General features: G+C 57.0%; 100 protein-coding genes and 1 pseudogene (1 of these 101 running past the window's edge). 38 read left to right on the top strand and 63 right to left on the bottom strand.

Annotation, left to right across the window (positions count from 1 at the left end):
• From IM271_RS00505 to IM271_RS00480, 6 genes and pseudogenes are all read right to left on the bottom strand, one after another.
• Positions 1-19, bottom strand: partial view of an NAD(P)H-dependent oxidoreductase gene (locus IM271_RS00505; RefSeq protein ID WP_182033858.1) — the beginning only. The gene continues 554 nt to the left of window position 1, outside the view; only the first 19 of its 573 coding nucleotides appear in the window; its start codon is at positions 17-19; its stop codon lies off the left edge, out of view.
• Between the two features lie 150 nt (positions 20-169).
• Positions 170-1,204 (bottom strand): amidohydrolase family protein, encoded by a 1,035-nt coding sequence (locus IM271_RS00500; protein WP_193051963.1) that lies wholly within the window; start codon positions 1,202-1,204, stop codon positions 170-172.
• 102 nt (positions 1,205-1,306) lie between these two features.
• Positions 1,307-1,664 (bottom strand): annotated as a pseudogene (locus IM271_RS00495) (aldo/keto reductase); the annotation flags it as partial.
• Between the two features lie 113 nt (positions 1,665-1,777).
• Positions 1,778-2,467 carry a type 1 glutamine amidotransferase domain-containing protein gene (locus tag IM271_RS00490; RefSeq protein WP_193030647.1) on the bottom strand — a complete coding sequence of 230 codons (690 nt, stop codon included), beginning with the start codon at positions 2,465-2,467 and terminating at the stop codon, positions 1,778-1,780.
• An 8-nt stretch (positions 2,468-2,475) separates the two neighbouring features.
• Positions 2,476-2,784, bottom strand: a complete 309-nt coding sequence (locus IM271_RS00485) for a superoxide dismutase (RefSeq protein ID WP_193051962.1) — start codon at positions 2,782-2,784, stop codon at positions 2,476-2,478.
• 184 nt (positions 2,785-2,968) lie between these two features.
• Positions 2,969-3,352, bottom strand: a complete 384-nt coding sequence (locus IM271_RS00480; protein ID WP_150143800.1) for a helix-turn-helix domain-containing protein — start codon at positions 3,350-3,352, stop codon at positions 2,969-2,971.
• 97 nt (positions 3,353-3,449) lie between these two features.
• On the opposite strand from IM271_RS00480, the gene IM271_RS00475 reads away from it, so the two are divergent.
• Together IM271_RS00475 and IM271_RS00470 are read left to right on the top strand one after the other, a co-directional pair.
• Positions 3,450-4,562, top strand: coding sequence for an alkene reductase (locus IM271_RS00475; RefSeq protein WP_193051961.1), 1,113 nt, complete (start codon positions 3,450-3,452; stop codon positions 4,560-4,562).
• A 176-nt stretch (positions 4,563-4,738) separates the two neighbouring features.
• Entirely contained in the window at positions 4,739-5,638 is a 900-nt protein-coding gene (locus IM271_RS00470; RefSeq protein WP_028013169.1) for a LysR substrate-binding domain-containing protein, read from the top strand.
• A gap of 36 nt (positions 5,639-5,674) precedes the next feature.
• Here IM271_RS00470 and IM271_RS00465 read toward each other — a convergent pair whose 3' ends face one another.
• A complete protein-coding gene (locus tag IM271_RS00465; protein WP_193051960.1) occupies positions 5,675-6,583 on the bottom strand; it encodes a LysR family transcriptional regulator in 909 nt (302 codons plus the stop codon).
• Positions 6,584-6,795: 212 nt separating this feature from the next.
• Between IM271_RS00465 and IM271_RS00460 the strand changes: the two genes are divergently transcribed.
• Positions 6,796-7,782, top strand: coding sequence for an aldo/keto reductase (locus IM271_RS00460; protein WP_047368559.1), 987 nt, complete (start codon positions 6,796-6,798; stop codon positions 7,780-7,782).
• A 46-nt stretch (positions 7,783-7,828) separates the two neighbouring features.
• A complete protein-coding gene (locus tag IM271_RS00455; protein ID WP_193051959.1) occupies positions 7,829-9,022 on the top strand; it encodes an aldo/keto reductase in 1,194 nt (397 codons plus the stop codon).
• A gap of 141 nt (positions 9,023-9,163) precedes the next feature.
• On the opposite strand, the gene IM271_RS00450 is transcribed toward IM271_RS00455, so the two are convergent.
• Positions 9,164-10,201 (bottom strand): aldo/keto reductase, encoded by a 1,038-nt coding sequence (locus tag IM271_RS00450; RefSeq protein WP_193051958.1) that lies wholly within the window; start codon positions 10,199-10,201, stop codon positions 9,164-9,166.
• 382 nt (positions 10,202-10,583) lie between these two features.
• Between IM271_RS00450 and IM271_RS00445 the strand changes: the two genes are divergently transcribed.
• Both IM271_RS00445 and IM271_RS00440 read left to right on the top strand, forming a co-directional pair.
• Positions 10,584-11,027 carry a PACE efflux transporter gene (locus tag IM271_RS00445; protein ID WP_063438008.1) on the top strand — a complete coding sequence of 148 codons (444 nt, stop codon included), beginning with the start codon at positions 10,584-10,586 and terminating at the stop codon, positions 11,025-11,027.
• 99 nt (positions 11,028-11,126) lie between these two features.
• On the top strand, positions 11,127-11,498 hold the full coding sequence (locus IM271_RS00440) for a VOC family protein (protein WP_193051957.1): 372 nt from the start codon (positions 11,127-11,129) through the stop codon (positions 11,496-11,498).
• A 57-nt stretch (positions 11,499-11,555) separates the two neighbouring features.
• On the opposite strand, the gene IM271_RS00435 is transcribed toward IM271_RS00440, so the two are convergent.
• Entirely contained in the window at positions 11,556-12,311 is a 756-nt protein-coding gene (locus IM271_RS00435) for a DeoR/GlpR family DNA-binding transcription regulator (protein ID WP_193051956.1), read from the bottom strand.
• 86 nt (positions 12,312-12,397) lie between these two features.
• On the opposite strand from IM271_RS00435, the gene IM271_RS00430 reads away from it, so the two are divergent.
• Positions 12,398-12,982 (top strand): NUDIX domain-containing protein, encoded by a 585-nt coding sequence (locus IM271_RS00430; RefSeq protein WP_059357551.1) that lies wholly within the window; start codon positions 12,398-12,400, stop codon positions 12,980-12,982.
• Positions 12,983-13,065: 83 nt separating this feature from the next.
• Positions 13,066-13,824: a trans-aconitate 2-methyltransferase gene (gene tam / locus IM271_RS00425; RefSeq protein ID WP_041909967.1), complete on the top strand. Its 759-nt coding sequence runs from the start codon at positions 13,066-13,068 to the stop codon at positions 13,822-13,824.
• A 6-nt stretch (positions 13,825-13,830) separates the two neighbouring features.
• Here the strand turns inward: tam and IM271_RS00420 are convergent, their stop codons facing one another.
• The 6 genes from IM271_RS00420 to IM271_RS00395 all read right to left on the bottom strand — a co-directional run bounded on the left by IM271_RS00420 (position 13,831) and on the right by IM271_RS00395 (position 19,302).
• On the bottom strand, positions 13,831-15,021 hold the full coding sequence (locus IM271_RS00420; RefSeq protein WP_193051955.1) for a cytochrome c biogenesis protein/redoxin: 1,191 nt from the start codon (positions 15,019-15,021) through the stop codon (positions 13,831-13,833).
• A gap of 136 nt (positions 15,022-15,157) precedes the next feature.
• Positions 15,158-16,456, bottom strand: coding sequence for an ATP-binding protein (locus tag IM271_RS00415; RefSeq protein ID WP_193051954.1), 1,299 nt, complete (start codon positions 16,454-16,456; stop codon positions 15,158-15,160).
• A complete protein-coding gene (locus IM271_RS00410) occupies positions 16,453-17,193 on the bottom strand; it encodes a response regulator (protein WP_028013158.1) in 741 nt (246 codons plus the stop codon). The genes IM271_RS00415 and IM271_RS00410 overlap by 4 nt, the downstream gene beginning before the upstream one ends.
• Positions 17,194-17,237: 44 nt before the next feature.
• Positions 17,238-18,233 (bottom strand): alpha/beta fold hydrolase, encoded by a 996-nt coding sequence (locus IM271_RS00405; RefSeq protein ID WP_193051953.1) that lies wholly within the window; start codon positions 18,231-18,233, stop codon positions 17,238-17,240.
• Positions 18,234-18,378: 145 nt separating this feature from the next.
• A complete protein-coding gene (locus tag IM271_RS00400; protein ID WP_193051952.1) occupies positions 18,379-18,819 on the bottom strand; it encodes a GNAT family N-acetyltransferase in 441 nt (146 codons plus the stop codon).
• Positions 18,820-18,831: 12 nt separating this feature from the next.
• Positions 18,832-19,302, bottom strand: coding sequence for a GNAT family N-acetyltransferase (locus IM271_RS00395; RefSeq protein ID WP_136343270.1), 471 nt, complete (start codon positions 19,300-19,302; stop codon positions 18,832-18,834).
• A gap of 144 nt (positions 19,303-19,446) precedes the next feature.
• Here IM271_RS00395 and IM271_RS00390 point away from each other — a divergent pair, with 144 nt between their 5' ends.
• Positions 19,447-19,995, top strand: coding sequence for a GNAT family N-acetyltransferase (locus IM271_RS00390; protein ID WP_028013154.1), 549 nt, complete (start codon positions 19,447-19,449; stop codon positions 19,993-19,995).
• Here IM271_RS00390 and IM271_RS00385 read toward each other — a convergent pair.
• The 8 genes from IM271_RS00385 to sad form a co-directional block, all read right to left on the bottom strand.
• Positions 19,983-20,897: a bestrophin family protein gene (locus tag IM271_RS00385; RefSeq protein WP_028013153.1), complete on the bottom strand. Its 915-nt coding sequence runs from the start codon at positions 20,895-20,897 to the stop codon at positions 19,983-19,985. The genes IM271_RS00390 and IM271_RS00385 overlap by 13 nt on opposite strands.
• 200 nt (positions 20,898-21,097) lie before the next feature.
• Positions 21,098-22,549: a tagaturonate reductase gene (locus IM271_RS00380; RefSeq protein ID WP_193051951.1), complete on the bottom strand. Its 1,452-nt coding sequence runs from the start codon at positions 22,547-22,549 to the stop codon at positions 21,098-21,100.
• Positions 22,550-22,665: 116 nt separating this feature from the next.
• Positions 22,666-23,193, bottom strand: a complete 528-nt coding sequence (locus tag IM271_RS00375; protein WP_028013151.1) for a GNAT family N-acetyltransferase — start codon at positions 23,191-23,193, stop codon at positions 22,666-22,668.
• Between the two features lie 83 nt (positions 23,194-23,276).
• Positions 23,277-24,242 (bottom strand): sensor domain-containing diguanylate cyclase, encoded by a 966-nt coding sequence (locus tag IM271_RS00370; protein ID WP_028013150.1) that lies wholly within the window; start codon positions 24,240-24,242, stop codon positions 23,277-23,279.
• Positions 24,243-24,412: 170 nt separating this feature from the next.
• Positions 24,413-24,775, bottom strand: coding sequence for a DUF4186 domain-containing protein (locus IM271_RS00365; RefSeq protein WP_045260515.1), 363 nt, complete (start codon positions 24,773-24,775; stop codon positions 24,413-24,415).
• A complete protein-coding gene (gene glsB / locus IM271_RS00360; protein WP_028013148.1) occupies positions 24,775-25,701 on the bottom strand; it encodes a glutaminase B in 927 nt (308 codons plus the stop codon). Before glsB ends, IM271_RS00365 begins: the two co-directional genes overlap by 1 nt.
• A gap of 62 nt (positions 25,702-25,763) precedes the next feature.
• Positions 25,764-27,353 carry a methyl-accepting chemotaxis protein gene (locus tag IM271_RS00355; protein ID WP_193051950.1) on the bottom strand — a complete coding sequence of 530 codons (1,590 nt, stop codon included), beginning with the start codon at positions 27,351-27,353 and terminating at the stop codon, positions 25,764-25,766.
• 107 nt (positions 27,354-27,460) lie between these two features.
• On the bottom strand, positions 27,461-28,849 hold the full coding sequence (gene sad, locus IM271_RS00350) for a succinate-semialdehyde dehydrogenase (protein ID WP_193051949.1): 1,389 nt from the start codon (positions 28,847-28,849) through the stop codon (positions 27,461-27,463).
• 98 nt (positions 28,850-28,947) lie between these two features.
• Here sad and IM271_RS00345 point away from each other — a divergent pair, with 98 nt between their 5' ends.
• Complete coding sequence (locus IM271_RS00345; RefSeq protein WP_163332330.1) at positions 28,948-29,826, top strand: LysR family transcriptional regulator; 879 nt, start codon at positions 28,948-28,950, stop codon at positions 29,824-29,826.
• Here IM271_RS00345 and IM271_RS00340 read toward each other — a convergent pair.
• From IM271_RS00340 to IM271_RS00330, 3 genes are all read right to left on the bottom strand, one after another.
• Positions 29,780-30,262: a GNAT family N-acetyltransferase gene (locus tag IM271_RS00340; RefSeq protein WP_047368544.1), complete on the bottom strand. Its 483-nt coding sequence runs from the start codon at positions 30,260-30,262 to the stop codon at positions 29,780-29,782. The genes IM271_RS00345 and IM271_RS00340 overlap by 47 nt on opposite strands.
• 90 nt (positions 30,263-30,352) lie before the next feature.
• Entirely contained in the window at positions 30,353-31,147 is a 795-nt protein-coding gene (locus IM271_RS00335; RefSeq protein WP_045260511.1) for a PhzF family phenazine biosynthesis protein, read from the bottom strand.
• 26 nt (positions 31,148-31,173) lie between these two features.
• Complete coding sequence (locus IM271_RS00330) at positions 31,174-31,962, bottom strand: PhzF family phenazine biosynthesis protein (RefSeq protein ID WP_049137834.1); 789 nt, start codon at positions 31,960-31,962, stop codon at positions 31,174-31,176.
• A gap of 177 nt (positions 31,963-32,139) precedes the next feature.
• Between IM271_RS00330 and IM271_RS00325 the strand changes: the two genes are divergently transcribed.
• On the top strand, positions 32,140-33,336 hold the full coding sequence (locus IM271_RS00325) for a sugar transporter (protein WP_193051948.1): 1,197 nt from the start codon (positions 32,140-32,142) through the stop codon (positions 33,334-33,336).
• 46 nt (positions 33,337-33,382) lie between these two features.
• On the opposite strand, the gene IM271_RS00320 is transcribed toward IM271_RS00325, so the two are convergent.
• Positions 33,383-34,048, bottom strand: a complete 666-nt coding sequence (locus IM271_RS00320; protein ID WP_041909999.1) for a MarC family NAAT transporter — start codon at positions 34,046-34,048, stop codon at positions 33,383-33,385.
• 256 nt (positions 34,049-34,304) lie between these two features.
• Between IM271_RS00320 and marR the strand changes: the two genes are divergently transcribed.
• From marR to marB, 3 genes are read left to right on the top strand one after another with little or no spacing between them, the layout of a single operon-like run.
• The gene (gene marR / locus IM271_RS00315) at positions 34,305-34,739 is read left to right on the top strand and encodes a multiple antibiotic resistance transcriptional regulator MarR (RefSeq protein WP_028013139.1); all 435 of its coding nucleotides are present in this window, start codon (positions 34,305-34,307) and stop codon (positions 34,737-34,739) included.
• Between the two features lie 20 nt (positions 34,740-34,759).
• Positions 34,760-35,140 carry an MDR efflux pump AcrAB transcriptional activator MarA gene (gene marA, locus IM271_RS00310; protein ID WP_008502237.1) on the top strand — a complete coding sequence of 127 codons (381 nt, stop codon included), beginning with the start codon at positions 34,760-34,762 and terminating at the stop codon, positions 35,138-35,140.
• 33 nt (positions 35,141-35,173) lie between these two features.
• Complete coding sequence (gene marB, locus IM271_RS00305) at positions 35,174-35,392, top strand: multiple antibiotic resistance protein MarB (RefSeq protein ID WP_028013138.1); 219 nt, start codon at positions 35,174-35,176, stop codon at positions 35,390-35,392.
• Positions 35,393-35,430: 38 nt separating this feature from the next.
• On the opposite strand, the gene eamA is transcribed toward marB, so the two are convergent.
• Complete coding sequence (eamA, locus tag IM271_RS00300; RefSeq protein WP_028013137.1) at positions 35,431-36,330, bottom strand: O-acetylserine/cysteine exporter; 900 nt, start codon at positions 36,328-36,330, stop codon at positions 35,431-35,433.
• Positions 36,331-36,524: 194 nt separating this feature from the next.
• Between eamA and ydeE the strand changes: the two genes are divergently transcribed.
• Entirely contained in the window at positions 36,525-37,718 is a 1,194-nt protein-coding gene (gene ydeE / locus IM271_RS00295; RefSeq protein ID WP_028013136.1) for an efflux MFS transporter YdeE, read from the top strand.
• Positions 37,719-37,764: 46 nt separating this feature from the next.
• Here ydeE and zinT read toward each other — a convergent pair whose 3' ends face one another.
• The 8 genes from zinT to IM271_RS00255 form a co-directional block, all read right to left on the bottom strand.
• Positions 37,765-38,406 carry a metal-binding protein ZinT gene (gene zinT, locus IM271_RS00290; protein WP_041910003.1) on the bottom strand — a complete coding sequence of 214 codons (642 nt, stop codon included), beginning with the start codon at positions 38,404-38,406 and terminating at the stop codon, positions 37,765-37,767.
• Positions 38,407-38,458: 52 nt separating this feature from the next.
• Entirely contained in the window at positions 38,459-39,157 is a 699-nt protein-coding gene (gene urtE, locus IM271_RS00285) for an urea ABC transporter ATP-binding subunit UrtE (protein ID WP_048958836.1), read from the bottom strand.
• Positions 39,158-39,166: 9 nt separating this feature from the next.
• Entirely contained in the window at positions 39,167-39,964 is a 798-nt protein-coding gene (gene urtD / locus IM271_RS00280) for an urea ABC transporter ATP-binding protein UrtD (protein WP_041910005.1), read from the bottom strand.
• Entirely contained in the window at positions 39,964-41,037 is a 1,074-nt protein-coding gene (gene urtC, locus IM271_RS00275) for an urea ABC transporter permease subunit UrtC (RefSeq protein WP_193051947.1), read from the bottom strand. Before urtC ends, urtD begins: the two co-directional genes overlap by 1 nt.
• Positions 41,037-42,611, bottom strand: coding sequence for an urea ABC transporter permease subunit UrtB (urtB, locus tag IM271_RS00270; protein WP_193051946.1), 1,575 nt, complete (start codon positions 42,609-42,611; stop codon positions 41,037-41,039). The genes urtC and urtB overlap by 1 nt, the downstream gene beginning before the upstream one ends.
• Before the next feature lie 24 nt (positions 42,612-42,635).
• Positions 42,636-43,907, bottom strand: coding sequence for an urea ABC transporter substrate-binding protein (gene urtA, locus IM271_RS00265; protein WP_028013130.1), 1,272 nt, complete (start codon positions 43,905-43,907; stop codon positions 42,636-42,638).
• A gap of 202 nt (positions 43,908-44,109) precedes the next feature.
• A complete protein-coding gene (locus tag IM271_RS00260) occupies positions 44,110-45,213 on the bottom strand; it encodes a cobalamin-independent methionine synthase II family protein (RefSeq protein WP_193051945.1) in 1,104 nt (367 codons plus the stop codon).
• 156 nt (positions 45,214-45,369) lie between these two features.
• Positions 45,370-45,783, bottom strand: a complete 414-nt coding sequence (locus tag IM271_RS00255; RefSeq protein WP_193051944.1) for a rhodanese-like domain-containing protein — start codon at positions 45,781-45,783, stop codon at positions 45,370-45,372.
• Between the two features lie 73 nt (positions 45,784-45,856).
• Here IM271_RS00255 and ftrA point away from each other — a divergent pair, with 73 nt between their 5' ends.
• Positions 45,857-46,864: a transcriptional regulator FtrA gene (gene ftrA, locus IM271_RS00250; RefSeq protein ID WP_088205425.1), complete on the top strand. Its 1,008-nt coding sequence runs from the start codon at positions 45,857-45,859 to the stop codon at positions 46,862-46,864.
• A gap of 156 nt (positions 46,865-47,020) precedes the next feature.
• Here ftrA and IM271_RS00245 read toward each other — a convergent pair whose 3' ends face one another.
• On the bottom strand, positions 47,021-47,383 hold the full coding sequence (locus IM271_RS00245; RefSeq protein ID WP_045260501.1) for a hypothetical protein: 363 nt from the start codon (positions 47,381-47,383) through the stop codon (positions 47,021-47,023).
• Positions 47,384-47,629: 246 nt separating this feature from the next.
• On the opposite strand from IM271_RS00245, the gene IM271_RS00240 reads away from it, so the two are divergent.
• Entirely contained in the window at positions 47,630-47,860 is a 231-nt protein-coding gene (locus tag IM271_RS00240) for a DUF2554 family protein (RefSeq protein ID WP_047368536.1), read from the top strand.
• Here IM271_RS00240 and IM271_RS00235 read toward each other — a convergent pair whose 3' ends face one another.
• On the bottom strand, positions 47,861-49,825 hold the full coding sequence (locus tag IM271_RS00235) for a U32 family peptidase (protein WP_063942481.1): 1,965 nt from the start codon (positions 49,823-49,825) through the stop codon (positions 47,861-47,863).
• A gap of 80 nt (positions 49,826-49,905) precedes the next feature.
• A complete protein-coding gene (locus tag IM271_RS00230; protein ID WP_045260498.1) occupies positions 49,906-50,433 on the bottom strand; it encodes a helix-turn-helix domain-containing protein in 528 nt (175 codons plus the stop codon).
• A gap of 92 nt (positions 50,434-50,525) precedes the next feature.
• On the opposite strand from IM271_RS00230, the gene IM271_RS00225 reads away from it, so the two are divergent.
• Complete coding sequence (locus tag IM271_RS00225; RefSeq protein ID WP_028013122.1) at positions 50,526-51,698, top strand: benzoate/H(+) symporter BenE family transporter; 1,173 nt, start codon at positions 50,526-50,528, stop codon at positions 51,696-51,698.
• On the opposite strand, the gene IM271_RS00220 is transcribed toward IM271_RS00225, so the two are convergent.
• The gene (locus tag IM271_RS00220) at positions 51,672-52,544 is read right to left on the bottom strand and encodes a helix-turn-helix transcriptional regulator (RefSeq protein WP_193051943.1); all 873 of its coding nucleotides are present in this window, start codon (positions 52,542-52,544) and stop codon (positions 51,672-51,674) included. The genes IM271_RS00225 and IM271_RS00220 overlap by 27 nt on opposite strands.
• A gap of 172 nt (positions 52,545-52,716) precedes the next feature.
• Here IM271_RS00220 and IM271_RS00215 point away from each other — a divergent pair, with 172 nt between their 5' ends.
• Positions 52,717-53,613, top strand: coding sequence for a DMT family transporter (locus tag IM271_RS00215; RefSeq protein ID WP_047365193.1), 897 nt, complete (start codon positions 52,717-52,719; stop codon positions 53,611-53,613).
• Positions 53,614-53,647: 34 nt separating this feature from the next.
• Here IM271_RS00215 and IM271_RS00210 read toward each other — a convergent pair whose 3' ends face one another.
• Positions 53,648-54,322: a DUF3313 domain-containing protein gene (locus tag IM271_RS00210; protein ID WP_041910029.1), complete on the bottom strand. Its 675-nt coding sequence runs from the start codon at positions 54,320-54,322 to the stop codon at positions 53,648-53,650.
• 134 nt (positions 54,323-54,456) lie between these two features.
• Positions 54,457-56,052, bottom strand: a complete 1,596-nt coding sequence (locus IM271_RS00205) for an ABC transporter substrate-binding protein (RefSeq protein ID WP_193052036.1) — start codon at positions 56,050-56,052, stop codon at positions 54,457-54,459.
• 111 nt (positions 56,053-56,163) lie between these two features.
• Here IM271_RS00205 and pepT point away from each other — a divergent pair, with 111 nt between their 5' ends.
• Entirely contained in the window at positions 56,164-57,393 is a 1,230-nt protein-coding gene (gene pepT, locus IM271_RS00200) for a peptidase T (protein WP_193051942.1), read from the top strand.
• Here the strand turns inward: pepT and tehB are convergent.
• Together tehB and tehA are read right to left on the bottom strand one after the other, a co-directional pair.
• On the bottom strand, positions 57,390-57,983 hold the full coding sequence (gene tehB, locus IM271_RS00195; RefSeq protein WP_028013116.1) for a tellurite resistance methyltransferase TehB: 594 nt from the start codon (positions 57,981-57,983) through the stop codon (positions 57,390-57,392). The two genes, pepT and tehB, sit on opposite strands and share 4 nt — an antisense overlap.
• Complete coding sequence (gene tehA / locus IM271_RS00190; protein ID WP_193051941.1) at positions 57,983-58,984, bottom strand: dicarboxylate transporter/tellurite-resistance protein TehA; 1,002 nt, start codon at positions 58,982-58,984, stop codon at positions 57,983-57,985. Before tehA ends, tehB begins: the two co-directional genes overlap by 1 nt.
• 122 nt (positions 58,985-59,106) lie before the next feature.
• On the opposite strand from tehA, the gene ydcK reads away from it, so the two are divergent.
• Positions 59,107-60,087, top strand: coding sequence for a YdcK family protein (gene ydcK / locus IM271_RS00185; RefSeq protein ID WP_193051940.1), 981 nt, complete (start codon positions 59,107-59,109; stop codon positions 60,085-60,087).
• Here ydcK and rimL read toward each other — a convergent pair.
• The 4 genes from rimL to IM271_RS00165 form a co-directional block, all read right to left on the bottom strand.
• Entirely contained in the window at positions 60,082-60,630 is a 549-nt protein-coding gene (gene rimL / locus IM271_RS00180; protein ID WP_193051939.1) for a 50S ribosomal protein L7/L12-serine acetyltransferase, read from the bottom strand. The genes ydcK and rimL overlap by 6 nt on opposite strands.
• A gap of 44 nt (positions 60,631-60,674) precedes the next feature.
• Entirely contained in the window at positions 60,675-62,330 is a 1,656-nt protein-coding gene (locus tag IM271_RS00175; RefSeq protein WP_045260490.1) for a glucan biosynthesis protein D, read from the bottom strand.
• A gap of 242 nt (positions 62,331-62,572) precedes the next feature.
• The gene (locus IM271_RS00170) at positions 62,573-63,346 is read right to left on the bottom strand and encodes a transporter substrate-binding domain-containing protein (RefSeq protein WP_025756391.1); all 774 of its coding nucleotides are present in this window, start codon (positions 63,344-63,346) and stop codon (positions 62,573-62,575) included.
• A gap of 22 nt (positions 63,347-63,368) precedes the next feature.
• Positions 63,369-64,538: a pyridoxal phosphate-dependent aminotransferase gene (locus tag IM271_RS00165; protein ID WP_063438032.1), complete on the bottom strand. Its 1,170-nt coding sequence runs from the start codon at positions 64,536-64,538 to the stop codon at positions 63,369-63,371.
• A 114-nt stretch (positions 64,539-64,652) separates the two neighbouring features.
• Here IM271_RS00165 and IM271_RS00160 point away from each other — a divergent pair, with 114 nt between their 5' ends.
• Entirely contained in the window at positions 64,653-65,495 is an 843-nt protein-coding gene (locus IM271_RS00160) for a LysR family transcriptional regulator (RefSeq protein ID WP_193051938.1), read from the top strand.
• Here IM271_RS00160 and IM271_RS00155 read toward each other — a convergent pair.
• A complete protein-coding gene (locus IM271_RS00155) occupies positions 65,482-66,987 on the bottom strand; it encodes a carboxylesterase/lipase family protein (protein ID WP_193051937.1) in 1,506 nt (501 codons plus the stop codon). The two genes, IM271_RS00160 and IM271_RS00155, sit on opposite strands and share 14 nt — an antisense overlap.
• A 43-nt stretch (positions 66,988-67,030) precedes the next feature.
• On the bottom strand, positions 67,031-68,374 hold the full coding sequence (locus IM271_RS00150; protein WP_193051936.1) for a VOC family protein: 1,344 nt from the start codon (positions 68,372-68,374) through the stop codon (positions 67,031-67,033).
• A gap of 506 nt (positions 68,375-68,880) precedes the next feature.
• On the opposite strand from IM271_RS00150, the gene IM271_RS00145 reads away from it, so the two are divergent.
• From IM271_RS00145 to IM271_RS00110, 8 genes are all read left to right on the top strand, one after another.
• Positions 68,881-69,066 carry a general stress protein gene (locus tag IM271_RS00145; RefSeq protein ID WP_004150795.1) on the top strand — a complete coding sequence of 62 codons (186 nt, stop codon included), beginning with the start codon at positions 68,881-68,883 and terminating at the stop codon, positions 69,064-69,066.
• Between the two features lie 94 nt (positions 69,067-69,160).
• Positions 69,161-69,655, top strand: a complete 495-nt coding sequence (locus IM271_RS00140) for a ferritin-like domain-containing protein (protein ID WP_023337266.1) — start codon at positions 69,161-69,163, stop codon at positions 69,653-69,655.
• A 23-nt stretch (positions 69,656-69,678) separates the two neighbouring features.
• Positions 69,679-69,882 carry a hypothetical protein gene (locus IM271_RS00135; RefSeq protein ID WP_008502273.1) on the top strand — a complete coding sequence of 68 codons (204 nt, stop codon included), beginning with the start codon at positions 69,679-69,681 and terminating at the stop codon, positions 69,880-69,882.
• A gap of 25 nt (positions 69,883-69,907) precedes the next feature.
• Complete coding sequence (locus tag IM271_RS00130; RefSeq protein WP_028013107.1) at positions 69,908-70,414, top strand: ferritin-like domain-containing protein; 507 nt, start codon at positions 69,908-69,910, stop codon at positions 70,412-70,414.
• Positions 70,415-70,431: 17 nt separating this feature from the next.
• Positions 70,432-71,304 (top strand): manganese catalase family protein, encoded by an 873-nt coding sequence (locus IM271_RS00125; protein WP_028013106.1) that lies wholly within the window; start codon positions 70,432-70,434, stop codon positions 71,302-71,304.
• Between the two features lie 67 nt (positions 71,305-71,371).
• Positions 71,372-72,775, top strand: a complete 1,404-nt coding sequence (locus IM271_RS00120) for a cytochrome ubiquinol oxidase subunit I (protein WP_193051935.1) — start codon at positions 71,372-71,374, stop codon at positions 72,773-72,775.
• The gene (gene cydB, locus IM271_RS00115) at positions 72,775-73,785 is read left to right on the top strand and encodes a cytochrome d ubiquinol oxidase subunit II (protein ID WP_028013104.1); all 1,011 of its coding nucleotides are present in this window, start codon (positions 72,775-72,777) and stop codon (positions 73,783-73,785) included. The genes IM271_RS00120 and cydB overlap by 1 nt, the downstream gene beginning before the upstream one ends.
• Positions 73,786-73,793: 8 nt before the next feature.
• A complete protein-coding gene (locus IM271_RS00110; protein ID WP_193051934.1) occupies positions 73,794-75,419 on the top strand; it encodes an alpha-amylase family protein in 1,626 nt (541 codons plus the stop codon).
• On the opposite strand, the gene IM271_RS00105 is transcribed toward IM271_RS00110, so the two are convergent.
• From IM271_RS00105 to IM271_RS00090, 4 genes are read right to left on the bottom strand one after another with little or no spacing between them, the layout of a single operon-like run.
• Positions 75,420-76,406, bottom strand: coding sequence for an SDR family oxidoreductase (locus tag IM271_RS00105; RefSeq protein ID WP_193051933.1), 987 nt, complete (start codon positions 76,404-76,406; stop codon positions 75,420-75,422).
• 17 nt (positions 76,407-76,423) lie between these two features.
• A complete protein-coding gene (locus tag IM271_RS00100) occupies positions 76,424-76,942 on the bottom strand; it encodes a 2-oxo-tetronate isomerase (RefSeq protein WP_192971050.1) in 519 nt (172 codons plus the stop codon).
• 11 nt (positions 76,943-76,953) lie between these two features.
• Positions 76,954-77,400 carry a DUF421 domain-containing protein gene (locus tag IM271_RS00095; protein ID WP_028013100.1) on the bottom strand — a complete coding sequence of 149 codons (447 nt, stop codon included), beginning with the start codon at positions 77,398-77,400 and terminating at the stop codon, positions 76,954-76,956.
• A 9-nt stretch (positions 77,401-77,409) separates the two neighbouring features.
• Positions 77,410-77,913, bottom strand: coding sequence for a hypothetical protein (locus IM271_RS00090; protein WP_048959564.1), 504 nt, complete (start codon positions 77,911-77,913; stop codon positions 77,410-77,412).
• Positions 77,914-78,052: 139 nt separating this feature from the next.
• On the opposite strand from IM271_RS00090, the gene IM271_RS00085 reads away from it, so the two are divergent.
• From IM271_RS00085 to IM271_RS00070, 4 genes are all read left to right on the top strand, one after another.
• The gene (locus IM271_RS00085) at positions 78,053-78,442 is read left to right on the top strand and encodes a YdeI family stress tolerance OB fold protein (RefSeq protein ID WP_045630393.1); all 390 of its coding nucleotides are present in this window, start codon (positions 78,053-78,055) and stop codon (positions 78,440-78,442) included.
• A gap of 64 nt (positions 78,443-78,506) precedes the next feature.
• Positions 78,507-79,391: an SDR family oxidoreductase gene (locus IM271_RS00080; protein ID WP_028013098.1), complete on the top strand. Its 885-nt coding sequence runs from the start codon at positions 78,507-78,509 to the stop codon at positions 79,389-79,391.
• 182 nt (positions 79,392-79,573) lie between these two features.
• Entirely contained in the window at positions 79,574-80,497 is a 924-nt protein-coding gene (locus IM271_RS00075; RefSeq protein WP_192971049.1) for a LysR substrate-binding domain-containing protein, read from the top strand.
• Between the two features lie 255 nt (positions 80,498-80,752).
• Positions 80,753-83,134, top strand: coding sequence for a glucose/quinate/shikimate family membrane-bound PQQ-dependent dehydrogenase (locus tag IM271_RS00070; protein ID WP_192971048.1), 2,382 nt, complete (start codon positions 80,753-80,755; stop codon positions 83,132-83,134).
• Between the two features lie 76 nt (positions 83,135-83,210).
• Here the strand turns inward: IM271_RS00070 and IM271_RS00065 are convergent, their stop codons facing one another.
• The 4 genes from IM271_RS00065 to IM271_RS00050 form a co-directional block, all read right to left on the bottom strand.
• On the bottom strand, positions 83,211-84,905 hold the full coding sequence (locus IM271_RS00065) for a methyl-accepting chemotaxis protein (protein ID WP_192971047.1): 1,695 nt from the start codon (positions 84,903-84,905) through the stop codon (positions 83,211-83,213).
• Positions 84,906-85,065: 160 nt separating this feature from the next.
• Complete coding sequence (locus IM271_RS00060) at positions 85,066-86,184, bottom strand: S-(hydroxymethyl)glutathione dehydrogenase/class III alcohol dehydrogenase (RefSeq protein ID WP_041910069.1); 1,119 nt, start codon at positions 86,182-86,184, stop codon at positions 85,066-85,068.
• Positions 86,185-86,215: 31 nt separating this feature from the next.
• Complete coding sequence (locus tag IM271_RS00055; RefSeq protein ID WP_028013093.1) at positions 86,216-86,491, bottom strand: metal/formaldehyde-sensitive transcriptional repressor; 276 nt, start codon at positions 86,489-86,491, stop codon at positions 86,216-86,218.
• Positions 86,492-86,582: 91 nt separating this feature from the next.
• Positions 86,583-87,521 (bottom strand): LysR family transcriptional regulator, encoded by a 939-nt coding sequence (locus IM271_RS00050; RefSeq protein ID WP_192971046.1) that lies wholly within the window; start codon positions 87,519-87,521, stop codon positions 86,583-86,585.
• A gap of 89 nt (positions 87,522-87,610) precedes the next feature.
• On the opposite strand from IM271_RS00050, the gene IM271_RS00045 reads away from it, so the two are divergent.
• From IM271_RS00045 to IM271_RS00035, 3 genes are all read left to right on the top strand, one after another.
• Positions 87,611-88,087 (top strand): GNAT family N-acetyltransferase, encoded by a 477-nt coding sequence (locus tag IM271_RS00045; RefSeq protein ID WP_045260478.1) that lies wholly within the window; start codon positions 87,611-87,613, stop codon positions 88,085-88,087.
• Between the two features lie 121 nt (positions 88,088-88,208).
• Positions 88,209-88,877: an epoxyqueuosine reductase QueH gene (locus IM271_RS00040; RefSeq protein ID WP_059357517.1), complete on the top strand. Its 669-nt coding sequence runs from the start codon at positions 88,209-88,211 to the stop codon at positions 88,875-88,877.
• Positions 88,878-88,996: 119 nt separating this feature from the next.
• Positions 88,997-89,269: a YqjD family protein gene (locus tag IM271_RS00035; protein ID WP_028013089.1), complete on the top strand. Its 273-nt coding sequence runs from the start codon at positions 88,997-88,999 to the stop codon at positions 89,267-89,269.
• A 25-nt stretch (positions 89,270-89,294) separates the two neighbouring features.
• On the opposite strand, the gene IM271_RS00030 is transcribed toward IM271_RS00035, so the two are convergent.
• Positions 89,295-90,758: an EAL domain-containing protein gene (locus IM271_RS00030; RefSeq protein WP_193051932.1), complete on the bottom strand. Its 1,464-nt coding sequence runs from the start codon at positions 90,756-90,758 to the stop codon at positions 89,295-89,297.
• Positions 90,759-91,038: 280 nt separating this feature from the next.
• On the opposite strand from IM271_RS00030, the gene IM271_RS00025 reads away from it, so the two are divergent.
• Positions 91,039-91,923 (top strand): hypothetical protein, encoded by an 885-nt coding sequence (locus tag IM271_RS00025; RefSeq protein ID WP_028013087.1) that lies wholly within the window; start codon positions 91,039-91,041, stop codon positions 91,921-91,923.
• Between the two features lie 34 nt (positions 91,924-91,957).
• Here IM271_RS00025 and IM271_RS00020 read toward each other — a convergent pair whose 3' ends face one another.
• From IM271_RS00020 to IM271_RS00005, 4 genes are all read right to left on the bottom strand, one after another.
• Positions 91,958-93,133, bottom strand: a complete 1,176-nt coding sequence (locus IM271_RS00020) for an HlyD family type I secretion periplasmic adaptor subunit (protein WP_028013086.1) — start codon at positions 93,131-93,133, stop codon at positions 91,958-91,960.
• Entirely contained in the window at positions 93,130-95,307 is a 2,178-nt protein-coding gene (locus IM271_RS00015) for a type I secretion system permease/ATPase (protein ID WP_193051931.1), read from the bottom strand. The genes IM271_RS00020 and IM271_RS00015 overlap by 4 nt, the downstream gene beginning before the upstream one ends.
• 72 nt (positions 95,308-95,379) lie before the next feature.
• On the bottom strand, positions 95,380-113,385 hold the full coding sequence (locus IM271_RS00010) for an Ig-like domain-containing protein (RefSeq protein ID WP_193051930.1): 18,006 nt from the start codon (positions 113,383-113,385) through the stop codon (positions 95,380-95,382).
• Positions 113,386-113,506: 121 nt separating this feature from the next.
• Positions 113,507-114,844, bottom strand: coding sequence for a TolC family outer membrane protein (locus IM271_RS00005; protein ID WP_048999260.1), 1,338 nt, complete (start codon positions 114,842-114,844; stop codon positions 113,507-113,509).
• Between the last annotated feature and the right edge of the window lie 499 nt (positions 114,845-115,343).

Genomic DNA, 115,343 nt, shown 5'->3' with positions numbered 1-115,343 from the left:
TAACAAGGATATTTTTCATTTCAATACGTTAAAGAGGCTGGTGAATTTTTAACCCAGTATAGAGTGACACCATTATTTTTTTTAGAGCAGTAAAGGCTCATTCACTTTTAGACAAAAACTAATAATGGTCGACTGTTCTCATTGTGCCCGGTCATCATGAACCCGTGAACTACGCCATGATGCCCAGTAAACGTTCTGCATTGCGAAACGCGATGGCCTCTTTTTCAGCCTTGTTGACGGGCAGACTGTCGATAAATGTTTTTACACCGTCCAGGGTCTGATAGGGGTAATCAACGGAGAACAGGATCCTGTCTGCCCCCATTAACGCGTAGATAAACTGGAAGTGCGGCAGTGTCAGCATACCTGACGGGGTAACGTAAACGTGTTCCTGGAAGGTTCTCGTTAGCGTGCGTGACAGACCCGTTGCAGCCAGCGGAAGGCTGTCATCAAGACGCTGCAGCCAGAAGGGTAGCATCTCCCCCCAGTGGCCACTGATTACCTGCAGGTGGGGATATTTATCAAATGCGCCCGATAACATCAGCCGTAACAAATGGATCCCGGCTTCGTGATGCCAGCCCCAGCCAAACATAGAGAGCCGGGCGTTGACCTCTGCGCTGAAGCCCGTGAAGTAGGCCTGTTGCACGCTTTTAACCGGTAATCCGGGATGAAGATAGAGTGGCACATTCAGTTTATTAAAGCGGGAAAGCAGGGAATCATAGTCAGGATGATCGAGAAAGCATGAAGAGGGTCGGCCATTCAGAAGTGCCCCCTTAAACCCCAGTTTTTCAACTGCGCGGACAAGCTCTTTTTCAGCCTCTTCTGGCTGTGCCCAGGGATGTGTGGCAAATGCCGCGAAGCGATCCGGGTGATTTCTTACCGCCCCGGCAAGGCGGTCGTTTGCCGCCGTATTTAATGTTACCGCTTCATCCCCGGGTGCCAGCTGGGGAAATCCGCCCACAGAGAGGATCTGCAGGGTAATTCCAGCTTCATCCATATCCCTGAGGCGGCGGCTTCCCAAATGAGCGCCTTTCGCGTTTATCAGCGCATTCTTTTCTATCTGCGGCCGGCTTCGGTCAGGATTATGACCATCAGCGACGGTTTTCCCCCAGTCGCCAAGGAAAGGTGCCTGCTCAAGCGCAACAGGCATACACGCTCGCCCTAACTCGCTGTCGAGATAATGTTCTTCGAGGCAAATGATTTTCATATTCTCACCCTTCATACAAAGCAGTAAAAGTGATGCAGATTAGGATCGCCCGGAACTGTCCATACGTGAATGTCATTCGTGACAGTCTGTCCCGGATGGGGTTTACACCATCGGTTTTTCCCAGGCGCCTCGTGTATCCACTCTGGTCTCTGTGGCGAGTTGTTCCAGCAGGATGATTTCCTCATCGCGTAACTGGATGTCTGAAGCGCAGGCGGCGTCCAGAACGTGATGGACTTTAGTCGCACCAACGAGGGGAAGGGTACCTATTTGCAATAGCCCATGCGATGGCTATCTGTGCAACGCTGGCATTCCTTTCGGTTCCCATTTTTTTCATGGCGGCGGTTAATCTTTCTATCTGCGGCAGTACTGCGTTATAACTTTCGGCCCGGCCACTCCCGGCAGGCATGGGATGATTTGAATCATAACGACCACTGAGTGCGCCTTGCTCCAGGACCATGTGCCGAGCGCGACTGGAGGAAGAGTTTTCATATTCAGCTCCTGAAAAAAGGCCGGAACGTTGCTGACGTAAACCGGCCAAAGAGGGTGAGTAACGATGAAAGACAGATGAATGAATTAAGTTGGCTGGCGGAGGGCATTTAACAGCGCCACACCGACACCGTGCGCTGAAGCGGGATTCTGCCCCGTGATAAGGCGACCGTCAGTAACCACATTTTCAGACCAGTTCGGGGCTTCATGATGAAGCGCGCCATGCTCGCGGAGTGCAGTCTCAAGCAGGTAGGGAACCACATCTGTGGTGTGAACTTCTTCCTCTTCCTTGTTGGTAAAGGCCGCCACGTTTTTGCCTTTCACCAGGTATTCGCCGCTGCTGAGCTTTGCGTCAACCAGTGCCGCAGGCCCGTGGCAGACGGCTGAGACAATCCCATCACTTTCATACACTTCGCGGATAATACGCTGGGCATCCTGGCTGTCGCGGAAATCCCACATGGTTCCATGCCCGCCCGCAAAGAAAACGGCGCTGTAATCGGAACCGTTCAGCTCGGATAACGCAGGCGTTGTTGCCAGGCGCTGCTGAAAATCGGTTTCGTTCCAGAACCAGGCGTTGACAGAGTCACTGAGGTCAAATCCATCCACCGGCGGCTGTCCCCCGCGAATGCTGGCTATCGTCGTTTTTAGTCCGGCATCTTCCAGTACTTTCAGCGGATGCGTCAGCTCAGCCAGGAAAAAACCGGTTGGTACACCGGATGCGCCTTTAATCGGATGGCTGGAAACGACACACAGCACGGGTTTATCTGCAGGTTTCATATCGGGCCTCACTCTTTATTTTTAAATTCAGCGGCAAAGAGATTTTCCCATTTAATAAAGGAGCCAAGCGGAATGCACTCAAAGCTTAATAAGCCTGCTTTTGCCAGCGGGAATTCGGCCATTACGTTCATCGCTTCATCGACAGAGTCACATTCAAGAAAAATAGCGACGCCAGGTCTGTCCTGACGGAAGTAGATGTCGCGGATGAAGCCGGATTTATACAATCCCCAGGCGTGCAGTGCTTCAGCGTTAAGGTGTGGAGCATACTTTTCCAGCGATGCTCCAGGTGCGGGGATATCCAGACATAAAATTCGCATAAGTGTCTCTTGTTCTCAGGTTTAAAGGGAAAGAGAGAAGAGTATATGAGCGCCATTTTGAGAAGATTAGATGGCTATTGGCTTAAGCATATTTAGTCTGTACTTAATAATCAGGTGAGGAGTGCGACAGGGTAAATCTATGCCAGACATGTCTGTTCCTGCATCTGTATATGAATAGTCTGGCTTAATCAGTCGAAAACTCGGGCTGGCTTTCATATTCATAACGTGCCTTTTCAACCTCGCCCTGATGAATCAAGGACCAGTCTATAAGTGTCATAACTGGCCCCATTAATGTCCGTCCAAGTGGAGTTAGCTCATATTCAACACGTGGCGGGATCGAAGGGAATACCGTCCGCGATACTAACCCGTCTCGTTCAAGACTTCTCAGTGTTAACGTCAGCATTCTCTGAGAGACCTGACCGATGGTACGTCTGAGTATATTAAACCGCAAAGGTCCCTCGGCAAGATGAGCAATGATTAAGATACTCCACTTATCACCAATCCGACTGAGCAATTCGCGGGTGAAAATATTGCAGGTGGGTGCTGTCCGTTTATCTGACGGTATCATGAATGTGCCTTCTTGCGGGTAAAATAACGGTATGTAATATAGCCCTGGTTACAAAACAAAACGACTCGTTTCTTACTGAGAATAAAGGTACTGCTCCTTGAAAAATGCACCCCTTACGCTTTTATCCCCATATAACATCGGGGAATTGACACTAAAAAATAGAATGGTAATGGCCCCAATGACCCGCAGTCGGGCCGTTACCGGTAATGTACCTAACCCTCTGGCTCCTGTTTACTATGCGCAGCGGGCGCAGGCAGGGTTGATAATATCTGAAGCTACGCAGGTTAGCCGTCAAGGTACCGGATATATAAGAACACCGGGAATATATTCCCTCGCTCAGGTTGAGGCATGGCGTCGCGTAACAGATGCAGTTCATGAAGCCGGGGGAATTATTTTTGCGCAACTGTGGCATGTCGGACGCGTTTCGCATCCTGAGTTCCATGATGGTGTCCTTCCGGTTGCCCCATCTGCAATTAATGCAGAGGCAGACGTTTTTACGTCTACTGGAATAGCACAAACTCCTGTCCCTCGCGCGCTTTTAACAAGTGAAATCGCCGATGTCGTCTCACAGTTTCGTCAGGGTGCTGAAAAAGCTTCTGAAGCCGGTTTCGATGGAGTAGAAATACATGGTAGTTCAGGATATCTCCTTGACCAGTTCCTTCGTGACGGTTCTAACAAACGAGAAGATCATTATGGTGGGACTATTATAAACCGTGCACGTTTTCCTCTGGAGGTCGTCAGTGCAGTGAGCGAAGTGCTCGGCGCCGATCGCGTTGGTTTCAGGGTTGGTCCAAACATGTCGCTACATGGTATGTCTGATTCTTCGCCGGTTGAAACATTCAGTTATTTAGCGACTCAACTCGACGCTATTGGCATCGCCTACCTTCACGTTACCGAAGGTATTGCCGGGCCCGATGCTCCGGTCGCAGGTTCACAGCGGATTGCACCTTATCTTCGTCAGTGTTTCTCGCGAACTTTTATTCTGAATGGTGGATATGATGCTCAGACCGGTGAGGATGCAATTAACAAGGGTGAGGCCGATCTCATCGCCTATGGTGTTCCATTTATTGCCAATCCCGATTTACCCGCAAGATTTGCGTGCGGCAGCGATCTCAACGTTCCGGACCCTGCAACCTTCTATGCGCCGGGACAGAACGATGCGGTGGGCTACACTGACTATCCCGCACTAAACAAAAGTAAAAAAACATAAATACCTTAATCCATTCTGTGCCGTGAATGTCATCTGAATGAGTACAGGTGTATTTCAAAATACGTGGTTAACAGTGGATCGCAGCATCAGTAAAAACGAACTAAAGGGATATTATTGACTTAAGCATCTTTAGGCTGTAGTTAATAATTAAGCAGTAATTGCTTAAGGAACACATTATGAATAACGCCCTGTATAACCAGATACGGATCTTTCAGAGCATTGCACGTGAGGGCAATATTTCGGCAGCCGCAAGAAAACTGGAAATTACGCCTCCCTCCGTCAGCAATGCGCTTAAGCTGCTGGAAGATCATATTGGCCATCCGCTTTTTGTGCGTACGACCCGCCGTATTGAACTGACGGAAACCGGGCAACTGTTGCTGGAACAGACCGCTGCGGCGGTGGAGTCGCTGGAAAATTCGCTTGAAAGCATTCGCGACCAGAATCAGGAGCCCTCTGGTATCGTGCGAATCACGCTCTCGCGTTTTGCCTATCTGTTAATTCTCAAACCTGCAATGGCGGAATTCTGTCAGCAATACCCGGGTATACAGCTGGAAATTTCGGTTTACGACGGTACCGTGAATATCATCGAAGAACGTTTTGATCTTGGGATCCGTTTTGGCGATATCCTCGAGGGTGGGGTGGTAGCGCGGCCGTTAATGAAACCCTTTCGTGAAGGGTTATATGCATCCTCAGCCTATCTCAGCGAGCATGGAACGCCTGAGGTGCCGTCAGATCTCAGTCAACACAAGCTGATTGGCTACCGTTTTATTACTAACAACCGCATCCTTCCGTTGATTCTGAACGATCGCGGAGAGCAGTTGACGGTTGAGATGCCCGGACAGTTAATCAGCAACGATATTGACGTTATGGCAGACGGGATACGTAACGGCCTGGGAATTGGACGTTTGTTTGAACCCATCTGGCAGTTACAGCCGGACAGGGAGCGCTTTATACCCGTGATGGAGAGCTACTGGAAAACCTACCCGCCAGTGTATCTCTATTACCCCAAAAACGCGGGCAAAACGAAAAGAGTGAAGGCCCTGATTGATTTTCTGATATCCGCTACGGGGCGATAAAGACGATAACGCATCGTCCCGTATGGAAGCGCTATTTCACAACCCCAGCGGCCTGGCCTCCTGTATGAACTCAATCAGAAGGCGAAGCCCGGTCGGCAGTTGCCGGCGGCTCGAATAATAGATATAAAAACCTTCCTCCAGCGGGGACCATTCCGTAAGCACCAGGCGGAGCCGTCCATCCTTCACATAGGGTGCAACAAGAGGCTCCGGAAAATACATCAGGCCGGCCCCGCCTAATACGGCCACAAGACCCGTTTCAGCCTGGTTGACCGTCACTGAGCCAGGCACAGTGATTTGGTACGTTTCGCCATCTCGCTCAAGTTCCCAGCGATAGATCCGATCGTCGCCGAGACGATTGCTTATACAGCGATGGTGTAACAAATCATCCGGATGTTCAGGCGTTCCGTAACGTTCAAGGTAGTCGGGGGATGCGGCGATAACCCAGCGAATATCGGCAGATAAACGCCGGGCAACCATGTCTTCCGGGACGGTGCCACCATAGCGGATACCGGCATCGAAGCCCGCATCAGTGACGTCAACCATACGGTTGCTGGCCACAATATCGATTTCAATATCGGGATAGCGATCCATAAACGCGGGCATAACCGGTGCAAGCAAAAGATTGGCCGCTTCAACGGCTGCATTGATGCGGATACGCCCGGTAGGCGTATTACGATACCGGTTAAGCGATTCAAGCGCGCCTTCTATCTTGTCGAAAGGCTGAAGGACAGACTGAACCAGTTCTTCACCTGCAGCCGTAGGGGTAACGCTCTTGGTCGTGCGATTAAGCAGGCGAACCCCGAGCCGGGTTTCCAGTCCCTTCAGGGCATGACTAAGCGCTGATGCACTGACACCTAATTCAATCGCCGCACGGCTGAAACTGCGATGACGTGCAATAGCCAAGAAATAAATGAGATCGGCGACATCAGCTCTGTTTATTTGCATACAGAATCGTTTTCCTTGTGCGTTAAGGACTGAATGCGTTGATACGGAAATGATATACACCATAGACCGACCAGGGCTAATCCGTTGCTGAATTTTTTTCACAAGTCCATCCACTCATCGCCTCTCACTGAACACATTGTGCTTCGTTATTCTTGAAAATTATGCGCTCTGGCCGTCAGTCAGGGCGGAACATTCACCTAACGGAGCCGTGTATGAACTATACGCATCTTGGCCGCACCGGCCTGAAAGTCAGCCGCCTTTGTCTCGGAACCATGAATTTTGGTGATGTCACCGACGAGAAAACCAGCGCCCGCATTCTGGATGAAGCGCTTGAGGCGGGTATCAATTTCATTGATACAGCAGACGTGTATGGCACCGAGCAATCACCCGATATCCAGCAAGGTTCGGGGCTGTCTGAAGAGATTATTGGTCGCTGGCTCCAGCAGGGTGGCCGCCGTGACCGTATCGTTCTGGCGACGAAAGCCTATCAGCCTATGGGACCGGGTCCGAACGATCGCCGTCTTTCTGCTTACCATATTCGCAAGGCCTGCGAGGACAGTTTGCGACGGCTTAAGACCGACCATATTGACGTCTATCAGATGCATCACATCGATCGTTATACACCATGGGAAGAGGTCTGGCAGGCCATGGAACTCCTTGTTCAGCAGGGAAAAGTGCTTTATATCGGTAGCAGCAATTTCGCAGGCTGGGACATTGCGACTGCGCAGTCAGTTGCCACGGCCCGTCATTCCCTGGGCCTGGTTGCTGAGCAAAGTCTCTACAATTTGACTGCCCGAACCGTTGAGCTGGAGGTCATTCCCGCATGCCGTCATTTTGGCCTGGGACTGATTCCCTGGAGTCCACTTGCCGGAGGGTTGCTTGGCGGCGTACTGAAAAAGATGGCAAGCGGGCGCCGTGCAAGGCCCGCGTTTTCCCGTCTAATCGAACAGTATCGTCCGCAGCTGGAAGCCTACGAAGGATTATGTGAGGATCTCGGCGAAACCCCTTCCGATGTGGCGCTTGCCTGGCTCCTGCAGAATCCTGTTGTTACTGCTCCACTTATCGGGCCTCGTACGGTCGAACAACTCCAGCAGGCGCTTCACGCAACGACAATCACGCTATCAGACGACACCATGAGCTGTCTCGACGAAATCTGGCCCGGCCCCGGGGGAGAAGCGCCCCAGGCTTATGCCTGGTAATGACCAAATTAATGAATCCTTTCTTCGCTATAGGGAGTTCCAGTTTATGAGCAAGATGATGCATGACCAGCATTCTGCTTCCGTACCCGCTTCCCGGGATCGTCGCAATTTTCTGATCGCCGGCGCCGGTCTGGCGTTGGCCGCTACCACCCTTGGCAGGAGCGGTGCAGTGATGGCGAACCCGGCTGGTCAGGACTCGTCGAACGCCCCTTCGGATGCTGTTCCCGTCCAGAAGGAGACCTTAACCACGCGTAAACTCGGCTCGCTGGAGGTTTCCAGCATGGGACTGGGCTGTCTGCCTATGGTGGGGTATTACGGCGGTGGTCCGCGCGATCGCAAAGCCATGGTGTCGCTCATCCGGGCCGCCTTCGAACAAGGCATTACGTTCTTTGATACTGCCGAGGTGTATGGTCCCCATCTCAGTGAAGAATTTGTCGGGGAAGCACTGGCCCCCGTTCGCGATCGTGTGGTGATTGCCACTAAGTTCGGTTTCGGCGTGGAGGAGGGGAAGCCAACCTCCCTTAACAGCCATCCTGACCATATTCGCCGTGCCGTAGAGGGCTCGCTAAAGCGTCTTAAAACGGACCATATCGATCTGCTTTATCAGCATCGCCCCGATCCGAATGTGCCGATTGAGGATGTGGCGGAAACCGTGAAAGCGTTGATCCAGGAGGGTAAAGTGAAACACTGGGGGTTGTCGGAAGCGAGTGCCAGGACAATCCGCCGCGCACATGCGGTACTCCCTGTGACTGCAGTACAGAGTGAGTACGCCATGTGGTGGCGTGAACCGGAGACGCGGATATTTCCAACGCTCGAAGAGCTGGGTATCGGCTTTGTACCTTACTGCCCGACCGCCCGGAGTTTCCTTGCCGGGGCAGTCAATCCAGATCAGCGGTTCGACAGCACAGATCGGCGGCATAACCTGCCACGTTTCCATCCCGATGCCCTGGCCAAAAACATGGTACTGCTTGAATTTGCGCAATCATTTGCGCAATCGTGGGCCCGCCGCAAAAACACCACTCCGGTTCAGTTCGCGCTGGCCTGGGTGATGGCACAACGGCCATGGATTGTCCCCATCCCGGGTACGACGCAATATCCGCACCTGATAGAAAATAGCGGTGCACCGCAAGTCCGGTTGACGGACAGCGAGTTACGCGAAATCGATGCAGCGCTTGCCAGGATCCCATTGCAGGGCGGTCGCGCAGATCCGTTTACCGAAAGTCAGTTTGATAAAAGTTAAACGGTGATGGCCACCTTTATACTTACTGTCACAGGGAGACTGTAGGTAAAGTCTCCCGGTTTGGCGATCCGACCCTGACATCACGAGTTGTTCATTGTCACCAACAGCGGGCCCGAACCAACGCCGGGCCAGGGTAGGGCATTAACAGTCCTGTATTGCTGAAGGCGGCGTGAGTGAAGGTGGCGTATCCGGAAGCGGGGGAATGATCCCGTCGACGGGGTGCGGCAGATAGCGAGCCTCGAGTTCCATGATTTCGGCATCGCTAAGTGAAAAGTCCAGCGCGCTGATAGCCGTGGAAAGATGTTCTGGTTTCGTCGCGCCGATGATCGGTGCTGTGATGACCGTTTTTGATAGCAACCAGGCAATTGCAACATGGGCTCTTGGCACATGGTGCTTTTCAGCAATGCTGGCAACAACATCAATAACGGGCTTATCCAGAAGGGCTGCGTTCTCATACATTTTTAACGCAAAGGCATCGTTTTGCGTTCGTCGGGACGTGACACTCCAGTCGCGCGTGAGCCTGCCGCGTGCCATCGGACTCCAGGGGATCACACCAACGCCCTGGTCTTCACACAGGGGCAGCATTTCGCGCTCTTCTTCCCGGTAAAGCAGGTTGTATTGCGGTTGCATCGAAATAAATCGGGTCCAGCCGTTACGCTCTGCCGTATGCTGCATTTTTGCAAAGCGCCAGGCTTCCATAGATGATGCGCCGATGTAACGTACTTTTCCTGATTTAACGAGGTCATTCAGAGCCTCCATGGTCTCTTCAACAGGCGTGGAGTGGTCAAAGCGGTGAATCTGAAAGAGATCCACGTAATCCATGCCTAAGCGCATCAGGCTATCGTCAATAGACTGAAAAATGGCCTTGCGGGAAAGAAACCCGGTATTGGGTGAGTTGCGCCACGGAAAGAAGGTCTTTGTCGCCACAACGATCTCATCGCGTCTGGCCATTTCTCTCAGCGCTTTTCCAGTGATCTCTTCAGAACTTCCGCCCGAGTAGATATTCGCGGTATCAAAAAAATTAATGCCCGCTTCAAGCGCCTGACGAATGAGCGGACGTGACGCCTTTTCATCCAGGGACCAGGGTTGAGGCAAGCGTTCAGGTTCACCATAGCTCATACAACCGAGACAAAGACGGGAGACTTTCAAACCGCTACGACCCAGATTCACATACTCCATTCTGTGTTCCTTCTTTTATTGCCAGCAATTCTGTATGTGACAGGGTATTGCACTGACATGAAGGGAACCAGCATGCGCCATCGAATGGTGTTGTGAGTTTTTTTCACAGATAGGCGTAATCGTCAGTGGGTTTTACATACAAACTGCGTGGCCAACGGTGAATCCTCAAGACTGAGGAGGGATACCTCCCGAGGCACAGCAACATTCTTATTTAACATAATATACATTATGCGCACCAACGTAATGCCAGTCAAAATCTGCCTTTCTACGGTCGTGATTGCCCCTGGTCATTGATAGCTTGTGAAATCCCAACTTCTACGTTTATCCAATGTTAAAAGACGTTTGATATACTCCTGGCTTTGACCACCGCTGCTGTAGACTTATGGAAATCGAACTCAATAAAAGCTTCAAAGAAAGGATTTTCCACGCTGTCATTTTTGAAGTGACGGCCAACGTTATCATCGCTCTGTCTCTTGCGTGGCTGATGAACGTTTCGGTACTCCAGTCGGGTTCGTTGTCGGTGATATCTGCACTTACCGCAACGGTCTGGAATTTTGTCTTCAATAAGTTCTTTGACTCCCTTCAGAAAAAACATCAGTTTCAACGAACGTTTCTCGTTCGCGCCATCCATGCAGTTGGGTTTGAAACGGGCCTTATCATCTCCTTAATCCCTGTGGCCATGTTCATGCTGAATTTGACGATCGCGGAGGCATTTTTTGTTGAGATTGGCCTTGTACTGTTTTTCCTGCCATACACGATGCTTTTTAACTGGCTCTATGATTATCTGCGTTGGACATTCGTAGGAAGTAAACGGTCTGCTGTGTAGCGAGTATTGATATCGGTCACATTCGCAAGCCCTTGATCGTGTTGGACTCCACTCTCTTTCTATACTTCTCATTTCACCATCACTTTTGAGGAGTCCATAATGTTTGATCATGTAAAATTCGGCGTCAGCGATTATGAGAGAAGTAAAACCTTCTTCCTCATGTCGCTTCAACCGCTCGGTGTCGAACTCGTCGATGAAGGCTCTCCTGACTATGGCGTCGAAATGAGTTCCGGCGATGTTTCTCTTTGCCTTTTTCAGTCGAATGATAAACCCGCTCCGCTTCATCTGGCCTTTGTGGCCACGACACGCCAGCAGGTTGATGATTTTTACCATGCCGCGCTGCGCGCAGGCGGACGCGACAATGGCGCACCGGGATTACGCTCCTACGGTAAAAATTACTATGCCGCATTTGTCATTGCGCCTGATGGTCATAATATCGAAGCGGTATGCCATGCCCCCGAAGAAAGATAACTTAATTTCACTCGCTTGCGAGTACCCGCGCCAGCCAGTTTTCTGGCTGGCTCGCGCTCAAGCCAATACGACCGATACCCCTTTTTCCGATACCGCATTGACCCAGCCGCGGTCGGTATCGCCTTCGACGACAATCGTATTCGCCAGCGCCACATCGCCAATAACAAATGATGACGCCGTATTTATTTTTTCCGGCGACACCAGGACAACCGTCTCGGCGGCTCTGCCGGAAAATGCACGTTTGATGCACGCCTCTTCGAAATCTCCTGTCGTCAGCCCTGCTTCCGGATGGATACCGGTCACGCCCATAAAGAACAGATCCGCATGAATGTTTTCGATTCCTTCGATGGCCGCCGCGCCGACGGCGACAATCGAGTGTTTATACAAACGGCCGCCGATCAGAATCACCTCAATAAAAGGATGATTAATAAGCCCCAGGGCAATGCTCGGACTGTGCGTCACCACGGTAATACGCAGGTCATGCGGTAAAAAGGCGATCAGTTCTGAGGTGGTCGTTCCGCCGTCAACGATCACCACCTGGCCCGAAGAAATCAGCTGCGCCCCCTTCTGCGCCACTTTTCTCTTGGCATCCATTTTAACGGACTGTCGTTCCGCGAAAGGCACAGTAGCGGAAGACGACGGCAGCGCGCCGCCGTGAACCCGCTGTAAACGCCCTTCTGCCGCCAGCTCGCGCAAATCGCGTCGGATGGTATCTTCAGAGACGTCGAAGAGAACGCTAAGCGCTTTTGACTGGACTTGACCTTCGGCACCGAGCTTTTCAAGGATCAACTGTTTTCGCTGACTGGTGAGCATGATGTATTCCTGATGTTGCATGTTTAATCTTGAAAATGCACGATAGTGCTGGTATTGATAGTTACTCTACGTAAGGAGGACGAAACGTGCAATCAAAACGTGCAGATGTGCGCATCATTGACAGTGAAACCCTGTCCGATAACTGGTACTTACTTAAAAAATATACCTTTGACCTGCAAAGACGCGATGGCGAATGGCAGCGGCAAACGCGTGAAGTTTATGACCGGGGGAACGGCGCCACGATCCTGCTCTACAACCGTGACCAAAAAACGGTGATTCTGACCCGCCAGTTCCGCTTCCCGGTCTTTATTAATGGCCATGAGGACAATCTGATTGAGGCAGCGGCCGGCCTGCTTGATAACATGGATCCGGAAAGCCGCATTAAAGCAGAGGCGGAAGAAGAGACCGGGTTTAACGTGTCGAGCGTGCAGAAAATCTTTGAAGCCTACATGAGCCCAGGCTCCGTCACGGAGAAACTCTATTTCTATATTGCCGAGTATCAGCCGAAGGACAAAACCAGCGCAGGCGGCGGTATCAAAGCGGAGGGCGAAGATATCGACGTGCTGGAAATGCCCTTTGAAGAGGCCTTGCGGGGAATTGATACGGGCAAAATCGTCGACGGAAAAACCATCATGCTGCTCTACCATATTGCACTGAAAGGCATTCTGTAACCTGCCGCTCGCCCGACGCCTGTCCCGGTGCAGGTGTCGGCCTGTGCTATCCTTGCTGAAACACGCAAAACGGAGATCTGAAGATGGCCGACTGGAACCCTTCGCTTTATCTGCAATACGGCGCTGAACGAACGCGCCCTGCCGCCGAGCTGCTTGCCAGAATTCCCCTGAGTGACGTTGCCACCATTGCCGATTTGGGCTGCGGGCCGGGAAACAGCACCGCGCTGTTGCAGCATCGCTGGCCAAAAGCGCAGATTGTCGGCGTCGATAACTCACCGGCTATGCTGGAAGAGGCGCGCAGCGCACTGCCCGACTGTCAGTTCGTTGAGGCCGATATCCGCCAGTTCAGGCCAGGCCAGCCGTTGAACCTCATCTATGCGAACGCATCCCTACAGTGGATACCTGACCATTACGATCTCCTGCCGCATCTGGCGTCACTGCTCACGCTCAATGGCGTGCTGGCGATCCAGATGCCGGACAACTGGCTTGAGCCCACGCATGTGGCGATGCGTGAAGTGGCGCTGGAGCAAGGCTACCCGGACCGTGGCCGCGAGCCGCTGCCTGGCGTGCATGCCTATTACGATATCCTGTCGGAGGCCGGCTGCGATGTGGATATCTGGCGGACAACCTATTTCCATAAAATGAGTTCGCACCAGGCCATTATTGACTGGGTCAGCGCGACCGGTTTGCGCCCGTGGCTCCAGGAACTGAACGAGAGCGAGCAGCAACGTTTCCTGAAACGCTACCATGAACTGCTGGAAGAGCAGTATCCGCTCCAGGAAAACGGGCAGATACTGCTGGCTTTTCCTCGACTGTTTATGGTTGCCCAGCGTCAGCCCTGAATGGCGCTATGAACGGGCCTCTTTGAGCAGCTGCTGGATAACCTTTTCCTGCTGCTCATAATTCCCTTCGCCAAACGAGGTATAGCGTAGCTGACCTTTAGCATCGAAATAGTAGTGCGCGGGCCAGTACTGGTTGCCGAAAGCGTTCCAGATCTGATAGTTGTTGTCCGTCACAACCCGGTACGGCAGCTGCCATTTATTTACCGCGTTTTTCACCGAGGCGATCGGTTTCTCCCAGGGGTATTCAGGCGTGTGTACCCCTATGACGACCAGGCCCTGAGACTGGTATTTTGTTGCCCAGTCGCGCACGTGCGGAAGCGTATGCTGGCAGTTAATGCAGTCCCAGGTCCAGAAATCGATCAGTACCACCTTCCCGCGCAGTGATTCAGACGTGACAGGGTCACCATTTACCCACCCTGTTCCACCGCTTAACGAAGGCAGCTGGCTGCTGGGCTCGGTCATGACGACCGGTTGAAGCTTCGCCGGTTGCGCGGCGGGCTTTGCCAGATTCAGCAGCGCGGTTTCAAGACGATCCGCGACGCCGTTTGCGCCTTGCAGAACAGACGTCATCCCCGTTGCGTTAAAGACAACGGCCGCTAACATCACCACGCCTGCTCCCTGACGTAACTTTTCCATCAGCGCCGATCTTGCTCTCAGCGGCGCCATCAGCGTGCGGCCTCCGAAAACGAGCAGGCCCAGCATCAGCGCGCAGCCGCTACCATAGGCGGCCAGCAAGGCTCCTGTGGCAATGGCCGAGTGTCCGGCAATATTGATGCTGAAAATGGCGCCCAGAATCGGTCCCGCGCAGGGAGACCAGAGCAGCCCGACGGCAAGCCCGGCCAGAAAAGCCGATGCCATACCACGCGTTTGCCCGCTTCGGGTGTTGAGGACATTTCCCGCGCAGACTGCCGGCCCGGCGATACGCTGGGCAAAGACCGGAAAAATTAAGGCCAGCGCGGCCGTGGCCAGGACGATAAGCGCGATCCAGCGCCCGACGATAGTTGCCTCTGCTATCCACTCGCTGGCGACGGTGACGACCATCGCCACCAGGGTGAACATGACGATCATCCCCGCGAGCAGCGCCAGAATATGTCGCCGCTGCCCCTGAAAACCGGCGAACAGGAGAGGAATTACCGGGAGCGTACATGGACTGAGCAGGCTTATCATCCCGCCCAGGAAAGCAATTATCAGAAACATAGACACCTCACAATACAAGTCCTGCGACGCTGCAGTGAGGCTATTTCATCGTGCGGATGTGTTCAGGATATGTGTAAAAGCGTGGGTTTTTGTCTGGCTCTGTATCGGCCTCGCGGGGAGATACAGAACCGTACAATTAAAGGCGCGGGAGAGTAATCGAAACGTCCAGCCCGCCCTCTGCGCGGTTCTCCAGCTTTAGCTTTCCGTCCAGCTGAGCGGTGAGCTGCGCTGCGATCGCCAGGCCGAGTCCTGTCCCGCCGGTGTCGCGGTTGCGTGATGTTTCTACCCGATAAAACGGCTGTAATACCGCCTCCAGCTCGGCATCCGGTATCCCAGGCCCGCCGTCCATGATGTGAATCACCACCTCTCCGGCAGCCGAGTCATCAATGCTAATGGTGGCGTAGTCGCCAAATTTCAGGGCGTTATCCAGCAGGTTGGTCATCACCCGGCGCAGCGCCTGTGGACGCGTGACGATGGGCAAACGGTTTTCGCCTGCCTGAAACTGCACGTTTTTACCGATGTCCTGATAATCGCAGGCGATGCTGTTTATCCAGGCGTTCAGCTCCAGCTTCAGCGAGGTCTCTTCCAGTGATTCTGATGACCGGGCATACGCAATACCCTCCCGCACCAGACGCGACATGTTATCAAGGTCGTTTAAGAGCTTGTCGCGCAGGTCAGGCTGATCCGCCATTTCAACACGAAGCTTCATGCGGGTAATGGGCGTCTGGAGATCGTGCGATATGGATGCCAGGATCTGCGCCCGCTCCCTGAGATAGGACTGAATGCGCGCCTGCATCGCGTTGAAGGCATGTGCTGCCCGCTGCACCTCGATCGGCCCCTTTTCCGTCATTGGCGTGTTGGCGGCCGGGTCCAGGGAGTCTACCGCGCGGGTAAACTGTGAAAAAGGCCGTATCACCTGGCGTACGGCGATCCAGGAGCAGGCAGCCAGCACGAGCAACTGCAGAATAAGAACAACGGGCAGCCAGCTGGCGACCGGCGGCATCCGAGGGATCAGGTCAATGGTCAGCGGTGCGCCATCATGTAGCGTGAGATGCGCCTGGATATGTGAAATGGCGCCGGGAACGGCGGTGAAGCTGAGCGGGTACTGTGCCGCAAGCGTCGCTTTTAAGGTTCGGATGGCGTCCCGGGAACGCTTGTCCGTCGGCGCGTTGCCAGGATCTCCCGGCCCCAGAATATAGCGATAGTTACCCCGTTCAAGGCGCGGCAGCCAGGCTGCGCGCTCGCTGGCGGGTAAGCGGTCTAAAATAGCCACGCTGGTCGCGACATCGTATTCCAGATTACCGAGCATCACCGTTCGGGCGCTGTGCATTCGCTCTATCATGACCAGCGTCAGGCTCAGGGCATTGGCGAGCAACAGGCCGGGCAGCACGACGATCAGCAAGCGGGCCAGCAGCGAGCGAGGCCAGAGCGTCATTCGTTAGCCTCTTTGATGGTGACCGGCATGGTAAACACATAGCCCTCGCTGCGCACGGTTTTGATATACGCGGGCGTGCGGGCATCTTCATTCAGACGCTGGCGAACCCGGCTAACCAGCAGGTCGATTGAGCGTTCAAACAGCTCGGCATCACGCCCCTGCGTCAGGTTGAGCAGCTGATCGCGGGTCAGCACCCGCTGCGGGTGGTCAAGGAAAACGCGTAGCAGGCGATACTCCGCCCCGCTGAGCGCCACAATCACCCCTTCCGGGTCGATCAGGTGGCGGGCAACGGTATCGAGCTGCCATTCGCCGAACGTCACCAGCCGCCCTGCTTCCGTCACCTGTAAATTGGGCGGCATCGTGCGAAAACGGCGTAAAATCGCTTTGATACGCGCCAGCAATTCTCGCGCGACGAAAGGCTTTACGACGTAATCGTCGGCTCCCATTTCCAGACCCAGGATCCTGTCCGTCTCCTCGTTGCGCGCCGTCAGCATCAGGATGGGCAGATCTTTATATTTCCCGACGCGTAATTGCCGACACAGCGTAAGCCCGTCGTCGCCGGGCATCATAACGTCCAGCACCACCAGGTCGATATGCTGCTTGTCCAGCACGACGCGCATCTCTTTGCCGTTTGCCGCGCCGGAGGCGCGATAACCGGACTTAACGAGATAGTCGATAATCAGTTCACGAATATCCCTGTCGTCATCGACGACAAGGATATGATCAATATGCTCCACCGAAATCTCCAGACCGAAGGGTAACGTACTGAAAATAGCACATTTCAGAGTTTGTCAGCGTCAACAACTGCCTTGACGAAATCCTGCGGATCTTCCTGAGGCGGATTGTGCCCCACGGTTGCGCCGAAGGTACGGTGTTCATACTTACCGGTGAATTTACCCGCGTAGGCCTGCGGTGCCGGATGCGGCGCCCCGTTGTTTCCGCCTTCGATGGTGATCGTCGGAACGGTGATATTCGGCAGCGTGGCCAGTTTTTGCTCGTAGGCGTCGTATTTGCGCTCGCCTTTTTCCAGCCCTAAGCGCCAGCGATAGTTGCTGAGCGTTACCGCAACGTGATCCGGGTTATCAAGGGATTTGGCGCTGGCGTTAAAGACAGCGTCGCTAAATTTCCAGTCAGGTGAGGCCTGAGACCAGATCAAACGAGCGAAGTCATGCGTGTTTTTGGCATAGCCTTCAGCGCCGCGCTCGGTGGCGAAATAGAACTGATACCACCACTGCTGCTCTGCTTTTGGCGGCAACGGCTGTTTGCCAATCTGCTGGCTGCTGATGAGATAACCACTTACCGAAACGAGCGACTTAACGCGCTCTGGCCACAGCGCCGCAACGATATCGGCCGTACGGGCACCCCAGTCATAGCCTGCAAACACCGCCTGCTTGATATTCAGGGCGTCCATCAGGTTCACGATATCTTTCGCCATCGCGGAAGGCTGGCCGTTGCGCGGCGTTTTTGCCGACAGGAAGCGCGTAGTACCGTAGCCGCGCAGAGAAGGCACAATCACGCGATAGCCTTTTGCCGCCAGCGCTGGCGCGACTTCAGCGTAGCTGTGAATATCGTAGGGCCAGCCGTGTAACAGAATGACCGGTTGGCCGTCTTGAGGACCAATGTCGACATACCCGACGTTAAGATCGCCGGCGTTAATTTGCTGTGGACGATCGAAAGCCGCCGCTAAGTTAGTGCCGGTGACTTCGGCCTGACATGACATGACGGTGCCAAGGGAAACGGTGAGAGCAAGCGTTGAATAAGCGAGTTTGCTGAACATGTTGGTATCTCCGGTTGAGTACAATTCACGGGGATATAACAACAGTTCAATGTATAGCGGATATGTGCGGAAACGCGTTTATTGCAAGCCTGTGTATGTATCTGGAACACGGATACAGTGTGATACAAACACAGGCGTTTTTGCCTTAAAGGGAGAGACGATAGCGGACGTAATCGTCAGCGTCACCGTATCGATCGTAGAGTTTACGTGCCGGATTGTTCTCCCGGGTAACCCAGTAGAGCTTTGACCACCCTTCGCGCTTGCCTTCCGCTATCAAGGCATCAATCAGCGCCTTACCCGCTCCCGCGCCGCGCTCGGCTACATCAACAAACAGATCTTCCAGGTAGCAGATGGGCGCGGTTGACCAGGTTCCTTCGTGCAGAACACACATTGCGAAACCGATGACCTTTGCGTCTTTCTCTACCACGCGGCAGAACATCGGTGAATGCGCTGAGAGCGCCCTTTCCCATGTCGATGCGGTAACGGACTCCTCTAGGTAGCAATCATAAAAATGGGTATAGCCATCCCACAGCGGTCGCCACTGGGGATAGTCGTCTTCGCGTAGAGGTCTTACCGTGACAGCCATGCGTTCCTCACATTACAAGTCGATTGCCATTTCAAAACAGCGTAAATCAGCCCCCGCCATACGCGAGTGATGATAGTTTTCGCGCAGCGTCACAAACCCCAGCTTCTGATAGAAGGAGTGGGCGTTAGGCGTTGCATCCAGCCTCAGGCGGGTTATCCCCCGGCTGCGCGCCTCGTGTGTAAGCGCCTCGATAATTCTGGTCGCCATGCCTTTTCCGGTGGCTGAAGGCAAGGTGAATATGGCCTCCAGACAATGGGTATCAAGATCCAGATAGCCGGTAGCCGCAATGACGCCCTTCTCGTCTTCCACCACGTAAAAAGGGTATTCAATGACCATTTGACGGTAATGCTCGGGCATAAGATCCGGCGTCCAGCGTGCAATCACGTCAGCGTCGTAGCTGGTTTTGCAGCCGTGACGAATCGCCTGATTGCGTATATTCCAGAGTATTTCGGCTTCCTGTGGATGAGCAGTTCGTAACGTCATATCACCTCTTCGATATTTCGTCATGAAAGAGACTTTGCCCAGTTTTGGTAGTGAATAACCACAGCACGCCTCACCAGAATGTGATAGAGATGAAAATACCAGAACGCAAACAAAAACATAACGCTTAAATAAGGAGATCCGCAGATGACAATACCGACCCTCACGACAGAACGTCTCCTGCTGAAACCGCTGGTCGCCGAAGATGCGGTTCAGATTCAAAAGCTGTATCCGCGCTGGGAGATCGTTCGCTATTTGGTCTCTTCCGTGCCCTGGCCCTACCCGGATAATGGCGCGGAAAACTATGTGAATAACGTCGCGCTGCCGGATATGGCAAAAGGGATAGCCTGGATCTGGAGCATCCGCCGTCGTGAGGTGCCGGATGCGTTGATGGGGATTATCTGTCTGTACGATGTTGACGATAATAACCGCGGATTCTGGCTGGCGCCGGAGTTTCAGGGACAGGGATATATGCGTGAGGCCAGCATTGCCGCGACGGATTACTGGTTTAATACGCTCAACAAACCCGTTTTGCGGGCGCCGAAGGCCGCCGCGAACAGCCGCTCCCGTCGTATTTCAGACAGCAGCGGCATGCGGCTCATCAGAACAGAAAAGAAAGCCTACGTCAGCGGGATATTGGACTCCGAACTGTGGGAGATCACCCGCGACGAGTGGAACGCCCATCAGGTCAGCTGATAGTGCTTATCCGGCATCAGCCTCTCCGGAATGTTCTCTTCATCGTTCATCTGCAGCAGATCGCGTTCCATCATGTTGCAGATGGCGTCCAGCGGAAGGTCGTTATCTTCTGTGCCAAACGGGTCTTCCAGCTCTTCCGCCAGGGTGTCCAGCGAGATAAAGGTGTATGAGATCAGCGCCGAGACAAACGGCGTCATGTAGTGCAGATCCACAACCAGCGCGAACGGCAGCATGATGCAAAACAGATACACCGTGCGGTGCAAAATCAGCGTATAGGCAAACGGCACTGGCGTTGTCGCAATCCGTTCACAGCCGGAAAGGACGATGGACATATCGTTCAGGCGGTTGTTAAGGCTGTGGAACAGGATGTCCGAAAGCTGCCCGTTACGCCGCCGCACGGCCAGCCACTCCCCCATGACCAGCAAAATACGGTTCGCCGGCGAGTTGGCGCCCATTACCTGAGCTAAAACGTCCGGGGCAAGATAGCGAGAGAGCTGATCAGCGTTCATTTCCCGGCGCAGGGTCATGCGCAGGCAGTTGGCAAAGGCGATCTGCAGGCGGACAAATTCCCCCAGGTGCTTATCGTCCGGCAAGGTGTTTTTTACCTCGCGAAACAGCGAGCGTGCCGCTATCATCAGTTGCCCCCACAGCTGGCGAGCCTCAACGTAGCGTGAATAGCAGGCGTTGTTTCTGAAACCAAGAAAGATTGCGATCGCCACGCCGAGAATGCTAAATGGCGCCACGGTAAATTTGATGCCCAGCGAGGTATACCACGGCAGCATCAGGATAACGGCGATAGAAAGCAGGAAGTTGAGCAGCAGTCGGGTATAGATTTTGGGAAGTACCGAACCGTGCCAGACAAAAATCAGTTGTAGCCAGTGCTGTTTAGGACGAACAATCATAGTGAGTTTCAGGCAAGAAAAGAGCGTGGCTATTAAACGTGATCCCCATCACGGTTGCAAGCATGTTAACGGAACATTGCATTCTCTCACCTGAAGAATGAAAACCGCACGGTGCTGCATTTGATTTTAAAAACAGGGTAAATAGTATGTTGTAACTAAAATAATGCCTTTTTAAACCCGGCCGAAGCCGGGTCACGTAATTAGCAAAGCGGCTTCACCGCTGCGCGCATGCCCTTCAGCAGAATGGCATCAAGATCCCGCGTCACCTGATCAACCAGACCGTCCACCTTCGTCAGGTCCTGCTCCCAGTGCGCTTCTACGCTCAGCACGGCGTGCACCAGTTCGCGGGTAGCGAGCTGATTATCGCGATGCTGCGCCCATAGCTGTTGATAACGTTCCAGCCAGAACGCATCATCCTGCACCGGATAGTTCGCTCCGTTACGCTCCGCGCGATAAAATGCGATCAGTGCCGCTAACGCAAACGTCAGACGCGCTGGCAGTTGACCTGAGGCCTTCTGCCCTGCCAGCAGCTGCGGAAGAATACGCGTGCGATACTTGGTCATGCCGTTGAGCGCGATGGAAAGCAGCTGGTGTCTGATGTAGGGATTTCGAAAACGCCCTGTTACCGCGCTGGCGAACGACTCCAGTTCGTCGCGGGGCAAATCGAGAACCGGAATAATTTCCTCATAAATTGCTTTTTCGACGAAAGCGCACACGTCTTCATCATTCATCGCCTCGCCAACCGTATCCAGCCCGGCCTGATAGGCCACCGGTACCAGCGCCGTGTGCGCACCGTTAAGAATGGCGACTTTACGCTCTTTATAGGGCTTGATGTCGTCGACAATCAGCACATTTAACGGGTACTTATCCAGGCGCAGTTCACCAGCCAGCGAGGCTGGCCCCTGAATTACAAACAGATAAAAGTGTTCAGCCGTGTCCAGGAACCCATCGTGATAACCCAGCTCGGCCTCAAGCGTGTCCACTTCATCGCGCGGGTAACCGGTCACGATACGGTCAACCAGCGTTGAGCAGAAGTAGTTTGCCTCGTTCAGCCACTGGATAAAGGCGGCAGGCAGCGCCCACTCCTGGGCATAGCGCAACACAAATTCACGCAATGCGTCACCGTTGTAGTCAATGAGTTCACACGGAATGATAACCCAGCCCTTGTCAGGCGCGCCGTTAAAGTGGCTAAAGCGCTCAAACAGCAGGCGCGTTAGCTTCGCCGGGTAGCTGACGGCTGGCGCATCGTCGAATTTATCCCCCGCGTGATAGCTGATTCCGGCTTCGGTGGTGTTCGAGAAAACAAAGCGCATATCCGGACTGTGTGCCAGTTTCAGAAAGGCGTCGTAATCGTCGTAGACGCTGATTTCACGGTTAACAGAGCGGATAAGTCGGGCTTCACTCACCTCTTCGCCCTGCTCATTCAGGCCACGAATGATGGTGGTGTACAACCCATCCTGCGTGTTCAGCGACGGCGGGAAGTCGCTCTGAATAGGACGAACGATAACCACACCGGCGTTGAGATCGGTATGTTCATTCAAAAGGTCAATTTGCCAGTCGACAAACGCACGCAGGAAATTGCCTTCGCCAAACTGAATAATGCGTTCGGGATACTGCGCACCGGGAAAATCACGACGGTTGAGCGTGTTCACAAGAGGGTTCCTTTTATGATTAGTCATACAGCCTGATAAGATTGGTACGATAACTTATCAAAACTTTACGACCAGAAACCCTGTTTCGATCAATCCCCGGCGTGGTTGTGAAAAAATTATAAGAATTTATAGAACACCGACGTGGCCGTCATAGCGCCGTCCGGCATCAGGGCGTAGCGCGGGATCTCACCGACCTTTTGCCAGCCGGCACGCTGGTAGAAGGTTTCGGCGCCGCTGCCGGTGGAGGTATCGAGCACCAGAACCGAAATGTTTCTGGCCCGGGCCTCCGCTTCCAGCGCTTCCATCAGCGCCATTGCGGCCCCTTTTCGACGCGCTTTTTCATGAACCAGCAGCTTTGCCACGTCCGCACGGTGCGGCTGGTTTTCCGGCTGGTCGGTAATCATTTGCACCGTGCCGATGACGCCCTCCTGCGGATCAATACTGGCCAGCACCACGCGCTCGTTGCGCCCTACGCTGTCAGCTATGCCGAGCCAGAATGAACGGGCCTTCTCCAGGTTAAAAGGCAGCATAAAGCTGACGGATGCGCCGCCGTTTACGCAGTTTTCGAGGATCCCGGCCAGCGCATCAAGATGGGTGAGAATGTCGTCGCGGGTGAGGTTTTTGATTTGCAGTGAGGTATTCATTTTTTTGTCCTTACGAAGAATACCCTCACTTTGCATTTAACATTTCATTAACGCAAACGGAACGGTCATACGCTTTTGTTATGTCATCTGGCCCGCTGCCGCTGCTGCTTCATGGCATACATTTTTTCATCGGCATCTTTGAGCCACTGCTGCAGGTCGTTGCCGTTATGATCGAATTCGCTCAGCCCCCAGGAGAACAGAAGCGACCACGGATGTAGCTTGCGTGCATTGTAGTTTTCGACCTGCTCGGCGAGATACTGCATGGCAATCCACGCGCCCTTCTCATCCGTATCAGCAAACAGCACGGCAAACTCATCGCCACCAAAACGAACCAGCATATCCGCTTCGCGGAAAGAGGCGCGCATCAGCTGCGCCATGGTCTTTAACGCCTTATCCCCCTCTTCGTGCCCGTAGCGATCGTTAATCTCCTTGAAACGATCCAGATCCAGCCAGCCGAGCGTTAACGGCTCGGCCCGGCGTCGGGCGATGGAGAGCGTGAACCGCACGAGCTGGTTAAAGCCCCGCCGGTTGAATAATCCGGTCAATTCATCCGTGGTCGCCGCGCTGATTGCCGCAAACTCATCTTCAGCCAGCGCGCCCAAATCCCCCAGCACGGCGAGATCGGTCGCTGAGAACTCCCGCGGTGCGTAGTCAATCAGGCAAAGCGAGCCAACGCTTGCGCCGTTGCGTAAACGCAGCGGAAAGCCTGCGTAAAACCGCACGCGAGGTTCGCCGGCCACCAGCGGGTTATCCGCAAAACGATCGTCCTGAAGCATATCCCCGACGATCAGCGGTGCTTCGGTGAGGATGGTATGGCCACAAAAAGAGATGTTGCGCGGAACGGAATCGGGTGCCTGCCCATCCGCAGACTTAACGATCAGCGTATGCTCATCAATAAGGTTGACCATGGCCAGCGGTACCTGGAAAAAGCGTTTTGCCAGACGCGTTAAGCGGTCAAACGCCGGGGAACTGTCAATCTCAAGCAGACCCGATTCGCGCAGCGCGTTAAGTCTGTCAATTTCATTTTCAGGTGTTGCAGGTGCTTTCATAATGTCTCCTGACGTAAAGCGTTACTCAAAGCGTAGCTTAAACCGAGACATTGTCAGCGTTCGACGTCCTGTTAAGCCGCTATCCATTTCACGTCAATGCGTTATGACGATTTGCTCGTCCGCCAGCCAGGTACGAGGCTGCAGGCGGTAAGCGCAGAACGCATTAAATATCATTTTTGGGCGTTCATCTGTATCACCAGCCAGCGGTGGATCACGCTGACGATATAATGTTGCTGCTGCGCGCTCAGCTGCACGCCCTGGGGAATGTTATGCCATTTTGCCAGACAGCCCCGGCAGCAGGTCGCGGTGGCATGCTGGGCGATAAACACCGGGTGGCCACGCATGGGCGTCTGCTTGCCGTCGTTTGCGGGTTGCGCGGGTGCAAGGCGTTTAGCGACAAAATCGGCGGCATGCTGGTCAATGGTTTCGGGGCCTTTGTCCCAGCAGTACTGTCGTTCCTTATTGCCTAAGCGGAAGCGCGAGCGAAACGTCGATCGCGCCAGGCGGGAAAAGAGGGGATCCAGGTCAGACATCAGTATACAGAACGTCCCAGGCGCTGGGTCAGCTTCTCAAGAACCGCCACGCCGGCAAGTGAATTTCCCGTTTCATCCAGCTCCGGGCTCCAGACGGCAATCGCCATTTCATGCGGCACTATCGCCACCACCCCGCCGCCAACGCCCGATTTGGCCGGAAGGCCAACCCGCCAGGCAAACTCCCCGGCGTTCTGATACATGCCGCTGGTAGCCATCAGGGCGTTAACCTGACGCGCCTGAAGCGGGGAAACCACCTCCTGATCGAGATGCGGCGCGTGCCCCTGGTGCGCAAGGAACAGAAACGTCTGAGCCAGCTCAACGCAGTTCATCTTCAGGGCGCAGTAATGGAAGTAGTTTTGCAGCACGGTCGCCACGTCGTTGTGGAAGTTACCGAAGGATTTCATCAGCCAGGCGATAGCCGCGTTGCGGGCCGAGTGTTCAAACTCCGAGCGCGCCACCACCGAATCATAGGCAATATCGTCCACGCCAGAAAGCTGACGAACAATCTCAAGCATTCGCTGACGCGGTGCGCTGAGGCGGCTTTGCAGCATATCGCAGACCACCAGCGCCCCGGCGTTGATAAAAGGGTTACGCGGTTTACCCTGCTCGATTTCGAGCTGAAGCAGTGAGTTAAAGGGCTGGCCGGACGGATCTTTTCCCACGCGCTGCCAGATCTCTTCTTCCTCATACTGGCGCATCGCCGCGACCAGACTCAGCACTTTAGAAATAGACTGAATAGAAAAGCGTTCAGTGGCATCGCCTGCCTGGTATCGCTGTCCGTCTATGGTACAGATAGCGATGCCCAGCTTATTCCCGCTCACCGAGGCAAGGGCCGGAATGTAGTCGGCTACCTTCCCCTTTCCTAATAACGGACGAACCTGCGCCAGAATCTCGTCCAGCATCTCATTATGGATGACCGCAGCCACTCTTTGCTCCTTGCCCTCAGGCTAAAACGGGCTGCGAGTATAACAGAGGCTAATGTATTGCGTCAGGCGCTAAGACGAAAACGCGAAACGGCCTGCAATAAAAGATCGGACTGCTTTTGCAGGCGTTCAGAGGCCTCCGAGGCGTCAGAAACCAGCAGATCCGTCTGGCGCGAGACCTGATTCAGCGCCTGAAGCTGGCGCGTCATCTGGTGAATACTTTCTCCCTGACTGAGCGTGGCGGTCGAGATTTCATTCAGCAAACTGCTTAAATTGCCCACCAGACCGGTGACCTGCTGCAGGTTCTCTTCCATCAGATTCACGGCGCGGGAGCCGTCTTCAATGCCCTGCACGGAGCGGTTGATCAACTCCTGAATGGTCTGCGTCGAGTGGCTGCTCTTTCGCGCCAGGAGGCCGACTTCCCGGGCTACGACGGCAAACCCGCGCCCCTGGTTTCCGGCATGGGCGGCCTCAATGGCGGCGTTGAGCGCCAGAATGTTAGTCTGAAACGCCACGCTGTCGATCATCGCCACGATCCCGCGCATCTCTGACGATCGCTCGACGATCGCCTGCATGGAGGCATTCACGGTCGACATCATCTGGTCGCCTCCTGCGGCAGCCTGACGCGCTTCATCCGCGCGCGAGCTGGCGAGCCGGGCATAGCCGGTATTCCCTTCCACGTGGGTTTCCAGCGCTGCGATATGCGCTGTGACCTCCTCCAGCTCCTTTGCCTGACGCGCCGACTGCTGGTAAAGCTTCTGGTTTCCCTCCGCGAGGGAGCCAATGTTCTCCACCATCGTGGCTGTGGCGTGGCTGACCTGCGTCACCAGCTGCTGCAAGCCGCGCTGCATGGTGGCAACGCTGTCGCTAAGCTGTCCCGTCTCCCGGTTAAAGCGCATCACGTTCGGCGGCGTGCCGGAGAGATCTCCAGCGGCCAGCCGGTTAATATGCGCAATAAGCCGACGCAATGGCGTAATCACCCACCTGGACATGCCGAACCAGACGGCTGCGGCGATGGCGAGCAGCAGAACCGGCGCCAGCAGGAACAACGTTTGCAGACCGGAGAGCTGCGCCATTAAGGCCTGACGCCCCTGCATGGCCTGCTTCTCGCTGGCCTGCTGATAGCGCGCGTAGTTGTCGTTAAAGTCGGTCTGAAACGCCTGTGCCGGCACGGCAAAAAAGGCATCAATGGAGTTGGTTCTGACAAGCGCTTCCGATTGCTCCTTAATGGCATCGTAGAAAAGCTGGTAACTGTTAATCAGCGCTTCATCTTTTGGCGGGCTGAGCGCCAGCCAGTCCTTCCATGCCTGCTGAGAAACCGCCAGCGACTTTTGTGCGTCGTCCATCAGGCTGTGCCAGCTTCCTTCCGAGCCGGTTTCTTTATCCTGCATAAACCAGACGCCGGAGCGGTTGAGCAGATCGCTCGCCGCCAGCAGAGAGACGCGCGCCAGATCCAGCTTGCTCTGCTGCTGATACGCCAGCAGGTTTTGCCGTTCATTGCGCTGAGCTTCCTTCAGGGAGGCGTTCAGCAGAAAGGATGAGGAGAGCTGCAGCGCGGAGAAAAGGCCAATAATACAAAAGATACCCGTCAGCAGGCCAAACTGGCGAGGGATAAGACGCTGCGCAATACGGCGAAAAATTTGCGTTAGGTTCATAATTTTCTTCAGTAACAAGACGTTAGACGCGTGCGAGTCTACGAAACGAAAATGACAGAACCATTGCAGATAAATGACAACGGCCCTCGTGATGAGGGCCGAATAAATTACACGCGATCCTTCCACACCGTCTGCACATTACAGAACTCGTGCAAACCAAAATGGGAAAGCTCGCGGCCAAAGCCACTTTTCTTCACGCCACCAAAGGCCACGCGCGCGTCGCTAGCGCTGTATCCGTTGATAAACACCCCACCGCACTCCAGCTCGCGAGAGAATTTATCCGCAAGCGCTGCGTCGGCGGTGAAGACCGTGGCAGACAGGCCAAAGTCGCTGTCATTGGCAAGCGTCAGGGCGTGCGCCGCATCTTTCGCTACGGTAATGGCCGCGACCGGACCAAACAGCTCCTGGCGGAAGGCCGTCATCGACGGGGTGACGTTCGCCAGCACGGTTGGCGCGTAATAATTCCCCTCACCGCTGATTTTTTCTCCCCCCAGCAGCAGCGTTGCCCCTTCTGCCAGGCTCGCCTGCACCTGCTGATGCAGTTCATCGCGCAGATCATAGCGCGCCATCGGGCCAAGGTAGTTCTCTTCTTCATCCGGCGAGCCCATCTTTAACGCGGAGACGGCGTCAACGAAGCGTCGGGTAAAAGTGTCTGCAATACCCTCTTCCACAATGAACCGTTTGGCCGCCGCGCACACCTGCCCGGTATTCTGGTAGCGCCCTGCTACCGCCGCCTTCACGGCAAGATCCAGGTCGGCATCGTTGAGAACGATGAACGGGTCAGACCCCCCCAGCTCAAGAACGCATTTTTTCAGCGCCGCCCCCGCCTGCGCGCCAATGGCGGCCCCGGCGCGCACGCTGCCGGTAACGGTTACCGCCGCAATGCGACGATCGTTAATCGCCTGGCTTACGCCGTCATTGGTGGCGTTCACCCAGCCGAATACCCCTTCAGGGAAGCCGGCGTCCGCAAAAATCTGCGCGATAAGTTCCGCCGAGCCGAGCACGTTGGGCGCGTGTTTGAGCAGATAGCTATTACCTGCCAGCAGGATCGGCACCGCGCCGCGCAGCACCTGCCAGAGCGGGAAGTTCCACGGCATCACCGCCAGAATTGGCCCCAGCGGACGATACTTGATGACCGCGTTGTCATTCTCGACCTGCGTGGGTTCAGCATTCAGCATCGCCGGGCCATGTTCGGCATACCAGTCGCAAAGGCCCGCTGATTTCGCCACTTCCGCCCGCGCCTGCTGAATGGGTTTTCCCATCTCGCGGGACATCATTCGGGCCATCTCTTCCGCGCGACCGCGCAGCGCGGTGCCGAGATCGCGCAGCTTCTGCGCCCGGTGGGCTACGCTTTCGCACCGCCAGTGACGAAAGCCCGCATCAGCCAGCGCGATGGCACGTTCAACCTCTTCCTGCGTCGCCCAAGGATACGAGGCGAGCGTTTCACCCGTTGCAGGGTTAACGGACAGAGCATGTGTAGCAGATGAATATTTCATGATTTTCTCCACGCATTTCGGTTGATTAAGTGTGGCTCACTCTGCTATTTCTTAAAAATGAATAATACTGACCACCTTATTCACGAAACGAGAATGCTATGGACTTAACCCAGCTTGAAATGTTTAACGCCGTCGCGCTGACGGGCAGCATCACCCAGGCGGCGCAGAAGGTGCATCGCGTTCCTTCGAATCTGACGACCCGCATCCGCCAGCTGGAGGCCGATCTTGGCGTGGAGCTGTTTATTCGTGAGAACCAGCGCTTGCGCTTATCTCCCGCCGGGCATAACTTCCTGCGCTACAGCAGGCAGATCCTGGCGCTGGTGGATGAAGCGCGCATGGTCGTTGCGGGCGATGAGCCGCAGGGGCTGTTTGCCCTCGGCGCGCTGGAGAGCACCGCCGCCGTGCGCATCCCTGAGACGCTGGCGCAGTTTAACCAGCGCTATCCGCGCATCCAGTTTGCCCTTTCTACCGGGCCGTCCGGGACGATGATTGATGGCGTACTGGAGGGAACCCTGAGCGCCGCCTTTGTCGACGGGCCGCTGTCGCACCCGGAGCTGGAGGGGATGCCGGTCTACCGGGAAGAGATGATGCTGGTCACCCCTGCCGGGCAGACAGAGGTAACGCGCGCTGCGCAGGTGAGCGGCAGCGATGTTTATGCCTTTCGCGCAAACTGCTCGTATCGCCGACACCTGGAGAGCTGGTTTCATGCAGACAGAGCCGCGCCGGGACGCATTCATGAGATGGAGTCCTATCACGGCATGCTGGCCTGCGTCATCGCGGGCGCGGGCATCGCACTGATGCCGCGCACAATGCTGGAAAGTATGCCGGGCCACCATCAGGTTGAAGCCTGGCCGCTGGCGGAAAACTGGCGCTGGCTCACCACCTGGCTGGTGTGGCGACGCGGGGCGATGACCCGCCAGCTGGAAGCGTTTATAGCGCTGCTAAACGAACGTCTTCAACCAGCGCCTTCTCCATAAAAAGGCTAAGCGGATCGTCCACATATGGGGCAAACGCCGGACGCCGATCGTAGCCGCTTCGTTCATAAAGCCGAATCGCGGCATGCTGTTTGATGCCCGTTTCCAGCCGTACGGTATGGCAGTGACGGCTCAGGGCCTCATCTTCCAGCGCGGCCAGCAGCTTCTCAGCCAGATGTTGCCCGCGATGGGCCGGATCGATATAAACCCGCTTCATCTCCCCCGTTCCGTCGCCGTTGAGCACGATAGCTCCACAGCCAACGGCCTGAAGCTGCGGGTCGCGGACGATCATCAGGATAAGGGATGTCGCGGGCAGTTCTGAAAGATCGAGCAGATGGTTGCTTTCGGCGGGATAGAGTTCGCTCTGATAACGGTCGAGGGCCGCAATCAGCATAAGAATGTCCGGGTGACGTGCAGATTCAGAGGTAATGGAATACATGGCAGGCTCCTTGCTTTATTTGTGAAACTCAATGTCAACATAGCGCAGGCCTGCCAGGCTGCTTCATAGTATTAACTTATCGCGCAGCCGCTAGCGTAAAAAGATCCGCCCTTTCAGGTACAGCGTGGCCTGGCCGGCAATGAGTACGCGATCTCCCTTCAGCTCGCAGCGAAGATCCCCGCCGCGGTACGACACCTGGCGGGCGTTGAGCGACGTCTTACCCAGCCTTTCACTCCAGTAGGGGATCAGCATGCTGTGCGTGGACCCGGTAACCGGATCTTCCGGCACCCCTTCGCCCGGGCAGAAAAAGCGGCTGACGAAGTCATATTCCCCTTCGCCCGGCGCGGTTACGCAGACCATTTTGCCCAGCGGAACCATCGCGCCAATATCCGGCATTAATGCCTCCACCTGCTGCTGGCTCTCCAGCACCACGCAGTAGTCTCGCCCGACGCGCACCTCTTTTGCCGCCGGGATGCCCAGCGCGCTAAACAGTGCAGGCGGTGGGTTATCGACGACCTCCGTGGACCATGCGGGGAAATTCAGCGTCAGCCAGTCGCCGCTGCGTTTGACCGTCAGCTCCCCCACGAAGCGCGTGGTAAAGTGGATTTCCGTGTGCGGATAGTCCAGATACTCAAAAATGACGTGTGATGCCGCGAGGGTCGCATGGCCGCAGAGGTTAATTTCATGCAGCGTGGTGAACCAGCGCAGTTCAAATCCGCCGTCGGTTCGCACAAAAAACGCGGTTTCCGACTGATTATGCTGCTGTGCCATTTTGAGAAGCGTCTCGTCCGGCAGCCACTCTTCCAGAGGACATACCGCTGCCGCGTTGCCGCCAAAGGTTTTGTCGCTGAAGGCATCCACCAGATAAAAATCAATTTCCCGCATTGTCTCTTCCTCTTTTGTTATCAGTTTTAGCGCAGATACACAGTGCCTTTCAGGTAGCACGACGCTTGACCGCTCATCAATACGCGCTCCCCTTTCAGCTCGCAGCGCACATCCCCGCCGCGCGCCGAAACCTGACGGGCAAACATTGCCGTTTTCCCCAGCTTTTCGCTCCAGTAGGGGATCAGCATCGTGTGCGCGGATCCAGTCACCGGATCTTCCGGAACGGCAACGCCCGGTGAGAAGAAGCGGCTGACAAAGTCATATTCCCCTTCACCCGGTGCCGTCACGCTCACTTTATGCTCGCCCGGCGTCATTGCCGAAAAGCGCGGCGCAAGCGCTTCAACCTGCCGGGGATTTTCCAGCACAATCACCCAGGCGCGGCCTTTACGGGCTGCAACGTAATGGCGGATACCGAGCGCCGCGAGCATCTCCGGCGGCGGCGTCTCTTCACGGGTCGGGCACGCCGGGAAGTCCAGCGTCATCCACTCTCCCTCCCGGCTGACCGTCAGTCGGCCAGAGGCGGTATCAAAGTGGATCCGCGAGTCGGGGTAATCGAGTTCATTAAACAGAACGTACGCGGCGGCCAGGGTGGCGTGACCGCAGAGATTGACTTCAGTGAGCGTGGTAAACCAGCGTAGCTCAATGCCGCCCTTAGTGCAGACGAAAAATGCGGTTTCCGACTGATTATGCTGCTGCGCCATTTTCAGTAACGTCTCATCCGGCAGCCATTCGTTCAGCGGGCAAACCGCTGCCGGATTGCCGCCGAACGAGGTATTGCTGAACGCATCTACCAGATAAAAATCAATCTCCTGCATTGTCTTACCGCCTGTCTTTGCTGTGTTGTACTTTTATATTCAATGAAAACAACGCCCCCGGCTACCGCTTTCATAAGGTAAATATTGAGATCTGCGTCACATAATGGTTGAGTTTTCGCCGTATGCCGTTTTAAGATCGCCTTCTCATCTTTCCAGCAACGAATCTCCGACATCCCTATGACAACGAACACAGTTTCCCGCAGGGTCGCGTGGCTACGCGTGGTCACGCTGGCCATTGCCGCATTTATTTTTAACACCACAGAATTTGTTCCGGTTGGGCTGTTGTCTGACATAGCAGAAAGCTTCCAGATGGAAACGGCGCAGGTGGGGATTATGTTAACTATCTACGCCTGGGTGGTGGCGCTGATGTCTTTGCCGTTTATGTTGCTGACCAGCCAGATGGAGCGGCGCAGGCTGTTGATCGGCCTGTTTGCCCTGTTCATTGCCAGCCATGTCCTGTCGTTTATGGCGTGGAATTTTACGGTGCTGGTCATTAGCCGCATCGGCATTGCCTTTGCCCACGCGGTGTTCTGGTCGATCACCGCGTCGCTGGCTATTCGGCTCGCGCCGGCGGGTAAACGCGCCCAGGCCTTGAGCCTGATTGCCACCGGCACCGCGCTGGCGATGGTGCTGGGGCTGCCCATTGGCCGCATCGTAGGACAGTACTTCGGCTGGCGTACCACCTTCTTTGCCATCGGCATGGGCGCGCTGGTGACGCTGGTGTGTCTGATTAAGCTGCTGCCCGCGCTGCCAAGCGAACATTCCGGCTCGCTGAAAAGCCTGCCGCTGCTGATGCGTCGCCCGGCGCTGCTGAGTATCTACCTGCTTACCGTTATCGTGGTCACCGCGCACTACACGGCGTACAGCTACATTGAACCGTTTGTGCAGGTGGTCGCGGGTTTTAGCGCAAACTTTGCCACCCTCTTACTGCTCATTCTCGGCGGCGCGGGCATTATTGGCAGCGTGCTGTTTGGTAAACTGGGTAACCAGCATGCCTCCTTGCTGGTGAGCAGCGCCATCGGCCTGCTGCTGGCGTGCCTGGTGCTGCTGCTGCCTGCGTCAGGCAGCGAAAGCCAGCTGGCGATCCTGAGCCTGTTCTGGGGCGTGGCGATCATGATTATTGGTCTCGGTATGCAGGTGAAAGTCCTGGTTCTGGCGCCGGATGCCACGGACGTGGCGATGTCGCTGTTCTCGGGGATATTCAATCTGGGGATTGGCGCGGGGGCGCTGGTGGGCAATCAGATTAGCCTACACGTATCGATGTCGGCGATTGGCTATCTGGGGGCGATTCCGGCGCTCGTCGCGCTCGTCTGGTCGGTACTCATCTTCCGCAAGTGGCCGGTGGCGCTGGAGGAACAGGGGCAGCACGGGTGAGGTGCGTTTGTGCCGGGCAAGGCGTAGCCGCCACCCGGCAATGACATCAGTGGTAGGTCTTAATAATCTCCAGCACGCCGTTAATAATAAACTGCACGCCCATACAGACCAGTAAGAAGCCCATCAGACGGGAAATCGCCTCGATACCGCCCTTGCCCACCCAGCGCATGATCGCACCGGAACTGCGCAGAGACGCCCACACGATAACCCCAATAAGCGCAAAAATTAGCGGTGGCGCAACGGTCAGTACCCAGTCCGGGAAGGTAGAGCTGTCGCGCACCGTCGATGCAGAACTGATGATCATCGCGATGGTACCCGGCCCGGCCGTACTCGGCATGGCCAGCGGTACAAAAGCAATATTCGCGCTCGGTTCGGACTCCAGCTCTTCAGATTTGCTGGTTGCCTCCGGAGACTCGTGCGCTTTTTGCGCCGGGAACAGCATGCGGAAGCCGATAAAGGCCACAATCAGCCCGCCCGCAATACGCAGCCCGGGAATTGAAATCCCGAAGGTGTTCATCACCAGCTGTCCGGCGTAGTAGGCCACCATCATAATGGCAAACACATACACCGAAGCCATCATCGACTGATGGTTGCGCTCGGCGCTGTTCATATTCCCTGCCAGCCCCAGGAACAGCGCCACCGTCGTTAACGGGTTAGCTAACGGCAACAGTACCACCAGCCCGAGACCAATTGCTTTTATCAAATCCAACATAGTGCGTCGTTGTCCTTATCCATATTTAACATCGCAATTATAGGGTGAAAGTGTGACGTTCAGCCATCGGCGCAACGTAACGATAGTTTTCCTTTGGGAACGATACTCGTTAGTTATCTTCCTGATTTGAAAGGTTGCAAAAATCGTTCATGAAACGTTTTAGCAATTCGTGGCATCGGCTGATTCATTCAGTTGACTTATACTTGCCTGAGCAATAATATCTGCCGTGATTAAACTACTTGCCAGGGCAACCATTGTGAAAAGCACCAGTGATATCTTTAACGACGTTGTTCCGCTGGGTCGTCTTATTCATATGGTTAACCAGAAAAAAGATCGCCTGCTCAATGACTACCTGTCACCGCTGGATATCACCGCAACACAGTTCAAAGTGCTGTGTTCCATTCGCTGCGAAGTGTGTATCACGCCGGTTGAGCTGAAAAAGGTGCTCTCTGTCGATCTGGGTGCGTTAACCCGCATGCTCGATCGTCTCGTCTGCAAAGGATGGGTAGAACGAAGCCCTAACCCGAATGACAAACGCGGCGTACTGGTCAGGCTCACCAGCGATGGTGCGGCTATGTGCGAGCAATGTCATCAATTAGTAGGACAAACACTGCATCAGGAACTAACAAAAAACTTAACGGCAGATGAAGTGGCTACCCTTGAGCTTTTGCTGAAGAAAATACTGCCGTAAACAGAAAAAGAGGTATGACGATGTCCAGACGCAATACTGACGCTATCACTATTCATAGCATTTTGGACTGGATCGAAGATAACCTGGAATCGCCGCTCTCCCTTGAAAAAGTGTCTGAGCGTTCAGGTTACTCCAAATGGCACCTGCAACGGATGTTCAAAAAAGAGACCGGTCATTCATTAGGTCAATATATTCGCAGCCGCAAGCTGACGGAAATTGCCCAGAAACTGAAAGAAAGCAATGAACCGATCCTTTATCTGGCGGAGCGTTACGGATTTGAATCACAGCAAACCCTCACGCGTACGTTCAAGAACTATTTTGACGTGCCGCCTCATAAGTACCGAATCACCAGCGTGCCGGGTGAATCCCGTTACCTGTATCCGTTAAAACACTGTAGTTAATCATCGCCTGTAAAAGACGTAACCGAGGAAAAAATGAAAGTTACCGCCTCCGCCGCCCTCGCCTTGCTGGTGCTGTTTTCCAGCCAGACCTTCGCGGAGCAAACCCCAGGTGCAACGCAGCAAAATAATCATGACACGATGATTTTGCCGTCAGCACATGACCAGTCGCCTTATGATTTCAACCACATGGGTGCTGGTAGCGACAAATCCGACGAATTAGGCGTGCCTTATTATAATCAGCACGGCCTCTGATTCGTTTTTGCCCCGCAGCCGCGGGGCTTTTTTATGCCCTATCCCCTTACCCGCGCCGCCCGGCGAACCCGCAGGCCAAACACGTTGATGTACAGCCCGGCCATGATCAGCACGGCACCGAGCAGCTGCAGCGCGCTCAGCGTTTCATCCAGCAGTATCGCCGCACTGGCAAGCCCCACTACCGGAACCAGCAAAGACAGCGGCGCGACGCGCCAGGTCTCATAGCGTCCCAGCAGCGAACCCCAGATCCCGTAGCCCACGATGGTGGCGACAAACGCCAGATAGATAAGAGAAAGGATCGTGGTCAGATCGATCTCGACCAGGCTGTTCAGCATCACCTCCGGGCCATCCAGAATAAACGACGCCACCAGAAACGGGATTATCGGAATCAATGCGCTCCAGACCACCAGGGACATCACCTGAGGCCTCGCCTCGTGCTGCATAATCAGCTTATTGAAAATATTGCCGCACGCCCAGCTCAGCCCCGCCGCCAGCGTGAGCATAAACCCGAGCAGCGCCACATCCTGACCGTTCAGGCTGGCTTCAATCAGCACCAGCACGCCAAATACCGCCAGCGTTATCCCCGCCAGCTGCTTGCCCTGCAGGCGTTCGCCAAACACAAATGCGCCGAGAATAATGGTAAAGAACGCCTGCGCCTGTAACACCAGCGAGGCCAGACCGGCCGGCATGCCGAACTTGATGGCGCAGAAGAGAAACGCGAACTGGCCAAAGCTGATGGTCAGACCGTAGCCCAGCAGCAGTTTTAACGGGATTTTCGGACGGGCGACGAAAAAGAGCGCCGGGAACGCCACCAGCATAAAACGCAAACCGGCCAGCATCAGCGGGGGCATGTTGTGCAATCCCAGCTTGATGACCACAAAATTGAGCCCCCATACCACGACCACCAGCAACGCCAGCAGTCCGTCTTTACGCGTCATACCCTGCCCCTGAATTATTAATAATTTGTTAACACTTCAAGGTAACAGAAAAAAGTGTGCCGCGAGAAGATCATTATTTCTGGCAGGCAGCTGAAGCACTTAGGGATAAATCGGGTGCTATACAAGCCCCTTATGTCATGGTAATCCTGTTAACACTCGTCTAAAAAAAGCATAAGCAACCGTCGGGAAGGAATATGAAACCATCTCTCAGGCGCTCAACCGCAGCGCTGCTGGCATCGTCATTGTTATTAACCATCGGTCGGGGGGCAACGCTGCCGTTCATGACCATTTATCTCACGCGCGTGTTTAATATGAGCGTCGAGAATATTGGTTATGCCCTGACGATTGCGCTGACCGTTGGCGTGGTGTTCAGCCTGGGATTTGGCATTCTGGCCGATAAGTTTGATAAAAAACGCTACATGCTGATCGCGATCGTGGCTTTTATCGCCGGTTTTGTCGCGATCCCGCTGGTGGATAACGTCACCCTGGTAGTGCTGTTCTTTTCCCTGATTAACTGCGCCTATTCCGTCTTTTCGACGGTGCTGAAAGCCTGGTTCTCGGACGTGCTGACCTCCAGCCAGAAAGCGCGCGTTTTCTCGCTCAACTACAGCTTCCTGAACATTGGCTGGACGATCGGGCCGCCGATTGGCACCCTGCTGGTGATGTACAGCCTGCAGCTGCCGTTCTGGCTGGCGGCCTTCTGCGCCGCGCTGCCGCTCGGGTTTATTCATTTCTTCGTGCAAAAAAGCGTCGCGCTGGATACCGCCGAGGAGAAGATGCCCTGGCAGCCGTCGGTGCTGCTGAAAGATCGCGCCCTGTTCTGGTTCACCCTCTCCGGCCTGCTCGCGTCTTACGTGGGCGGATCGTTCGCCAGCTGCATTTCGCAATACGTACTGGCCGCCAATGCCGACAGCGATTTTGCCCAGAAGGTGGTCGCCGTGGTGCTGCCCGTTAACGCCGCCGTGGTGGTGACGCTGCAGTACGCGCTGGGGCGGAAGATCTCCGCCAGCAATATTCGGCCTTTAATGACCGCCGCAACGCTGTTTTTTATCCTGGGGCTCGGAGGCTTTATGCTCTCCGGGGAGAACCTGATTTACTGGGGCATCGCCGCCGCCATCTTTACGCTGGGTGAGATTATCTACGCACCGGGTGAATACATGCTGATCGACAACATCGCCCCGCCGGGGATGAAGGCGAGCTATTTTTCCGCACAGGCGCTGGGCTGGCTCGGCGCGGCGGCAAACCCGATGATCACCGGCATTATCCTGACCAACCTGCCGCACTGGTCGCTGTTTGCAATCATGATGGTTGCCATCGTCGTTGCCTGGCTGATGATTTTGCGGGGAATGAGCGTGAAGGCGTGGAACGAATCCCCCAAAGCGGCGTAAAAAATAGTGGCCGGGTAAGGCGAAGCCGCCCCCCGGCAATAACGCATCAGTGGTGCAGCATCTCCTCCACCACCTGCTCTTTGTACATCTCGTTTGGATAATAGGTCGGCCAGTTGTCCATCTCTTTCAGCAGCGCCTCGTGGGAGGTATTGCCCATAAAAATATGGAAGTGCGATGAGGCTTTCGGCCCGATGATGTGGTCGCTGAACTGCACGAACTTCGGCGCCTTGCTGTCGGCATCCTTACACTCAAACAGATAGCGAACGCCTTTTTTGCCCGATGCGTAGGTCAGAATTTTGTAGCCACTGTAGTCATACTGACAGCTGCTGACCGCCTTGCCTCTGTGGAATTCCATTACGTTATTTTCAATGCCGATGGCATCCACGTCCGTGGCATATCCCTTGCGGTAGTACGCTTTCACCTCGTCAAAGGTTTTGCTTTTATCCTTCTGCGCTTTCTGTTTGAAGACCGGATCCAGCGAACCGTCCAGCAGGAACGGATAGACCGACTGCCAGGTGCCGTCCCAGTCGGACAGCGCTCTGTCCTTTACGTCTTTATCCTCAAACACGCCGTTTGCCGCCTTCTGTTCCGCTTCGGTCATCTGATGGCCGTGCGAGTGAGCAAACAGCTGGCCGCTGACCAGCAACGCCCCCAGAGTCATGGCAAATTTTCCAATATGTGCAGCCAAAGTAACGTCCTCATTCCGTTTTATAAGAATGAGGATGTTATAATATAACATTTCAGATCGCAACCAGCCCGCGAACGCCCTCCTGCTCCATATTTTCGCCCCTCCCGCGCTGAATGATAGTGCCGCGGGACATCAGGAGATAGCTGTCGGCCAGCTCGGCGGCAAAGTCGTAAAACTGCTCGACGAGCAGGATTGCCATGTCGCCTCTGTTTGCCAGGGTGCGGATCACCTGGCCAATCTCTTTGATGACGGAAGGCTGTATGCCTTCCGTCGGTTCGTCCAGAATCAGCAGCTGCGGACGGCTCGCCAGCGCGCGACCAATCGCCAGCTGCTGCTGCTGCCCGCCGGAGAGATCGCCCCCGCGGCGGTGCTTCATCTCTTTGAGAACCGGAAACAGCTGCCAGATCTCGTCAGGAACCTGCTTTGCCTCGCGGGCGGAAAAACGCGACAGCCCAAGCAAAAGGTTCTCTTCCACGGTCAGGCGCGGGAAAATCTCGCGGCCCTGCGGGACATACGCCACGCCGGACTGCACCCGCTGGTGCGGCCTGCTGTGGGTGATCGTTTTACCCTGCCAGATGACCTCCCCGGTTTTCGCCGGGATCAACCCCATCAGGCACTTCAGCAGCGTGGTTTTCCCGACGCCGTTGCGCCCCAGCAGACAGGTGACTTCGCCGGCAGCGGCTTCAAAGCTCACGCCGCGCAGGATATGGCTGCCGCCGTAGTACTGATTCAGTTCGTTAACCTGTAACATCATCGCTCCTTAGCGGCCCAGATAGACCTCAATCACCTGCTCGTTGGCTTGCACCTCGCGAAGCGAGCCTTCCGCCAGCACGCGCCCCTGATGCAGCACCGTGACGTGGTCGGCAATCGTTTCAACAAAGCCCATGTCGTGCTCCACCACCATCAGGGAATGCTTGCCCGCCAGGGTTTTGAACAGCTCGGCGGTGTATTCCGTTTCCGCATCGGTCATCCCGGCGGCGGGTTCATCCAGCAGCAGCAGGTGCGGGTCCTGCACCAGCAGCATGCCGATCTCCAGGAACTGTTTCTGCCCGTGCGAAAGCAGCCCGGCGCGACGGTCCCGCTCGCTGCCAAGGCGCAGAAGAACCAGCATCTCGTCAATGCGGTCCCGCTGCTCGCCGTTGAGTTTTGCCCGCAGGCTCGCCCAGACGGATTTATCGGTTTTCATGGCGATCTCAAGGTTCTCCCACACCGTCAGCGCTTCAAAGACCGTGGGTTTCTGGAATTTTCGGCCAATCCCCTGACGGGCAATGGCCGCAGGCTCCAGCCCGGTCAGGTCGATGGACTGGTCGTAAATCGCTCTCCCGCTTTTGGGTCGGGTTTTGCCGGTGATCACGTCCATCAGCGTGGTTTTACCCGCCCCGTTGGGGCCAATCACGCAGCGCAACTCGCCCACGCCGATATTCAGGGAGAGATCGGTCAGCGCCTGGAAGCCGTCGAAACTGACGTTAATGGCCTCAAGCTGAAGCACCGGGTCAGTCTGGTCCCGGTAGCGATCGCCGGGCAACTGGCGGGTAAATAACTCTTCCGTTGGCTGCATTATTTCTCTCCCTTACGAAACAGACCGTAGACGCCGCGCGGCAGGAACAGCGTGACGGCGATAAAAATCAGCCCCAGAAACAGCTGCCAGTACTCCGGCATGGCAACGGTAAAGAAGCTTTTCGCCCCGTTCACCAGCGCCGCGCCAATCACCGGCCCCACCAGGGTGCCGCGCCCGCCCAGCGCCACCCAGATGGCGGCTTCTATCGAGTTGGTCGGCGACATTTCACCGGGGTTAATAATGCCCACCTGCGGAACGTACAGCGCCCCCGCCAGGCCGCACAGCACGGCGGAGAGCGTCCATACCAGCAGCTTGAACCCGCGCGGATCGTACCCGCAGAACGTGAGGCGGTTTTCCGCGTCGCGCACGGCGGTCAGGATGCGGCCAAACTTGCTCTTCGCCAGCGCAAATCCGGTGCCCAACGCCAGAAGCAGCAACAGCACCGTCGCCAGGAACAGCGCGATGCGGGTGGTCGTTTCCGTCACCGGAAACCCGAGCAGCGTGGTGAAGCCGGTAAAGCCGTTATTGCCGCCAAAGCCGGTTTCGTTGCGAAAGAACAGCAGCATGCCCGCGTAGGTCAGCGCCTGGGTCATAATCGAGAAGTAAACCCCTTTGATCTTCGAGCGGAAGGCAAACCAGCCAAACACCAGCGCCAGCAAACCCGGTACCATCACGATCAGCACCAGCGCCCAGGCAAAGTGCTGGGTGCCCCACCAGAACCACGGCAGCTCGCTCCAGGAGAGAAACGACATAAACGCGGGCAGGCCGTCGCCTGACGCCTGGCGCATCAGGTACATGCCCATCGCATAGCCGCCCAGGGCGAAAAAGATGCCGTGTCCAAGAGAGAGCATGCCGGCGTAGCCCCACACCAGATCCAGCGCCACCGCAACGATGGCATAGCAGAGGATCTTGCCGATGAGCGTCAGCATCCAGGTCGACAGCGCCAGCGGATGCGTGGCGGGCAGCAAGGCGAAAAACGGTAATATCAGCAGACACGCCACCAGCAGGCTGCCTGCAATCTGTGTCGTGCGCGGCGCTTTACGCGCCAGCGTTAAGGTCAGCGGCTGGCTCATCAGTCAATCACCCTCCCTTTCAGCGCAAACAGCCCCTGAGGGCGCTTCTGGATAAACAGGACGATCGCCACCAGAATCACGATCTTGCCCAGCACCGCCCCCATCTGCGGCTCAAGGATTTTATTGAAAATGCCCAGCCCGAACGCGGCAGCCACGCTGCCTGCGAGCTGGCCTACGCCACCGAGAACGACTACGAGAAACGAGTCGATGATGTACCCCTGACCAAGCTCCGGCCCGACGTTACCCAGCTGGGATAACGCCACGCCGCCTAACCCGGCGATCCCTGAGCCCAGACCAAACGCCAGCATATCGACGCGCCCGGTCGGTACCCCGCAGCAGGCGGCCATGCTGCGGTTTTGCGTCACCGCGCGCACGTTCAGACCAAGACGGGTTTTATTCAGAATTAGCCAGGTGAAGAACAGCACCAGCAGCACGAAGCCCAGCACCACAATGCGGTTCCACGGCAGGGTAAGGTTAGCAAAAACCTGTACCCCGCCGGAAAGCCATGCCGGGTTTGCCACCTCGAGGTTCTGGGCACCAAAGGTCATGCGTACCAGTTGGATGAGCATCAGGCTGATCCCCCAGGTCGCCAGCAGCGTTTCCAGCGGACGACCGTACAGGTGACGGATCACGGTGCGCTCCAGCACCATTCCAATGCCCGCCGTCAGGCAGAACGCTACCGGCAAGGCGATAACGGGATAGAGCGCCAGCCACTGAGGCGCAAGCCCGGCCATTGCCTGCTGCACCATCCACGTGGCGTACGCCCCCAGCATCAGCATCTCGCCGTGCGCCATATTGATGACGCCCAGCAGACCGTAGGTGATCGCGAGCCCAAGCGCGGCCAGCAGCAGCACCGACCCCAGAGAAAGCCCCATAAACGCCTGGCCCAGCAGATCGCCCCACATCAGGCGATGCGTAATCTGGCTAAGGCTCTCTTCTGCGGCCGCGCGCACGCCGGCGTCCGGCTCGGTCTGCGCCTGGGTAAACGGAGTGAGTCTGGACTGTACGTCCGGATCGTCTGACTGGCCAAGCAGTTCGACGGCCCTGCGGCGCACCTCCGGCTGCGGGCTCGCCAGCTGGAGGTTTGCCACCGCCAGCAGCAGCGCCTGCCGCGCCACGGCATCTGTCTCCTCGCGAACGCGTTTTTCCAGAAAAGCGAGCATGTCGGGCTGAGCATCCCGCTGCAGCTGCCGGGCTGCCGCCCGCCTTTCGGTGACACTGTCACTAACAAGCTGATGCGTGGCAATGGCCGTTGCAGCCAGCACGCGCAGCCGGTTTGTCAGGCGTACGGCTTTGGTTTGCCCTACTGCCGCGCGGGCGTCACCGAGCGAAACCATTTCGCCATTACGCTTCGCAAAGGCGTGCTTTTGGCTGTCGGTATACAGGTTTTCCTTTTGCAGGGACTGAAGCAGCGGAAGCCTGGCGGCATCCGGCGCGGCGGCCCACTGCGTGAGGAGCTCCGCCTGCTGGCCGCGGCTGGCGGCAACAAAACGATCGGCATCCGATGCCTGCGCCATCCCTGGCAGCAGTCCGGAAAGCCATACAAGAGCGATGAACATGCGCATGGCGTTCATGACGTTTCTCCCTGAGGCAATGGCCTAGTTGCTGGCGGTTTTCATCGGCTGGTCGGGCTTTTTGTCATTCCCGGCGATGAACGGACTCCACGGCTGGGCGCGTACCGGCTGTTCCGTCTGCCAGACCACGTTGAACTGGCCGTTGCCTTCAATTTCACCGATCATGACCGGCTTATGCAGATGATGGTTGGTAGCATCCATGGTGAGCGTAAAGCCAGACGGCGCCTTAAATGACTGACCGGCCATCGCCGCGCGTACCTTATCCACGTCGGTGGTGCCCGCTTTTTCCACCGCCTGTGCCCACATATGGATCCCCACGTAAGTCGCTTCCATCGGGTCGTTGGTCACCACGGTATCGGCATTCGGCAGCTTGTGCGCCTTCGCATAGGCTTTGTAATCCGCGACGAACGCCTGGTTGGTTGGATTATCCACGGACTCAAAGTAGTTCCACGCCGCCAGGTTACCCACCAGCGGTTTGGTGTCGATCCCGCGCAGCTCTTCTTCGCCGACGGAGAACGCCACCACCGGCACGTCGGTGGCCTTCAGCCCCTGGTTAGCCAGCTCTTTGTAGAACGGCACATTGGAGTCGCCGTTGATGGTCGACACCACGGCGGTTTTGCCGCCGGCGGAGAATTTCTTGATGCTGGCGACGATGGTCTGGTAGTCGCTGTGACCAAACGGGGTGTAAACCTCTTCGATGTCCTTATCCTCAACCCCTTTTGAATGCAGGAACGCGCGCAGGATCTTGTTGGTGGTGCGCGGGTAAACGTAGTCGGTACCCAGCAGGAAGAAGCGCTTCGCCCCGCCGCCGTCCTCGCTCATCAGGTATTCCACCGCCGGGATGGCCTGCTGGTTCGGCGCCGCGCCGGTATAGAAGACGTTTGGCGACATCTCTTCGCCTTCATACTGCACCGGATAGAACAGCAGGCCGTTCAGCTCCTCAAACACCGGCAGCACGGATTTGCGCGAAACCGATGTCCAGCAGCCGAACACCACCGCCACTTTATCCTGGCTCAGCAGCTGGCGAGCCTTCTCGGCAAACAGCGGCCAGTTTGAGGCTGGATCCACCACCACAGGCTCCAGTTTCTTACCCAGCACGCCGCCTTTGGCGTTGATCTCGTCGATGGTCATCAGGGCGACGTCCTTTAGCGGGGTTTCGGAGATGGCCATCGTGCCGGACAGAGAGTGCATGATCCCCACTTTGATGGTGTCGGCCGCCTGCACGCCAAAACTCATTCCCATCGCCACGACGGACGCGGATAACGCAAAGGCTTTTAATAAGGTACGACGCTGCATATTTTCACTCCTGAAAAAGAACGCTGTGCGAAAACGTCCGTTACGGCATGGACGCGGAAATAAAGGTGTCAGCGAAGCAGGAGCAAAAAGGATGCCAGAATGGAGGAAGCGCTATTGCAGGAGACAGAAGGCAGGATGTAAAGAGAACGACTCAGAATGGCACAGCGCTGCACTTTTATAATGCAGCGCTGAGGAAGCGCTTTTACCAGACTTCGCTGGCGATCTGCGTCACCAGACGGACCTTATCCCACTGCTGGGACTCGCTCAGGCTGTTGCCCTCTTCGGTGGAGGCAAAACCGCACTGCGGGCTGAGGCAGATTTGATCTTTCGACACGTATTTCGCCGCCTCTTCCAGACGGGCCTTCACCCCTTCCGGGTTCTCCAGCTCACCGTTTTTCGTGGTGATCAGGCCCAGCACCACCTGCTGCTTGCCCGGGCGAACGAAGCGCAGCGGCGCGAAATCCCCGCTGCGGTCGTTATCGTATTCAAGGAAGAATGCGTCAACGTTGACCGTCCCGAACAGCACTTCCGCCACCGGCTCGTAGCCGCCTTCGGAAATCCAGGTTGAACGGAAGTTACCGCGGCAGACGTGCAGCCCGATGGTCAGATCCTCCGGCTTGCCTTCCAGGGCCTTGTTTAGTACGCGGGCATAGATTTGCGCCAGCTCATCGGCATCGTCGCCGCGCTCGCGGATCTGACGGCGCTGGTCGTCCGAGCAGAGGTAGGCCCAGACGGTGTCGTCCAGCTGCAGATAACGGCAGCCCGCGTCGTAGAATGCGCGTATCGCGTCGCGCCAGGTGGTTGCCAGATCGTCGAAATAGTCGTTCAGATCCGGGTACACCGTCGCGTCGATGTCTTTGCGCCCGCCGCGGAAATGGAGCACGCTTGGGCTGGGAATGGTCATCTTCGGCTGGGCATTGCCGCTGATGCTTTTCAGATAGCGGAAGTCTTCCAGCATCGGGTGGTCGCCAAAGCCCAGCTTGCCGGTCACGCGCACGCCGTGGGCTTTGGTTTGTACTCCGTTGAACTGAATCCCCTGCTGTGAATCGTAACGCTCAACGCCCTGAAGACCGTCGAAGAAATCGAAGTGCCACCAGGCACGGCGAAATTCACCGTCGGTCACCACATGCAGGCCGCACGCGCACTGCTGCTCGACGACGTGGCGAATAGCCTCGTCCTCCACCGCGCGAAGCTGTCCGGCATCAATCTCGCCGCTGGCGAACTTCAGGCGAGCCTGCTTGATGGCATCCGGACGTAAAAAGCTGCCGACTACGTCGGCGCGGTATGGGGCGTGCTGTCGTTGCATGGAAATCTCCTCAGTCTGCCGGTATTAATTGCCCGCAGTGATAATTCATTATTTGAATCTTTAGACTTCTGGATGTCTAAATGTCCAAAAAAGATGTCATACCTTACCGTTTCCGGCAAACGAGAAAATTTCACGGGTGTTGAAAAAAATTCATCTTCACAGCGCGTCAGCGTGCGCCTGGCTGGCAAAGGCGTAGCGTTCATCTTCCCAGCCGGTGATGCCGCCGAGCATGATTTTGACCGGCAGCCCGAGACGCGCCAGCTTCAGCGCCGCCCTGTCCGCGCCGTTACAGTGTGGCCCCGCGCAGTAGACGACAAACAGCGTCCCTTCCGGCCATTGAGACATCCGCTCAGCGGTCATCTGGCTCCACGGCATATGCAGTGTGCCCGGCACATGGCGGCGGGCAAACTGCTCCGGGCTCCCCACCACGTGCAGCAGCACGAAGTCCTGCTCATTATTGGCGATGGCGTGATGCACGTCGGCGCAGTCGGTTTCGACGCTCAGGCGACGCAGAAAATGGCTAACGGCTTCCTGCGGCTCGGCAGCCGGAAATTCAGTAACATAGCTCATGATCCTTCCTCATCTTTGGCGTTTGTGTTAACACTACTCTATCCACAAATTCAGCCCGTGAATGCGCTCGCTTATGCCAGAAAACAGCAAAAAGATGACAAACTTAAGACAGGTTACCCGTCCGCAGGTGGTGGTGCTGGCGTATGACGGGCTATGTACCTTTGAGTTTGGCGTGGCGGTTGAGATTTTTGGCCTGCCGCGTCCGGAGCTGGGCGACGACTGGTATCGTTTTGCGGTGGCGAGCGTGGATAGCGGAGAACTGCGGGCGACCGGCGGGATCCGCATCGTTACCGATGGGGACTTGAGCCTGCTTGCGTCGGCGGACCTGATCGTGGTTCCCGGCTGGCGGGGGCTGGACTCACCGGTTCCTCCGGCGCTCTGCGAGGCGCTGCGCCAGGCCAGCGCGCGCGGATGTCAGCTGCTGTCCATCTGCTCGGGCGTGTTCGTGCTGGCCGCTACGGGGCTGCTGAACGGACGTAAAGCCACGACGCACTGGCGCTACATTGACGCGCTTAAGGTCCGCTACCCTCACATCGAGGTGGTTGAGGATGTGCTCTACCAGGACGAGGGCGATATCCTGACCTCCGCGGGCAGCGCGGCGGGGATCGATCTCTGCCTTCATGTTGTACGAAGGGATTATGGGCTGGAAACCGCCAACAGCGTGGCGCGTCGGCTGGTGATCCCCCCTCACCGGGATGGTTCACAGCCGCAGCAGCTGAGTCGCCCGGTGGCGCAGCTGCGTGAGAGCCAGCGCCTGGGCCAGCTGTTTGATTTTCTGCACACGCACCTTGTCGAGCCGCACAGCGTCGACTCGCTGGCGCGTCGGGTCGGCATGAGCCAGCGCACCTTTCTTCGTCGCTTCGAGGCGGCAACGGGCACGACGCCTGCTCGCTGGCTGCTTAATGAACGCCTGCTGAGAGCAAAAGATTATCTGGAGAGCAGCCGTTTAAGCATCGACAGCATCGCGGAACAGACCGGGTTTGGTCAGGCGTCGACGCTGCGTCATCATTTTCGTCAGCAGTTTGCGCTTTCCCCGGCTCAGTATCGCAAACAATTTTCACGTTCTGATACTGCCCGCTAGCGGCAAAAGCGCAAAAAAAAACCGCCATTATCTGGCGGTAAATGCTTGCATGGATAGATTTGTATTTTGGTCTCTACGTCCCCGACGCTCCATGGTCGGGCAGCGGATCTCATACAAACTAACACTGGCTGTCTCAACGAAAGCTAAACAGCCTGATTAACTCGCGCTGGTATTGATTTGTAAATAGCGCATCAGGCCCTGCTCAGCGCTCTGCCTGGCATCATCGTTAAGGGCCTCGAGATAAAACGATCGCGATACGCCATAGGGAGCCTTTTCAGAGGGATATACCGCAAACTGGAATGTTTTTCCCCGTGCCGGATGGGTGCAGTCTAATTCCCAGCGCTGTTCATTTACTCTTTTACTAGTGCACGCTACGCGTCCATAGTCGCTGGTTAAATAGGAACCAACGCGAATTTCAGCGGACTGAATATATTCTGGTTCGTCATTACCTGCATAACGAATCGCTGCAACGGCACCTACCGCAACAGCCAGAAGCGAAAACGCTATTATTTTTTTCATTTATGAATGACCCATTCCTTAGCCAGAGATTCACTATTATATAGGATTTATCCTTAAAGCGAACATCCAACTATGGACCAGAAATAGGAGGTTTACAAAAACGCACATATATTTTAAGAAAAATCCTAATCGGTATTATGAACCCACGTTATTTGACATTTTCTTTGCGCTATTTTGAAATTTTGAATAATAACCCTAAACAATAATTGGCATGATTTCCCCGCGCTGTTCTTATTCGGTGAATTTATGTTCAAAAAAGGGCTATCTTTTATCATGCTTATTTGTGCCCTCTTTTCCGGCCAGCTGATGGCCGGGCACAAAGGCCATGAATATGTTTGGGTAAAGAATGTGGAGCATCAGCTGCGGCATGAGGCCGACAGTGACGAGTTACGCAGTGTAGCGGAAGAGTCAGCGGAGGGTTTGCGCGAACACCACCTGTGGCAGAAATCGCGCAAACCGGACACGCACGTAAGGTAATTAACTGCCCTTGCGTTTCGGAAGGGTTTTCATCAGATCGTCCGGGCTCACGGACGCAACGATGCTGCCCGGCGGTGGCATTTTGAAAATGTGGTTTTTCATTTTGCCGATAACATGCATTTCACAAGGACGGCAGTCAAACTTCAGGGTCAGAACTTCGTCACCGTTGACCAGCTGCATGGGGGTGGCCTTCCAGCTTTTAATATTCCCTTTCGCCTGTTTCGGGCACAGGTTAAAAGCAAAGCGCAGGCAGTGCTTGGTGATCATCACCGGCACATCGCCCTTCTCTTCGTGCGCTTCATAGGCCGCGTCGATAAGCTGCACGCCGTGGCGATGATAAAATTCACGCGCTTTATGGTTGTAAACGTTGGCCAGGAACGATAAATGGGTGTCCGGATACACAGGCGCAGGAACGGATTCGGCCTTACGGCTGCCGCGCGGATACTGCGCCAGGCGTGCGGCATCCAGCATCTCTGCCGTTTCGCGGCGGAACTGATTCAGCAGGCTGTTCGGCACGAACAGCGCGTCCGGCAGATTAACCTCGATGGCGCGCGCGTAGTAAATCGTCTGGCCCAGCTTCGCTACGCCGTCCTTCAGGCTGTTAAGCGCTTTCTCCGCGTTGTTTGCCACCTCGAACAGGCCATCAAGCGTATGCGTTACGCTGATGCCGTCTTCGCAGGTCATGGTCAGGATCAGCTGCTCTTCCCAGCCGCCCAGCTCAATGTCCACCGCGATGCGACGCTCGCTGGAGGTTTTCAGCAACGCCTGCTGCCAGTTATGATCCAGGTTACGGTTGAGCGGCGCGTTCGGCCTTGCCTTGTAGAGATCGGCAGGCATTTCATTCGGCCAGACGCGGTAGCGGTTCTCGCCGGTTTTTTCGACCGTGTTGGCGCGGAAGCCCACCACTTCACGCTTAATCATCACGTTCAGGCCGTCGCCGTTCGCCAGCGGCTCGGTCACTTCAACGTCCAGGTGATCTTTCGCCACTTTCAGCACTTCACCGACCGGTAAACCGATAAATTTCGGTGAGTCAAACGCGCCAATATCCCCTTTGCGGGCGTTCACGAAATAGTCCGTGCTGCCGCGGTGGAAGGTTTTGTCCGTTGACGGAATAAAGAAATGTTCGGTACGACCGGCCGAGGCGCGCGCCAGGTCACCGCGATCTTCGATGATGGCGTCCAGCATCTGGCGATAGTGCGCGGTGATGTTCTTCACGTAACTCATATCTTTGTAGCGCCCTTCAATCTTAAAGGAACGCACGCCCGCGTCGATCAGCGCGCCCAGGTTGGCGGTCTGATCGTTATCCTTCATGGAAAGCAGGTGTTTTTCGAACGCCACCACGCGACCCTGGTCGTCTTTCAGGGTATACGGCAGACGGCAGGCCTGCGAGCAGTCGCCGCGGTTGGCGCTGCGGCCCGTCTGGGCGTGGGAAATGTTGCACTGGCCGGAATAGGCCACGCACAGCGCGCCGTGGATAAAGAATTCGATCGTCGCGTCCGTCGCCTGGTGAATATCGCGGATCTGATTGAGGTTCAGCTCGCGGGCCAGAACGATCTGCGAAAAGCCCACGTCGGAGAGAAACTTCGCCTTCTCAACCGTGCGGATATCGCACTGGGTGCTGGCATGCAGTTCGATAGGCGGAATATCCAGCTCAAGCACGCCCATATCCTGAACAATCAGGGCATCGACGCCGGTCTGGTAGAGATCGGTAATCAGACGCTGCGCGGGCTCCAGCTCATCATCATGAAGAATGGTGTTCAGGGTCACGAACACTTTCGCCCCGAAACGGTGGGCGAACGGCACCAGATCGGCAATATCGCGCAGGCTGTTGCTGGCGTTATGGCGGGCACCGAAGCCAGGGCCGCCGATATAGACGGCGTCAGCGCCATGAAGGATCGCTTCACGGGCAATGGCGGCGTCGCGGGCCGGGCTTAAAAGTTCAAGATGATGGGATTGCAGGCGCATACTTCGTCGTTATCCGTTATGGTCAAAATGGCGGCTATTGTAGTCAGAAGTATGCGCCAGCGAAACAGTTTTGCGTAGCCTCAGCGGGGATAATGGATCAGAGAGTGAAAATGCACCGGCCGGTCGCTGCTGTTGCGGTAGGCGTGCGGTTTATCGCCGGCAAAACGGACGCCAGAATCGGCATGCACCGTCTGCCACTCGTCGTTGATGTTCATCTCCAGCTCGCCGCTGATGACCACCACATGTTCAATCACGCCTGCCTCATGCGGCGTGGACTCGCTCAGGGCACCCGGTGCCAGCGTGATGGAGAAATGATCGAACCGGAGCGTCTCATCCCAGGGAAAGAGCGGTTTGACCACCATCGCCTGCTGCTGTGAATCAAACACAGCCGGTCTGTCCGCCTCGGGCGTAATGAAAGCGGAAAACGGGACGTTCAGCCCGGTGGCAATTTTCCACAGCGTCGACACCGTCGGGCTGGACTCATTGCGCTCGATTTGCCCAAGCATCGCTTTCGACACGCCCGTTTCGTCCGCCAGCTTCGACAAACTCCAGCCGCGCGCCTGGCGCAGCGTTTTCAGCGTTGCTGCAAGATGTTGTGTAATGTCCATGCTCCCTCCTGATGGCCCTGAGCATACCACTTGTACGCTATAGCGCACAGTGTTACCTTATCGCGGACGTTATAACGCACAGCGGAGTTTCTATGCGACCTACCTCTCATCTCGTTCCAGTCGTACTGGCTGGATTTGTCGCCGTTCTGGTCGGTTACGCCAGTTCGGCAGCCATCATCTGGCAGGCCGCCGCGGCGGCAGGCGCCAGCGCGCAGCAGATTGCGGGCTGGATGACCGCGCTGGGGGTTGGGATGGGCGTCAGCACGCTGGCGCTCTCCTGGTGGTATAAAGCTCCGGTGCTGACCGCCTGGTCTACGCCCGGCGCGGCGCTACTCGCCACCAGCCTGCACGGCGTGACGCTGGCCGAGACAATCGGCGTGTTTATCTTCGCCAACGCGCTCATTTTACTCTGCGGCATGACCGGGCTTTTCGCCCGCCTGATGAAGCTGATCCCACACTCACTGGCTGCGGCCATGCTGGCAGGCGTACTCCTGCAGTTTGGGCTGCATGCGTTTGCCCATCTGGACGGGCACTTTCTGCTGTGCGGCAGCATGATTGCCGCGTGGCTGCTGGCGAAAGCGCTGGCACCGCGCTATGCAATCGTCGTTACGCTGCTGGTGGGCGGGATCGTGGCGTGGGCGGGAGGTGACGTTGTCACGGATAAAATCACCATTTCCTTCGTGACACCTGAGTTTATTGCGCCCACGTTCACCTTCACCAGCCTGGTGAGCATCGGCTTGCCCTTCTTCCTGGTGACCATGGCCTCGCAAAATGCGCCCGGTTTCGCGACCATGAAAGCGTCCGGCTATCCGCTGGCGGTCTCACCGCTCATTATTTTTACGGGCGGGCTGGCGCTGCTGCTGTCCCCCTTCGGCGTCTTTTCCATCTGCATAGCCGCCATTACCGCCGCTATCTGTCAAAGCCCGGATGCCCATCCCGATGCCGGTAAACGCTGGCTGGCGGCCATCGCCGCGGGCGGGTTTTATCTGCTGGCGGGAGTGTTCGGCGGATCCATCACCGGGATAATGGCTGCGCTGCCGCTCAGTTGGATCCAGACGCTGGCCGGTCTGGCGCTGCTGGGTACCATCAGCGGGAGTTTATATCAGGCGCTGAATCATGAAGCGGAGCGCGACGCGGCTATCGTCACGTTTCTGATGACCGCAAGCGGCGTCACGATCCTGGGCATCGGCTCGGCATTCTGGGGGCTGGTGCTGGGCGGCGTAAGCTATGCCCTGTTTTCACGCGCTCGACGCGCGCAGCTGTGACGGCGTGATGCCCATGACGCTGCGAAAACGGTTACTGAAGTGGCTGGCGGAGTTAAACCCGCAGGCCAGCGCGATATCCGTCAGCGGCGTCGAGGTATGCTGCACCAGGTTTTTCGCTTTTTCCATGCGCCGTTGCATAACGTACTGATGCGGCGCCAGCCCCGTCGACTGGCGGAACATGCGGGCAAAATGGTATTCGCTGAGTGCGGCCTGCGCCGCCAGATCGGCCAGCGTCAGGGGCTGTCCGAGGTTTTCTTCAATAAAAGCCAGCACGTTGCGCAGAACAAACGGCGATAGCCCGCCGGTAACGACCGGGAGCTTCCACTGAACGTTGGCGTAGTTTTGCAGCAGGTGGGTCAACAGCAGTGTAGAGGCCGTGCTCAGGGTGAGCTGGTTGGCCTGCTGCTGCCAGTCGCAGCCGAGCAGAAACTGGCGGTACAGCGCGGTGATCTTCGGGTCGCTGCCAAAAATGCGCTCGTCCAGAGTCAGCGACAGGGGCCGCTTGTCCCAGATTTTTTCGCCCACATCGCGCAGGTGTTCATCGGTGCAGTAGAGATGGACAAACGACAGGTCATCGCGAATATCCCAAGTCGATTCGCTCTCTTTCGGCATCAGACAGAAACGGTCCGGTCCCCCGCCGTTCTTCCAGCCGCCCGGCGTCTTTTGATAGCTTTCGTAACCGTCGGCAACGTACAGGCTAAGGGTATGATGATTGCTTTTAACCGTTATCGTATCGTGCTTGTTGTACCACGCCGCCAGCTGAATGCCGGAATTGAGCGCGACCGTTTCCCGCAGGACCGCATTCTGCTGGCGAAGCGTTTCAAAGGTATCGTAAGCGTGAGACATAACCGTTAGCGCGTTATTGAGTGAACTGTCAGTCTAAGAACTGTTGTCCCCCGTTGCCAGCCCCGGAAAAGAAAAAAGCGCAAGATTTTGCAAGTCTACCGCAAGCCGGTGAAAGCCCCAGAGCGATGACAGCGCCATACTGCGGGCTTCCGTGGTTTGATAAGAGAAAAATATGAACGCGTTATTATACGGACTGGTGGTGATCATCTGGGGAACCACCTGGATTGCCATTTTTCTGCAGCAGGGTCCCGTACCCGCCCCCGTCTCTATTTTCTGGCGTTTCGCGGTGGCCAGCGCCACGATGATGGTGGTGTTACTTGCCCTGCGCCGGTTGCGTAAGCTGGCGCTGCGGGATCATCTGTTCTGCATGCTTCAAGGATGCTGCGTCTTCTGCTTTAACTTCTGGTGTTTTTATACCGCGGCGGCACACATCAACACCGGGCTGGAATCGGTGATCTTCTCCATGGCGGTGCTCTACAACGCCATTAACTGTTTTATTTTCTTTGGACAGCGCCCGCCCGCGCGTTTTTGGACGGCGGCGGCGCTGGGTCTTGTGGGGATCGTGACCCTTTTCTGGGACGACCTGCTGGCCAGCGGCTGGAGCGTATCGCTCCTGACGGGCATTGGCCTTTCCGCCCTCGGCACGTACGGCTTCTCGCTGGGCAATATGATCAGCATGCGCCATCAGCGCAGAGGTCTGGAAACCATGACCACCAACGCCTGGGCTATGCTTTACGGCACGCTGGTGATGGGGGGGATTGCGCTCTTCAGAGGCGACAGTTTTACCCCGGAATGGACGGTCACCTACATGGGCGCGCTGCTCTATCTGGCCCTCTTCGGCTCGGTGATTGCCTTTGGCGCCTACTTCACGCTGGTGGGACGTATCGGCCCCGGGAAAGCGGCCTACAGTACGCTGCTCTTCCCGCTGGTGGCGCTCTCTATCTCAACGGTGTATGAAGGCTACGTCTGGCACATCAACGGTATCGTCGGTTTGCTGCTGATTCTGGGCGGGAATATGGTGATGTTCACGAAACCAGAGACCTGGTTCAGGCGCCTGCGTACGGCGTAAAAAAAACGGCCTGCGCAATGCAGGCCGCTTAACGTTATTTCGCTGTTTTATGCACGTCAAACATGGTGGCGTCCGTCGCCATGTCGTCAACAACCTGCTTCAGCGTCGCAAAGGTCATCGGCGTACTTTCGTTATTCAGCTCTTTGCCTTCACCTTTACGAACCACCTTCATCACCGGTTTGTTGGTGGCCGCGTCGATCAGCTCGCCTTCAAAGTAGAGATGGGTATCCATGGTGCGATGGCCGGTTGCCATCTGCGTACCTGCTACCACCAGCGCGACCGGCACCACTTCATAGAACTGCAGACCTTCCTTCTGCGAACTCACCCCGGTGATAGCACCGCGGAAAATCAGGCTGTGTTTACCCGGCGTGGTCACAATCGGCTTACGGGTACCAATAGCCGTTTTCATTTTGTTATTGGTGTAATCCAGCAGCTCATCAAGCGTTCTTTTACCAATCTGAGTGGTTGGTTTTGGCGCTGGATAATAGGTAATTGGCGTCCAGATAATGCTGTCATAGTTGGCTTCGTTATAGGAAGGGTCAACCCAACGCAGCGTTGGTTTACCCGTTGCAGACGTCGTCTGCTGCAAGCCGGAATAATCTTTTAAAAAGCCTGAATATTGTTCTGGAGCCGCGACTTTTGAAGAACAGCCCGCCACTGCCAATAAACCAGTAAGCACTGCAACTTTAAAAAAAGTTTGAGTACGCATGATAGTTTTCCATGTAATCTGCAAGTATGCATTTGAAGTTATAGCAAAAGTTCGGTGGGTTTGTTGTGACAAAAAATGACGTGGGGAGCACAAATTGCGAAAAGAGTGCCCGGCAGCGTACCGGGCAGAGAAAATTACTGATTAATATCCACCTGCCAGAACAAATGTTTGCCAAACGGATCGATTTCGTAACCTGTCACCTCTTTGCGCACCGGTTCGAAGATCGTTGAATGCGCAATCATGACCGCCGGCATCTGGTCATGCATGATCTGCTGCGCTTCTTTATACAGCGCTACGCGCTTGTCGCGATCGGTGGTTGATTTTGCTTCCGCGATAATTTTATCAAACGGCTTATAGCACCACTTCGCCGAATTCGAACCGCCGTTGGCCGAGGTGCAGGTAAACAGCGGGCCAAAGAAGTTGTCCGGATCGCCGGTGGCCGTCGTCCAGCCCATCAGCGCGGCCTGATGCTCTCCGCCCTTGACGCGTTTCAGGTACTCGCCCCATTCGTAGGTGACAATTTTGGTCTGCACGCCGATTTTCGCCCAGTCCGCCTGAATCATCTCCGCCATGCGTTTCGCATTCGGGTTATAGGGCCGCTGGACCGGCATCGCCCATAAATCAATGCTGACGCCGCTGGCAAAACCGGCCTCTTTCAGCAGCGCTTTCGCCTTCTCAGGATCGTAGTCGTAATCCTTAAGTTCGCTGTCGGCACTCCAGACGCCCGGCGGCAGCAGATTCTTCGCCACCGTTCCGGTACCGTGGAACACCGCGTCAATAATGGCCGGTTTGTTGATGGCCATCGCCAGCGCCTGACGGACCTTCACGTTATCCAGCGGCGGCTTCTGCGTGTTGAACGCCAGGAAGCCGGTATTCAGCCCCGCCTTGCTCATCAGGGTGATATCTTTGTTGGCCTTCATGCGCGGCAGATCGGCCGGGTTCGGGAACGGCATGACCTGACACTCGTTCTTTTCAATTTTGGCAAAACGTACGGAGGCATCCGGGGTAATGCTGAACACCAGCCTGTCCAGCTTTGATTTCCCCTGCCAGTAGTCGGCAAACGCCGTAAACAGAATGCGGGAATCCTTCTGATACTGCGCCAGCTTAAACGGCCCGGTGCCAATGGGCTGCATATCCACCTTCTCCGGCGTGCCCGCTTTCAACATTGCATCGGCATACTCCGCGGAGAGGATCGAGGCAAAATACCATGCCAGATCCGCAACAAACGGCGCTTCAGGGTGCGCCAGGGTAAAGCGCACCGTGTGGTCATCGACTTTATCAATAGCAGTAATCAGGCTGCCAAACTCCAGGCTTTCGAAGTTGGAATAGCTGCCGTTTGAGACGTTGTGATAGGGATGGTTCACGTCCTTCTGGCGCATAAACGAGAAGATCACGTCATCGGCGTTTAAATCGCGGGTCGGCGTGAAGAATTTATTGCTCTGAAACTTCACCCCTTTACGCAGATGGAAGGTATAAACCTTGCCGTCGTCGCTCACCTCCCAGCGCTCTGCCAGGCTCGGCACCAGCTCCGTGGTACCGGGTTTGAAATCGACCAGCCGGTTGTAGACCGGCACTGCGCTGGCATCCACGCTGGTGCCCGAGGTGTATAACTGGGGATTAAAGTTTTCCGGTGACCCTTCGGAGCAATACACCAGCGTTTTCGCGGCTACGGTGGAACTGACCGTGAGCGCAGCGAGTGCCAGCGTTAACGTTGTGCGTTTGCTTGTCATCATTTATTCCTGTCTTTTTAATTCGACGGCTAATTAATTCTTTTGCCATTTCATAAATAACATTAAAGTGAAGTGGCAAACACCCGAAAAATAAATAAGGAAGAAAACACTATGGGCTCGCCGCTATCCAGACAATTAACGCACCGTTTTTTCCGCTATCTTGCGATTACCAGCCAGAGCGATCCGAAAGTGAAAACTCTGCCCTCGACGCCGGGCCAGCACGACATGGCGCGAGAGCTGGCGCAGGAGCTGGCGCAGCTGGGGTTAGACGACATCGTGATTGACGAATTCGCGACCGTGACGGCAGTGAAAAAAGGCAACGTGCCCCGCGCGCCGCGCATCGGCTTTATTACCCACATTGATACCGTTGACGTCGGTTTATCACCGAATATTCATCCGCAAATATTAACGTTTAATGGTGAAGATCTCTGTCTGAATAAGGAAAAAGACATCTGGCTGCACGTGAACGAGCACCCGGAAATTCTGGCTTATCCCAATGAGGAGATTATTTTCAGCGACGGTACCAGCGTATTGGGCGCAGACAATAAAGCGGCGGTGACGGTGGTAATGACCGTACTGGAAAACCTCACCGCTGAGCATCAGCATGGCGACATTGTGGTCGCGTTTGTGCCCGACGAAGAGATTGGCCTGAACGGGGCCAAGGCGCTGGATCTGAAACGCTTCGACGTGGACTTTGCCTGGACCATCGACTGCTGCGAGCTGGGAGAAATTGTTTACGAGAATTTTAACGCGGCAGCGGCAGAGATCCACTTCACCGGCGTGACGGCGCACCCGATGTCCGCCAAAGGGGTACTGGTGAATCCGTTATTGATGGCGACCGACTTCATCAGCCATTTCGACCGCCAGCAAACCCCGGAGTGCACCGAGGGCCGCGAGGGCTATATCTGGTTTAACGGCATTCAGGCCGGACAGAACGACGCCGTGCTAAAGGCTAATATTCGCGATTTTGATAAAACCAGCTTTGACGCCCGCAAGCAGCAGATTGCGGACGTCGCCGCGCTGATTGCCGCCCAACACCCGACGGCGAAGGTCGACTATCGCATTGAAGATACCTACAGCAACATCAGCAATGCGATTGGTGAAGACCGGCGCGCCATCGACCTGATGTTTGAGGCGATGGAATCGCTCGGCATCACCCCAAAACCGATCCCTATGCGCGGCGGCACGGACGGTGCGGCGCTGTCGGCAAAAGGGCTACTCACCCCGAACTTCTTCACCGGCGCGCATAATTTCCACTCGAAGTTTGAGTTCCTGCCGCTGTCGTCGTTCGAGGCGTCTTACAAGACTGCCCTGCAGATCTGCCTGCTGGCCGCCCGTTAAGCGGGCTTGCGCGCCAGCATGGTGGCAAAGCGCAGCTTGATGCGGTTGCCGTTTTCATCGGTGCGGTGCAGTTCGCCAACCTCTTCGTTGTATTTGAGCAGCTCCCAGCCTTCGTAGTAGCTGCTCAGCTCACCGCTTTTGAACGCAAACGGGAAGCCCACGGTGCACGGGTAATCCGCCGTGTCCATCGCGGCAACGATCAGGTTGTAGCCGCCGGGTTTGGTGCAGCGCTGCATGTTGGCGATAAGGCCCGGAATGGTTTTCGCCTCCAGGAACATCAGCACCACGGTGGAGAGAATAAAGTCGTACTCGCCGTCAAAGCTCAGGCTGTTAAGATCTTTGACGGCAGTGTGCAGATTCTCAATCCCTTCTGCCGCCTTGATGCGCTCAATGTTATCAACGCTCATCGGGTTTTTATCCCAGGCGGTCACCTCGTGGCCGTTGGCCGCCAGGTAAAGGCTGTTGCGGCCATTTCCGCAGCCCAGATCCAATGTCTTGCCGGGCTTTACGATCCCCGCGCTGTACAGCACCTCTGAATGCGTACGGGTTAAGCCATATTTCTCTGTGAAGTAATTTTCATCGACAGCCATTATTTTTCCTCAGATTGCATAAGCAGTGCCTTATCAGTGCGCACCAGAAGTTTGCCCTGAATCAGCAGAATAAACGTACGGACCAACAGCATCCCAATGATGAGATTGGTAAAGATAAACAGCGGCACGGCAATGGCGTGGAAGAATCCAGACGAACTGCCGTGACCCAGATGCAGCCCGGTGGTAGCCAGAGCCGACACGCCAAACGAGAAACTCCAGAAGGAGGCGTTAAACGGCTGAGACACATACCACGGCAGCAGGCGCAGCATAAAGAGCAACTGCAACAGGCCGTAGCCGAACAGCATTTTGGCGAAGGTGTCGGCTTCCGCACCGTTGACGCTAAACCAGGCGCTGCACGCCACCAGCGCGGGCGCCAGCTGAATGCCTAAAGCGGTGCGCTGCGCGGTGGGAAGCTCCCCGGCGCTGCGAAGACGCTGGAGGATCACCGGCTCCAGGCTGAGCCAGGAAAAGACGCCCGCGCCGAGAAAAACGAGCCCTGCATCGTTGAACCCCAGAGCACCGCACGCCATCGCGCTGATGAAATTATTCGCCACCGTCGGCAGATACAATCCGGGCGTGGTGGCCTCCTGCGGGTGCCTGCCTCGCCAGAGCCCGGCGCTTTGCCAGGCGGAGTAAGCAAGCTGTAACACCACGCCCACGCCGAACAGCGCCAGCGATACCGGGCGGAACCAGGGCACAAAACCGATGGCGACCAGCATGGTGGTGGCCGGAAAAAGGCTGACGAAGCTGCTCATTACCGGGTGGCGCATCTCTGCCAGCACGCTGTGCGGGAAACGGATCGCACGGGTAATAAACGCCGTCGTCAGTAAAAACCAGCAGGCAACTGCGAGAGCAACCAGAATCTCACCCGGCCAGCGCGTCACCGGCCACAGGGTGCTGGCGTATCGCCAGGCGAAACCCATGCCGATGATGCCCAGCACCATGCCAAAATAGCCGGCGGGAAGGTTAAGCGCCTGTTCAGGTTTATTTAATTTATCCATTAATTTGATTTTTTAAAATGTATTTTAAATGCCATTTTAAGGGGTTTCAGCAACGGATGCCAGCACAACGGAAAGCCAAAAGTTTGCTACGTTTAGTGAAGACGCATATCAGGGACCCCACGATGAATAAGTATCGGCTCAGCGATGAAACCCGGCTCTGGCAATGGAAAAATGGCGAAACATCCCACTCAACGACGCTGCGGCAGATTATCGCTTCGGTGGACTTTAACGATGTGAAGGCCGGCACGAAAGGCGGCTGGATTGACGATGAGCGCGCCCTTGCGCAGGACGGAGACTGCTGGCTCTACGATGAAAACAGCGTGGTATTCGCTGGCGCAACCGTGTCCGGCAACGCGCGCCTGACCCTGCCGTGCACCGTCAGCCATGACGCGCATATCGGCGATAACTGCTGGCTTGACGCCGCAGAGGTCAGCCACGGGGCGCGAATAAGTGACAACGTCACTATTCAGCACTCCTGTGTGCGGGGTGAGTGCCATCTCTACGGCGATGCGCGCGTGCTGCACAACAGCGTCATCATTGCCGCTAAAGGACTCACGCCGGACCACGACCAGATCCTGCAAATCTACGGCAAGGCGACGGTAAGCCGATCGCGCATTGTGCATCAGGCACAAATATACGGCGAGGCGATGGTGAATAACGCGTTTGTTGAGCACCGCGCCGAGGTGTTCGACTGCGCGATCCTCGAAGGTAACGAACTCAACAACGTCTGGGTGTGCGACTGCGCCAAAGTGTACGGCAACGCCCGCGTGATAGCCGGTTTCGACGATGACGCCATCCCTACCGTGCGCTACAGCTCTCAGATTGCCGAGAACGCCGTGGTGGAAGGAAACTGCATCATCAAGCACCACGTCCTGATCGGCGGTCAGGCATGGCTGCGCGGCGGGCCGATCATGCTGGATGATAAAGTGGTGATTCAGGGACGCGCGCGGATCAGCGGCGACGTGCTGATTGAGCATCGGGTAGAAATCACCGACGATGCGGTGATAGAGGCCTTTGCTGGTGAGAGCATTCACCTGCGCGGTGAAAAGGTGATCAACGGCGACCAGCGCATCACCCGCACGCCGCTGCTGGGGGCGCTATAGTGTATAAATTTTGCCGTAGATGTTCACATCGTCATAGGCGCCATTGAGGTATTCCGCTTCCCGCAGGCACCCTTCCAGCGTGAAACCGTTGCGCAGGGCCACGCTGTTGCTGTGCTGATTCGCCACCCGACACTTGATCACAAATCGGCGGATCTCACCGCGCTCAGCGTAGTAGCGCATAAACGCCTGCAGCGACTGCGAGAGGATCCCCTGCCCCTGATGTGCTTCATCCAGCCAGTAGCCGATGTACGCGGCTTTGTTGGCAGGCTCAATCGCATTAAACGACAGTACGCCGACCAGCGCATCCTCCCTGAAGATCAAAAACATTTTGGCGTAGCCGCGCTGGTGCAGCATCTGGTTACTCTGCACGTTGCGTCGGGTGTCATCTTCAGTCCCCACGTGCTGCGCCCAGTCAAAGGCGTTTTGCAGAAAGGCTCTGTTTTTAACGACAAGGTTATGCAGTTCGGCGGTGTAACGCTCTTCGACGGCGCGAAGCTCGAGCGCGTCAGATACGGGAATAGTTTCGGATTGTGTTGCGGTCATTGCCCCTCACCCTAACCCTCTCCCGTGGGAGAGGGAATCGATCGTTAACGCATTACCCGGTCATCAACGTAATGACGTTTATCCGGCGCTGGCGGGAAATACTGATACAGCCAGGTTTCGCTGATGGCATCGCCCTGGCAGCGCAGGAACAGGCGCATATCCACCGGCTCCGTCGAATCCGACGTTGGGTACCAGTCAAACAGAATGCGATACCCGTCAAACGGCTCAACGTAAAGGATCTCAACCTGCTTCGCTTCACCGCTGGAGAGCGTAATCACCGGCTCGATGCCCTTCGGCGCGGCGGCCTTCAGGTCACCGCCGACGAAATCAATCGCAAAGCGACGGGCCCACACTTTCGGATAGTGTTCGCCCGGCGCCCAGCCCTCCGGGAAGCCGCCCATGCCGGTGCGGGTCGCGTAAACGTTGGCCAGCGGGGAACGCACCGGCGGCTGCGCGCTCCAGTAGAGACGATATTTAAAGTCCAGCTCGTCGCCCGCTTTCACCGGTTTTTCCGGCTGCCAGAAGCAGACCACGTTATCCAGCGTTTCACCGGTGGTTGGGATCTCCATCAGCGCGATAGATCCTTTCCCCCAGTCATTGCGCGGCTCAACCCACAGGCTCGGGCGCTTGTTATACCAGCCCATCACGTCCTGATAGTGGGAGAAATCGCGATCGAGCTGCAGCAGGCCGAACCCTTTCGGGTTTTTGTCCAGATAGGCATTAAACTGCAGCTTCTGCGGGTTATTGAGCGGACGGCAGATCCACTCCCCGTTGCCGCGCCACATTGCCAGGCGGTCGGAGTCGTGGATTTGCGGGTGAATGGTGTCGCACATGCGGCGTTCGTTGTTGCCGCAGCTGAACATGCTGGTCATCGGCGCGATGCCCAGCTGCTTAATGTCCTTACGCGCGTAGAGATGGTTTTCCACCTCCATGATCACCTGGCTCTTCTCGCAGTGGATCACGAATTTATAGGCACCGGTGACGCTCGGGCTGTCCAGCAGCGTATAGACGGTAAAGGTGGTATCGCCAGGCTTGACGGTTTCAAACCAGAAGGAGGTGAAGTCCGGGAACTCTTCCGGGGTGTCGGTAAAGGTATCTACCGCCAGACCGCGCGCGGAAAGCCCGTACTGGTAGGTATCGTCCACCGCGCGGAAATAGCTCGCCCCGAGGAAAGAGACAATATCGCGGCGCGCCAGCTCAGGCGCTTTAAAGGCGCGGAAGCCCGCAAAGCCGAGATCGCTTTGCCCTTCCAGCTGTTTGGTATCGACGCCCGTGTCACCGTAGCTGAACAGCTCAGGGCGGAAATGGATCTCGCGCGCCATAGAGGTAGACTGGTCCAGCGAGAACATCCGCACGCGGCGGCGGAACCCCATTCCCATATGGAAGAACTGCACGTCCAGCTGACGCCCTTCAATGTTGTTCCACAGAGACTGTTTTTCATCGTAGCGGATGGCGTTATACGCCTGCGGCGTCATGGTCGCCAGCGTCTCCGGCAGCGGACGCGGCGCGCCACCCCACGGGGTTTTCGCCAGGTCATGCGCCATGGATTGCAGTACGGAGAAGTCAAACCGACGGCTCTGACCGTCAGCGATGTCAGAGTCAGCCGCATATGCCGCTTTGGAAAACAGGGAAGCAAGGCCGGAGGTGCCGCTCAGGGCTGCCACAGCCAGCGAGCCTTTTAGAAAACGTCTGCGATTCATGCCTGGAAAAACGTCCTTATGGTCGTGTGAATGTGTTTCGCGCTCGGCGAAATGACGGCAAGAAAGAACGCACAGCCTAAACAAAAATGGTTAAGAATCCAATTGTTGGCCGGTGATTATCTGAACAAAGTGAGAAATATTTTCTGTCGACCAGAACGGCCCGAAAGTGGTGTAAAGAAAGCCTGGAAAATGTGTAGAAAAATGCCCCGTCAGGACATCAGCTGACGGGGCCAATGAGGCGGTTATTTTACGCTGACATCGATACCCGGGAAGTACTTATCAGCGAGTTTGGCGATCGTGCCGTCGGCACGTACTTTATCAATGGCGGCATCAAGCTGCTTTTTGGTGGCCTCGTCACCTTTGCGCAACCCAAAGCCGATCCCACTGCCGAGGATAGTGTCGTCAGACACCGGTTTGCCGATGAAGCCAAACCCTTTTCCCTGCGGCTTGCTGAGGAAACCCGCCTGCCCGGCCGCGGACATGACCAGCGAGGCGTCAATGCGGCCATTCAGCAGGTCACCCCAGGCCATATTCTGATCTTTATACGACACCACGGTGACACCCTGCTTTTCCCAGTGCTCTTTGGCATAGGTTTCCTGAATCGACCCCTGCAGCACGCCGATGGTTTTCCCCTTCAGCCCTTCAGGCGTTGCTTCGACCGCCGTACCGGCCTTGCCCACCAGCTGAGACGGAATGCGGTAGATCGGCTGGGTAAAATCGATGCTCTTGCGGCGCTGTTCGGTGATATTCATCGCCGAATTGATGGCGTCAAACTTCTTCGCCACCAGCCCCGGGATCAGCGCGTCAAACGAGGTTTCGACCCAGCTGCACTTCAGCGCTGCCGCTTTGCAGATGGCATTTCCCAGCTCAACGTCAAACCCTTCCAGTTCGCCTGCCGCATTACGGCTTTCAAACGGCGGATATTCCGCTTCCAGACCGTAGCGCAGCTCGGTGGCCGCGAAGGAGGAAAAGGTACACAGCAATCCCATGCCGACTACTAACGCGCGTAATTTCATTTCAAACTCCTCAGAGCCTATCTCAGCGTGGTTTAACCCGACACAGGGCTTGAGCACCTGCCCGTAACGTCGCCTCATCTTTCGCAAAAGAGAGACGAATCAATTTATTATCCGTGCCGTCGGCATAAAACGCCGACAGCGGAATGGTGGCAACACCGTACTCAACAATCAGCCGCTTCACCAGCTCGCTGTCGCGCTCGTCGCTAAACTGGCTGTAGTCCGCCAGCATAAAGAACGACCCGGCGCTCGGCAGCAGGGTAAACGGCGAATCGGCCAGCAGGCCGTGCAGCAGATCGCGCTTACGCTGGTAAAACGCCGACAGCGACAGCCAGGTTTGCGGATCGGTCATGTGTTCTGCAAACGCGTATTGCATTGGCGTATCGGCAGAGAACATCAAAAATTGATGGACTTTACATATCTCGTCCATCAGCTCTGCTGGCGCCACACAATAACCCACGCGCCAGCCGGTGACGTGATAGGTTTTTCCGAAAGAAGAAATAATCACGCTACGCTCCGCCAGCTGCGGGTGCGTGGCCATCCCGTGGTGCGGTTCCCCATCAAACACGACGTGTTCATACACTTCGTCAGACAAAATAATGATGTCGGTATTGCGCGTTAGCGCCGCCAGCTGCTGCAGGTCATTAGCGGAGAAGACCTGGCCGCTCGGGTTGTGCGGCGTATTGATGATGATCATGCGCGTGCGCGGGGTGATTGCCGCACGGACCTCATCCCAGTTGACGGCAAAATCCGGCACCGTGAGCTTGATGGCGACAGGCGTTGCCCCCTGCAGACGAACAATCGGCGCGTAGCTGTCAAACGACGGCTCAAAGTAGATCACCTCATCGCCAGGGTGCACCAGCCCGCTTATCGCCGAATAGAGCCCTTCGCTGGCGCTGGCGGTGACCAGCACCTCGCTGGCAGGGTTATACTGCGTGCCGTAGAGCGCGGCAATCTTATCGGCGATGCGTTCTTTGAGCGGCTGCAGGCCGGTCATCGACGCATACTGGTTATGCCCTGCCTCCATCGCGCGGGTAACGCCGGCGATCAGCTTCGGGTCGCAGGAAAAATTCGGTGCCCCCTGAGAAAGGTTGATGGCGTTATGCTGGGCCGAAAGCTGGCCGATAACGGTAAAAATGGTGGTCCCCACGTCTGGCAGCTTGGAGCGCGTTTGCACCGGCGTTCGTAAAGTCATCCTCTTTCCCTTCTCATGGATATTGCATAACTATTCAAACAACAACTTCGTTGCCGGGACAATCGAATTGTTGTCATAATAGCCATGAGAAAAATGCATAGCTGAGGTGTTTCAATGTCACGCCGTTCGCTCCCGCTCAATGCCATCGACGCATTTTTAGTCACCGCGCGGCATCTGAATCTTACCCACGCCGCCGCGGAACTCTGCCTGACGCAGGGGGCCGTGAGCCGTAAGATTGCCTCCCTTGAAGCCTGGTTTGGCTTTCCGCTGTTTGAGCGCCACGCGCGCGGGTTGCGCCTCTCCCCGCAGGGCAGTGCCCTGCTTCCCGAACTGCAGTCCTCCTTCGAACAACTGCTGAGCGTTGCCGACCAGGCCCGCAGCCAGCACACGGTGATCCGCCTCAAGGCCCCCACCTGCGCGATGCGCTGGCTGGTGCCGCGCCTGCTGGAAGTGGAGCGCGAGCAGCCGGATCTGCAGATCGCGCTCACCACCACGACCGATCATAACGTCAATTTCAAAACCGAATCTTACGATGCCGCCATCGTCTTCGGCACGCACATGAGCGCAGGCGATCTGCTGTTCGAAGAGGCGCTGACGCCGGTGTTCAGCCCCGTGCGAGCGGGTGCCGCGCTGGGTTCGCTGACGTTTCTTCATCCGACAAGGGATAAGACAGACTGGTCACTGTGGCTGGCGAATCAGGAAGGTCCGGGCTTTGTTATGCACAAAAATCAACACTTCGATACGATGGATCTCGCCATTACCGCCGCCATTCAGGGGCTGGGCGTAGCCATTGCCGACGAAACGCTGGTGGCAGAAGATGTCCGCGCCGGAAGGCTAATGCGGCCCTATGAGACCAGCATTAAAACCGGCGCGAGCTACCGGCTGGTGCTGCGCGAAACGCCTTGTCAGGAGAATGGTCTGGCGGCGTTTCGCGCCTGTTTGCTTAATCGAGGCTGACGTGGTGCTTCATTACGCGCTTGAAGAGGCTCATGCGGGCGCGCATAAAGCGGTTTTCAAGCCTGAAACCTGCATGTTTATTCACACCAATACGTAACAGCACGTCCCGCCCTTTGCGGCAGGCGGGCCAGCGCGTCGGCCCGTGAAGGCTGTCATGCGTTCCGGCATCGCGCGCAAAGCTCACCCAGTAATCAGCTACCTGGGCGGCAAACGCCAGATCCCGTTCGTTAACGTACTGGCGCGAAGGCTCCACCTGCCCGAGGGTATCGAACGCGTACGGCACCTCATTGCCGTGCCAGGCACCGTTGATATAGGTGGCGTGTTCCGCTTCGGCCACATAGTCAAACCAGTAGCGCCAGCAAAGCCCGCCGACGCGCTGCTGGGCCTGCATCACCACGTAGCCCATAGTGGTGAAGGCCATGTCGCGGCACACCTGCCTGCCGAGCTCCTCGTCGCCCTTCACGCCCGGATAAAGCAGCTTGATGAGCCCCAGCCCGAAGCGGCGCTCCCGGCGAAGCTTCTGGATCTGCCCGGCGAGATCGACACCAAACACCGCCATCACGCTGGCTTCATCGCTGTTGGAGCCAATCATCACCGGCACGGGATGCTGGCGGGCGGCGAAAAAGACGTCCAGCATCGCCTCCGGCAGAACGCAATCCCCAACGATAGGGGCCGGGGCGACGTTCAGCGGCGAGGTCAGCGGCCAGAACGCCTCGGGCGGGATCGCGCGCAGCTGCTCTGCCGTCGCATTTTCCAGCCCGAAGTGGGCGGCCAGCGCTTCCCCTTTTTGCAGGGCCTGCGCGCGCGGCGTGTCCGGCAAGGTGTACCCGCTTTGCACTATCGCCTTATGGAATAGTCCTTCCGCCAGCGGCGAGGCCAGCAGCGACAGCACACTGCGCGCGCCGGCGGATTCACCAAACAGGGTCACGTTATTCGGGTCGCCACCAAACGCGGCAATATTATCCCGCACCCATTTGAGCGCGGTGATCTGGTCCAGCAGGGCAAAATTATGCACCACCCGCTCCTCTTCACCTTCCAGAGCGGGATGGGCGAAGAAGCCGAGATGGCCGAGACGGTAGTTAATCGTGACGACAACCACCCCGCGGGATGCCAGGGCTTTGCCGTTATACGGCGGCAGGCTTCCGGCGCCGATCGTAAACCCGCCGCCGTGCAGCCAGACCATGACCGGCAGCGGCCCGGTACGGTCGATAGGGGACCAGACGTTCAGATAGAGGCAGTCTTCAGAAAACTGGCCGGGATCGCCCCCGCCCAGCTCCTGACAATATTCACTGCTTTGCCAGCTTGAGGGCGAAAAGTCGGTAGCTGCACGCACGCCATCCCAGCGTTCCGGCGGCCGGGGTGAGCGCCAGCGCCAGTCGCCAACGGGCGGTGCGGCATAGGGAATACCGCGCCAGAGGTGAACGTTTTCATCGGTTAAACCAGACAGTGCGCCCTGGCGCGTTTCAACCACAGGGGCGGAAGGATTTTGCATAACGACCTTATTTTTTCCATCACACCCCTGAAGAGTAACGATTTCAGAGCAAACCGCAACGCTGTTTGCTGCGCGTTTCCGCCTCCTCGTAGAGCGTAAATTCGTCATACACCGGGCAGCCGAGTGCGGCTTCAAACGCATTGCGGCTGGCATTTCCGTGGCTGCGCGCCTGGGTTTCATTCCCGAGATTGGACTGGAAAATCCCCGCCGCGCTGACCGGAAGGAAATCTTCGTAAATTATCGGCTGGGCCACCACCCACCCGCGCTCGATCAGCGGCTGCGGGTCATCCCCCGGACGAAACGCGTGACGATGGGCCTCTCCCGCCGGGGTCAGGCGATAGCGAAAATACGCCAGCTCCTGACGGCGCAGGAACATTTCGCTGTCCGGGAAGGCGCTGAAAATCTCCCGCAAATGCAGCTGGTGCGTGAGGTTATCTTTTCCGGTTCCGGCCTGGGCCAGCAGGCGATCGTACAGTTCACGGCCTTTCCGGGTCAGAGCCACGCCGCGCTGTTCAATTTCACCGAAGCGCGCGGTGTGGGTGCCTTTATGTTCCCCGGCGAAAAGCACCGGCTCTTCGAGGGCTTTAAAGCTGGTCTGACGCAGCAGGATCGGCACTTCACGACGCGGCGGCCCTTCGATCAGAATTTTGGGCTCAATCCCGTACTTCGGCATCAGCTCCTGCACCCGGTCAATGTCCAGCGTGCGCGGCGTGAGGTGGTTGATATGGCAACCCGGGAAGCAGACCACGTCAGCTATCAGGCGGTGCTCGTTACTCAACGCCAGGTAGGTCTCCTGGTCGACCGTTGCATGACGGTGCCAGCGGAAGGTTTCTAACGCTTCCTGCACAAACTCGTGCGCCTGCGCTTCGGTAAAGTGCCCTTCCGACTCATAAAGGTCAATAAGTTCCAGACAGCGCGGCGTGAAGATGTTCCGCTGAGAGAGAATTTCTGCCGCCCGCTCGCGTAACGCCACGTTTTCAATCAGCTCAAGGCGCAGCAGTGAGGTAAAGATACGAAACGGATTGCGGCACAGCGCCGCATCGTCAACCGGACGAAACGCCGTTGAGTGGACCGGTACCCCCGCCTGAGAAAGATCGTAATAGCTGACCGGGAACATGCCCATGATCGCAAACATACGACGCAGGGTGGAAAGCTCTTGTGCCGTACCGACGCGGATCGCCCCGTGACGCTCCACGTTCAGGCGTGCCAGCTCGTCGGCGTTCGCCAGTTGTTCATGTAATAGTGGATTATTTTCCAGAACCGCCAGGTTTACGTCCGCGACCAGCTCAAGCAAGGTGCCGTACTGCGGAACTTCCTGCTGGTACATCGCCGACATAGCCTGCGAAAAATGTTCCCGAATATCATCAGCCGTGATGGTGTTCGCCATGATGTCATGCCTCCAGTGAATATTACCTGGAGTGTAGAGAAGGCCGTTCCTTCCGGGGGGAAGAATTTCTGATTTGTGATCTTAAGACGCCAGTGGTTAAACCGTGTGCTACCGACCCCTGTCAGCCACCTCGTCATCTTTTTCCAGGATTTTCCTTATGATTCGTAGCGGCTATTTTTTCTAGCCCTTAAGGGGTAATTTTCTCCTAATCACCGCTTGCAAATTATTCGTTTTTGCTAAGCCATTATTATTGGCCTCAACCTTCCGCTTTTTAAATGAAACTTAGGACTAATCCGATCATTTGTTTACAAGTCCTTCCCACACTTCCATATTTCCAAACCAAGCGAAGCGCAAACGCAGCAATAATTAAATATAACGCAACCGCTAATGGCGAAACGAATTTGACGTATGCCTCACAGCGACTAGAGTTATTACTCGAACGACGAGTGATACGGAATATTTTCGTATCGTACTGACATAACCAATATATGACTATGAGGTTTAATATGGCAGAGCATCGTGGTGGTTCCGGTAATTTCGCTGAAGACCGTGAAAAAGCATCAGAAGCTGGACGTAAAGGCGGCCAGCACAGCGGTGGTAATTTCAAAAACGATCCGCAACGCGCATCTGAAGCGGGTAAGAAAGGGGGACAGAACAGTCACGGCGGAGGCCGTAAATCTGATAACTCCTGATCTTATTTAGTACTCTTTTAATAAAACCTGAGAGCATGCTGCGGGCTGAAAAGCTCGCAGTACCCTTTCCTTATTTTACCGGAGCGTAATTATTATGAATATGAAAAGCGTTGAGGATGTATTTATTCATCTTCTGTCCGATACCTACAGCGCTGAAAAACAACTTACCCGAGCGTTAAGCAAACTCGCTCGCGCCGCCTCCAGCGAGAAGCTGAGCGCCGCCTTCACCGCGCACCTGGAGGAGACGCAGGGTCAGATTGAACGTATTGACCAGATCATCGAACAGGAAGACGGTATTAAGCTCAAGCGCATGAAGTGCGTGGCAATGGAAGGCTTAATTGAAGAAGCCAACGAAGTTATCGAAAGTACGGAAAAAAATGAAGTGCGTGATGCCGCGTTAATTGCCGCTGCGCAAAAAGTGGAGCATTACGAAATAGCCAGCTACGGTACCCTTGCAACCCTCGCAGAACAACTGGGCTACAAAAAAGCCGTTAAACTTCTTGCCGAAACGCTGGAAGAAGAGAAAGAGACCGACCTTAAACTCACCGACCTGGCCGTTGGAAATATTAACCAAAAAGCGCAGAAATGACGCGATAAGACAGGTTAAATAAAATGAGCATCAGTCCCAGGACAATTAAACGGTGCCATTTAGCGGCAGCAATAATATGGTTCATTCTCGCTATCCCTTCCGTAATATGGTGGAAAAATAGCGTACTATGGGTCATTATCATCAGCATTTACGCCAATATTGTCGGCCACTTATCTGGCTACAGTGCCGCACGTGCCGATCAGGCTGCTGAAAGTGAGACCAAATAAGCGAACCCCTAATGAGGATACAATGATGAATCACGTAGAACACTACCATGACTGGCTACGCGATGCCCATGCAATGGAAAAGCAAGCCGAATCTATGCTGGAGTCCATGGCCAGCCGTATTGATAATTATCCTGATGTTCGCGCCAGAATTGAGCAACATATTAATGAGACAAAACGGCAAATTACATTGCTGGAGGAAATCCTCGACCGTAATGATATTTCTCGTTCGGTCTTAAAAGACTCAATGAGCAAAATGGCGGCCCTGGGTCAATCCATCGGCGGTATGTTCCCGTCCGATGAGATCGTTAAGGGCTCGATCAGCGGCTATGTCTTCGAACAGTTTGAAATCGCCTGCTACACCTCCCTGCTCGCTGCAGCGAAAAAAGCGGGCGATACCGCCTCTGTTCCTGCCATTGAGACGATCCTCGCAGAAGAGCGCGAAATGGCCGACTGGCTGATTCGCCATATCCCGCAAACGACGGAACAGTTCCTGCTGCGTTCAGACGCAGACGGTGTCGAAGCGAAAAAATAATCCACAGGAGAGTGCCTATGTTTCGACACGTCAAACAGCTGCAATATACGGTTCGCGTCGCCGAACCCAACCCCGGTCTTGCTAACCTTTTACTGGAACAGTTTGGCGGGCCGCAGGGCGAACTGGCTGCCGCCTGCCGTTACTTCACTCAGGGCCTGAGCGATGACGATCCGGGCCGCAAGGATATGCTGATGGATATCGCCACCGAGGAGCTAAGCCACCTCGAAATCATCGGTACGCTGGTTGGTATGCTGAACAAAGGTGCCAAAGGCGCGCTGGCGGAAGGGGTGGAAAATGAGGCTGAACTGTATCGGTCCATGACCGAAAACGGTAACGACAGCCACATCACCTCCCTGCTCTACGGCGGCGGTACCCCGCTCACTAACTCGGCGGGCGTGCCCTGGACGGCAGCCTACGTCGATACCATCGGCGAGCCGACGGCGGATCTGCGCTCGAACGTGGCGGCAGAGGCCAGGGCGAAAATCATCTATGAACGGCTGATTAACGTCACTGACGATCCCGGAGTGAAGGACGCGCTGGCGTTTCTGATGACGCGTGAGGCGGCGCATCAGCTCTCCTTTGAGAAGGCGCTGCAGTCCATTCGTAATAATTTCCCGCCGGGAAAACTGCCGCCAATCGAGGAATTCACCAACAAGTACTACAATATGTCTGAAGGTGGAGAGGTTCGCGGAAGCTGGAACAGCGATAAGCACTTTGATTACGTTGAGTCCCCCCAGCCTGCGGTTGATGGCGGAGACGGTAGCGCCAGCGTGACGCTCACAGCTGAACAGGCAACCCTGGTTAAGGCGATGTCTGCCCGCACCAAGTCCGATCCCCATTCCGACCCGCTGACCGGCGCCGAGCTGGGTGCCGGAAAGAGTAAACCGTAATCGGTTTTGCCGGGCATCCTGACCTGCCCGGCAATTCTCGTGCCCCATCGCTTCAGAGGTACGGACCATGTTCGAACTTGATGCATTTTATCTGGCCAGAATTCAGTTCGCTTTTACCGTCTCGTTTCACATTCTTTTCCCGGCGATCACCATCGGTCTTGCCAGCTATCTGGTCGTGCTTGAAGGCATGTGGCTGCGCACCAAAAACGACGTCTGGCGCTCGCTGTACCACTTCTGGCTCAAGATATTTGCCGTTAACTTCGGGATGGGTGTCGTTTCCGGGCTGGTCATGGCGTATCAGTTCGGCACCAACTGGAGCGGGTTCTCCCAGTTCGCAGGCAGTATTACCGGTCCCCTGCTGACCTACGAGGTGTTAACCGCCTTCTTCCTGGAAGCCGGCTTTCTTGGCGTAATGATGTTCGGCTGGAACAAGGTCGGCCCTGGGCTGCACTTCTTTTCAACCTGCATGGTGGCGCTCGGCACGCTGATGTCGACCTTCTGGATCCTCGCCTCCAACAGCTGGATGCACACCCCGCAGGGTTTTACTATCGAGAACGGGCAGGTCATTCCGCAGGACTGGCTGGCGATTATCTTTAACCCCTCCTTCCCTTACCGCCTGATTCATATGGCCATCGCCGCCTTTCTGAGCAGCGCGCTGTTTGTCGGCGCGTCGGGCGCATGGCACCTGCTGCGCGGCAATGATACCCCTGCCATACGCACCATGTTCTCCATGGCGATGTGGATGGCGCTGCTGGTTGCCCCCATTCAGGCCGTTGTGGGCGATATGCACGGCCTGAACACGCTTGAGCATCAGCCAGCCAAAATTGCCGCCATAGAGGGGCACTGGGAAAATCCGCCCGGCGAAGCCACGCCGTTGCTGCTGTTTGGCCTGCCCGATATGGACGAGGAGCGCACCAAATACGGTCTTGAAATCCCCGCGCTCGGCAGCCTGATCCTGACGCACAGCCTCGATAAGCAGGTCCCGGCGCTGAAGGACTTCCCGAAAGAGGATCGCCCAAACTCGACCATCGTCTTCTGGTCGTTTCGCATCATGGTCGGAATGGGCCTGCTGATGATTACCCTCGGTCTGGTCAGCCTCTGGCTACGCTATCGCCACCGGCTCTACCACTCGCGTCCGTTTCAGTGGTTTGCCCTCTGCATGGGGCCCGCGGGTCTGGTGGCGCTGCTCGCCGGTTGGGTGACCACCGAAGTGGGCCGCCAGCCGTGGGTGGTTTACGGTTATCTGCGCACGATTGACGCGGTCTCCCTGCACAGCACCCTGCAGATGAGCATCAGCCTGCTGGCGTTCTTCGTTGTCTACTCGTCGGTGTTTGGCGTGGGCTATGTGTACCTCATCCGGCTGATTAAGAAAGGCCCGCAGCCCGTCGATACGCTGACGTCAAACACGTCGGGCACCCCCGCCCGTCCACTGTCTGCCGCGGAGTCTGTTCCGGAACAGGAGAGAAACTGATGGGCGTCGATATCTCTGTTATCTGGTTTGCCATCATCGTCTTTGCCACGCTGATGTACATCATTATGGATGGCTTTGATTTGGGCATCGGCCTGCTGTTTAACTTCGTGGGCGATGCGAAAGAGCGCGATGTGATGGTCAACAGCGTAGCGCCCGTATGGGACGGCAACGAGACCTGGCTGGTGCTCGGCGGCGCGGGGCTGTTCGGCGCGTTCCCGCTGGCTTACGCGGTGATCATTGATGCGCTCACTATCCCCCTTACCGCGATGCTGATCGGTCTCATCTTTCGCGGCGTCGCCTTTGAGTTTCGTTTTAAAGCGACGCCTTCGCACCGCAAGTTCTGGGACTACTCCTTCGCCGGTGGCTCTCTGCTCGCCACCTTCAGCCAGGGGATCGTCGTGGGGGCGGTGATCAACGGCTTTGAGGTAGAGGGCAGACGCTTTGTGGGCTCGCCGCTTGACTGGCTGACGCCCTTTAACCTTTTCTGCGGTATCGGCCTGGTGGTCGCCTACACGCTGCTGGGCACCACCTGGCTTATCATGAAAAGTGAAGGCGCCCTGCAACGCCGCATGCGCGAGCTAACCCGCCACGTGCTGCTGGCCCTGATGGTGGTGATCGCGGTTGTCAGCGTCTGGACGCCGCTCGGCTGGCAGTACGTGGCCGACCGTTGGTTTACCCTGCCCAACTTCTTCTGGTTCCTGCCGGTTCCCCTGCTGGTAGGCCTGTTTAGCGTGTTGATCTGGCGGCTGACCCGCAACCCGGCCAGCCACTCGCGCCCCTTCCTGCTGACGCTGGGGCTGATCTTCCTCGGATTTAGCGGCCTGGGTATCAGCCTGTGGCCAAACATTATTCCGCCGCGCATCACCCTGTGGGAAGCCGCGGCGCCCCCCGCCAGCCAGCTGTTTATGCTGGTCGGGACCCTGCTGATAATTCCGGTGATTCTGGTGTACACCGCCTGGAGCTACTACGTCTTCCGGGGCAAAGTTTCGGATACTGAAGGCTATCACTGAGGAACGCTATGACGGACTGGCATACACGGGCCATTATCTACCAGATTGATACCGCGCTTTTTTACGATATGAACGGCGATGGCTGCGGGGACATCGCCGGGATCGCGGCCAAGCTGCGCTATATTCGCCGCATGGGGGCGACAGTTATCTGGATCACCCCGTTTTACCTCACGCCCTTTCTCGATGAGGGCTACGACGTCAGCGACCATCTGCAGGTGGACCCCCGCTTCGGAAAACTGGCCGATATCATCGCCTTTATCGAACAGGCCCGGGAGCTGGGCATGCAGGTTATTATTGAGCTGCTGATCCAGCACACCTCGGACGCCCATCCCTGGTTCCAGCAGGCCCGCCGCAGCCCCGCCTCGCCCTATCGCGATTACTATATCTGGTCGGATAACGACGACGACGATACGCCCCCCATGTTTCCCGGCGTGGAAAAGAGCGTCTGGAGCTGGGACGACGAAGCGGGACAGTATTACCGGCACATGTTCTACCGCCACGAGCCGGACCTGAACCTGACCTCGCCCGCCGTGCTTAAGGAGATTGAGTATATTATCCTCTTCTGGCTCAAGCTGGGGGTATCGGGATTTCGACTGGATGCCGCATCACACCTCACGAAGCAGGCGGGCAACGGTGACGAGAAAAAGGGCCTGTGGATCCTGGAGCACATGCGCCGTCTTATCGAACAGCGTAATCCGGATGCGATCCTGCTCGGCGAAGTGGACGTAGACGTTGAGGTTTATAAAGACTATTTCGGCAATAACGACCGCCTGCATCTGGTGCTCAACTTCTGGCTCAACAAGTATTTCTACGTCAGCCTGGCCAGAAAAAGCGCCCGCCCGCTGCGCAACGCGGTGAAGAAAATGATCGTCCCGCCAGATTCATGCTGTTTTGCCAACTGGCTGCGCAACCATGACGAGCTGGATCTGGAAGGGATTAGCCAGAAAGATAAACAGTTCGTGCTCGACACCTTCGCCCCTGACGAGGAGATGAACGTCTATCAGCGTGGGATCCGCCGACGTCTGGCCCCGATGCTGAATGGCGATCCAAAGCGGCTGGCGTTCTGCCACGCGGTGCTCTTTTCCCTGCCGGGCGTCCCGGTGATGCGCTACGGGGATGAGATCGGCATGGGTGACGACCTTGAACTGGAGGAGCGCTACGCCGTCCGCACCCCAATGCAGTGGGCGGGTTCACAGGGCGGCGGGTTTTCGGCAGCCGATCCTGAAAAATTTATTGCGCCGATAATCGACCACGGGCCCTACCGCTATCAGAAAATCAACGTCGCCGATTCGCTGCTCCACCGCAACTCGCTCCTGCACCGGATTATTGATATTGCTAATACCCGATCGGAGTTCCCCGAAATTGCCGTGGCGCCCTTTCGCCTCATCACCCTCAATCATGACGCGGTGCTGGGGATCTATTACGAGACCGACGAGCGCAGCATTCTGACATTCGTAAACTTCAGCGACCAGCCGGTGCAGTTCACCGCAAGAGGGATCCGCAACGCCACCTGGACCGCCTGCCTCGCGGACAAACGCTACGACGACGCGCTGGTTTGCGGCAAAACCGTCGAACTCAGTATTGGCGCCTACGGCTACCGCTGGTTCTGGACGCACCGCAGCGCGCTGCGATGATTAGCGTTTCCGGTGGGTTATCAGACGCGTCAGCATAATCCCCGCCACCGCGAGGGCCCCCAGCGCCACCTTGCCCGGCATACCGGAGGTGACGGACGTAGCGCGGTTCTTCGCTTCGTCGGTAAAACGACCATGGATTTTGTGCAGGTCGTCAATCGGCTGGTCGAGATAGTCCCGCCGATCCGCTGCGTTCAGATCGTCGGTCATCTGGCCTTCCCAGGCTTTTTTTACCATCAGACGGTCAAGGTAGCCCGGAAAGAAGAATTGCCCGACGATGGACTGGATAGTGCTGCTGCCCACCCACAGCTCGCGCACCGGTTTCTGCGCAACCTTAAAGATGGCGCTGGCGGCCACTTCAGGCTCAAAGACCGGCGGCACCGGTCGCATCGCCCAGGCGAACTTATTCCTTGCCCATTCGAACTGCGGCGTATTGAGCCCCGGCATCTGCACCATGGAAAGCTGAACCCGGCTGTTCTCGTGCATCAGCTCCGTGCGCACCGCATCGGTGAACCCGCGGATCGCCGCTTTGGCCCCGCAGTAGGCCGACTGCAAAGGGATGGAACGGTAGGCCAGCGCGGACCCCACCTGAATAATTACCCCCCTGTCGCGGGGCACCATCAGCTCCAGCGCGGCGCGGGTGCCGTTAACAAAACCGAGATAGGTAACATCTGTCACGCGACGAAACTCATCCGGCGTCAGGGTACGAAACGGCGCCAGCACGGCCCCCATCGCATTGTTGACCCAGACATCAATCGCCCCGAGGCGATACTCGATCTCGTTAGCCGCATCCACCACCGCCTGACTGTCGGCGACGTCCGCCTGCACCGCGTGGGCATTAACGCCGAAGCGGCGCAGCTCTTCCTGGGTGGAGTGCAGGCTGGCTTCATCGCGGGCGATAAGCCCCACATCGTAACCTGCCTTTGCAAATTTCAGCGCCGTGGCTTTTCCCACGCCCGCCGTCCCGCCGGTAATCACTATGACCGCCATAGAACCTCCGCGTGAATTTAGCCGTTATTGCCGTCCGACAATGTTGTCACCAGTTCAGCGAGCGAAAATTGCACCGCTTTTTCCACCACATCCTGGCAGTCGCCGGAGAAAAGGACGGTGCGGGTTTTCGTCTCACCGCAGATATTCCAGGCAAAGCAGACCGTTCCCGCCGCCGTGCCGTCATCGCCTCCTTCCGGGCCCGCGTAGCCGCTGATGGCGATGCTGATATCCGCCTGGGCAATGTCGCGGATGCTGGCGGCCATCTCGGTCACCGTCTGTTCACTGACGGCGGTATAGCGCGCCAGCGTCTCCTGACGCACGCCGAGGATCCGCGATTTGGCTTCATCGCTGAACACAACCAGCCCGACGTCATAAAAATCGGCCGTGTTTTCCTCTGCACACAGCGCCACCGAGAGCTTTCCTCCCGTGCAGGATTCCGCGGTGGTTAAGCGCAGCCCGGCATCGGTTAATTTACTCGCCAGCTTTTTGGTGAGTTCACTCTCGGTATAATGACTGTCGTGTAAAAGATTGCTCATCTTGCCGCCTCTTATTTTTCAACAGGAATGATTGAAATATGTCCATTGCGCTCAAGTATGGCATATTTAATTTCGCTAAGTTCTGTAATGCCATTATTTTGACGCGCTGAAACCAGAATATCATCACAAGATACGTCGACTTTTTTTAGCTTATCCGCTAATGGAACGCCATTCTCAACCAGAATCACAGGGGTCCCATCAAGAATATTCTCCACCGGGGAAAAATATTTCTTCATCAGGCCAAATATAATGTCAACGACCACCAGCGTGGTAATGGTAATCATTGCACCGGTAACGGAGAAATCCTGCCCCAAAAGCGCCTGCTGCGTCGCCTCACTAATAATTAAGAGGAGGATGAGATCAAAGCTGGTCATCTGCAGCAGCGCCCGTCGCCCTGCCACTTTAAATACCACCACGAGAAACAGATAAATCGCCAGCGCGCGAAAGACCATATCCATATCAGCCTCCTAGGGGTAAATAAATTGCCAGAGGTTAATCTCCGGCTCGTTGTTGACGCGGATGACGGTGTTCCATTTACCGGCTCTGGAAGGTGTCGTGAAGTATAAAACAGAGAAGTTGTCTGATTTTTGCAGGTCGTCATAGACCAAATAGAGGGTTTTGCCGTGGCTATACATTTTGTCTGGCTGCGGCCAGACGCTGCCGGGCTCGTACACGTCGCTGCTGTCGGTGGTCAGGCTGAGGGTATAGCTGCCCTCCGTCTTCACCGGGAAGGTGACCTGCATTCTTGACTCCGTCTCCCGCCGGCCGAAGCGTTCATAGTTTATGCTCAAGGAGTTAGCGGAATTGGTTTTGGCCGTATCGCTCACCACTCCGCTGGAAAACAGACCAGCAACCGCTGCGATGATAATAGCCAGAAGGACCACAAAACCCACCTGGCGAAATGAATATTCAAACCTCAACAAGCGATAACTCTCATCTATCCCGGGTAACTTTTCATTTTCATGCTTCATAGTCGTTGTCACCGTTTCGCTTATTTCAAGATAGTTTTGATTTCCAAAGAAAATGTTTTTAAGACTTATCACATTTGCCACATAAAGGAATAGCAACAATACTTAATATGTCAAGACACTCAAAAATGAAGGATATCAGATGAAATTATCACTTATTTCCGCTTTTTTGATATTTCTGGTTCCAGTTGCATGGGCAGATAATAACGGCGGGTTACAAAAAGGTGAAGCACCGCCACCGCCCCACGCGCTGGACAGCGGATATCGTGGAACCGATGACGCGCGTATTATGACCATCGATCAGGCAAAACAATTGCACGATGGCGCGACAATTTCATTGCGCGGTAATCTTATTGACGGTAGCGGCGATAAGTTTGTATTCCAGGATAAAACCGGAAAAATCGACGTTATTATTCCCCAGGCAGTCTTCGACGGCAGAACGGTAAAACCCGATCAGATGATCAGTATCAACGGTTCGCTTGATAAAAAATCATCGCCTGCCGTCGTTCGTGTTGATCGTTTGCAGAAATAATTCAGCGAAGCGTTAACGCTGCAACTATCCATCAAATCTCACCCCTTGGCTTAAGGAGTCAGCTATGAGTGATACTACACAACGTACGAACGCTTACCCGAAACCCCCGTTCCCGGAACAGCCGCAAACGCCGCCGGGACTGGCGTCTGAAATGCAGCCTGTACCCGACCACGGTGAAACAAGCTATAAAGGGCATGGCCGCCTTGCCGGCAAAAAAGCGCTGATCACCGGTGGTGACTCCGGGATTGGACGCGCAGTGGCTATCGCCTACGCCCGTGAAGGGGCAGACGTCGCCATCAACTATCTGCCTGAAGAAGAGAAAGATGCCGCCGAGGTCATCGACCTGATCAAAGCGGAAGGCCGCAAGGCCATCGCGCTGCCCGGAGACGTCCGGGACGAGACCTTTTGCCAGAATCTGGTCGAAGAAGCCGTTTCGAAGCTGGGCGGGCTGGATATTCTGGTCAACAACGCAGGCCGCCAGCAGTTCCGGGAATCCCTTGAAGAGCTGACCACTGAAGATTTTGACGCGACGTTTAAAACCAACGTTTACGCCCCCTTCTGGATCACCAAGGCCGCCCTGCGCCACCTGAAAGCGTCGTCCGTGATCATTAACACTTCCTCCGTTCAGGCGGTGAAGCCCAGCCCCGTACTGCTGGACTATGCTCAGACGAAGGCCTGTCTGGCGGTGTTTACTAAATCCTTAGCCAAACAGCTGGGTCCGAAAGGCATTCGCGTCAACGCGGTCGCCCCCGGCCCGTACTGGACGGTACTCCAGTCCAGCGGCGGCCAGCCGATGGAGAAAGTGAAGGAGTTCGGGGGGGATACCCCGCTGGGTCGTCCGGGACAGCCCGTCGAGATTGCCCCGCTGTACGTCACACTGGCCTCGGATGAGTGTTCCTTTACCTCCGGTCAGGTATGGTGCTCTGACGGCGGCGACGGCGTGATCTAAACCGGTTTGCAGCTTATCCCTCCGCAGTGAGCAATAAATGAACAAGGACGTTCATCACCCACCTCGCCTGAAAAACATGTTGTAACTCAAACAGATCAAATGTTAAAAATATTTTGCTATCAAGTTATCAAAATTAAACAACTTAACTTGTCACCCGCATCGCTCTGTTTTTAACATCGCCTATGGAAAAAAATGGTCTGTTCAGTCAGCGCATACGCTTGCGCCATTTGCATACATTTGTGGCCGTCGCTCAACAGGGAACGCTGGGGCGCGCGGCTGAAACTCTTAACCTGAGCCAGCCCGCGCTCTCGAAAACCCTTAACGAGCTAGAACAGCTGACCGGCGCCCGTCTATTTGACCGCGGTCGGCTGGGGGCACAGCTGACTCTGGTGGGCGAACAGTTCCTGACGCACGCCGTGAAGGTGCTGGATGCGCTCAACACCGCAGGCCAGTCCCTGCACCGAAAAGAAGAGCAGACCAGCGAGGTGGTGCGCGTCGGCGCCCTGCCAACCGCGGCGCTGGGGATCCTACCGCCCGTTATTGGTCAGTTCCATAAGCAGCAGCGAAATACCACTATTCAGGTTGCCACCATGAATAACACCATGCTGCTCGCGGGGCTGAAATCGGGTGAGCTTGATCTCGGTATCGGTCGAATGTCCGACCCCGAGCTGATGGGCGGTCTCAATTATGAACTGCTGTTCCTGGAATCCCTGAAGCTGGTGGTTCGACCCGATCATCCCCTGCTGCAGGACACGGTGACGTTAAGCCGGGTGATGGAGTGGCCGGTGGTGGTTTGCCCGAAAGGGACCGTCCCGCGCCAGGCCGCCGAAACCTTGCTGCAGATGCAGGGGTGTACGCTACCCTCAGGGTGCATCGAAACGCTTTCGGCTTCTCTTTCGCGCCAGCTTACCCTGGATTATGACTACGTCTGGTTCGTCCCCTCCGGTGCGGTAAAAGATGATTTGCGTAAGGGCACGCTGACCGCCCTGCCGATCGCCTCCCCGGGTGCGGGTGAACCCATCGGTATTTTGACCCGGGTAGATACTCCCCTTTCCACGGGCGCACAAACGCTGCTGAGCGCTATCCGTAAATCTATGCCTGTCTGATTCCCTTCACCCCTCACCCAGTTCCCTCTCCCTGTGGGAGAGGGAACTGGGCTGTGCGTTAATCAAATAATGCGGAATGATCCATTAACAATTGCGTAAAACAAATTAACAGTTTTATCATAACGACGGATTCACCATTTGGTTCGTTAATCGTTATATAAAAAAGAATTCACTCGTTTTAATCATTACTCTCCCCGCCTTTATTATCCATATGGTACATACCCGGCAATGCGGAGAGATTCAAAGGAGACAGAAATGGCATTTGGCAGCGCGCCGCGCGGGATACCTCGTATTTTGCAGTGGCTCCTTGCCGGACTGATGTTGCTCATCGGTCTGGCGGTCGGCGGGTTGGGCTTCAAGCTCGCCGCCGTAGGCGGAAGTTTTTACTTCGTGATAATGGGCGTGGTGATGGTCATTGCCGCGCTACTGATTTTCCTCAATCGCAGCAGCGGGATCGTGCTTTACGGCATCGCGTTTATTGCCTCGCTGTTCTGGGCGGTAAGCGATGCGGGCTGGGATTTCTGGCCGCTATTCTCGCGCCTGTTCACCTTCGCCGTACTGGCCTTCCTCTGCGCCATCGTCTGGCCTTTCCTGCGCGCGGCAAACCGCGGCGCAGCGAATAAAGCCCCGGCTTATGGCGTTGCGGCGGTTCTCGCACTGGCGATGCTGGTCAGCCTCGGCTGGATGTTTAAGCCGCAAACCCTCGTGGCGGCGAACGAGCTCGTTCCGGTGAAACCCGTTGCTCCCGGCGAACAGCAGAAAAACTGGGAACACTGGGGCAACACCACCCACGGCGACCGCTTCGCCGCGCTGGACCAGATTAACAAGCAAAACATCAGCGATCTGAAAGTCGCCTGGGTGGCGCACACCGGGGATATTCCGCAGAGCAACGGCTCCGGCGCGGAAGATCAGAACACGCCGCTGCAAATTGGCGACACGCTCTTTGTCTGTACCCCGTACAGTAAAGTGCTGGCGCTGGATGTGGATTCAGGTAAAGAAAAATGGCGTTATGATTCGAAAGCCACCGCGCCGAACTGGCAGCGTTGCCGTGGTCTGGGCTACTTTGAAGATCATGCAAACGTGACAGCGTCACAGACCGGGACGTCTCCAGCGGCATGCCCTCGCCGCCTGTTCCTGCCTACCACCGATGCCCGTCTGATTGCCATCAACGCGGATAATGGCAAGCTCTGCGACGACTTTGGCGACCATGGCACCGTTGACCTGAGCGTTGGCATGGGCGAAATCAAGCCGGGCTATTATCAGCAGACCTCCACGCCGCTGGTGGCCGGAAACGTCGTTGTCGTCGGCGGTCGCGTCGCGGATAACTTCTCCACCGGGGAGCCGCCGGGCGTGGTGCGCGCCTACGACGTTCACACCGGTAAGCTCGCCTGGGCGTGGGATCCGGGTAATCCGAACCTGACCGGCCTGCCGCCGGAAGGCCAGACCTACACGCGCGGCACGCCGAACGTCTGGTCTGCAATGTCTTACGACGCTAAGCTGAACCTGATCTACCTGCCAACCGGCAACGCCACGCCAGACTTCTGGGCAGGCGAGCGTACCGCGCTGGACGATAAGTACAGTTCCTCCATCGTCGCCGTCGACGCGGCCACCGGACAGGTACGCTGGCATTTCCAGACCACCCACCACGACCTGTGGGATTTCGACCTGCCTTCCCAGCCGCTGCTGTACGACCTGCCGGACGGCAAAGGCGGCACCACGCCTGTACTGGTCCAGACCAGCAAGCAGGGCATGATCTTTATGCTCAACCGTGAAACCGGCAAGCCGGTGGCGAAGGTCGAGGAACGTCCAGTTCCGGCGGGTAACGTTGAAGGTGAACGCTACTCTCCGACCCAGCCGTACTCCGTGGGCATGCCGATGATTGGCAACCAGACGTTAACTGAGTCCGACATGTGGGGGGCGACGCCTGTCGACCTGCTTCTGTGCCGCATTCAGTTTAAAGAGATGCGTCATCAGGGCGTCTTCACCCCGCCGGGTCTCGACCGTTCCCTGCAGTTCCCCGGCTCGCTCGGCGGGATGAACTGGGGCAGCGTCTCCGTTGACCCGAACAACAGCCTGATGTTCGTCAACGATATGCGTCTGGGGCTGGCAAACTACATGGTACCGCGCGCGAACGTGGCGAAAAACGCCAGCGGCATTGAGATGGGGATTGTCCCGATGGACGGCACGCCGTTCGGCGCAATGCGCGAACGCTTCCTGTCGCCGCTGGGCATTCCGTGCCAGAAGCCGCCGTTCGGAACCATGTCGGCCGTTGACCTGAAAACCGGCAAGCTGGTGTGGCAGGTACCGGTTGGTACCGTGGAAGATACCGGCCCGCTGGGCATTCGCATGCACATGCCAATCCCAATCGGGATGCCAACGCTGGGCGCGTCGCTGTCAACCCAGTCCGGCCTGCTGTTCTTCGCCGGCACCCAGGATTTCTACCTGCGCGCGTTTGATACCGCCACCGGGAAAGAGATCTGGAAGGACCGCCTGCCGGTCGGCAGCCAGTCCGGCCCGATGACCTACGTCTCGCCGAAAACCGGTAAGCAGTACATCGTCATTAACGCCGGGGGCGCTCGCCAGTCGCCGGATCGCGGTGATTACGTTATCGCGTACGCGTTACCCGATAAGCAGTAACGGATGAAAAAAGGGACCGAAAGGTCCCTTTTTTGTCGGCCGGGTAAACGAAGCGCCACCCGACACGGCCGGCGACTCAGAACGTTTCCCAGTTATCACCGTTATGCGCTACCGCCGGACGTAGTGCGGCAGGTTTTACTGCCGCAGAGTTCTGCTGTTGAGTACGCCCCTGAGCCTTGCCGCTCAGACGAAACGCCCCGACCGCCTCTGTCAGACGCGCGCCCTGTTCTTCCAGCGACGCGGCCGCCGCGGAGGCCTCTTCCACCAGCGAGGCGTTCTGCTGAGTCACTTTATCCATCTCCGAAATAGCCTGGCTGACCTGCACGATACCGCGGCTCTGCTCGTCAGACGCGGCGGCAATCTCCAGCATAATGTCGGTGACGCGCTTCACCGCCTCGACGATCTCATTCATGGTATTGCCTGCGGCAACGACTTCACCGGAACCCTGGTCTATCAGCGAGACCGATTCGTTGATCAGGCTTTCGATCTCTTTTGCGGCGTTGGCGCTGCGGCTTGCAAGGGTACGAACTTCACTGGCCACCACGGCGAACCCGCGTCCCTGCTCGCCCGCCCGCGCCGCTTCTACCGCCGCGTTAAGCGCCAGGATATTGGTCTGGAAGGCGATGCTGTTGATCACCGCGGTAATCTCAGAGATTTTCTTCGAACTGCTTGAGATATTGCCCATAGTTTTCACCACACCGGAGACCATCTGGCCGCCGCGGCTGGCTTTCCCGGAGGCATCTTCCGCCAGCTTGCTGGCATGATGGGCGTTATCGGCGTTCTGCTTCACCGTCGCGGTCAGCTGCTCCATGCTGGCGGCAGTCTGCTCAATCGCCGCGGCCTGCTGCTCGGTGCGTGATGAGAGATCGGTGTTACCGGCAGAGATCTCGCTGGTACCCCGGTAGATCTCCTCCGCTCCCTGACGGACGGTGCCGACCGTTGTTTCAAGGGAGTGCTGCATGGTTTGCAGATCGCGCGTCAGGCGGCCAATTTCGCTGCGTCCGGCCACGTCGTCCGGCATCGTCAGGTCGCCTTTGGCGATATTCTCGATACGTTTCGCTGCACGCTGGAGCGGATTAATGACCGTGCGGCGCAGCACGACGAAGGTCATCGCGGTCAGCGCCAGCGCCAGCGCAAACGCGCCCACCATAAACATCAGACCCAGCTGCGTGCGGCTGTGCGCCTGCGCCGTCAGCGCATTGGCGCGGTCGGTGCGGATCTTAATCGCCTTCAGCAGAACGGCGTTGTAAGCATCGTCCAGCGGGCGCGCGGTCTCATTTTCGTGGTTGATGATCGCCTCGAACATGCCGTTTTTGGCAAATTTGACCATCGGCTGGAGGCCCGCAATATAGGCGTCGTAGCGTGCCTTCAGGTCTGCATCCAGCGCTTCGTCCGCAGCGCTACGGACGGAACGATGCATATAGGCGGTAAAGCTATCCTGGGATTGCTTAATGCGCGTTTCCGCCTCACGGATGTTCTGCTTCATGGCCTCCATCTCCGCGATACGGCTTGCCGCGCCGGCGTGGATCATATTGATACGCGCGGTGCGCAGATGGTTTGAGCTGTTCGACAGCCCCATACGCACCTGAATTTCGGACGTAACGTCCTGCTGATCGTTGTCCGCCTGTAGCAGGAAATACCCCGCCAGACCCGAACTCAAGGCAAACAGCAGAATAATGCCACCGAGAATGGAGGAAAACAGCGGAACCAGCCTGATGTGATGCAGGAAGCTCAGCTTGCGCTGCGCCTGCATCGAAGAAGTGTTGTCCATGACCGTCGACTCTCTTATAGGTAAGATGCGCAAAAACACGCCTGTTAGATAGTCATCGGCACGGCAGAGATTTAGATTACGGCTAAAAACGCCGCACTGGTCACACTTTAGAGAAGATTATTAAAGAAATGCCAGCGGCTAAAAACCGCTGGCAGAAGAGTTACTTGTCGCCGAAATGAATGACGGTGCGGATGGATTTTCCTTCGTGCATCAGATCGAACGCCTCGTTGATCTGCTCCAGCGGCAAACGGTGGGTGATGAACGGGTCGAGCTGTATTTTACCGACCATCGCGTCTTCCACCATGCCGGGAAGCTGGGTACGCCCCTTCACGCCGCCAAAGGCGGAGCCGCGCCAGACGCGTCCGGTCACCAGCTGGAATGGACGGGTTTTGATCTCCTGTCCTGCCCCGGCCACGCCGATGATGATGCTCTCACCCCAGCCCTTGTGGCAGCATTCCAGCGCAGAACGCATTACGTTGACGTTGCCGATACACTCGAAGCTGAAGTCCACGCCGCCGTCGGTCATCTCAACGATGACGTCCTGAATCGGTTTCTCGTGATCTTTCGGGTTCACGAAATCGGTCGCGCCCATTTCACCCGCCAGCTTGAATTTTTCCGGGTTGGTATCGACCGCGATGATACGCCCGGCCTTCGCCTGCACCGCGCCCTGAATCACCGCCAGACCAATGCCGCCGAGACCAAACACCGCCACGGTGTCGCCCTCTTTGACTTTTGCCGTGTTATGCACCGCGCCAATGCCGGTGGTTACGCCACAGCCCAGCAGGCAGACTTTATCCAGCGGCGCCTGCGGGTTGACCTTCGCCAGCGAGATCTCCGCGCAAACGGTGTATTCGCTGAAGGTGCTGGTACCCATGTAGTGATAGATTGGCTCACCGTTGTAGGAGAAACGGGTGGTGCCGTCCGGCATCAGCCCTTTCCCCTGAGTGGCGCGCACGGCCTGGCAGAGGTTAGTTTTACCGGATTTACAGAACTTACACTCGCCGCATTCCGCCGTGTACAGCGGGATAACGTGATCGCCTGGCTTCAGGCTGGTCACGCCCTCGCCCACTTCCACCACAATCCCGCCGCCTTCATGACCCAGCACCGCCGGGAAGACGCCTTCCGGATCGTCACCGGAGAGGGTAAATGCATCGGTATGGCACACGCCGGTATGGGTGATTTTGATCAGCACTTCGCCTTTTTTCGGCGGTGCGACGTCGATGTCGACGATTTTCAGCGGCTGGCCGGGGCCAAATGCAACAGCTGCGCGAGATTTCATCATGTCTTCCCTTTTTGTCAGGTGTGTGGATTTATTTTAGATAAGAGCGCAGCAAATGGCCGACTTCCGCCATGCGTACGGCTCGCTGATCCGGCGTTGTGTCTCCCGTCACCAGCTCGTCTTTGAGATGTATTTCAACCATTTCGCCCATCAGGCCATTGGCAGCGCCGCGCACGGCGGCAATTTGCTGCAGGATGGCCAGACAGGGGTCGCCCGACTCCAGCGCGCGTTCAAGGGCATCAACCTGGCCCCGAATGCGGCGGACGCGGGTAAGAATACGTTTTTTATCTTCGGGTGAGTGCGGCATATGCCCTCCTGATACTATAGGGGGGTATGGTATATGAGTTATCTTACATATGTAAACTTACTTTTAACGTGAAATCTAGATCGCGCTGAGCTTATCCGGCACTCATCCCCCTGCCATCTTGCGCCAGCATTTGCAGCTCCTCCTGAAGCCATCGGGTCGCCCCCCGCTGGCCGCTGCGCTTATGCGAGTAAATTTTCACCTCAAATTTGGGAATAGAGAACGGCAAGGCAAAAATCCTCAGTTCCGCCGCCGCAACCAGCTTCTCGGCGGCGTAACGAGGAATGGCCATCAGCAGGTCGCTTTCCGCAACGATAAATGGCGCGCTCAGCATCGACGGCGTTTTGATCGCAATGTGCCGCGTATAGCCCAGCTGCTCGAGCCGCACGTCCAGGACGCCCTGCTTTTCATTCCACGGCGTCACCACCAGGTGTCGGGCCGCGAGATAATCCTCCAGCGTTAGCCGGGTCCGGCTTGCGTTGCTGATAACCACATACTCATCCTCAAACCAGCCGATCTCTTCCAGTTCCGGATGGCGGATATCGTCCTCGGTGCTGAAACCCAGCGCCAGATCTACCTCGCCCGCCAGCAGCTCCGTCAGCGCCGGGCTGTGCGGCAGATAGCGCAATTCGAAACGCAAGCCCGGGGCAGCAGTCTGCAGCTTGTGCATCAGAGCGGGAAAAATACATAGCGCGGTAAAATCCGTAATCCCAATTTGCAAGCTTTCGGTACTGCTGGCGGCGTCAAACTCCGGCTGCGGGGTCAGCTCCTGATTAAGGAACGACAATGCGGAAGCAATAGAAGGCGCAAGCTGAGAGGCGTACACGCTGGGGGACATACGATGCCCTTCCCGAAAAAAGAGCGGATCGTTAAGGGCCGTGCGCAGACGCGACAGCGCATGGCTCAGCGCCGAGGTGCTCATCGCCAGCTCGTCGGCTGCGAGGCGAACAGAACGGTGGCGGTAAATGGCGTCAAAAACGGGCAGCAGGTTTAAATCAAGACGTCTCAGCGCCGGATGCATAATATTCATCATTTGTTGATTTCATTGCACTTAATTCTTCGGACAATACTCCGTATGCTTAACGCCATCAATCGCGAACCGTGCAAATAACAGGAAAAACAATGAGCATAACCCTTCGTCAGGCCCGTCCCGAAGATGCAGCGGCTATTTACGCCATGATCTATGAGCTGGCGGTATATGAAAAAGCCCCCGAAGAGGTCGTAACCACGCCGGACGAGATCCGGGAAACCCTCTTTGGTGCGGGCAGTAAAACCGAGGCGTTGATCGCTGAGTTTGACGGCAGGATCGCCGGCTATGCCGTGTTCTTCACCAGCTATTCGACCTGGCTTGGACGCAACGGGATTTATATGGAAGACCTGTACATTTCCCCGGACTACCGCGGTAAAGGCGCAGGCAGAGCGCTGCTGAAACATATCGCTCAACTCGCGGTAAAACGGCAATGTGGCCGCCTTGAATGGAGCGTGCTGGACTGGAACCAGCCCGCCATCGATTTTTATCTCAGCATTGGCGCGCTGCCGCAGTCCGAATGGGTGCGCTACCGTCTTGACGGCGAAGCGCTGCTCAAATTTGCCGAATAGCGGCACCGCTCAGCGCGAGGATCCCGACCAGGCGGATCCTCGATTCCCGCCAGTACTGTCTGAAGACATTAATAACTTGTGCTACAATTCCATAAATTTCATTAACATATTGTAGAACATCATGAGTACAACCCCCTTCATCCGCCCGCAGCTCACCCTGCCAAACGGCGCCGATAAACTTCTGCTGCACTCCTGCTGCGCCCCCTGCTCCGGTGAAGTCATGGAAGCTATTCAGGCCTCGGGCATTGACTACACCATTTTCTTCTATAACCCCAACATCCATCCGCAAAAGGAATACCTCATCCGTAAGGAAGAAAACATTCGTTTTGCAGAAAAACACGGCGTGCCGTTTGTTGATGCCGATTACGATACCGATAACTGGTTCGAGCGTGCAAAAGGCATGGAGTGGGAGCCCGAGCGCGGCGTCCGCTGCACCATGTGCTTCGATATGCGCTTCGAGCGTACGGCGCTCTACGCGGCGGAAAATGGTTTCAGCGTTATCAGCAGCTCGCTGGGGATCTCTCGCTGGAAGAATATGCAGCAGATCAATGACTGCGGCCAGCGTGCGGCAGCGCGCTATCCGGGGATGGTCTACTGGGACTACAACTGGCGCAAACAGGGCGGCTCATCACGCATGATTGAGATCAGCAAGCGGGAACAGTTTTACCAGCAGGAATATTGCGGCTGCGTGTATTCCCTTCGGGACAGCAACCTGCACCGCAAGTCTCAGGGCCGCCCGCTTATCCGCATTGGCAAACTGTATTACGGCCATGATGAGAACGAAAAATAACGGCCTCTTCTGGTGTAGATATATCCGAAAACCGGCCAATTCCCTCCGAAATTTAGCGTTCCGCCTCTCATCTTTTCAAAGAGAGGCTATCCTTTAACTATCAACAAAAGGAGGCAAAAATGTCTGATTTCGGTACTGATAAAAACACCCAGTTTGCTGAAGACAAAGCAAAAAATAAATTTGATGAACTTTCAGGTTCAGCCCAGCAGCAGTTCGGTGAATTCGTTGATTCACCGAAGCATCAGGTAAAAGGCGCTGCGAAAAAATATGCCGCACAGGCCAGCGATGCTGTCTCTGACGTGACTGAAGCGGTCAGAAATAACCCGCTCACCGGTCTTATCGCCGCGGGTGCGGTCGGTATTGTGCTTGGCCTGTTGCTGGGGCGCAAATAAACAAGGCCCTTCGGGGCTTTATTTTTTAGCTGAACAATCTCACCATGCGGTCTAATTCCTCCTCTTTCACGGCGCGAGAGAGATAATATCCCTGAAAGTTTTTCACACCAAGCTCGACTAATTTTTCAAACTTCTCCTCACTGTCAACGCCCTCTGCAATGCAAGCTGTTCCGGTCATGTCGCTGTAAATCTGTATCGCTTTAATCAGATTATAATCGTTGTCGTTCGCCACAAAATGATCGACGATGTCCCGATCCAGTTTCAGCCCATCAAAATGCACCTGCCTCACGGGGAACATGGCATGATGGCTTGAGAAGCAGTCGTCAAGAAACAGTTTGCACCCCGTTTTACGCAGGTGCCGCATGGTTTCTGGGATGCTTTTATCTTTCGTTACATCAATATCTTCCGCGAATTCAAAGACCAGCTTTTCTGCCCACTGGGGGTTAAGCAGCATGCCGATGGCTTTCCTGGCCATCTCTGGCAGCGCGTTCCCGGACGCCAGGCGAGGCGGTATATTAACGGAAAAATAGAATTTACCGTTATATTTATTAATCCCGGACACGGCGGCGTGGATCACCATAGCCGTAATCTTTAGCCATACTTCATAATTAGCGATATTATTCAGAAAACGGGCTGGCTTGACTATTTTACCGTTCTTATTCCAGCGAATAAGTATCTCAAACCCCACTCCTTTCTTGTCACGATCGGTAATGATCTGGTAGGCGGGGAATATCTCCCTTTTCACCAGCGCATTAAAAACTTCCGCTTCTTTATCCGTGAAGTCCACTCTTTGATTTTGGTTTTTAATCCGCCTTTCCACTTTTACATTGCGCGGTTCATTCAACCATCGCTTGATACAATGTAATTTCTGCAGACCTTCTTTACGATGGGTGTAAACCGTTTTATTAGAAAGCCTCAGTTTGTCGCACAGGTCTTTTATAGACATGCCGCGATAGAAGTTCAATAAAACATCAACCTCTCTTCTTGTCAGCCATTTGAGTTTTTCTGACGAAGAACAGTCCAGATAGTAATCGCGTAATAAGCGCGAGCGGTCCTTAAAGCCATAATTGTGGGTGTGGAAACAGGATATTACATCAGATACGCTGGCTATGCGAATCAATGATAATTGATGACTGTTATTTAGAAGACTACCCAGGGTTCGATACAGCCAGCTGTCCGGTATATCACCATACAGGGTAACACGACGAATAACAGGAAGTGCATTGAGTACGGATGCCAGTCGCGTCAGGCTCTCCAGGAGAGCTACCGTACCTTTTCCCAGGAACACTACGATGTGAGCGTTTTGATGAATAAGGATATTTTCCTTGTCAGGATCAGATAACGCATCTCCATCAAAGTGAATATGCGCAGTCTCTATGCCGTGTTTTTTGAGCAGCAGGTGATATCCCTGAAACGTAAAGCCGCAAGTTGAAATGACAAATCTTTGCTCGTTGCGCGCATCATTCCTGAGAGAAATTTGGTGGGTCATAACCTGCTCCTGGGCACGAAAGCGCCATTATTATTATGAGTATGTAAACCAACAGCGGTGTGTATAATAATTTTACAATACACCATCAGGTTAAGATACTGTTATCAACGCCATGCACTGTAACATCTTTGCGTTAATCACCCTTTTCCACGCATAAATATAACTCTATATTTCTTTTAAAATACCGACCGCAAGCCACTTTTTCTCAGGTATAATGAAAATTCCGAAAAAGAAGGCTGGATACTTCATCTATCGGCTCATCAAATACGAGAAAAATGCTATGGATAATCACATCTCATCCAGGGCCTTGCTACATCGAAGGGATGTTATAAAAAGCAACCCGCGGTTTAGTGAGGCAATATTAGAGCACTACACAATCAATGACGCCATCTACAAAAAACAACCCTTGTTCTACAAGACAATGCTTCAGGAATCACGGTTTAACATTATTCTTTCCATGTGTTGTTTTATATTTGGCAATCAGGCCGAATCCGTCTCAGAGATAAAAGAGTTATGTTCCCGCTATAAAATAGCCAGCCCCAACAGCGTTATTGCGATCATTACGTTACTCAGAACCACGGGACGCATCAGGACCTGGCGCTGTACGGAAGACCGGCGAAAAACGAGAATTGCCCCAACCGAAAAAGGATTGAATGAACTCAAACGCTATATGTCCGGTGCATTTTTACCCGTCAGCATTCTTTACCCGACGTTTAATATTGATGTTAACCTGCTGGATAATGACACATTGAGAAATAATTTCTTCCGCCGCGCGGCAGAATATCTTTTTCGGGGATTAACGTTCAGAAAAGTTTTACCGGAAGTGGGGTTATTTATTGATAAGGATGGAGGCCGCATGATTATGCTGTATCTTTACCTGCAGGCCATAAAAAACAAATCCGCCCACGGCGCGGTTATTCAATACTCCGCCAGCACGCTCGCTAAAGAATTCTTTGTCTCCCGGATCCACGTCAACCGGATTATCAAATCGGCGCATGAGGCAGGTTATCTTAAAGATCGCGGTGACGGTCGCCTGTCGGTGTATCCGGCGTTTTTCGAACTGGTCGAAAACTATGCCGGATTATATTTCGCCTATGTTACTCATTACATTAACGTGGTGCCGAAGGAGCGACGCCACCCAAACAACGTAACGTCAACGGTATAATACAAATGGCGTTCGGTATCCCGAACGCCAATCTTTATCTTTCGCGCAGCGCCTCTTTTGCCTTGTTCAGCGGTTTCAACAGATAATCCAGGATGGTTTTGCTGCCGGTTTTAATATCTACCGTTGCAATCATCCCTGGAAAGACCGGAAAGTCTTTGCCCTGCTTATTGGTCAGGTGGTTACTGTCGGTGCGGATATAGACGCGGTAGTAGTAGACATCTCTTTTCACCTCGTCCTGCAGGGTGTCCGGCGAAATCATGGTCACCTCGCCCTCCAGCCCGCCATAGATGGAGTAGTCATAGGCCGTAATTTTCACCAGTGCTTTCTGGCCGGGGTGGATAAACGCGACATCGCGCGGCGAGATTTTCGCCTCAACCACCATCTGGTCGTCCAGCGGGACCAGGCTCATCAGCTTGCCGTTCGGGGGAATAACGCCGCCCACGGTCGTCACGTCAATATCCTTCACAATCCCACGCACCGGCGCGTTGAAGGTCAGCCGGGTCAGGGAGTCCTCACGCCCTTTCATCACCGAACGCTGGGCTTCAATCTCCGCGTTAGCTTTCGCCAGCTCTTCGCGGGCGCGGACGTAATACTGATTTTTCATCTCGGTGATTTTATTCTCAAGCTCATTTTTTTGACGCTCAAGACGTAACACCTCAACCTTGCTGGCCGCCCCCTGGGTCACCAGCGGACGGGTCAACGACAGCTCGCGCTGCACCAGCTCGGCGCCCTGACGTAAGCCGGCCAGCCCTTTTTCAAGGCTCTCGCGACGGGACTGATAGAGCGCCGTTTCCTGTTTGACCAGCTCAACGTCATCGTCCAGCTCCTCGGGAAACGCGAGTTCCGTGTCGTTAACTTCGGCCTTCAGTCGCGCAGCCGTTGCCAGCGCCGCGTTCAGACGAGACTCGCTCTCCAGCACGCTGGACTCGGTTTTAGTCCGGTCAAGCTGTGCCAGCTGCTGACCGCGCTCAACGATATCGCCTTCGCGAACCAGCAGGCTGTGGATAATCCCCCCTTCCAGGGACTGAATCACCTGCTCATGGGAGGACGGTATCACCTTGCCGCTGCCGGTCGTGACTTCGTCCAGCTGGAACAGGCTCGCCCATGCGATAAACACCGCCAGCAGGGCGAACAGCGACCATGCCACCAGCGAGGATCGCGGCAGGCGCGGCTCTTTCAGACGGCTGTTATAACGGGAGAAATCGTTCATGCCGCACCCTCCTCTGCTACAGCCGCCGGCTTCATGGTCACGGTGCGCTGTGCCGCCTTTTGCGGCGCCAGCCCGTGCTGATGCAGGATCGCGTCGCGCGGGCCGTCCATCACCACCTTGCCGTTTTCCAGCACAATAATGCGGTCGACCAAATCCAGAATCGGCAGGCGATGCGTTGCCACCACCAGCGTCCGGCGCTTGCCCAGCCATTTGTGAAGATGCTGAATAAACTGCTTCTCGCTCATCTCGTCCAGCCAGGCGGTAGGCTCATCCAGCAGCAGGATATTCGGGGCAGTGATCAGCGCGCGCGCCAGCAGCAGCGCCTGACGCTGTCCGCCGGAGAGGCCCGTTCCGCCCTCGTTGATGATGGTGTTCAGCCCCATTTTCTGCTTACGCACGTACTCCAGCGCGCCGCTATTGACCAGCGCCTGATGAATTTCATCGTCGGTGGCAAGCGGGTTCCCCATCAGGATATTGTCCCGCACGGAGCCAAAGAACAGCCGCGCCTGCTGGCTAAGCAGCTGCATGTCACGACGCAGGTCGGCCGGGTCCAGATGATTGAGAGCAATATCGTCCAGCAGAATGCTCCCCTGCTGCGGCTCCTGCATTCCGGCCAGCAAATGCAGCAAGGTGCTTTTCCCCGAACCATTACGCCCGAGCACCGCCACGCGCTCACCGGCGCGAATGTGCAGTTTGCTGATGTTCAGCACGGTGAGTTTCTCTTCTTCGTCATAGTAGAAGCCGACGTCTTCCAGCCGGTAATCCCCGCGCAGGTGCGCTTTATGCACCTTCTTGCCGTGCTGGGGATCGTCAATCGGGCGCTGCATCAGGTCGTCCAGCCCCTTGCGGGCCACTTTTGCCGACTGCCAGCGCGAGAGCACGCCAGAGATCTGCGACAGCGGCGCGATGGTACGCGATGCCAGAATCGAGGTTCCCACCAGCGCACCGGTGGTCATGTCGCCGCTGATGACCAGGTAACAGCCCACCAGCAGGACTACCGCATAGACGATGGACTGCACCTCCTGGGTCCAGGTCAACAGCAGCCCCGTCAGCCAGCGCTGCTTCATGCCGACGCTGGCGGCCACGTCGTTGGTGTTGTTCCACTGGTTCTGGAAACGCTGCTCGGCGCGCATCAGCTTGATGTCTTCAATACCTTGCACCGCCTCCACCAGCGTCGCGTTACGAATGGCGGATTCACGCATCCCTTCGCTGGAGAGTTTCCCCAGCGGGCGCTGCACCAGCAGGCCCGGAATAAGCAGCAGCGGCACGGCGAGCAGGACCACCAGCACCAGTGGGCCGCCAATCATCCACAGAATAAAGACGAACAGCAGGAAGAACGGCAGATCGGAGATCGCCGCAATGGTGGTCGAGGTGATGAGCTCGCGCACCGACTCCAGCTCGCGGATCTGGGCGATAAACGATCCGGTTGATTTGGAGCGCGCCCCGTTTTTAATCCGCAGCGCGTGGGCAAAGACGCGTTCTGAGATGCGCAGGTCGGCGCGTTTCCCCACCACGTCCGAAATATGCACGCGCAGCATGCGCATGATGAATTCAAACACGATGGCTAGCATGACGCCGCCAAACAGTACCCACAGCGTGGCCTCCGACTGCGACGGCACCACCCTGTCGTACACCTGCATGGAGAAGACCATGCCGGAGAGCGCCAGCACGTTAGCGACCAGCGCCACCAGCATGATGTCGCTGTAGCGGCGCCAGTCCTTCAGCGCCAGCTGCCAGAACCAGTTTTTCTCATACGGTTTGATGTAGTCGTCCACGCGGGCATCCGGCGTGGACTCAAGCGGGCGCAGTACCAGCAGCGTTTTCAACCGTGAGCCGAGCGCGTCCCGCGTTAGCGTCGTCTCCAGCCCGCCGTCGCCGCTGAACTGCAGGCTGACGTTGCCTTCGTTGTCCATGCGGTTAATGACCGCGATTTGACCGCCAGTGAATTCCGCCAGCAGCGGCAGGCGCCACGGATCGAGAGATGTTGCATCCGTCGCCACGCGCATTCCCAGCCCTAGCTGGCGCGCCATCTCCTCCAGCACCAGCTGGCGCGGAGACTGACTTTCATGGTTAATCGTGACCCGAACGTGCTCCACCGAAAAGTCCAGCCGGTAGTGCTTCGCGATGATGAGCATGCCCTGCAGCCAGGGTTCGTACTGTGGATGTGTCTTCATAATCTCCGGGTTAACGCCATTCGTGTAAAGAAACGCCAAAAGGCCGCGAGGATTGCTCCCCGCGGCGTTGGTTTACGCAATTAACAGCTGATGATTCGCCAGCAGCGTCGCCAGGTCCGTCTGCACGCCGTTCAGCGTCACCAGGGTGGTTGGCGAGAACTGGCCGCCGGTACCGTCCAGATCCACCTGGATTTCGGTATTGCTGCCGTTCTGCACCACACGGACGTAATCGGTGATGTTGCCCGCGCTGCTGTCCAGCGTGGCCACGCCGTTCACGTAGCTCGCCGAGCCCGTGCCGGTATAGCCGCTGCCAGAGAGCAGATCGCGCAGGTCAATACGATCCGTGTCCGCGGTCCCTTCCCAGGTGCCGACGGTGAAGCCGTTCACCACGTCGTGACCGTTACCGCCCGTCGCGTCCGACGCGTTGATCAGCTTGTAGAGCAACGTATCGTGACCGCCGCTGCCGATATTGAAGGTGTCGTTCCCGCCTCGGCCTTCGAACTGGTTATCACCGCTGTTGCCGGTAATGACGTCGTCGAAGTTCGAGCCGTTGATGCCCTCAATGTTGAGCAGTCGTGACGTACCGAACCCGGTGTCCTGCGCGGTAGAGAGACGCAAATCAACGGTTACGCCGGAGGTCGCATTGCGGTAATCCACCACGTCCATCCCGCCGGTGTTGCTCCAGGTGTCGTAGTCAGAATGGGTATTCCAGCCGCCGGAGCCGTTGTAGGTATAGGTGCCATCCTCTGCGATAAAGGTGTCGTTATACCCGGTCCCGGTGAGGGTCCCGCTGTGGCCGCCGGTGGCCGCTTCGGCCGTCAGGACGTAGCCCTCTTTGCCGTTGCCCGCTTCCAGACCGCTCCAGGTGACGTTATCCGACACGCCGTTGGTGATCTTCAGGATCTCGGCCGAATAGGTTTCATTCGGATCCAGCCCGTAGAAGCTCACCAGCGCAGAGGTATCGTTCGAACCAATACCAGACTGGGCGTTGATGATCTGCGAAGCCACCAACACACCCGCGGCGTTGTACAGATTGACCGTGTTGCCGTAGAAGGCGTTGATGCCCTCGCTGTCGACAATGTGCAGGTGCATCGCGGTACCGTCAGCAATTTTGGCGCTGTTTTGCACCAGCATCACCTTGCCGTTCTGCTGTGACACCAGTAGATCCTTCGCGCCGTCCCAGTTGTAGTCCACTGCCGCCACGCCGGTGGCGTAAGCCAGGCCAGTTTTAAGCTGGCTGGCGGTCCAGCTGGAACCGTAGCCGTTGTTGGTGAACAGCGTCGCCGTCTGTGAACCGCCGTAGGTGCTGAGCTTGATGATGTCCATCTGCCCGTCCCCGTTCCAGTCCACCGCCACCGAGAGATACCCCGCCGTGGCGTTAGAGGCTTCCACCGCGCTCTTGGTGGTCGAGAGCTTCCCGGTACCGTCGTTGTAGTAGATCACCCCGCCGTTGTTGTTGTAGCCGCTGCCCAGGTACAGATCCATGTAGCCATCGCCGTTGAAATCCGCCCACGTCATGGACGCCGCCGTGGTGGTATTCGCGGCGTTTACCACAAACACGTTGGTCAGGTTCTGGCCGATGGAGAGCGTGCCGTTGCCGTTGTTGTTGATCACGGTTAACGAGTACGCGCCACTGCGGTTGGTGTGCTGGACAATATCCACCGTACCGTCGTTGTTCAGGTCAACGCCGGAGATTTCACGCCCGGAGTCGAACTGACCGTAGAAACCGCCCTCCCCGCCGGTGCCGTCCGGCGACAGGACGCCGTTGTTGTTCACCAGGTAGGTCAGAGAGTCCATACCGGCATCGCCGTACGCCAGATCCAGATAGCCATCGCCGGTTTTATCGTACGCAATCACGCCGCCGTACCAGATGGTGGTCCCCATCGCCAGCTGGCTGGCGTTATAGGTGCTGCCATCGTAGGTCCACATCACCTGAGTAGACCCGGCATAGGTATTCTCGGTCGCGAAGATATCCTGCGTGCCGTTACGGTCAAAGTCGGCGGCGGTCTGGCTCACCACGTAGTAGCCGCGGGTGTTGGTCAGCGTATTGCCGGCATAGGTCGAGCTATCGCTGCTGGAGTAAGCCTGAGTGTTCGCAATGATATTCCACAGACCGCTGCTGTTCATGCCGAAGGTCATGGTGGAGTTGTTGCTGTTCCCCGCCGTGGTCGCCCAGTCGGTATTCACCGTGGTGGTATCAATCACCAGGCTGCCGGTCGCCGTACCGGTGGTATTGCCGTTACCCGCGCTGCTCTTCACCTGCGCCGTCACGCTGTAGCCCGCCACGCTCAGGGCATCGCCGTCCGGGATCTGCAGGTACCAGGTATTGTGATCCGGGTCGACTACCACGGCCCCCCCCGTCTGGGAGGTGTAGGTTTTCCCGTTCACCGTCACCACCAGATACTCGCCGTTCACCAGGTCGGCGGAGACGGTACCGCTGACGATTGGGGTGGTATCTGACGTGGTCTGGGCGGTAATCGCCGCCGTGGTGGTCGGGATACTGGTATCAACGTTCAGCACGAAGCCGTCCGATTCCGTGTAGTTACCGGCTTTGTCGGTCACGCGCACGATGTACGTGTGGTTGCCATCGCTCAGGCCGTTATCCTGGAAGGACCAGCTTGCGCTGCCGTTCATGGTCACCTGACCGAGCAGAACGCCGTCGCGGTATAGCTGGACGATCTCGCCGTCTTCAGGGGCGCGGTTGAGCGTACCGTTGATCAGCGGTGCGTTATCGTCCGTGGCCACCGTGCTGCCGAAGGTGCCCTGACGCTCGCCTTCACCGTCGGTATAGCTCACTACCGTGCCTACCGTAGCTGGCGGCGTGGTGTCCACCGTCACCACCTGAGAGGCGGTGGAGCCGACGTTGCCCGCCTGGTCGATAATCCGCACCTGCCAGGTGTAGTCTCCGTCAGGCAGAACGCGGGTATCGGTGTAGCTCCAGCGCTGGTTGGTGACCGTGGCGTCAACCCAGGTGTTTCCGCCGTCGAGGCTGATCTGCACCCGTTCGTCGCTCGCCAGCGCGCTGCCCAGCGAGCCGTTGATGGTCAGGGTGGTGTCCATAGTGATGAAATCACTCCCGGACTGCCCGGTATCATCGCTGATGCTGTCGATGGTGATGCCGTACTGCGGCGCCTGGGTATCCACCGTCACGGTCTGGGTGGTAGTGGCACCGACGTTGCCCGCCTGATCGACTACCCGCACCTGATAGCTGTAATCCCCGTCGGCCAGGGTGCGCGTGTCGTTATAGCGCCACTGGGTACCGCTTACCGTGGCATAAACCCAGGTGCTGCCGCCGTCCATGCTCACCTGCACGTACTCACCCGCCCCTAACTCTGCGCCAAGCGTGCCATGCAGCGTGTACGAGGTCGAACTGGTCAGGAAGTCGTTATTGTCGAAGCCAGTATCCACGGTGATGTTATCCACCGTCACCGTAATCGCCGCATCCGGGGCGACCGTATCGACGGTCACCTGCTGATGGGCGCTGGCGCCCACGTTGCCCGCCGCATCCACCACGCGCACGTAGTAGTCATAGGTCTGGTTACCCAGCGTACGTCCGTCCACGTAGTACCAGCTGTTGCCGGTGACAATCACGTTCTGCCAGGTGACGCCGCCGTCGATGCTGATCTGGGCATACTCGCCGTCGGCCAGCGTCGCGCCGAGCGAGCCGTGCAGCGTCAGTGACGTATCGTTGGTGATAAAGTCGCTGCTGCTCAGGCCGGTATCGTCGCTGATGCTGTCGATAGCGATCGTTTTGCTGGCGTCCGGCGCAACCGTATCAATCGTCACGACCTGGCTGGCGGTGGCGCTGATGTTGCCCGCGTCGTCAATCACGCGCAGCTGGTAGTTGTAATCCCCGTCGGCCAGCGTACGACCGTCCACGTAGGTCCAGGTCAGGCCGCTCACGCTGACGTCGGTCCAGGTGACGCCGCCGTCGAGGCTGATCTGCGCGTGGTCGCCGCTGCCCAGCGCCGCGCCGAGCGTCCCTTTCAGGCTGATCTGGTTGTCGCTGGTGATAAAGTCGCTGCCGGACAGGCCTGTATCCTGGGTGACGGAATCCACGGTAATGGTCGTTGCCGCAGGCTTCGTCAGGTCAATCACCACGTCCTGGCTGTCCGTTGCCCCCACGTTGCCCGCGCTATCGATCACCCGCACCTGGTACTGATACGTACCGTCCGTCAGGGTGCGGCCATCGGTGTAGCGCCACGTGGTGCCGGTCACTGTCAGGTCAATCCAGGTGGTGCCGCCGTCGAGGCTGATCTGCGCCTTCTCGTTATTGCCGAGCTGCGCGGTCAGGGAGCCGTTGACCACTACCTGCTTATCGTTGGTGATGAAATCCGTCGCGCTCAGGCCGGTGTCGTTTTGCAGCGAATCAATGCTGATGCCCATCGACGGCGCGGTGAGATCGACGGTGACGGTGTGGTTATCGCTGGCGCTGTTGCCGATGGCGTTGCTGACCTGCGCCTTAATCACGTACGAACCGCCGTCTGCCAGGGCGGTGACGTCTGCGCTGCCCACCGTGTAGCTCCAGGTACCGTCATTCTGCACGGTCGCCGCGTAGGTTTTGCCGTTCAGGGTGATGGTCACCGTCTGGCCCGCAGGCGCGTCGGTGGTGCCGCTGACGACCAGCGGCGTGCCGTGTTCGGCCGCGTTGACGATATCGTCCTGCGCAAAGGTGTTAATGGTGATGGTTGGGACATCGCCATTCAGCGTCACGTCATGCGTTGCGCTACCCGGGTTGCCCGCCCTGTCGCTTACCGACGCGGTAATGGTGTAATCCCCGTCGCTCAGGCCGAGGAAATCACGCCCCGGCACGAAGACCGACCACGTTCCGTCCGCCCCGACGGTCGCCTGATAGCTGTGCCCGCTGAAGGAAACGGTCACCGTCTGGCCCTGTTCTGCCGTGGTGGTGCCGCGGATGGTCTGGCCCGCCAGCTGCTCCGCGTTGTTGACGATATCGTCATCCGCCACGGTGCTGATGGTCACGGTCGGCGCAGCGGTATCCACCGTTAAGGTGTGCGTGGTCTGGCCGCCGTTACCGGCTATGTCGTTGACCGACGCGGTGACCGTCAGCGCCCCCTGGCTCAGGATAGCCAGATCTGCCGCCGGCACATCGAGCGTCCAGGTGCCGTCGCTGCCCACAAGCGCAGTGTAGGTTTTGCCGCCCAGCGTCACGGTGACGGTCTGGCCCGCCTCCGCGCTGGTCGACCCGTGTACCGTCAGCGGCTGCTGCGCTTCCAGCGCGTTCAGCATGTCGTCACCCGACAGCGTCGCAATGCTCACGACAGGCGCGGTGGTATCCACGCTGATGCCGTGCGTCGCCGAGGCGCTGTTGCCCGCGCTGTCCTGCGCCGACACGGATACCTGATAGCTCGCGCCATCGGCCAGGGCACCCACGTCTGCGGCCGGAACGGTGGTCGTCCAGCTGCCGTCGTTCTGGATGGTGGCCGTATAGGTCTTGCCGTTCAGCGTCACGGTGACCTGCGTCCCGCTGGCGAACTGGGCGCTGGAGCCGTTAATCACCAGCGCACTACCCGCTTCTGTCGCGTTGATGACGTCGTCACCGCTGAGGGTATTCACCGTCAGCGCCACGGAAGCCGTGTTCACCACCACGTCGTGAGTCTGGGTGCTGCTGTTGCCCGCGCTGTCGGTAATGGTCGCGCTAATGGTCACGGTGCCGTCGGTCAGGGCAGAAATCACGCTGGCCGGAACGCCCACGCTCCAGTTGCCGCTGGCGTCAACGGTGGTGGTGTACTGGTTCGAACCGATGGTGATGACCAGCTTATCGCCGACGCTCGCGCCGGTTGCCGTGCCGCTCACGATCTGCGCCTGCCCGTGCTCCACGCTGTTGATGACGTCATCGCCCGCCACGACGTTAAAGCTGACGGACGGCGGTGTGGTATCAAGCGTAATCGCTTTGCCCGCGCTGCCCGGGTTACCCGCGGCGTCGCTCACGCTGACCTGCACGGTGTAGCCGTTATCGGCCAGTGCGGAGAGGTCAGTGCCCGGTACGTTGACGCTCCAGATACCGCCCTGCTGCACCTGAGCGGTATAGCTCTTGCCGCCCAGCGTCACGGTGACCGTCTGCCCGGCTTCCGCCGTGGTGGTGCCGGAGATGGCCACGCCCGCAGCCGCTTCGCTGCCGTTAATCACGTTATCACCTGCCACCGTATCAATCGTCACGGTCGGCGCGGTCGCGTCCACGCTGTACTCGCGGCCTGCCGTCGCGCTGTTGCCGTGCACGTTGGTGACGCTCACCTCCACGCTGGCGTCGCCGTCCTTCAGGCCCGCGAGATCCGCGGAAGGCACGGTGGCCGTCCAGTTGCCGTCGGCATCCACTTTCGCGGTGTAGGTTTTGCCGCCGAAGGCGATTGTGACGGTCTGGTTTTCCTCCACGTTCGAGGTGCTGCCCGAGAGCACCAGATCCGCGCCTTTCTCCGCCGCGTTAATCACGTCGTCGGTGGCGATCGCATCGATGCTGATAGCCACGGCCGCCAGATCGACGGTGACGTCGTGACTGATGGAGACCGGGTTGCCCGCGCTGCTCTGACCTGCCACGGTGACGGTCACCGCGCCTGCTGCCAGGGCACCCACGTCTGCGGCCGGGATCGCCGCGCTCCAGGTACCGTTCGCCAGCACGGAGGCCGCATAGGTTTTGCCGTTAACGGTCACGGTGAGCGTGGTGCCCGCCGCCAGCCCGTCGCTGGAGCCGGTGACGATCAGGTTCTGTCCGTGCTCGATGCTGTTGATCACATCATCGCCCGCCACGGTATTGATACGCAGACCCGGCAGGCTGGCGTCTATAACGATTTCGCGCTCGCCCGCGCCGGTATTGCCGTGGCCGTTGGTGACGGTCGCCGACACGGTCAAATCGCCGTTGCCCAGCGCCGTCAGGACGGACTCCGGCACGCTCACGGACCAGGTCAGATCGCTCTGCACCGTCGCGGTGTAGCTGTTGCCGCCGATGTTCACCGTCACCGTGTTACCGGCTTCCGCGTTCGCCACCTTACCGGTGATGGTCTGGCCTGCCGCCACTTCTGCCGCGTTGATGACGTTATCACCCGCCACGGTGTTGATGGTGACGGTCGGCAGCGCGGTGTCGACCAGCAGGTTCGCCGTATTGCTGACGCTATTGCCCACGCCGTTGGTCGCGGCTGCGCTCAGGGTGTAATTCGCTTCGCCCAGACCCGCCAGATCCGCCGCCGGAACCGTCAGGCTCCAGGTGCCGTCCGCAGCGGTCGTTGCGGTGTAGTTTTTACCGTTGAGGGTCACGGTCACCAGGGTGCCTTGCGCCAGGTTGGCGCTGGTGCCGCTGACGTTTAGTTCCTGACCTTTTTCCACCGCGTTCAGGACGTTATCGCCGCTGATGGCGTTAAAGCCCACGGACGGCAGCCCGGTGTCCACGGTGACGTTATGGTTGCCGCTGCCGGTGTTGCCCGCCGCGTCGGTAACAGATGCAGTGACGGTCACGGTGCCGTCGCTGAGACCGGAAATCACGCTGGCCGGAACGCCCACGCTCCAGTTCCCCGCCGCGTCCAGCACGGTAGTGTACGTCTGGCCGCCAATCGTGACGGTGACCTTATCGCCCGCTGCTGCGCCGGTGGCGGTGCCGCTGATAATCTGCGCCTGACCGTGCTCGGCGACGTTAATCACGTCGTCGCCCGCCACGGCGTTGATGGTGACCGCAGGTACGGTCACGTCCACCGTCAGGTTATGGTTTACGGATGCCGGGTTGCCCGCCTTGTCGCTTACGCTCGCGGTCACGGTAAGGCTGCCGTCGCTGAGCGACGCCAGATCCGCTGCCGGAACGTTCAGCGTCCAGCTGCCGTCCGCGCTGACGGTTGTGGTGTAGTCCTTGCCGTTCAGCGACACGGTCACGGTCTGGCCCGCTTCGGCGGTGCTGGTGCCGGAAACCGTCAGGTCAGACTGCGCTTCCGTGGCGTTCAGGATGTCGTCAGTCGCAATAGTATTAATGGTGACGGATGGCGCGGTGGCATCCACGCTGTACTCGCGGCCCGCCGAGGCGCTGTTGCCGTTCACGTTGGTGACGCTCACCTGCAGGCTGGCGTCGCCGTCCTTCAGGCCCGCCAGATCCGCAGCCGGTACGGTATAGGTCCAGTTGCCGTCTGCTTCTACGGTAGTGGTGTAGATTTTACCGTTCAGGCTCAGGGTGACGGTCTGCCCGGCTTCCACGTTGGTGGTCGCGCCGGACAGCACCAGATCCACCCCTTTCTCCGCCGCGTTGATCACGTCGTCGGTGGCAATGGCGTTGATGCTGATGGCAACGGTAGCCAGATCGACGGTCACGTCGTGGCTGATGGTAATCGGGTTACCCGCCGCGCTGTCGCCGGTGACGCTGATTTTCACGGTGCCTTCCGGCCACGCGCTCACGTCCGCAGACGGAACCGCCGCGCTCCAGGTGCCGTCCGCCAGCACCGTCGCCGCATAGTCTTTGCCGTTCACGGTAACGGTCAGCGCCGTGCCCGCCGCCAGCCCATCGCTGGAGCCGGTGACGATCAGGTTCTGCGCATGCTCAATGCTGTTGACCACGTCGTCGCCCGCCACGGTGTTCACGCGCAGGCCCGGCAGGTTAGCGTCGATCGCGATCTCACGCTCGCCGCTGCCGGTGTTGCCGTGGCCGTTGGTGACGGTTGCCGTCACGCTCAGGCTGCCGTTGCCGAGTGCGGTCAGCACATCAGACGGCACGTTCACGGACCAGCTCAGATCGTTCTGCACCGTTGCGGTATAGCTGTCGCCGCCAATGGTCACGGTTACGGTGTTGCCCGCTTCGGCATTCGCCACGGTACCGCTCAGGGTCTGGCCTGCCGCCACTTCCGCCGCGTTGATAACGTTATCGCCCGCCACGGTGTTGATGGTGACGGTCGGCAGCGCGGTGTCGACCAGCAGGTTCGCAGCGCTGCTCACGCTGTTGCCCACCCCGTTGGTGGCGGTCGCATTGAGGGTGTAACTTGCCTGACCGAGACCGGCCAGATCCGCAGCCGGAACCGTCAGGCTCCAGGTGCCGTCCGCCGCCGTCGTCGCGGTGTAGTTTTTGCCGTTGAGGGTCACGGTCACCACGGTGCCTTGCGCCAGGTTGGCGCTGGTGCCGCTGACGCTCAGATACTGACCTTTTTCCACCGCATTCAGAACGTTATCGCCGCTGATGGCGTTAAAGCCCACGGACGGCAGCCCGGTATCGACGGTCACGTTATGGGTGCCGCTGCCGGTGTTGCCCGCCGCGTCGGTAACAGACGCAGTGACGGTCACGGTGCCGTCGCTGAGGCCGGAAATCACGCTGGCCGGGACGCCCACGCTCCAGTTACCCGCCGCGTCCAGTATGGTGGTGTAAGTCTGGCCGCCGATGGTAACGGTGACCTTATCGCCCGCTGCCGCGCCGATGGCGGTGCCGCTGATAATCTGCGCCTGACCGTGTTCGGCGACGTTAATCACGTCGTCGCCCGCCACGGCGTTGATGGTGACTGCAGGGACGGTCACGTCCACCGTCAGGTTATGGTTTACGGATGCCGGGTTGCCCGCCTTGTCGCTCACGCTCGCGGTAACGGTGACGCTGCCGTCATTAAGCGCCGCCAGATCCGCCGCCGGAACGTTCAGCGTCCAGCTGCCGTCCGCGCCGACGGTTGTGGTGTAGTCCTTGCCGTTCAGCGTCACGGTCACGGTCTGGCCCGCTTCGGCGGTGCTGCTGCCGGAAATCGCCAGGTCAGACTGCGCTTCCGTGGCGTTCAGAATGTCGTCGGTCGCAATCGTATTGATGGTGACGGACGGCGCGGTGGCATCCACGCTGTACTCGCGGCCCGCAGAGGCGCTGTTGCCGTTGACGTTGGTAACGCTCACCTGCACGCTGGCGTCACCGTCCTTCAGGCCCGCCAGATCCGCAGCCGGCACCGTGGCGGTCCACTTACCCGCCGCGTCCACCGTGGCGGTGTAGTTCTTGCCGCCGAAGGTGATGGTGACGGTTTGATTTTCTTCCACGTTCGAAGTGGTGCCGGAGAGCACCAGATCCGCGCCCTTCTCGGCGGCGTTAATCACGTCATCGGTGGCAATGGCGTCGATGCTGATGGCGACGTTCGCCAGATCCACCGTCACATCGTGGCTGATGGAAACCGGGTTACCGGCGCTGCTCTGGCCCGCAACGGTCACGGTAACCGTGCCAGCGGCCAGCGCACCCACGTCCGCCGCCGGGATTGCGGTGCTCCAGGTGCCGTCCGCCAGCACGGTCGCCGGATAGGTTTTGCCGTTTACGGTCACGGTCAGCGCCGTGCCTGCGCTCAGGCCATTGCTGGAACCGGTAATAATCAGGTTCTGTCCGTGCTCGATGCTGTTGATCACGTCGTCGCCCGCCACGGTGTCCACGCGCAGGCCCGGCAGGCTGGCGTCTATCGCGATCTCACGCTCGCCGCTGCCGCTGTTGCCCACGCCGTTCGTCACACTGGCGGTTACAGTCAGATCGCCGTTGCCCAGCGCCGTCAGGACCGATTCCGGTACATCGACGGACCAGGTCAGATCGCTCTGCACCGTTGCGGTGTAGCTGTTGCCGCCAATCGTTACGGTCACGGTGTTGCCCGCCTCGGCATTCACCACCTTACCGCTAATGGTCTGGCCGGCAGCCAGCTCCGCCGCGTTGATGACGTCATCGCCTGCCACGGTGTTGATCGTGACGCCCGGCAGAACGGACTCCACGTTGACGGTGTGCGAGGTGCTGGTGCCGTTGCCGACGCTGTCCGTTGCGGAGGCAGTGACGGTGTAAAGCGCTTCACCCAGTTGCCCCACTTCGCTCGCCGGAACCGTCGTGGACCATTGGCCATTGGCCTTAACCGTGGCGCTGTAGGCTTTGCCGTTGAGCATCACGGTCACCACCGCGCCCGCCGCCAGTCCGGAAGCCGTACCGGTGATGGTCAGATCCTGCGTTTTCTCGCTGCTGTTGATCACATCGTCACCGGAGACGGTGTCGATGGTCAGCACTGGCGCGCTCAGGTTGACTTCCACCTCGCGCGTCGCGCTGTTGCTGTTTCCGGCTTTGTCGGTCAGCGCCGCGGTGATGGTGTAATCCCCGGCGGTCAGGGCACCGACGTCCGCCGCAGGCACGCCCACGCTCCAGTTGCCGGACGCATCCAGCGTCGCCGTGTAATCTTTGTTATTGATGGTGACGGTCACCACGTCGCCCGCCGCCGCGCCGGTCACTGAGCCGGTAACGATCAGAGCCTGCCCGTGCTCGGCGCTGTTGATCACGTCGTCATCGGAAACGGTGTTGATGGTCAGCTGTGGCACGGTGGTATCGACCAGCACATCGCGAGCCGCGGAGGCCGGGTTGCCCGCTTTGTCGGATACGGCGGCGCTGACGGTATAGTTCCCGTCGGTAATCGCGCCCAGATCCGCAGAAGGCACGGTCACGCTCCAGCTGCCGTTTGCCTGCACGGTGGTGGTGTAATCCACGCCGTTCAGCGTGACGGTCACGGTCTGGCCCGCTTCGGCGTTAGAGACACCGTTGACGACCAGATCCTGCTGCGCTTCGGCGGCATTGATGATGTTGTTGTCGCTGACGATTTCGATGGAGACCGTCGGCGCGGTGGCGTCCACGCCGTACTCGCGTCCCGCCGAGGCGCTGTTGCCGTTCACGTTGGTGACGCTCACCTGCACGCTGGCGTCGCCATCCTTCAGGCCAGCCAGATCCGCCGACGGCACGGTCGCCGTCCAGTTGCCGCTGGCATCCACTTTCGCCGTGTAGGACTTGCCGCCGAACGTGATGTAAACCGTCTGGTTCTCTTCCACGTTGCTGGTGGAACCTGAAAGCACCAGATCTGCGCCTTTTTCTGCCGCATTAATCACGTCGTCGGTCGCAATCGCGTCAATGCTGATAGCAACCGTCGCCAGATCGACCTTCACGTCGTGGCTGATGGAGACCGGGTTGCCTGCCGCGCTATTTCCCTCGACCTTCACGGTGACCGTGCCTGCGCCGAGCGCGCTGACGTCTGCCGCCGGAATGGCCGCCGTCCAGGTACCGTCTGCCAGCACCGTGGCCGCGTAGGTTTTGCCGTTGACGATCACGCTCAGCGCCGCGCCCGCTGCCAGGCCGTCGCTGGAGCCGGTAATAATCAGGTTCTGCGCATGCTCAATGCTGTTAATCACGTCGTCGCCCGCCACGGTATCGACGCGCAGGCCCGGCAGATTGGCGTCGATGGTGATGTCGCGCTCGCCGAAGCCGGTGTTGCCGTGGCCGTTAGTGACGCTGGCTGATACCGTCAGATCGCCGTTACCGATAGCGGTTAAGACCGCCGAAGGCACGTTGACCGACCAGCTCAGATCGTCCTGAACCGTCGCGGTATACGTATTGCCGCCGATTGAAAGGGTGACAGTGTCACCGCTCGCCGCGCCGCTCACCTTCCCGCTCAGGGTTTGTCCGGAAGCGACTTCCGCCGCGTTAATCACGTCATCGATGGCGATTGCGTTAATGGTGACCTGCGGCAACGCGCTGTCGACCAGCACGCTATGGCTGGCGTTCGCGCCGTTGCCTGCGCTATCGGTCACGCTTGCCGTGACGGTATAGCTCGCTTCGCCCAGCGCAGAGACGTTCGCCGCCGGAACGGTCACGCTCCAGCCGCCGCTGGCGTTGGTGGTCGCGGCGTAGCTGATGCCGTTCAGGATCACCGTGATGGCTGTACCTTCCGGCTGGTTGCTGGTGCCCGAAATCAGCAGATCCTGGCCTTTCTCGACCGCGTTAATCACGTCGTCAAGCGCCAGGGTATTGATGGCAATCTCCGGCGCGGCCAGGGAGACGTCAAATTCATGCGTGGCGGTGGTGCTGTTACCCGCTTTGTCAGTGAGGGTCGCGGTAATCGTCTGGTCGCCGTTAGCCAGCGCGCCCACGTCTGCCGCCGGAACGCCCACGCTCCAGCTTCCGGACGCGTCCAGCATCGCGGTGTAGTCTTTGCCGTTCAGGGTGACGGTAATGACGTCACCCGCCTGCGCGCCCGTGACCTTGCCAGAGACGATCAGCGCCTGGCCGTGCTCGGCAATATTCACAATGTCGTCGCCCGCGACGATGTTGAAACTAATCTGCGGTACGGTGGTATCCACCAGCACGGAGGCATCCGCGCTGGCCGGGTTGCCGGCTTTGTCGGATACGGAAGCCGTGACCGTGGCGTTACCGTCGGTAATGCCCGCCAGATCGGCTGCCGGCACGTCCAGCGTCCAGCTACCGTCAGCCTGCACCTGCGTGGTGTACTGGTTGCCGTTGAAGGTTACGGTAACCGTCTGGCCTGCTTCGGCAGTGGACGTCCCGCTCAGGGTCAGATCCTGCGCTGCCTCAGCCGCATTCAGCATGTTGTCGCCGCTGATGGTATTGATGGTCACCGTTGGCGCGGCGGTATCGACGCTGAACTCCTGCGCAGACGACGCCGCGTTGCCGTTCAGATTGCTCACGCTGACCTTCACGCTGGCGTCGCCGTCCTTCAGGCCGCTCAAATCGGCTGCCGGTACGGTGTACGTCCAGTCGCCGTTGGCGTTCACCGTCGTGGTGTAGGTTTTACCCGCAAAGGTGATGGTGACGGTCTGGCCCGCTTCTACGTTCGCGGAGGAGCCGGAAAGCACCAGATCCTGACCTTTTTCTGCCGCGTTGAGCACGTTGTCCGCGGTCACGCTGTTGATGCTGACGGCGACCGGCGCGAGATCGACGTCCACGATGGCGCCGATAGTCACCGGGTTGCCGGAAGGATCCTGCGCGCTTGCCTTGATATCCAGCGAACCGTCCGCCCACTGGGACACGTCCGCTGCCGGAACCGCCGCCTGCCAGGTACCGTCCGCCAGTACGGTTGCGGAATAGATCTTGCCGTTAATGGTCACCGTGACGGTGCTGCCCGCTGCCAGATCGGTGCTTGAACCGGAAACAATCAGGTTCTGAGCGTGCTCAATGACGTTAATGACGTCATCACCCGCCACGGTATCAATACGCAGGCCCGGCAGTTGGGCGTCGATGGTGAAGTCCAGCGAAGACGAACCGGTATTACCGTGCGCGTTGGTAACGCTGGCCGATACGGTCAGTTCGCCGTTGCCGAGCGCGGTTAACTGGCTCTCGGTTAACGGCAGGCTCCATGAGAGATCGTCCTGCACGGTAGCGGTGTATGTCTGCCCGCCGAGGATAATCGTGACGGTATCGCCCGATGCCGCGTTAGAGACCTTCCCGGTCAGGGTTTGCCCTGCGGTGACTTCCGCCGCGTTGACGATATTGTCGGTCGCGAAAGTGTTGATAGTGACGACCGGCAACGCGCTGTCCACCAGCACATCGTGCGAGGTTGAGGCGCTGTTGCCCACATTATCGGTAACGCTCGCCGTCACGGTGTAATTGGCTTCGCCCAGCGCGCTCACCGCAGAGGCGGGCACGGTGACGCTCCAGCTGCCGCTGGCGTTAGTGGTGGTGGTGTAGTTGATACCGTTCAGGTTTACGGTGATGGTGGTCCCTTCCGGCTGGTTGCTGGTACCGGAAAGCAGCAGATCTTTGCCCTTCTCTGCCGCATTGATCACGTCATCTACGGCCAGGGTGTTAATACCGATAACAGGCGTCACGGTATTCACCACCACATCCAGAGAACTGCTGCCGGTGTTGCCGGACCGATCGGTCACGGAGACGTTAATGGTCCATGTGCCGTCCGTCAGCCCCTGAACGACGGATGCAGGCAGGCCGAGGCTCCAGTTGCCCGCCGCGTCCACCGCGGTGGTGTAGTCCACGTTATTAATAGTGATGGTGACCAAATCGCCCGCCGCAGCGCCAGTGACGGAGCCGCTCAGGATCTGCGCCTGAGAATGGGCCAGCTGGTTAACGGTGTTGGTGTCGGTGACAAAGTCATTAATGGTCACCTGCGGCACGGTGGCATCCACCAGACCAACGCGGTCCGCACTGCTGCTGTTACCTGCCACGTCGCTGACGGAGGCCGTCACGGTGACAGTGCCGTCTGCCAGCGCGCCAACGTCGGCGGCAGGCACGTTCAGCGTCCAGGTGCCGTCAGCTTGCACGGTAGTTTGATAGTTTTTGCCGTTCAGCGTCACGGTGACCGTCTGGCCCGCTTCAGCGGTTGTGCTGCCGCTGAGCACCAGATCCTGCTGCGCTTCTGCCGCATTGATGATGTTGTCGTCGGTCAGATTATCGAGCGTAATGGTCGGCGGCTGCGTATCGACGGTCACCACGCGTGAGGCGTCCGCGCTGTTGCCGCTGACGTTGGTCACGCTGACGCTTACCTGCGCCCGCCCGTCAATCAGCGTTTCCATGGCGTGCGCCGGGACGGTCAGGCTCCAGGAGCCATCCTGCTGCACCTGCGCGGTAAAAGTCTGGTCGGCAAATTTCACCACCACGGTTTGCCCTGCCTCCACGCCCTGCGTCTGGCCGGAAAGGGTTAAATCGCTCCCTTTTTCTGCCGCGTTCAGCAGGTCATCGCCGGAGACGGTATCAATGGTGACCGCCACGGCGTTGAGATCGAGTTCAATCGGGTGTTCAGCCGCAACGGTGTTGCCCCAGGCATCTTCCGCGCTGACGCTGACCGTCATACCTCCGGCCGTCCAGGCCTGCAGATCCGCAGCAGGAACGCCAATGCTCCAGCCGCCGCTGGCGGTCACCACGGCCTGATAGTCGACGTTGTTGATGGTGACGACAATCGGCGTACCTGCGGCCAGATGGGTGCTGGCGCCGGTGACGGTCAGATCCTGCTGTTGCTCGATGGCGTTGATTACGTCATCGCCGGAAATGGTGTTTACGCGCAGACCCGGCAGTTCCGCGTTGATATTGATATCGCGCTCGCCGGTGCCGGTATTACCGTGCCCGTTGGTCACGGAGGCGGTAAAGGTCAAATCCCCGTCGCCGAACGCCTGAAGATCCGCTGAAGGGATCGTGACGTTCCAGGTCAGATCGCTGCCCACCGTGGCGCTGTAACTCTTACCGCCAACGGTAACAGACACCGTATCGCCCGCCGCCGCGCCGGTAACGCGGCCACTGAGGGTTTGGTCCACGCCCGCTTCGGCGTTATTAACCAGGTTATCCCTCGCAAAGGTGTTAATGATCACCTTCGGCAGCACGGTATCGACCAGCAGATTCGCCTCTGCGGAGCCGCTGTTACCCACGCTGTCGGTGCCGCTGACGCTGACGCTATAAAGGGTGTTCGCCAGATTCAGGACGTCGGATACCGGCACCTGAACCGCCCAGATACCGTTTTCGACGGTCGCCTGATAGCTGACGTTATTCAGCGTCACGGTAACGGCGCTGCCGTCCGGCAGGTTGCTGGTGCCGCTCAGGCTCAGCGGCTGCATCGCCTCCCGGGCATTCAGCACGTTGTCCTGGCTGATGGCGTCAATCGTAAATTCCGGCGGGTTGCCGCTCAGCGCAATGCCGTGCGTGGCGCTACCGGTGTTCCCCGCTGCGTCGGTGACGGAGACGGCAATGGTGTGGTTGCCCTCACCCAGCGCGCCGACGACGGAGGCAGGAACGCCCACGCTCCAGCTGCCGTCTGCCTGTACGACGCCGGTGAAGGTCTGGCCGCCAACGGTCACGGTGACGACATCGCCTGCCGCCGCGCCGCTCGCCTGCCCGGAAATAATCTGCGCCTGGCCCTGCTCGCTGGTGTTGAGGATATCGTCGCCCGCGACGGTGTTGATGGTGACGACCGGCGCGTTGGTATCTACCGTGAAATCCGCGGTCACGGACGAGCCGTTGCCAGCTTTGTCGCTGACGTTCACCGTCAGGGTGTGGTGACCTTCATTGAGGGCCTGCACCTCGCTGGCCGCCAGCGTGACGGACCAGGTGCCGTCGCTGCCCACCGTGGCGTTATAATTTTTGCCGTTCAGCGTCACCGTCACAATCTGCCCGGCTTCCGCGTTGGTTTTACCACTCAGCGTCAGCGGCTGGTTGTGCTCAGCGGCATTAATGATGTTGTCCTGCGCGAGCGTATCGACGGAGAGCGTTGGCGCAGCGGTATCCACGCCAATCGTCTGGCTTCCGCTCACGGTGTTACCCGCCGCGTCTTTGCCGCTGACGCTGACGGTCCAGGTACCGTCGCTGAGCGCCTGCGCGTCTGCCGCAGGCACGTTAACGCTCCACGCGCCGTCTGCTCCCACCTGAGCGGTGTAGATTTTTCCGTTCAGCGTTACGGAAACGTCGGTTCCCTGCGCCAGATGCTGGCTGCTGCCGGACAGCGTAAAGCCTGCGGACTGTTCGCTGGCGTTAATCACGTTGTCACCCGCCGTTGTCGCCAGCGTAAGCGTGGCCTCGGACGTAGAAACGGTCACGGTGATGTTGCCCGCTGACGTGGTTTTACTGCCGTCGATCTGCACCACCGACCAGGTGTGCTCTCCGTCGGCCTGGGTCGGGAGTTTTACCGTCCAGGTGCCGTCTTTACCGACCATCGCGCTGGCGATGGTGCTGCCGCTGCCGTCTTTAATCTGGATGGTCGCGCCCGGCTGACCGGTACCGCTGAAGGTCGGCGCGTTATCGTCCGTGAGGGCGTTTGCGCTCAGCACTCCCTGCTTGTCGCCCACCTTGTCCGACAGCAGGAAGGTCGGCGTGGCGCTTTCCACTTCTTTTGTGTTATCAATGACTTTCGTTTTGGTTTCGCCGTCACCGCCGTGGGCCAGCAGTGCGCCGATAGCACCGCCGCCTAACGCCGCCCCTGCAATCCAGCCCCACGGGGCATCGCTCAGGGCGCTTCCCTGCTCAAGGAAGGGTTCAATGCTGCTAATGGGTGTGGCCTGCGCGGTTAATTCAGTAGCGGCAACGCCTGATGCTTCCCCGGCATCGGCAAAAGAGAGATGAGTCAGTTCCTGCCCGTCGTTGAACACCAGCTCTGACTGATGTTGGGTTTCAGGATCTTCAACAAAATAGTTATTGCAGCGAATAACGCTGCCGTCCTTCATATAAATGAGAAGGTCTTTACCCTGGCGGACATAACGCACCACGTCCTGAGCAGAGCCCTGAATTTCAATCACGCTCGGCGATGAAATAGAGACCGACAGATTCCCTTCGCCGGTCAATTTCGTTTTCTCCGCCGTTTTGCGAATGATGACATCAACAACCTTTACGTTACTCATATTCCTCTCCTTGCAGGTGTACGGATCCCTGTGGATATATCCACCAGACGGATGTAGCTATCCCTGGGAAAAAACACCCATTATTTTCAGACTTATTTCGTGCAGCTATACGTGGCTTTTGTTAACTCAAATCGGGTAATTTTGCGGCAGCGTTTTTCTCTATTCCAATAAGCGGCATTAAATTATCAACCGCGGAAGCATAATTAATTGCCGAACTCCAGCCATCATACTCGGCGATTATTTTCGCCGACGTGGCCTGCCAGACATCCTGCTCAACGCTGAGCAAATCATTAATGCTCCGCTTGCTCAGGGTGTATTCATTTTTATAAACCTCGCGGGCCCGCAGCGCATTTTCCAGCTGCCGCTTCCCGGCCTCCATTCTTCCGCGTGCGCCGGTCCAGTCAGCTTGCGCGACGGAGGCCTTTTGCAGCACGTCGAAACGCGCCTGATCGACCTGAGAGGACGCCATCGCCCGTGCACCCTCAGCCTGACGCACGCGTGCAGATACCGCGCCGCCCTGATAAAGCGGTGCGTCAATATTGAGCTGGATCTGGTCGTCCCAGTATGAGCGGTTGTCCGATTCGTAACGCGTGCGTCCCCCCTTCAGGCTCAGGGTTGGCCAGTGCTGGGACTTCGCCGTTTCAACGCCATACTGGGCCGAACGTTCCATATTCTGCGCGGCCATTACCGCCGGTATTAACGAATAATCAATGCGGTTGAGCGAATCCGGCTCAACGGCGAGGTTTGCGGGTACCGGCGAATAATGATCTGCCTGCATTCCGGTTAATACCGCGAGCCTTGCGCGGGCGCTGTTCAACGCGGCGTTATACTGCGCCACCGTCGCCTGCATGCCGGCAATACGCGTGCGGGTCTGGAGTTCATCGGAGGTGGAACTCACGCCCGCATCGGCGCGCAGTTTTGCCAGCTGCTCCACGTTTTTCAATGCCTGAACATTCTCTTTTGCCGCCTGTAGCAGGTCGGAATAACGTTTGACCTCCACGTAGCCGAGCGCCGTTTTTTCCGCCACGTCAGAAAGCGTGGTCATCAGCTGGTAGCGGTAGCTATCGCGCTGTGCGGAAGACTGGCTGATGCTGTTGTTGGTCTTGCCAAAATCGTATATCAGCTGGGTCAGGCTCACCCCCCAGGCCGCAGAGTTCTTCAGCGAACCGCTGGAATCGGTGGTCTGGCTATGCCCCGTACTCCCGTTCAACGCTATTTGCGGCATCCAGCCGCTGCGCGCCTCGTCTATTTGCGCCTGACCAATACCTAACTGCGCGGCCTGCTGGCTAATTGACGGATCGCGATCGATAGCGAAAAGAATACTTTCCTTTAAGGTCGTCGTTGCCATCGGGGCAATACCTACCGCGCCACTATTGGCATAAGCCGTATTTAGGGCTAATGAAATTAACGCCAGCGTAGCTATAAATTGGCGTGAAACAGGCTTGCGTAATATCGTCATTTTATCTCCCTGACTCTGAGTGATACTCAAGCAATTACCCAAAAAGAGGTACAGATAATTAGACAAATATCTTATTTAACTTCCTCGCTAAATTTCAGGTAAAGCTCCCCATACCCATTTCCGATGGAGATGAGATCCGCCTTTGTCTTATTAAATTTAAGAAATTACTTATTTCATAAGTTGATTTGCAGCATAACAAAATGTGGTATAGGCCACTACACCCACAATGTTAATGCAGTGTTACATATAAGAAAAAACATGGGGTTTCTGGACAAAACTCCGAAAATAGCCTTTCAGATGAAACATCAAAACACACTGTAATTTAAGGAAAATTCTTAATCTCCTCTGCGCACATTTTTGCGTTAATTTCTGAGCGGGTCAGACACAAAGATTTTCAAAGAAGTGTCAACTTAAGTAAGAGCCATCGATTTGTTGAAAAATAATTCTAATAAAAAACATAAATCAGACATTAAATGCTTTATTTTAATTACATATCAGC

The sequence above is a fragment of the Enterobacter cloacae complex sp. I3 genome, assembly GCF_014896175.1.
Classification (GTDB): domain Bacteria; phylum Pseudomonadota; class Gammaproteobacteria; order Enterobacterales; family Enterobacteriaceae; genus Enterobacter; species Enterobacter bugandensis.
This window is presented reverse-complemented; position numbering and strand designations above follow the sequence as displayed.

What these genes read in the sequence shown, in the direction of transcription:
- IM271_RS00500 (WP_193051963.1), bottom strand. Translation starts at nt 1,204, where the DNA reads ATGAAAATCATTTGCCTCGAAGAACATTATCTCGACAGCGAGTTAGGG.
- IM271_RS00490 (WP_193030647.1), bottom strand. Translation starts at nt 2,467, where the DNA reads ATGAAACCTGCAGATAAACCCGTGCTGTGTGTCGTTTCCAGCCATCCG.
- IM271_RS00485 (WP_193051962.1), bottom strand. Translation starts at nt 2,784, where the DNA reads ATGCGAATTTTATGTCTGGATATCCCCGCACCTGGAGCATCGCTGGAA.
- IM271_RS00480 (WP_150143800.1), bottom strand. Translation starts at nt 3,352, where the DNA reads ATGATACCGTCAGATAAACGGACAGCACCCACCTGCAATATTTTCACC.
- IM271_RS00470 (WP_028013169.1), top strand. Translation starts at nt 4,739, where the DNA reads ATGAATAACGCCCTGTATAACCAGATACGGATCTTTCAGAGCATTGCA.
- IM271_RS00465 (WP_193051960.1), bottom strand. Translation starts at nt 6,583, where the DNA reads ATGCAAATAAACAGAGCTGATGTCGCCGATCTCATTTATTTCTTGGCT.
- IM271_RS00460 (WP_047368559.1), top strand. Translation starts at nt 6,796, where the DNA reads ATGAACTATACGCATCTTGGCCGCACCGGCCTGAAAGTCAGCCGCCTT.
- IM271_RS00455 (WP_193051959.1), top strand. Translation starts at nt 7,829, where the DNA reads ATGAGCAAGATGATGCATGACCAGCATTCTGCTTCCGTACCCGCTTCC.
- IM271_RS00450 (WP_193051958.1), bottom strand. Translation starts at nt 10,201, where the DNA reads ATGGAGTATGTGAATCTGGGTCGTAGCGGTTTGAAAGTCTCCCGTCTT.
- IM271_RS00445 (WP_063438008.1), top strand. Translation starts at nt 10,584, where the DNA reads ATGGAAATCGAACTCAATAAAAGCTTCAAAGAAAGGATTTTCCACGCT.
- IM271_RS00440 (WP_193051957.1), top strand. Translation starts at nt 11,127, where the DNA reads ATGTTTGATCATGTAAAATTCGGCGTCAGCGATTATGAGAGAAGTAAA.
- IM271_RS00435 (WP_193051956.1), bottom strand. Translation starts at nt 12,311, where the DNA reads ATGCTCACCAGTCAGCGAAAACAGTTGATCCTTGAAAAGCTCGGTGCC.
- tam (WP_041909967.1), top strand. Translation starts at nt 13,066, where the DNA reads ATGGCCGACTGGAACCCTTCGCTTTATCTGCAATACGGCGCTGAACGA.
- IM271_RS00420 (WP_193051955.1), bottom strand. Translation starts at nt 15,021, where the DNA reads ATGTTTCTGATAATTGCTTTCCTGGGCGGGATGATAAGCCTGCTCAGT.
- IM271_RS00415 (WP_193051954.1), bottom strand. Translation starts at nt 16,456, where the DNA reads ATGACGCTCTGGCCTCGCTCGCTGCTGGCCCGCTTGCTGATCGTCGTG.
- IM271_RS00405 (WP_193051953.1), bottom strand. Translation starts at nt 18,233, where the DNA reads ATGTTCAGCAAACTCGCTTATTCAACGCTTGCTCTCACCGTTTCCCTT.
- IM271_RS00400 (WP_193051952.1), bottom strand. Translation starts at nt 18,819, where the DNA reads ATGGCTGTCACGGTAAGACCTCTACGCGAAGACGACTATCCCCAGTGG.
- IM271_RS00395 (WP_136343270.1), bottom strand. Translation starts at nt 19,302, where the DNA reads ATGACGTTACGAACTGCTCATCCACAGGAAGCCGAAATACTCTGGAAT.
- IM271_RS00390 (WP_028013154.1), top strand. Translation starts at nt 19,447, where the DNA reads ATGACAATACCGACCCTCACGACAGAACGTCTCCTGCTGAAACCGCTG.
- IM271_RS00385 (WP_028013153.1), bottom strand. Translation starts at nt 20,897, where the DNA reads ATGATTGTTCGTCCTAAACAGCACTGGCTACAACTGATTTTTGTCTGG.
- IM271_RS00375 (WP_028013151.1), bottom strand. Translation starts at nt 23,193, where the DNA reads ATGAATACCTCACTGCAAATCAAAAACCTCACCCGCGACGACATTCTC.
- IM271_RS00370 (WP_028013150.1), bottom strand. Translation starts at nt 24,242, where the DNA reads ATGAAAGCACCTGCAACACCTGAAAATGAAATTGACAGACTTAACGCG.
- IM271_RS00365 (WP_045260515.1), bottom strand. Translation starts at nt 24,775, where the DNA reads ATGTCTGACCTGGATCCCCTCTTTTCCCGCCTGGCGCGATCGACGTTT.
- IM271_RS00355 (WP_193051950.1), bottom strand. Translation starts at nt 27,353, where the DNA reads ATGAACCTAACGCAAATTTTTCGCCGTATTGCGCAGCGTCTTATCCCT.
- sad (WP_193051949.1), bottom strand. Translation starts at nt 28,849, where the DNA reads ATGAAATATTCATCTGCTACACATGCTCTGTCCGTTAACCCTGCAACG.
- IM271_RS00345 (WP_163332330.1), top strand. Translation starts at nt 28,948, where the DNA reads ATGGACTTAACCCAGCTTGAAATGTTTAACGCCGTCGCGCTGACGGGC.
- IM271_RS00340 (WP_047368544.1), bottom strand. Translation starts at nt 30,262, where the DNA reads ATGTATTCCATTACCTCTGAATCTGCACGTCACCCGGACATTCTTATG.
- IM271_RS00335 (WP_045260511.1), bottom strand. Translation starts at nt 31,147, where the DNA reads ATGCGGGAAATTGATTTTTATCTGGTGGATGCCTTCAGCGACAAAACC.
- IM271_RS00330 (WP_049137834.1), bottom strand. Translation starts at nt 31,962, where the DNA reads ATGCAGGAGATTGATTTTTATCTGGTAGATGCGTTCAGCAATACCTCG.
- IM271_RS00325 (WP_193051948.1), top strand. Translation starts at nt 32,140, where the DNA reads ATGACAACGAACACAGTTTCCCGCAGGGTCGCGTGGCTACGCGTGGTC.
- IM271_RS00320 (WP_041909999.1), bottom strand. Translation starts at nt 34,048, where the DNA reads ATGTTGGATTTGATAAAAGCAATTGGTCTCGGGCTGGTGGTACTGTTG.
- marA (WP_008502237.1), top strand. Translation starts at nt 34,760, where the DNA reads ATGTCCAGACGCAATACTGACGCTATCACTATTCATAGCATTTTGGAC.
- marB (WP_028013138.1), top strand. Translation starts at nt 35,174, where the DNA reads ATGAAAGTTACCGCCTCCGCCGCCCTCGCCTTGCTGGTGCTGTTTTCC.
- eamA (WP_028013137.1), bottom strand. Translation starts at nt 36,330, where the DNA reads ATGACGCGTAAAGACGGACTGCTGGCGTTGCTGGTGGTCGTGGTATGG.
- ydeE (WP_028013136.1), top strand. Translation starts at nt 36,525, where the DNA reads ATGAAACCATCTCTCAGGCGCTCAACCGCAGCGCTGCTGGCATCGTCA.
- urtE (WP_048958836.1), bottom strand. Translation starts at nt 39,157, where the DNA reads ATGTTACAGGTTAACGAACTGAATCAGTACTACGGCGGCAGCCATATC.
- urtD (WP_041910005.1), bottom strand. Translation starts at nt 39,964, where the DNA reads ATGCAGCCAACGGAAGAGTTATTTACCCGCCAGTTGCCCGGCGATCGC.
- urtC (WP_193051947.1), bottom strand. Translation starts at nt 41,037, where the DNA reads ATGAGCCAGCCGCTGACCTTAACGCTGGCGCGTAAAGCGCCGCGCACG.
- urtB (WP_193051946.1), bottom strand. Translation starts at nt 42,611, where the DNA reads ATGAACGCCATGCGCATGTTCATCGCTCTTGTATGGCTTTCCGGACTG.
- urtA (WP_028013130.1), bottom strand. Translation starts at nt 43,907, where the DNA reads ATGCAGCGTCGTACCTTATTAAAAGCCTTTGCGTTATCCGCGTCCGTC.
- IM271_RS00260 (WP_193051945.1), bottom strand. Translation starts at nt 45,213, where the DNA reads ATGCAACGACAGCACGCCCCATACCGCGCCGACGTAGTCGGCAGCTTT.
- IM271_RS00255 (WP_193051944.1), bottom strand. Translation starts at nt 45,783, where the DNA reads ATGAGCTATGTTACTGAATTTCCGGCTGCCGAGCCGCAGGAAGCCGTT.
- ftrA (WP_088205425.1), top strand. Translation starts at nt 45,857, where the DNA reads ATGCCAGAAAACAGCAAAAAGATGACAAACTTAAGACAGGTTACCCGT.
- IM271_RS00245 (WP_045260501.1), bottom strand. Translation starts at nt 47,383, where the DNA reads ATGAAAAAAATAATAGCGTTTTCGCTTCTGGCTGTTGCGGTAGGTGCC.
- IM271_RS00240 (WP_047368536.1), top strand. Translation starts at nt 47,630, where the DNA reads ATGTTCAAAAAAGGGCTATCTTTTATCATGCTTATTTGTGCCCTCTTT.
- IM271_RS00235 (WP_063942481.1), bottom strand. Translation starts at nt 49,825, where the DNA reads ATGCGCCTGCAATCCCATCATCTTGAACTTTTAAGCCCGGCCCGCGAC.
- IM271_RS00230 (WP_045260498.1), bottom strand. Translation starts at nt 50,433, where the DNA reads ATGGACATTACACAACATCTTGCAGCAACGCTGAAAACGCTGCGCCAG.
- IM271_RS00225 (WP_028013122.1), top strand. Translation starts at nt 50,526, where the DNA reads ATGCGACCTACCTCTCATCTCGTTCCAGTCGTACTGGCTGGATTTGTC.
- IM271_RS00220 (WP_193051943.1), bottom strand. Translation starts at nt 52,544, where the DNA reads ATGTCTCACGCTTACGATACCTTTGAAACGCTTCGCCAGCAGAATGCG.
- IM271_RS00215 (WP_047365193.1), top strand. Translation starts at nt 52,717, where the DNA reads ATGAACGCGTTATTATACGGACTGGTGGTGATCATCTGGGGAACCACC.
- IM271_RS00210 (WP_041910029.1), bottom strand. Translation starts at nt 54,322, where the DNA reads ATGCGTACTCAAACTTTTTTTAAAGTTGCAGTGCTTACTGGTTTATTG.
- IM271_RS00205 (WP_193052036.1), bottom strand. Translation starts at nt 56,052, where the DNA reads ATGACAAGCAAACGCACAACGTTAACGCTGGCACTCGCTGCGCTCACG.
- pepT (WP_193051942.1), top strand. Translation starts at nt 56,164, where the DNA reads ATGGGCTCGCCGCTATCCAGACAATTAACGCACCGTTTTTTCCGCTAT.
- tehB (WP_028013116.1), bottom strand. Translation starts at nt 57,983, where the DNA reads ATGGCTGTCGATGAAAATTACTTCACAGAGAAATATGGCTTAACCCGT.
- tehA (WP_193051941.1), bottom strand. Translation starts at nt 58,984, where the DNA reads ATGGATAAATTAAATAAACCTGAACAGGCGCTTAACCTTCCCGCCGGC.
- ydcK (WP_193051940.1), top strand. Translation starts at nt 59,107, where the DNA reads ATGAATAAGTATCGGCTCAGCGATGAAACCCGGCTCTGGCAATGGAAA.
- rimL (WP_193051939.1), bottom strand. Translation starts at nt 60,630, where the DNA reads ATGACCGCAACACAATCCGAAACTATTCCCGTATCTGACGCGCTCGAG.
- IM271_RS00175 (WP_045260490.1), bottom strand. Translation starts at nt 62,330, where the DNA reads ATGAATCGCAGACGTTTTCTAAAAGGCTCGCTGGCTGTGGCAGCCCTG.
- IM271_RS00170 (WP_025756391.1), bottom strand. Translation starts at nt 63,346, where the DNA reads ATGAAATTACGCGCGTTAGTAGTCGGCATGGGATTGCTGTGTACCTTT.
- IM271_RS00165 (WP_063438032.1), bottom strand. Translation starts at nt 64,538, where the DNA reads ATGACTTTACGAACGCCGGTGCAAACGCGCTCCAAGCTGCCAGACGTG.
- IM271_RS00160 (WP_193051938.1), top strand. Translation starts at nt 64,653, where the DNA reads ATGTCACGCCGTTCGCTCCCGCTCAATGCCATCGACGCATTTTTAGTC.
- IM271_RS00155 (WP_193051937.1), bottom strand. Translation starts at nt 66,987, where the DNA reads ATGCAAAATCCTTCCGCCCCTGTGGTTGAAACGCGCCAGGGCGCACTG.
- IM271_RS00150 (WP_193051936.1), bottom strand. Translation starts at nt 68,374, where the DNA reads ATGGCGAACACCATCACGGCTGATGATATTCGGGAACATTTTTCGCAG.
- IM271_RS00145 (WP_004150795.1), top strand. Translation starts at nt 68,881, where the DNA reads ATGGCAGAGCATCGTGGTGGTTCCGGTAATTTCGCTGAAGACCGTGAA.
- IM271_RS00140 (WP_023337266.1), top strand. Translation starts at nt 69,161, where the DNA reads ATGAATATGAAAAGCGTTGAGGATGTATTTATTCATCTTCTGTCCGAT.
- IM271_RS00135 (WP_008502273.1), top strand. Translation starts at nt 69,679, where the DNA reads ATGAGCATCAGTCCCAGGACAATTAAACGGTGCCATTTAGCGGCAGCA.
- IM271_RS00130 (WP_028013107.1), top strand. Translation starts at nt 69,908, where the DNA reads ATGAATCACGTAGAACACTACCATGACTGGCTACGCGATGCCCATGCA.
- IM271_RS00125 (WP_028013106.1), top strand. Translation starts at nt 70,432, where the DNA reads ATGTTTCGACACGTCAAACAGCTGCAATATACGGTTCGCGTCGCCGAA.
- IM271_RS00120 (WP_193051935.1), top strand. Translation starts at nt 71,372, where the DNA reads ATGTTCGAACTTGATGCATTTTATCTGGCCAGAATTCAGTTCGCTTTT.
- cydB (WP_028013104.1), top strand. Translation starts at nt 72,775, where the DNA reads ATGGGCGTCGATATCTCTGTTATCTGGTTTGCCATCATCGTCTTTGCC.
- IM271_RS00110 (WP_193051934.1), top strand. Translation starts at nt 73,794, where the DNA reads ATGACGGACTGGCATACACGGGCCATTATCTACCAGATTGATACCGCG.
- IM271_RS00105 (WP_193051933.1), bottom strand. Translation starts at nt 76,406, where the DNA reads ATGGCGGTCATAGTGATTACCGGCGGGACGGCGGGCGTGGGAAAAGCC.
- IM271_RS00100 (WP_192971050.1), bottom strand. Translation starts at nt 76,942, where the DNA reads ATGAGCAATCTTTTACACGACAGTCATTATACCGAGAGTGAACTCACC.
- IM271_RS00095 (WP_028013100.1), bottom strand. Translation starts at nt 77,400, where the DNA reads ATGGATATGGTCTTTCGCGCGCTGGCGATTTATCTGTTTCTCGTGGTG.
- IM271_RS00090 (WP_048959564.1), bottom strand. Translation starts at nt 77,913, where the DNA reads ATGAAGCATGAAAATGAAAAGTTACCCGGGATAGATGAGAGTTATCGC.
- IM271_RS00085 (WP_045630393.1), top strand. Translation starts at nt 78,053, where the DNA reads ATGAAATTATCACTTATTTCCGCTTTTTTGATATTTCTGGTTCCAGTT.
- IM271_RS00080 (WP_028013098.1), top strand. Translation starts at nt 78,507, where the DNA reads ATGAGTGATACTACACAACGTACGAACGCTTACCCGAAACCCCCGTTC.
- IM271_RS00075 (WP_192971049.1), top strand. Translation starts at nt 79,574, where the DNA reads ATGGAAAAAAATGGTCTGTTCAGTCAGCGCATACGCTTGCGCCATTTG.
- IM271_RS00070 (WP_192971048.1), top strand. Translation starts at nt 80,753, where the DNA reads ATGGCATTTGGCAGCGCGCCGCGCGGGATACCTCGTATTTTGCAGTGG.
- IM271_RS00065 (WP_192971047.1), bottom strand. Translation starts at nt 84,905, where the DNA reads ATGGACAACACTTCTTCGATGCAGGCGCAGCGCAAGCTGAGCTTCCTG.
- IM271_RS00060 (WP_041910069.1), bottom strand. Translation starts at nt 86,184, where the DNA reads ATGAAATCTCGCGCAGCTGTTGCATTTGGCCCCGGCCAGCCGCTGAAA.
- IM271_RS00055 (WP_028013093.1), bottom strand. Translation starts at nt 86,491, where the DNA reads ATGCCGCACTCACCCGAAGATAAAAAACGTATTCTTACCCGCGTCCGC.
- IM271_RS00050 (WP_192971046.1), bottom strand. Translation starts at nt 87,521, where the DNA reads ATGATGAATATTATGCATCCGGCGCTGAGACGTCTTGATTTAAACCTG.
- IM271_RS00045 (WP_045260478.1), top strand. Translation starts at nt 87,611, where the DNA reads ATGAGCATAACCCTTCGTCAGGCCCGTCCCGAAGATGCAGCGGCTATT.
- IM271_RS00040 (WP_059357517.1), top strand. Translation starts at nt 88,209, where the DNA reads ATGAGTACAACCCCCTTCATCCGCCCGCAGCTCACCCTGCCAAACGGC.
- IM271_RS00035 (WP_028013089.1), top strand. Translation starts at nt 88,997, where the DNA reads ATGTCTGATTTCGGTACTGATAAAAACACCCAGTTTGCTGAAGACAAA.
- IM271_RS00030 (WP_193051932.1), bottom strand. Translation starts at nt 90,758, where the DNA reads ATGACCCACCAAATTTCTCTCAGGAATGATGCGCGCAACGAGCAAAGA.
- IM271_RS00025 (WP_028013087.1), top strand. Translation starts at nt 91,039, where the DNA reads ATGGATAATCACATCTCATCCAGGGCCTTGCTACATCGAAGGGATGTT.
- IM271_RS00020 (WP_028013086.1), bottom strand. Translation starts at nt 93,133, where the DNA reads ATGAACGATTTCTCCCGTTATAACAGCCGTCTGAAAGAGCCGCGCCTG.
- IM271_RS00015 (WP_193051931.1), bottom strand. Translation starts at nt 95,307, where the DNA reads ATGAAGACACATCCACAGTACGAACCCTGGCTGCAGGGCATGCTCATC.
- IM271_RS00010 (WP_193051930.1), bottom strand. Translation starts at nt 113,385, where the DNA reads ATGAGTAACGTAAAGGTTGTTGATGTCATCATTCGCAAAACGGCGGAG.
- IM271_RS00005 (WP_048999260.1), bottom strand. Translation starts at nt 114,844, where the DNA reads ATGACGATATTACGCAAGCCTGTTTCACGCCAATTTATAGCTACGCTG.